The sequence below is a fragment of the Leptotrichia hongkongensis genome, from assembly GCF_007990635.1.
GTDB classification, from domain to species: Bacteria; Fusobacteriota; Fusobacteriia; order Fusobacteriales; family Leptotrichiaceae; genus Leptotrichia; species Leptotrichia hongkongensis.
This window is the reverse complement of the sequence record NZ_AP019846.1, coordinates 2,016,335-2,131,677: the sequence shown is the minus strand read 5'-3', so window position 1 is coordinate 2,131,677 and position 115,343 is coordinate 2,016,335. Positions and strand designations below refer to the sequence as shown.

The 115,343-nt window shown below is 31.0% G+C and carries 91 protein-coding genes, 11 tRNA genes and 6 rRNA genes (2 of these 108 running past the window's edge); 81 read left to right on the top strand and 27 right to left on the bottom strand.

Annotated features, from left to right (window positions below; translation table 11 throughout):
• Both FVE75_RS10140 and FVE75_RS11875 read right to left on the bottom strand, forming a co-directional pair.
• Positions 1 to 1,152, bottom strand: partial view of an alpha/beta hydrolase-fold protein gene (locus FVE75_RS10140; protein ID WP_147006312.1) — the 5' portion only. It extends 150 nt beyond the left edge of the window; the window shows 1,152 of its 1,302 coding nt (coding positions 1-1,152); the start codon lies at positions 1,150 to 1,152; its stop codon lies off the left edge, out of view.
• A gap of 140 nt (positions 1,153 to 1,292) precedes the next feature.
• Positions 1,293 to 1,889, bottom strand: coding sequence for a transposase zinc-binding domain-containing protein (locus FVE75_RS11875; RefSeq protein WP_408610447.1), 597 nt, complete (start codon positions 1,887 to 1,889; stop codon positions 1,293 to 1,295).
• A 582-nt stretch (positions 1,890 to 2,471) separates the two neighbouring features.
• On the opposite strand from FVE75_RS11875, the gene FVE75_RS10130 reads away from it, so the two are divergent.
• From FVE75_RS10130 to FVE75_RS10035, 20 genes are all read left to right on the top strand, one after another.
• On the top strand, positions 2,472 to 3,074 hold the full coding sequence (locus FVE75_RS10130; RefSeq protein ID WP_147006311.1) for a DUF1819 family protein: 603 nt from the start codon (positions 2,472 to 2,474) through the stop codon (positions 3,072 to 3,074).
• On the top strand, positions 3,074 to 3,652 hold the full coding sequence (locus tag FVE75_RS10125; RefSeq protein ID WP_021768240.1) for a DUF1788 domain-containing protein: 579 nt from the start codon (positions 3,074 to 3,076) through the stop codon (positions 3,650 to 3,652). Before FVE75_RS10130 ends, FVE75_RS10125 begins: the two co-directional genes overlap by 1 nt.
• A gap of 129 nt (positions 3,653 to 3,781) precedes the next feature.
• Positions 3,782 to 7,360, top strand: a complete 3,579-nt coding sequence (brxC, locus tag FVE75_RS10120; RefSeq protein ID WP_147006310.1) for a BREX system P-loop protein BrxC — start codon at positions 3,782 to 3,784, stop codon at positions 7,358 to 7,360.
• Between the two features lie 42 nt (positions 7,361 to 7,402).
• Positions 7,403 to 11,188 carry a BREX-1 system adenine-specific DNA-methyltransferase PglX gene (gene pglX / locus FVE75_RS10115; protein WP_147006309.1) on the top strand — a complete coding sequence of 1,262 codons (3,786 nt, stop codon included), beginning with the start codon at positions 7,403 to 7,405 and terminating at the stop codon, positions 11,186 to 11,188.
• 17 nt (positions 11,189 to 11,205) lie between these two features.
• Positions 11,206 to 12,174, top strand: a complete 969-nt coding sequence (locus FVE75_RS10110; RefSeq protein WP_147006308.1) for a toll/interleukin-1 receptor domain-containing protein — start codon at positions 11,206 to 11,208, stop codon at positions 12,172 to 12,174.
• A 28-nt stretch (positions 12,175 to 12,202) separates the two neighbouring features.
• Positions 12,203 to 12,625: a hypothetical protein gene (locus FVE75_RS10105; RefSeq protein ID WP_147006307.1), complete on the top strand. Its 423-nt coding sequence runs from the start codon at positions 12,203 to 12,205 to the stop codon at positions 12,623 to 12,625.
• A 662-nt stretch (positions 12,626 to 13,287) separates the two neighbouring features.
• Positions 13,288 to 13,722 (top strand): hypothetical protein, encoded by a 435-nt coding sequence (locus FVE75_RS10100; protein ID WP_172618821.1) that lies wholly within the window; start codon positions 13,288 to 13,290, stop codon positions 13,720 to 13,722.
• A gap of 149 nt (positions 13,723 to 13,871) precedes the next feature.
• On the top strand, positions 13,872 to 14,258 hold the full coding sequence (locus tag FVE75_RS11110) for a DUF6088 family protein (RefSeq protein WP_269472181.1): 387 nt from the start codon (positions 13,872 to 13,874) through the stop codon (positions 14,256 to 14,258).
• Between the two features lie 343 nt (positions 14,259 to 14,601).
• A complete protein-coding gene (locus FVE75_RS10090; protein ID WP_147006305.1) occupies positions 14,602 to 15,003 on the top strand; it encodes a hypothetical protein in 402 nt (133 codons plus the stop codon).
• Between the two features lie 99 nt (positions 15,004 to 15,102).
• Positions 15,103 to 15,285 carry a hypothetical protein gene (locus FVE75_RS10085; protein ID WP_006805581.1) on the top strand — a complete coding sequence of 61 codons (183 nt, stop codon included), beginning with the start codon at positions 15,103 to 15,105 and terminating at the stop codon, positions 15,283 to 15,285.
• Positions 15,263 to 15,724 carry a GNAT family N-acetyltransferase gene (locus FVE75_RS10080; protein WP_232052544.1) on the top strand — a complete coding sequence of 154 codons (462 nt, stop codon included), beginning with the start codon at positions 15,263 to 15,265 and terminating at the stop codon, positions 15,722 to 15,724. The genes FVE75_RS10085 and FVE75_RS10080 overlap by 23 nt, the downstream gene beginning before the upstream one ends.
• A 228-nt stretch (positions 15,725 to 15,952) precedes the next feature.
• Entirely contained in the window at positions 15,953 to 18,484 is a 2,532-nt protein-coding gene (gene pglZ / locus FVE75_RS10075) for a BREX-1 system phosphatase PglZ type A (protein WP_172618820.1), read from the top strand.
• Between the two features lie 42 nt (positions 18,485 to 18,526).
• A complete protein-coding gene (gene brxL, locus FVE75_RS10070; RefSeq protein WP_147006303.1) occupies positions 18,527 to 20,608 on the top strand; it encodes a protease Lon-related BREX system protein BrxL in 2,082 nt (693 codons plus the stop codon).
• A 255-nt stretch (positions 20,609 to 20,863) separates the two neighbouring features.
• Positions 20,864 to 22,774, top strand: a complete 1,911-nt coding sequence (gene thrS / locus FVE75_RS10065) for a threonine--tRNA ligase (protein ID WP_147006302.1) — start codon at positions 20,864 to 20,866, stop codon at positions 22,772 to 22,774.
• A 164-nt stretch (positions 22,775 to 22,938) separates the two neighbouring features.
• Positions 22,939 to 23,706: a Bax inhibitor-1/YccA family protein gene (locus tag FVE75_RS10060; RefSeq protein WP_147006301.1), complete on the top strand. Its 768-nt coding sequence runs from the start codon at positions 22,939 to 22,941 to the stop codon at positions 23,704 to 23,706.
• A gap of 107 nt (positions 23,707 to 23,813) precedes the next feature.
• A complete protein-coding gene (locus FVE75_RS10055; RefSeq protein WP_147006300.1) occupies positions 23,814 to 24,275 on the top strand; it encodes a hypothetical protein in 462 nt (153 codons plus the stop codon).
• 431 nt (positions 24,276 to 24,706) lie between these two features.
• Positions 24,707 to 25,093 (top strand): pyrophosphohydrolase domain-containing protein, encoded by a 387-nt coding sequence (locus FVE75_RS10050; protein WP_147006299.1) that lies wholly within the window; start codon positions 24,707 to 24,709, stop codon positions 25,091 to 25,093.
• Positions 25,094 to 25,313: 220 nt separating this feature from the next.
• Positions 25,314 to 25,571, top strand: coding sequence for a 50S ribosomal protein L28 (gene rpmB, locus FVE75_RS10045; protein ID WP_018451587.1), 258 nt, complete (start codon positions 25,314 to 25,316; stop codon positions 25,569 to 25,571).
• Between the two features lie 25 nt (positions 25,572 to 25,596).
• Positions 25,597 to 25,673 (top strand) — tRNA-Arg (locus tag FVE75_RS10040).
• A 372-nt stretch (positions 25,674 to 26,045) separates the two neighbouring features.
• The gene (locus FVE75_RS10035) at positions 26,046 to 27,191 is read left to right on the top strand and encodes a low temperature requirement protein A (RefSeq protein WP_147006298.1); all 1,146 of its coding nucleotides are present in this window, start codon (positions 26,046 to 26,048) and stop codon (positions 27,189 to 27,191) included.
• A gap of 242 nt (positions 27,192 to 27,433) precedes the next feature.
• Here FVE75_RS10035 and FVE75_RS10030 read toward each other — a convergent pair whose 3' ends face one another.
• On the bottom strand, positions 27,434 to 28,180 hold the full coding sequence (locus tag FVE75_RS10030) for an acid phosphatase (RefSeq protein WP_147006297.1): 747 nt from the start codon (positions 28,178 to 28,180) through the stop codon (positions 27,434 to 27,436).
• 163 nt (positions 28,181 to 28,343) lie between these two features.
• Here FVE75_RS10030 and FVE75_RS10025 point away from each other — a divergent pair, with 163 nt between their 5' ends.
• The 7 genes from FVE75_RS10025 (at position 28,344) to FVE75_RS09995 (ending at position 35,626) form a co-directional block, all read left to right on the top strand.
• Positions 28,344 to 28,934, top strand: coding sequence for a GNAT family N-acetyltransferase (locus FVE75_RS10025; protein WP_147006296.1), 591 nt, complete (start codon positions 28,344 to 28,346; stop codon positions 28,932 to 28,934).
• Between the two features lie 185 nt (positions 28,935 to 29,119).
• Positions 29,120 to 30,322, top strand: coding sequence for a phosphoglycerate kinase (locus FVE75_RS10020; RefSeq protein ID WP_021744049.1), 1,203 nt, complete (start codon positions 29,120 to 29,122; stop codon positions 30,320 to 30,322).
• A gap of 382 nt (positions 30,323 to 30,704) precedes the next feature.
• Complete coding sequence (gene yajC, locus FVE75_RS10015; RefSeq protein WP_147006295.1) at positions 30,705 to 30,971, top strand: preprotein translocase subunit YajC; 267 nt, start codon at positions 30,705 to 30,707, stop codon at positions 30,969 to 30,971.
• Positions 30,972 to 31,013: 42 nt separating this feature from the next.
• Entirely contained in the window at positions 31,014 to 32,156 is a 1,143-nt protein-coding gene (locus FVE75_RS10010; RefSeq protein ID WP_147006294.1) for an N-acetylmuramoyl-L-alanine amidase family protein, read from the top strand.
• A 30-nt stretch (positions 32,157 to 32,186) separates the two neighbouring features.
• A complete protein-coding gene (locus FVE75_RS10005; RefSeq protein WP_147006293.1) occupies positions 32,187 to 32,732 on the top strand; it encodes a GerMN domain-containing protein in 546 nt (181 codons plus the stop codon).
• 221 nt (positions 32,733 to 32,953) lie between these two features.
• Positions 32,954 to 34,777 carry a peptidylprolyl isomerase gene (locus FVE75_RS10000; protein ID WP_147006292.1) on the top strand — a complete coding sequence of 608 codons (1,824 nt, stop codon included), beginning with the start codon at positions 32,954 to 32,956 and terminating at the stop codon, positions 34,775 to 34,777.
• A 186-nt stretch (positions 34,778 to 34,963) separates the two neighbouring features.
• Entirely contained in the window at positions 34,964 to 35,626 is a 663-nt protein-coding gene (locus tag FVE75_RS09995; RefSeq protein ID WP_147006291.1) for a methyltransferase, read from the top strand.
• Between the two features lie 204 nt (positions 35,627 to 35,830).
• Here the strand turns inward: FVE75_RS09995 and FVE75_RS09990 are convergent, their stop codons facing one another.
• The gene (locus tag FVE75_RS09990; protein WP_147006290.1) at positions 35,831 to 36,307 is read right to left on the bottom strand and encodes a thioredoxin family protein; all 477 of its coding nucleotides are present in this window, start codon (positions 36,305 to 36,307) and stop codon (positions 35,831 to 35,833) included.
• Positions 36,308 to 36,442: 135 nt separating this feature from the next.
• On the opposite strand from FVE75_RS09990, the gene FVE75_RS09985 reads away from it, so the two are divergent.
• The 4 genes from FVE75_RS09985 to FVE75_RS09970 all read left to right on the top strand — a co-directional run bounded on the left by FVE75_RS09985 (position 36,443) and on the right by FVE75_RS09970 (position 39,430).
• On the top strand, positions 36,443 to 37,249 hold the full coding sequence (locus FVE75_RS09985; RefSeq protein WP_147006289.1) for an HAD family hydrolase: 807 nt from the start codon (positions 36,443 to 36,445) through the stop codon (positions 37,247 to 37,249).
• A 40-nt stretch (positions 37,250 to 37,289) separates the two neighbouring features.
• Positions 37,290 to 37,652: a response regulator gene (locus FVE75_RS09980; protein WP_021744196.1), complete on the top strand. Its 363-nt coding sequence runs from the start codon at positions 37,290 to 37,292 to the stop codon at positions 37,650 to 37,652.
• A 117-nt stretch (positions 37,653 to 37,769) separates the two neighbouring features.
• Positions 37,770 to 38,582, top strand: a complete 813-nt coding sequence (locus FVE75_RS09975) for an HAD family hydrolase (protein WP_147006288.1) — start codon at positions 37,770 to 37,772, stop codon at positions 38,580 to 38,582.
• Positions 38,583 to 38,605: 23 nt separating this feature from the next.
• On the top strand, positions 38,606 to 39,430 hold the full coding sequence (locus FVE75_RS09970; protein WP_147006477.1) for an HAD family hydrolase: 825 nt from the start codon (positions 38,606 to 38,608) through the stop codon (positions 39,428 to 39,430).
• Between the two features lie 271 nt (positions 39,431 to 39,701).
• Here the strand turns inward: FVE75_RS09970 and tsaD are convergent, their stop codons facing one another.
• From tsaD to FVE75_RS09940, 6 genes are all read right to left on the bottom strand, one after another.
• Positions 39,702 to 40,724 (bottom strand): tRNA (adenosine(37)-N6)-threonylcarbamoyltransferase complex transferase subunit TsaD, encoded by a 1,023-nt coding sequence (gene tsaD / locus FVE75_RS09965; RefSeq protein ID WP_147006287.1) that lies wholly within the window; start codon positions 40,722 to 40,724, stop codon positions 39,702 to 39,704.
• Between the two features lie 47 nt (positions 40,725 to 40,771).
• The gene (locus FVE75_RS09960; protein ID WP_147006286.1) at positions 40,772 to 41,815 is read right to left on the bottom strand and encodes a glycosyltransferase family 9 protein; all 1,044 of its coding nucleotides are present in this window, start codon (positions 41,813 to 41,815) and stop codon (positions 40,772 to 40,774) included.
• A 288-nt stretch (positions 41,816 to 42,103) separates the two neighbouring features.
• The gene (locus FVE75_RS09955; protein ID WP_147006285.1) at positions 42,104 to 42,391 is read right to left on the bottom strand and encodes a putative quinol monooxygenase; all 288 of its coding nucleotides are present in this window, start codon (positions 42,389 to 42,391) and stop codon (positions 42,104 to 42,106) included.
• A 76-nt stretch (positions 42,392 to 42,467) separates the two neighbouring features.
• Positions 42,468 to 42,544, bottom strand: a tRNA-Met gene (locus FVE75_RS09950).
• Between the two features lie 3 nt (positions 42,545 to 42,547).
• Positions 42,548 to 42,624, bottom strand: a tRNA-Met gene (locus FVE75_RS09945).
• A 22-nt stretch (positions 42,625 to 42,646) separates the two neighbouring features.
• Positions 42,647 to 42,734, bottom strand: a tRNA-Leu gene (locus FVE75_RS09940).
• A gap of 160 nt (positions 42,735 to 42,894) precedes the next feature.
• Between FVE75_RS09940 and FVE75_RS09935 the strand changes: the two genes are divergently transcribed.
• The 7 genes from FVE75_RS09935 (at position 42,895) to FVE75_RS09905 (ending at position 49,740) form a co-directional block, all read left to right on the top strand.
• Positions 42,895 to 44,430 (top strand): UDP-N-acetylmuramoyl-L-alanyl-D-glutamate--2,6-diaminopimelate ligase, encoded by a 1,536-nt coding sequence (locus tag FVE75_RS09935; protein ID WP_147006284.1) that lies wholly within the window; start codon positions 42,895 to 42,897, stop codon positions 44,428 to 44,430.
• Between the two features lie 355 nt (positions 44,431 to 44,785).
• A 16S ribosomal RNA gene (locus FVE75_RS09930) occupies positions 44,786 to 46,291 on the top strand.
• A 38-nt stretch (positions 46,292 to 46,329) separates the two neighbouring features.
• A tRNA-Ile gene (locus FVE75_RS09925) sits at positions 46,330 to 46,406 on the top strand.
• Positions 46,407 to 46,416: 10 nt separating this feature from the next.
• A tRNA-Ala gene (locus FVE75_RS09920) sits at positions 46,417 to 46,492 on the top strand.
• 76 nt (positions 46,493 to 46,568) lie between these two features.
• Positions 46,569 to 49,473, top strand: a 23S ribosomal RNA gene (locus FVE75_RS09915).
• A gap of 62 nt (positions 49,474 to 49,535) precedes the next feature.
• Positions 49,536 to 49,648, top strand: a 5S ribosomal RNA gene (rrf, locus tag FVE75_RS09910).
• The 16S, 23S and 5S rRNA genes sit together here with 3 tRNA genes alongside, the layout of an rRNA operon.
• A 15-nt stretch (positions 49,649 to 49,663) precedes the next feature.
• Positions 49,664 to 49,740 (top strand) — tRNA-Asn (locus FVE75_RS09905).
• Positions 49,741 to 50,037: 297 nt separating this feature from the next.
• On the opposite strand, the gene FVE75_RS09900 is transcribed toward FVE75_RS09905, so the two are convergent.
• The 3 genes from FVE75_RS09900 to FVE75_RS11605 all read right to left on the bottom strand — a co-directional run bounded on the left by FVE75_RS09900 (position 50,038) and on the right by FVE75_RS11605 (position 53,220).
• A complete protein-coding gene (locus FVE75_RS09900) occupies positions 50,038 to 51,426 on the bottom strand; it encodes a glycogen synthase (protein WP_147006283.1) in 1,389 nt (462 codons plus the stop codon).
• A gap of 138 nt (positions 51,427 to 51,564) precedes the next feature.
• Positions 51,565 to 52,818, bottom strand: coding sequence for a glucose-1-phosphate adenylyltransferase (locus FVE75_RS09895; protein ID WP_147006282.1), 1,254 nt, complete (start codon positions 52,816 to 52,818; stop codon positions 51,565 to 51,567).
• A gap of 204 nt (positions 52,819 to 53,022) precedes the next feature.
• Positions 53,023 to 53,220: a hypothetical protein gene (locus FVE75_RS11605; RefSeq protein WP_232052542.1), complete on the bottom strand. Its 198-nt coding sequence runs from the start codon at positions 53,218 to 53,220 to the stop codon at positions 53,023 to 53,025.
• Positions 53,221 to 54,199: 979 nt separating this feature from the next.
• Here FVE75_RS11605 and FVE75_RS09885 point away from each other — a divergent pair.
• The 22 genes from FVE75_RS09885 (at position 54,200) to FVE75_RS09775 (ending at position 79,624) form a co-directional block, all read left to right on the top strand.
• Positions 54,200 to 55,708 (top strand): 16S ribosomal RNA (locus tag FVE75_RS09885).
• A gap of 113 nt (positions 55,709 to 55,821) precedes the next feature.
• Positions 55,822 to 58,716, top strand: a 23S ribosomal RNA gene (locus FVE75_RS09880).
• Between the two features lie 61 nt (positions 58,717 to 58,777).
• Positions 58,778 to 58,890 (top strand): 5S ribosomal RNA (rrf, locus tag FVE75_RS09875).
• Between the two features lie 15 nt (positions 58,891 to 58,905).
• Positions 58,906 to 58,982: transfer RNA gene (locus tag FVE75_RS09870), tRNA-Asn, on the top strand.
• A 904-nt stretch (positions 58,983 to 59,886) separates the two neighbouring features.
• Positions 59,887 to 60,171, top strand: a complete 285-nt coding sequence (locus FVE75_RS09860) for a hypothetical protein (protein ID WP_147006281.1) — start codon at positions 59,887 to 59,889, stop codon at positions 60,169 to 60,171.
• A 1,574-nt stretch (positions 60,172 to 61,745) separates the two neighbouring features.
• On the top strand, positions 61,746 to 62,579 hold the full coding sequence (gene nagB, locus FVE75_RS09855) for a glucosamine-6-phosphate deaminase (protein WP_147006280.1): 834 nt from the start codon (positions 61,746 to 61,748) through the stop codon (positions 62,577 to 62,579).
• Between the two features lie 15 nt (positions 62,580 to 62,594).
• On the top strand, positions 62,595 to 63,746 hold the full coding sequence (nagA, locus tag FVE75_RS09850; RefSeq protein ID WP_147006279.1) for an N-acetylglucosamine-6-phosphate deacetylase: 1,152 nt from the start codon (positions 62,595 to 62,597) through the stop codon (positions 63,744 to 63,746).
• Between the two features lie 452 nt (positions 63,747 to 64,198).
• Entirely contained in the window at positions 64,199 to 65,554 is a 1,356-nt protein-coding gene (locus tag FVE75_RS09845; protein ID WP_147006278.1) for a glucose-6-phosphate isomerase, read from the top strand.
• Between the two features lie 116 nt (positions 65,555 to 65,670).
• Positions 65,671 to 67,044: an aminopeptidase gene (locus tag FVE75_RS09840; protein WP_147006277.1), complete on the top strand. Its 1,374-nt coding sequence runs from the start codon at positions 65,671 to 65,673 to the stop codon at positions 67,042 to 67,044.
• Between the two features lie 25 nt (positions 67,045 to 67,069).
• Complete coding sequence (locus tag FVE75_RS09835; protein ID WP_147006276.1) at positions 67,070 to 70,123, top strand: alpha-amylase family glycosyl hydrolase; 3,054 nt, start codon at positions 67,070 to 67,072, stop codon at positions 70,121 to 70,123.
• 347 nt (positions 70,124 to 70,470) lie between these two features.
• Positions 70,471 to 71,190 carry a RadC family protein gene (radC, locus tag FVE75_RS09830; protein ID WP_147006275.1) on the top strand — a complete coding sequence of 240 codons (720 nt, stop codon included), beginning with the start codon at positions 70,471 to 70,473 and terminating at the stop codon, positions 71,188 to 71,190.
• Positions 71,187 to 71,693 carry a PSP1 family protein gene (gene ricT / locus FVE75_RS09825; RefSeq protein ID WP_147006274.1) on the top strand — a complete coding sequence of 169 codons (507 nt, stop codon included), beginning with the start codon at positions 71,187 to 71,189 and terminating at the stop codon, positions 71,691 to 71,693. The genes radC and ricT overlap by 4 nt, the downstream gene beginning before the upstream one ends.
• A gap of 158 nt (positions 71,694 to 71,851) precedes the next feature.
• Positions 71,852 to 71,927 (top strand) — tRNA-Val (locus tag FVE75_RS09820).
• 7 nt (positions 71,928 to 71,934) lie between these two features.
• Positions 71,935 to 72,011: transfer RNA gene (locus FVE75_RS09815), tRNA-Asp, on the top strand.
• A gap of 4 nt (positions 72,012 to 72,015) precedes the next feature.
• Positions 72,016 to 72,091, top strand: a tRNA-Phe gene (locus FVE75_RS09810).
• Between the two features lie 470 nt (positions 72,092 to 72,561).
• On the top strand, positions 72,562 to 73,158 hold the full coding sequence (locus tag FVE75_RS09805) for an outer membrane beta-barrel protein (protein ID WP_147006273.1): 597 nt from the start codon (positions 72,562 to 72,564) through the stop codon (positions 73,156 to 73,158).
• A 362-nt stretch (positions 73,159 to 73,520) separates the two neighbouring features.
• Positions 73,521 to 74,633, top strand: a complete 1,113-nt coding sequence (locus tag FVE75_RS09800) for an ABC transporter substrate-binding protein (protein WP_147006272.1) — start codon at positions 73,521 to 73,523, stop codon at positions 74,631 to 74,633.
• Positions 74,634 to 74,679: 46 nt separating this feature from the next.
• Positions 74,680 to 75,795, top strand: a complete 1,116-nt coding sequence (locus FVE75_RS09795) for an ABC transporter substrate-binding protein (RefSeq protein WP_147006271.1) — start codon at positions 74,680 to 74,682, stop codon at positions 75,793 to 75,795.
• A 239-nt stretch (positions 75,796 to 76,034) separates the two neighbouring features.
• Positions 76,035 to 76,931, top strand: a complete 897-nt coding sequence (locus FVE75_RS09790; RefSeq protein WP_147006270.1) for a branched-chain amino acid ABC transporter permease — start codon at positions 76,035 to 76,037, stop codon at positions 76,929 to 76,931.
• Between the two features lie 24 nt (positions 76,932 to 76,955).
• The gene (locus FVE75_RS09785; protein ID WP_147006476.1) at positions 76,956 to 78,041 is read left to right on the top strand and encodes a branched-chain amino acid ABC transporter permease; all 1,086 of its coding nucleotides are present in this window, start codon (positions 76,956 to 76,958) and stop codon (positions 78,039 to 78,041) included.
• Between the two features lie 67 nt (positions 78,042 to 78,108).
• Positions 78,109 to 78,867 (top strand): ABC transporter ATP-binding protein, encoded by a 759-nt coding sequence (locus FVE75_RS09780; RefSeq protein WP_147006269.1) that lies wholly within the window; start codon positions 78,109 to 78,111, stop codon positions 78,865 to 78,867.
• 43 nt (positions 78,868 to 78,910) lie between these two features.
• A complete protein-coding gene (locus FVE75_RS09775) occupies positions 78,911 to 79,624 on the top strand; it encodes an ABC transporter ATP-binding protein (protein WP_026745746.1) in 714 nt (237 codons plus the stop codon).
• Positions 79,625 to 79,823: 199 nt separating this feature from the next.
• Here the strand turns inward: FVE75_RS09775 and FVE75_RS09770 are convergent, their stop codons facing one another.
• A complete protein-coding gene (locus FVE75_RS09770; RefSeq protein WP_147006268.1) occupies positions 79,824 to 80,384 on the bottom strand; it encodes a hypothetical protein in 561 nt (186 codons plus the stop codon).
• A 213-nt stretch (positions 80,385 to 80,597) separates the two neighbouring features.
• On the opposite strand from FVE75_RS09770, the gene FVE75_RS09765 reads away from it, so the two are divergent.
• Together FVE75_RS09765 and FVE75_RS09760 are read left to right on the top strand one after the other, a co-directional pair.
• Positions 80,598 to 81,278 carry a beta-eliminating lyase-related protein gene (locus FVE75_RS09765; RefSeq protein ID WP_147006267.1) on the top strand — a complete coding sequence of 227 codons (681 nt, stop codon included), beginning with the start codon at positions 80,598 to 80,600 and terminating at the stop codon, positions 81,276 to 81,278.
• Between the two features lie 22 nt (positions 81,279 to 81,300).
• Positions 81,301 to 82,119 carry a Cof-type HAD-IIB family hydrolase gene (locus FVE75_RS09760; protein WP_147006266.1) on the top strand — a complete coding sequence of 273 codons (819 nt, stop codon included), beginning with the start codon at positions 81,301 to 81,303 and terminating at the stop codon, positions 82,117 to 82,119.
• Between the two features lie 730 nt (positions 82,120 to 82,849).
• Here FVE75_RS09760 and FVE75_RS09755 read toward each other — a convergent pair.
• The 3 genes from FVE75_RS09755 to FVE75_RS09745 all read right to left on the bottom strand — a co-directional run bounded on the left by FVE75_RS09755 (position 82,850) and on the right by FVE75_RS09745 (position 85,705).
• Positions 82,850 to 83,650 carry an ATPase gene (locus FVE75_RS09755; RefSeq protein ID WP_232052541.1) on the bottom strand — a complete coding sequence of 267 codons (801 nt, stop codon included), beginning with the start codon at positions 83,648 to 83,650 and terminating at the stop codon, positions 82,850 to 82,852.
• Positions 83,651 to 83,687: 37 nt separating this feature from the next.
• Entirely contained in the window at positions 83,688 to 84,719 is a 1,032-nt protein-coding gene (mreB, locus tag FVE75_RS09750) for a rod shape-determining protein (RefSeq protein ID WP_147006265.1), read from the bottom strand.
• Positions 84,720 to 84,814: 95 nt separating this feature from the next.
• A complete protein-coding gene (locus tag FVE75_RS09745) occupies positions 84,815 to 85,705 on the bottom strand; it encodes an alpha/beta fold hydrolase (protein ID WP_147006264.1) in 891 nt (296 codons plus the stop codon).
• A 203-nt stretch (positions 85,706 to 85,908) separates the two neighbouring features.
• Between FVE75_RS09745 and FVE75_RS09740 the strand changes: the two genes are divergently transcribed.
• The 3 genes from FVE75_RS09740 to FVE75_RS11775 all read left to right on the top strand — a co-directional run bounded on the left by FVE75_RS09740 (position 85,909) and on the right by FVE75_RS11775 (position 87,526).
• Positions 85,909 to 86,619 (top strand): hypothetical protein, encoded by a 711-nt coding sequence (locus tag FVE75_RS09740; RefSeq protein ID WP_147006263.1) that lies wholly within the window; start codon positions 85,909 to 85,911, stop codon positions 86,617 to 86,619.
• Positions 86,620 to 86,652: 33 nt separating this feature from the next.
• Positions 86,653 to 87,276, top strand: a complete 624-nt coding sequence (locus FVE75_RS09735; protein WP_147006262.1) for a hypothetical protein — start codon at positions 86,653 to 86,655, stop codon at positions 87,274 to 87,276.
• A 127-nt stretch (positions 87,277 to 87,403) separates the two neighbouring features.
• On the top strand, positions 87,404 to 87,526 hold the full coding sequence (locus tag FVE75_RS11775; RefSeq protein ID WP_269472157.1) for a hypothetical protein: 123 nt from the start codon (positions 87,404 to 87,406) through the stop codon (positions 87,524 to 87,526).
• A 332-nt stretch (positions 87,527 to 87,858) separates the two neighbouring features.
• Here the strand turns inward: FVE75_RS11775 and FVE75_RS09730 are convergent, their stop codons facing one another.
• The 10 genes from FVE75_RS09730 to FVE75_RS09690 form a co-directional block, all read right to left on the bottom strand.
• Complete coding sequence (locus tag FVE75_RS09730) at positions 87,859 to 88,656, bottom strand: energy-coupling factor ABC transporter ATP-binding protein (RefSeq protein ID WP_147006261.1); 798 nt, start codon at positions 88,654 to 88,656, stop codon at positions 87,859 to 87,861.
• A 2-nt stretch (positions 88,657 to 88,658) separates the two neighbouring features.
• Entirely contained in the window at positions 88,659 to 89,501 is an 843-nt protein-coding gene (locus FVE75_RS09725; RefSeq protein ID WP_147006260.1) for an energy-coupling factor ABC transporter ATP-binding protein, read from the bottom strand.
• Complete coding sequence (locus FVE75_RS09720; RefSeq protein ID WP_147006259.1) at positions 89,483 to 90,238, bottom strand: energy-coupling factor transporter transmembrane component T; 756 nt, start codon at positions 90,236 to 90,238, stop codon at positions 89,483 to 89,485. Before FVE75_RS09720 ends, FVE75_RS09725 begins: the two co-directional genes overlap by 19 nt.
• 15 nt (positions 90,239 to 90,253) lie before the next feature.
• Entirely contained in the window at positions 90,254 to 90,847 is a 594-nt protein-coding gene (locus FVE75_RS09715; protein WP_147006258.1) for an ECF transporter S component, read from the bottom strand.
• Positions 90,848 to 91,492: 645 nt separating this feature from the next.
• The gene (gene aphA, locus FVE75_RS09710; protein ID WP_147006257.1) at positions 91,493 to 92,215 is read right to left on the bottom strand and encodes an acid phosphatase AphA; all 723 of its coding nucleotides are present in this window, start codon (positions 92,213 to 92,215) and stop codon (positions 91,493 to 91,495) included.
• 45 nt (positions 92,216 to 92,260) lie between these two features.
• Positions 92,261 to 92,419, bottom strand: coding sequence for a hypothetical protein (locus tag FVE75_RS11010; protein ID WP_172618819.1), 159 nt, complete (start codon positions 92,417 to 92,419; stop codon positions 92,261 to 92,263).
• Between the two features lie 82 nt (positions 92,420 to 92,501).
• Entirely contained in the window at positions 92,502 to 93,920 is a 1,419-nt protein-coding gene (locus FVE75_RS09705; protein WP_197735188.1) for an NADP-dependent glyceraldehyde-3-phosphate dehydrogenase, read from the bottom strand.
• 383 nt (positions 93,921 to 94,303) lie between these two features.
• Entirely contained in the window at positions 94,304 to 95,545 is a 1,242-nt protein-coding gene (locus FVE75_RS09700) for a PTS transporter subunit EIIC (RefSeq protein ID WP_147006255.1), read from the bottom strand.
• Between the two features lie 88 nt (positions 95,546 to 95,633).
• Positions 95,634 to 96,695: an SIMPL domain-containing protein gene (locus FVE75_RS09695; protein WP_147006254.1), complete on the bottom strand. Its 1,062-nt coding sequence runs from the start codon at positions 96,693 to 96,695 to the stop codon at positions 95,634 to 95,636.
• Positions 96,696 to 96,792: 97 nt separating this feature from the next.
• Entirely contained in the window at positions 96,793 to 97,920 is a 1,128-nt protein-coding gene (locus tag FVE75_RS09690; RefSeq protein WP_147006253.1) for an SIMPL domain-containing protein, read from the bottom strand.
• A gap of 443 nt (positions 97,921 to 98,363) precedes the next feature.
• Here FVE75_RS09690 and FVE75_RS11600 point away from each other — a divergent pair, with 443 nt between their 5' ends.
• From FVE75_RS11600 to priA, 16 genes are all read left to right on the top strand, one after another.
• Complete coding sequence (locus FVE75_RS11600; RefSeq protein ID WP_232052540.1) at positions 98,364 to 98,945, top strand: hypothetical protein; 582 nt, start codon at positions 98,364 to 98,366, stop codon at positions 98,943 to 98,945.
• Between the two features lie 23 nt (positions 98,946 to 98,968).
• Positions 98,969 to 101,002: a DNA translocase FtsK gene (locus FVE75_RS09685; protein WP_232052539.1), complete on the top strand. Its 2,034-nt coding sequence runs from the start codon at positions 98,969 to 98,971 to the stop codon at positions 101,000 to 101,002.
• Between the two features lie 230 nt (positions 101,003 to 101,232).
• Positions 101,233 to 102,279, top strand: a complete 1,047-nt coding sequence (gene mreB / locus FVE75_RS09680; protein WP_147006252.1) for a rod shape-determining protein — start codon at positions 101,233 to 101,235, stop codon at positions 102,277 to 102,279.
• A 114-nt stretch (positions 102,280 to 102,393) separates the two neighbouring features.
• Positions 102,394 to 103,074, top strand: coding sequence for an SMC-Scp complex subunit ScpB (gene scpB, locus FVE75_RS09675; RefSeq protein WP_147006251.1), 681 nt, complete (start codon positions 102,394 to 102,396; stop codon positions 103,072 to 103,074).
• Positions 103,075 to 103,094: 20 nt separating this feature from the next.
• On the top strand, positions 103,095 to 103,781 hold the full coding sequence (locus FVE75_RS09670) for a pseudouridine synthase (RefSeq protein WP_147006250.1): 687 nt from the start codon (positions 103,095 to 103,097) through the stop codon (positions 103,779 to 103,781).
• Positions 103,782 to 103,803: 22 nt separating this feature from the next.
• Positions 103,804 to 104,466 carry an HAD-IB family phosphatase gene (locus tag FVE75_RS09665; RefSeq protein ID WP_147006249.1) on the top strand — a complete coding sequence of 221 codons (663 nt, stop codon included), beginning with the start codon at positions 103,804 to 103,806 and terminating at the stop codon, positions 104,464 to 104,466.
• Positions 104,467 to 104,534: 68 nt separating this feature from the next.
• Positions 104,535 to 105,044: a MutH/Sau3AI family endonuclease gene (locus FVE75_RS11105; protein WP_197735187.1), complete on the top strand. Its 510-nt coding sequence runs from the start codon at positions 104,535 to 104,537 to the stop codon at positions 105,042 to 105,044.
• Between the two features lie 35 nt (positions 105,045 to 105,079).
• Positions 105,080 to 106,006 carry a Sau3AI family type II restriction endonuclease gene (locus tag FVE75_RS11100; protein WP_197735186.1) on the top strand — a complete coding sequence of 309 codons (927 nt, stop codon included), beginning with the start codon at positions 105,080 to 105,082 and terminating at the stop codon, positions 106,004 to 106,006.
• Complete coding sequence (dcm, locus tag FVE75_RS09655; RefSeq protein ID WP_147006248.1) at positions 106,006 to 107,238, top strand: DNA (cytosine-5-)-methyltransferase; 1,233 nt, start codon at positions 106,006 to 106,008, stop codon at positions 107,236 to 107,238. Before FVE75_RS11100 ends, dcm begins: the two co-directional genes overlap by 1 nt.
• Before the next feature lie 24 nt (positions 107,239 to 107,262).
• Entirely contained in the window at positions 107,263 to 107,562 is a 300-nt protein-coding gene (gene gatC / locus FVE75_RS09650; protein WP_147006247.1) for an Asp-tRNA(Asn)/Glu-tRNA(Gln) amidotransferase subunit GatC, read from the top strand.
• A 21-nt stretch (positions 107,563 to 107,583) separates the two neighbouring features.
• Complete coding sequence (gene gatA, locus FVE75_RS09645) at positions 107,584 to 109,047, top strand: Asp-tRNA(Asn)/Glu-tRNA(Gln) amidotransferase subunit GatA (protein ID WP_147006246.1); 1,464 nt, start codon at positions 107,584 to 107,586, stop codon at positions 109,045 to 109,047.
• Between the two features lie 15 nt (positions 109,048 to 109,062).
• A complete protein-coding gene (locus tag FVE75_RS09640; RefSeq protein WP_147006245.1) occupies positions 109,063 to 109,686 on the top strand; it encodes a DUF3829 domain-containing protein in 624 nt (207 codons plus the stop codon).
• Positions 109,687 to 109,733: 47 nt separating this feature from the next.
• Entirely contained in the window at positions 109,734 to 110,168 is a 435-nt protein-coding gene (locus FVE75_RS09635; RefSeq protein ID WP_147006244.1) for a hypothetical protein, read from the top strand.
• A gap of 20 nt (positions 110,169 to 110,188) precedes the next feature.
• Positions 110,189 to 111,625, top strand: a complete 1,437-nt coding sequence (gene gatB, locus FVE75_RS09630; protein WP_147006243.1) for an Asp-tRNA(Asn)/Glu-tRNA(Gln) amidotransferase subunit GatB — start codon at positions 110,189 to 110,191, stop codon at positions 111,623 to 111,625.
• A 22-nt stretch (positions 111,626 to 111,647) separates the two neighbouring features.
• Positions 111,648 to 113,762: a penicillin-binding transpeptidase domain-containing protein gene (locus FVE75_RS09625; protein ID WP_147006242.1), complete on the top strand. Its 2,115-nt coding sequence runs from the start codon at positions 111,648 to 111,650 to the stop codon at positions 113,760 to 113,762.
• Between the two features lie 49 nt (positions 113,763 to 113,811).
• Positions 113,812 to 115,343, top strand: partial view of a replication restart helicase PriA gene (priA, locus tag FVE75_RS09620; RefSeq protein WP_147006241.1) — the 5' portion only. 751 nt of this gene lie beyond the right edge of the window; only the first 1,532 of its 2,283 coding nucleotides appear in the window; it begins with the start codon at positions 113,812 to 113,814; its stop codon lies off the right edge, out of view.

Here is a 115,343-nt window from a genome sequence, read left to right as displayed (position 1 = left end):
TTTTTGAGAAATAACTTTTCTTGCTCCTTCTAAAAACTGTGTATCTGAGTAATCAGCTCTCCAGCTGTCTCTTGCTACAGTTCCACCTCTTTTTATAAGTTCGCTTGTAATTGCGTTCATTCCTGGATAAGCTTTTGAATCTCCAGTTGAAACGGTAATCCATAAATTGTTTTTTGCCATAGGGGCAATTTCTTTTTCATTCCATTGACAAGCAACTAGATATGAAGCGGCAAATAATTCTGGATATTTGTAATTCATAACAATAGCCATCATTCCACCCATTGATTGTCCAGTCGCATAAATTCTTTTATCATCAATACTATATTTTAAAAGTAAATGTTCTCTTATTAAATTGACAGTTGCATCCAAGTCGCTTGTAATATCTCCGTTGTCATTTACCACTTGTCTTGAGTACTGTGGTGCTAACACAAATGCTTCGTGCTTTGCCTGTTCTTCAGGCGTTGCAAATGAGATGGCACCATTTCCTTGTAATAGTGTAGTTTTCGTATCTTCACTTAAAACTCCCATATCGTGCATAAATAACACAAGCGGGTATTTTTTATTTCTGTCGTAATTTTTTGGAATATACAGGTTATACTTTACACTTGTTCCAGTTTTTGGATCTTTATACACAAACTGTTTAAAGTTTTCCACAACTAAATTTTTTGTTTTGTTGTTTTCAAGTATTGCAATGCTTTTTTCTAATTTTTTACCATTTGTAAACAAAATATCTTCTTTTTGTGTTATCTTGGAAGTCGCTTTTTTCATTTGAAACCCAACTTCATTATTTCCTTCTATACGTAAAGAAGCTCCATTATCTTTTGTATTCAGTTCGATAATGACATATTTTCCATCTTTTACGATATTAGTTCTTTCTGGCTGAGTATTTGAATAAACTTTTTCAACAGTTCTGTCAGAAACGGCAAAAGTATCTTTAGTCAGCTGTGAGTTTACTACTTTTTCGTTAAATTCCAGAATAATGTGTGTAACTTGCTGTCCAGTTCCAAAAACTTCAGTTACAGATGTGATACCTCTAATTCCTTTAGGATATTTTATTTTCTCAGTTTTGAACGCAGTAGTTGTTTCTGCTGAAATAAATATCGTTGATAATAACATTCCAAGTACTGTACAAAATAATACTACTTTTTTCATAAACAATTTCTCCTTTTCATTATTGAATAAATAAAAACCTTATATAAATTTTACCATAATTTTTCCATATTTCAAAATGTTTAATAATAAAAAATAAATTTAATCAAATATTTATTCCATCATTTAGTAAGTTCCTTATTTTATTGAAACCTCCTAATGAAACAATGGCATGAACATGAGGGTTCCATTTTCAGGTCCCTGCCAAAAGTATGAATGACAGAAATGAGGCCGTAATGTACAATATCGGAGTCAGTAAAGTAATATCTGGAATGTCCAGAAATTTTGTTTTTTCTTTTTCTTTTCCTGCTGATATTGTGAAAGATGAACTTGAATACCTGGTTAACAGTGGCAGAAAGTTTTGACAGGAGGGATCTGTCATAAAAGAAGAACTTTCTACATTCTTCAGGGATAGTAAAAAGGACATGGCGGTGTTCAATATTGAGAATATGCTTTTGAATCTTTTCACTCCATGTCCTAGAATACTTGTAACTACAAGAAGGACAGAGCTTAGACTTGCAGGTAACAGGGAACAGGTGTGTAACAGGACAGTGAGGACATTTGAACTTGACAAAACCTTTTGAAATATCCCTGCAGGCAAGAAATTTATCAATGGAAAGTTTAATATGTTCAAGGTGACTGTCGCCAATATTATTTTTCTTGCAAAATTTTAAGGAATCTAGTAAAATATTGTTGTTACTGAAAATATATTTCAGTTTATTTTGTGTAATGTTTATCATAAATATATTATACAAAAAAATCAGCCGAATTTCTATTCGGTTTTTTTTATTTTTTTAGATTTTAATACAACAAATCAAGGCACTTCTTTTTATGTTCTTTAGAAATATACATATAAATTTAGTTTTTTATATTTTACTAAATTTAACTAAGTTTATTACTTAATTCTTTATGTAAGGATATTCAATTACCACGCCTTTAAAATTTTGCTTAGTATTTGTTTTTATTAAATTATTTTTCATAGTTAAATTAGGAACGTCGTGATTTTTTTGAAATAAAATTGACTGTCTGAGCGAAGTTTAACGTAGCGAGTTTCAATTTTGTTTTCAAAAAATGCTTAGACAAGCGGGGATTGTAAAAGGGGTGGCGAGTGATCACCTTTACTTTATAAAAAAGAAAAAATATAAAAATTATAGGAATAATATTTATTAACAACAAAAAAAATAAAATTTAGTAGAAAAGACTATTAATTTCATTTATATAATATGAAAAAATATATCATTTTATGGTATAATACTTAGTGAAATAAATTTTATGAATTAACAAACTTTGTTAGAAATTAATAATAATCTGAAAGGATAGAAATGAAAAAAAAAGAATATAGTGCAGGAATTGTAAGTAAGGGATTTTGGTTTTTGGAATTTAAGAAATTTTTGGAACTTTTGATAGAAGGAAAAAGCGAAAGTGAAATTAAAGAATTACAAGAAGAAAAAAATATTTTTTCTGCATCATCAAAAGATTACGGTAAAAGGATTATAAGTGAGGTAAATAAAAGAATAAAAACACTCCCTGAAGGAATAAAGGAGATATTTTTTAAGAGCGATACGGGAACTCAAAAAGTAATAAATCTTTTATCTATAATGGGAACTGATAAATTATTTTTTGAATATGTGTACAATTCATACAGAAATGAACTGTTACTTGGGACAAAGGAATATAATCCAGGTATTGTTATGAAGTTTCTGAAGGAAAAAGCAGAGCAGAATGAAGAGGTAGCAAAGTTTAGTGAAAAAACATTGAAAAGAATGCAAGGTACATATGGAAATTATTTAAAAGAGGCAGGTTTACTTGAGGAAAAAAATAAAGAGATACTATATGGAAAAGTTTATTTGGATTATGAGCTGGAAAAATTATTAAGGAAAAATAATATGGAAATATATATAAAAACATTAAAAGGAGAAGTGTAATGACAAAAACCGAAATAGATTTAGGGAAAATCGAAAGTGAAATAGGAAAAACTTCTTTTTTAAATGGCAAAGGACTTGGGAATGAAGTTTCATATTATGTTTTTGATTATGATCCTAAAGATGAAATTCTTGTAAGGGAATATATTGATAAGTTGGTAAAAAAGGATAAGGAATTTGGTGATGGATATAAACTGAAAGTTTATGATGTGTATGACTTGATGATTGACTTGCTTGAATCTGAAGGATATCTGGAAGACTGCTTTGAAATGGAAAAAAATGATGGAATGAACTATCTTGTAGAGTCTGTAAATGATTTACTTAGAATGAATGACGATAATAATTATTTTGCAGAGTATATAGAGAAAAATACACCTGAGAAAGCCATTGTATTTTTGATAGGAGTCGGAAAAATATTTCCGTTTGTACGCTCACATAAAATATTGAATAATCTGCATCAAATTTTTGATAGATCTCCAGTAGTGATGTTTTATCCAGGAAAATATGATGGACAGTCACTGGAATTATTTGGAGAATTTAAAGATGATAATTATTACAGAGCTTTTCCGCTCATAAAGTAATTTGAGAAAATAATTTAAGATAAAGAAATAGGTTGGGGGTTAAACAAATTTTATAAAAATCATAAAATAATAATATATAAATAGAGAGGAGTGTATGGAGCTTTTTAAAATACAGCTTCAGAAGAGTTTATGAAAATAAAAGAGATGTTTAAGAAACCTATTGACAGAGATATAAAAGGAGTAATAAAAGTAGGACAGAAGGAAGAGGAAAATATAAAGCAGGAATTGGAAGAATATGTAGTAACAAATGAATTACAGAAACATTTCAGAGACTTTTTTTCAGCATATGGTAAAGGAATTAGTGGAAATACAGATGATATGGGAGTCTGGATAAGTGGTTTCTTTGGAAGCGGGAAGTCGCATTTGCTGAAAATATTATCTTATCTGCTTTCAAATAAAGAAATTAATGGGAAAAAAGCGATTGATTATTTTTTGGAAGATAATAAAATAAAGGATGAAATGGTTATTGCAGATATGAAAAAAGCTTGTCAAACTTCGACAGACTCTATTTTATTTAATATTGATTCTAAAAGTGAAAGTACTGGAAATAAAGGAAAAGATGATATTTTGAAAGTGTTTTTGAAAGTATTTAATGAAATGCAGGGATTCTCTCCAAAGCCACATGTGGCAGATTTAGAAAGAGAACTGGTTTCAGCTGGAAAATATGAAGAATTTAAAGAAAAATTTGAAGAAATTTCCAGAAAAAACTGGGAAGAAAGAAGAAATAATTTTAACTTTGAAACTTTCAAAGTTAAAAAAACCTTGGAAGAAATAGGATTTATGACAGAAGAGGAAGCAAATAACTGGATTGAATCTTCTAAAAAGGACTATTCTATTTCGATAGAAGATTTTGCAAAAATGATTGATAAATATATTAAGAAAAAAGGAAATAATCATCATGTAATATTTTTTGTAGATGAAGTTGGACAGTATATAGGAGAAAATACTGATTTAATGCTGAATCTGCAAACTGTAACAGAAGACTTAGGAGTGTATTGTAAAGGAAAAGCATGGGTAGTAGTAACATCCCAACAGGCTATAGACTCTATTACAAAAGTAAAAGGAAATGATTTTTCTAAAATACAGGGTAGATTTAAAACTAGAATTAGCCTGACTTCTACAGATGTATCAGAAGTTATAAAAAAGAGAATTTTAGAAAAAAATGAATATGCAGAAAAAGAACTGTCTTTAGTTTATGCGGAAAAGGAATCGGTAATAAAAAATCTTGTTATATTTGATGATGGAATTGAAAAGAAGATTTATTCAGATGTAAAAGATTTTCAGGAAGTATATCCTTTTATTCCGTATCAGTTTCAGATACTTTCATATGTTCTAACTTCTATTCGTGAACATAGTTCAAGTGGAAAACATTTATCTGAAGGAGAGCGTTCGATGCTTGCAATGTTTAAAGAAGGAGCAGAAAAATATAAAGAAAATGAAACAGGAATACTTGTTTCCTTTGATAAATTTTATGATGGACTCCAAAGTTTTCTGGATCACTCACATTCAGTGATTATAACAGGAGCTATGAAAAATAGCTATATTAATCCTGAAAATGAAGAAAATTGCTTTAATGTGAATGTACTTAAAGTTCTTTTTATGATTAAGTATGTCAAGGAAATAAAGGGAACACTGGAAAATATTACTACATTAATGGTTGAAGATATAAATGAAGATAGAATAGTGTTAAAGGAAAAGGTTAAGGAAGCACTAGATGTACTTATAAAACAGACACTTGTACAAAAATCTGGAGATGTATATATATTCCTGACAAATGAAGAGCAGGAAGTAGAGAAAATGATTGATAAAATTGATGTGGATATGAATGAAATATTGAGAAAAATTTCTGAAAAAATATTTGATAAATTCTATTCAGAGAAAAAATATCAGTCACCTAAATTTAAAGATTATACTTTCTCCTTTAATCAGAAAGTTGATGACAATGCAAGAGGTAAAGATACATATGATATAGGTATAAATATAGTTACTCCAAATTCTGATTATAGTGGAAATGAAAGTTCTCTTTTAATGAAAAGTACACAGGAAAATTCAGTATTTATTGATTTAGGAGAAAATAGTTTTTATATAAATGAAATAGAGATGGATATAAAAATAGAGAAATTCTTAAAATCAGGAGAGGCTGATGATTTACCACAAGGAAGTATTATAAAGGAAAAAAAGAGTACAGAGCGTAAGGAACATATAGAGCGTTCAGAACGAATGTTGGAAGATGCCCTTAGAAATGCAAAATACTATGTAGGAGGGAATAATGTTACTCTTAATGCAAAGGACTATGAAACTAAGATAACTGAAGCATTAGGAAAATTAGTAAATAAAGTATATAACAAACTGGACTATATTACAAAATCTATGGGAGAAAGTGATATAAGGGAAATTTTTGAAGATAGGGAAGATACCTTGATTACTGCTGAAAGAAAGAAAGATAACATAAATGCAATACAGGAAGTTGTAAATCATATAAAACTTAAAAAGGACAAGGGACTGAAGATAAACATAAAGGAAGTAAAGGATTATTTTTCAAAAGCTCCTTTTGGATGGAATGATAAAGATATTGAATGGATAGTTGCAAGAGCATTTAAAGATGGGGAAATAGAGCTTAAAAGAAATGGAAACAGCTTAAGCCTGTTAAATGAATCTTCTGAAAATATTATAGAAAGTATTGTAAAAAAAGACAGTGGAGAAAGAGTTTATCTTGAAATAAAAGAAAAGATAGATAGCAAAAGTATAAGAGCAATGAAAAATGTTGCAGATGAGCTGTTTGGAAAAAATATTGATTCAGAAGATACAGATAAAATGGTGAAGGATTTTAAAGAGCTGACAAGGGAAAAACTTGTTGAAATAGAAGAGTTGGAAAGAAACTATAAGAATAAAAATTATCCAGGTAAGGATGTATTGGAAAATGGAGAAAAACTTTTAAAAAGAATACTCGCATTGAAAGATACAAGAGAAATATTTGATGAAGTTTTAGGACATGAAGATAACTACTGTGATTATGTTGAAGATATGGAGCCTATAGATAAATTTTTTTCTGGAGAACAGAAAAATATATGGGATGAGTCTGTTAAACTATATGAAAAATATGCTGATTCTAAAAATTATTTTTCAGATGTAGAAATTGAACAAACTGTAAGAGATATAAATAAAATATTGAATGATAAAAAACCATATAATAAAATTAAGGATTTGAATGAGCTAAATAAAAAATTTACTGAAAATTATAATCAGATTCTTTCTGAAAGAAGAAATCCCATTTTAGATAAAATAAAAGAAATAAAAGAAATAACATTGGAAAGACTGTATACGGAAAATAAAGAATTAAAAGAAAAGTTTACTAAAAAAGTTGAAGAAAGTTTTTCTGAAATTTTAAAGAATGCTGAAAAGTCAGAAAATATAAGGGAAATAGAAACTTTTGATAAAGAAGCTTCAAATTTGAAAAGTAAACTTCTTGATGAATTTGAAAGACAGGAAGAGGAAATAAGAGCAAACTTAAAAATAGATGATGCATTAGAGAGTCCAGCAATTCCAATAAGAATAAAGAAACCAAAAATAATAGGAATTGCTAAAATAAATAAAGATAGAGTATGGAAAATACAAAGCAAAGAAGATATAGAAAATTATCTTGAAAAATTGAGAAAAAAACTGGAAAAAGAACTGGAAGACAGTGAGATTGTGGAAGTGGAATTTTAGTTAAATAAGGTGGGGGTTAAAATTTAAATTTAGGAGCTATCAATGGACAAAGTAGCATTGAGAAATTTTGCAGTAAACGCAAAAGAAAAAATGGAAGATGATATAAAAAGAAAATTGGAATTGATGGGGATTACAGAAAAAGGGATAGGAGAAGAAACTGTAAAAGAAGATGATTATTTAAAGATTAATGGACAGGAATTTAATGAAAAGGAAGTCAAACAGAGAGAAAAAATAATTGAGGTATTAAAAACAAGAGGAAAAAATGAAGATTTTAAGAAGTGTTTTAATGAATTTGTTGAGGAAATAGCATATACCTGGTTTAATAGAATTATTGCTATTAGATTTATGGAAGTGAATGATTATATTCCTGATGGAATAAAAATTTTATCTTCTGACAGAGAAAATGACAGGGAACCTCAAATAATAAGGGAAGTATTTGATACAGATCTGGAATTTTCAAATGATGAAAAAAATAATGTTTATAAGTTAAAAGAAGAGAACAAAATAGAAGAGCTCTTCAAATTTTTATTTATAAAAAGATGTAATAAACTTAATGAAATATTGCCTGAATTATTTGAAGAAGCCGAAGATTATTCAGAGTTACTTTTGCCAATTTCGATAAATGATGAAGAAGGAATATTGAGAAAGTTAGTGGATGAAGTTGGAGAAGAGAATTTTAAAATAAAAAATAAAAATAATGAAAATAAAAATAATGGGATAGGATTAGCAGGACTTTATAATATAAGAATATCAAATAATATAGGAATTTCATCAGATGAAAAAGGAATTGGAAGTCAAGTAGAAGTTATTGGGTGGCTTTATCAGTATTATAATGAAAAGAAAAAAAATGAAATAGTCGGAATGAATAAAGGTACTATTGCAAAAGAAGATATACCAATAGCAACACAAATATTTACTACTGACTGGGTTGTAAAATATATGGTACAGAATTCTTTGGGAAAATATTGGATTGAGAGAAATCCTGACAGTAAGCTGAAAGATAAACTGGAATATTTTGTAACTCCTAAAAATGAAGAAATTGCATATATAGATGAAAAAATATCTCCTGAAGAAATAAAATTTTTAGAGCCTTGTATGGGAAGTGGACATATACTGGTTCATGCTTTTGATATACTAATGGAAATTTACAGGGAAGCAGGATATAGTGACAGAGAAGCTGTAAAAAATATAATAGAAAAGAATATTTATGGACTTGATATAGATAAAAGAGCTTATCAGTTGACGTACTTCGCAGTAATGATAAAAGGTAGGGAATACGATAGGAGATTTTTTACAAGAGGAATATCTCCTAATTTAACTTATACTGAAGAAAGTTATTTGTTATTTGATAATGAAAGTAAAAAAATATTAGAAAATTCAAAAAAAATAAATATGGATGAGCTGAGAACAAATTTTTATCTTGATGGAGTAACAACAGATGATAAACAAAATCAAGTTGGAGAATATCTAATAAGAACATTTGAAGATGCAAGAGAAATAGGAAGTCTAATAAAAGTGGAGAATTTTGATTATGACAGTTTTGATAGATATTTGGATGAATGCAGAGACAGATATACAGGAAGTTTAATGGGAGAAATATGGAAAGAGAATGTATATTCAACAATGAAACAAATAGTAAAAACTGCAAAAATATTAAAGAATAAGTATCATGTAGTCTGTACTAATCCGCCATATTTGAATAAATACAATCCAAAATTGAAAAAATTTGTAGAAGGAAATTATAAGGATTATAAAGGAGATTTGTTTTCTGTATTTATGGTAAGAGCATTTGATTTTCTTGTTGAAGATGGATATTCTGGATGGATGACACCGAATGTATGGATGTTTATAAAAACATATGAAGAGTTAAGAAAATATATTATTGAAGATAAAAAAATAGAAAGTTTGATTCAAATTGCGAAAGGATCATTTTATAAGGAAGCAACAGTTGATGTAATAACATTTGTTCTTGGAAATTTTAAAAAAATGGATTCAAAAGGATTATTTATAAGACTAGATGATTATAAAGGCGATATGGAATTTCAAAGTAAAAAAGTTTTAGAAGCATTAGAAAACAAAAACTGTGGATATTTTTATGAAACAAATGAAAAGAATTTTGAAAAAATACCAGGAAGCCCTATAGCTTATTGGGTAAGTGATAAAGTAAGAGAAATATTTGAAAAAAATATATTCTTTGGTGAATATGGTAATACTAAAAAAGGAGTTCTAACTGGCAATGATTTGAAATATACTAGATTATGGTATGAAGTCTCTCTAAAAAAAATAGGATTTTTGTTAAGAAATTATGAAGAAATGATTGAAAAAAATTATAAATGGACTCCTGCAACAAGTGGAGGAAGTTTTAGAAAATGGTATGGAAATTTAGAAGTTGTTATAAATATGGAAAATGATTCTTATGAAATTAAATATTGTAATAACAATAATTTTCGTTTAAGAGATAATATTTATTATTTTAAAAAATGTATAACTTGGTCTGAAATATCAAGTAAATTACTTTCAAATAGGTTTGTTCCAGAAGGAGTTTTATTTGGAAATTCAGGACCTACTTGTTTTATGAAAGAAAACTATCTTTTATATCTATCAAGTTTTTTAAATAGTACTATTAGTATGAGTCTTTTAAAATTTTTATCTCCTACTTTAACATTTGGTCCTGAACAAATAAAAAGATTACCATTAATCTTTTCAGAATCTTTTGAAATAAAAGAAAAGATAGATATTTTAGCTCAGCAAAATATAGATATCTCCAAAGAAGAATGGGATTCAAGGGAAACTTCTTGGGATTTTGAAAAACTATCTTTAATTGATAGAAAAGATTTAAAGACTGCTTATGAAAATTATTGTTCTCATTGGAGAGATAATTTTGTACAATTACATAAAAATGAAGAAGAGTTAAATAGACTCTTCATTGAAATTTATGAATTACAAGATGAAATGGATGAAAAAGTTTCTTTTGATGATATCACTATCTTAAAGAAAGAAGCTAAAATTGTTGAGATTGATAATAGTATTCCTAAGAATTTTTCTAGTGAGTCAGAAAAATATCTATATGATAGAGGAGTCAGTTTAGAATTTAATAAAAATGTTTTAATAAAACAATTTATTTCCTATGCTGTCGGATGTATGTTTGGGCGTTATTCGCTTGATGAGGAAGGCCTTGTATTTGCAGGAGGAGAATTTGATAAAAATAAATATAGCAAATTTATTTCCGATGAAGATAACTGTATTCCAATTACTGACAGTGAATATTTTAGTGATGATATTGTTACAAGATTTGTAGAATTTGTAAAAATAGTATATGGAGAAGAAACACTTGAAGAAAATCTTAAATTTATATCACAAGCCTTATCTAATAAAAATGATGCTCCAAAAGATATTATAAGAGAATATTTCTTAAAGAATTTTTATGAAGATCATTTGAAAAGATACAAAAAAAGACCAATTTACTGGCTTTATGATGCAGGAAAGAAAAATGGATTTAAAGCATTGATTTATATGCACCGTTATAATGAACAGACTACAGCAAAGGTTAGAATTGGATATCTGCATGAGCTACAGAAACATTATGAAAGAAGGGCAAGTTTTCTGAAAGATGAAATTGAAAGTAATAACAACAGAAAAAAAGCTGAGCAGGAGCTAAAAAAGATAAAATCACAGCTTGATGAATGTAAACAATTTGATGAAAAGATGAATCACTTGTCTTCAGAATATATTTCGATTGATTTGGATGACGGAGTGAAAGTCAATTATGAGAAAGTGCAGACTGGACGTGATGGGAAGAAGTATGAGATATTGGGGAAGGTAAAATAATAGGAGGATATAAATTTATGAAAAAGAAAATATTTATTTCATATTGTAGAAATGATGCTGATACAGATCAAGTAAAACAATTAAAGGATAAGTTACAAAAAGATGGTTTTGAGGTCATTATAGATGATGGTGTATTAAGGCATGGACATGAAGTAACAGAATTTATGGAGAAATCAATAAGAGAATCAAAATATATTCTTGTTATTTGTACTTCAGAATATAAAAATAGAGCAGATAATAGAGGTAATAATCCAACTGGAGTTGCATATGAAGCTAGGTTGTTAGCAAGTCATATGAATAAAAAAACAAAAATAGTGATACCTATTATACAAGGTTCAGAAATTAGCGTATTACCTGATTTTTTAGAGGGGATTTTTGCATTATTTTTAAAACAAATAAATACAAATAAAGAAAGTTATAATGAATTGCTAGATAGTTTAAAAGAAGAAAAAGAACAAGAACTTGAATTTACAAAAGATTTTAAAGAAGAATTAAATAGTATGGAAATATTATCTAATTCACATAATGCAAAAGAAACTCTTTTTTTAGAGGATATATTTGTTTACCCTAAATTGACAAATATAGAAAAAGATATAAAAAATAGTGATAGTTATAAGTTTTTTAGTTCAGAAAAAATAAGTGAAAAACTTGAAAATGAAAAATATATAATGATATCGGGAGATGCTCAATCAGGGAAAACAACATTATCCAAAAAAATAACAAAAGATTTATTTGATGAAGGGTATATTCCAATTCTTATAAATCAATCAGAAAATTTAACGAATAATTTTAAAAGAATATTAGAAATAATAATAAATAAACAGTATAAAAATTTAGAAAATGCTGAAAATGAAAAAGATAAGTTTGTTATTATTATTGATGATTTTCATTTGTTAAAAAAGAAAGATAAAATTCTAAATGATGTACTTAAGTTCAATTATATAATATTGTTAACTGATCACACACACACTCTGCATTTAAAATGACAGATCAAATTTTTCTAAATACAGAAGAATGGAATTAGATCCTAAATTAAGAGATGAATTAATAAAAAAATGGTCAAATTTGAAAGACGAAGTATCAAATGAAAATGAAATTATGAAGAAAAATGATAAAAGAACAGAATTTTTGAACACAACTATAGGTAAGATATTTAATAATGGAATTATGCCAGCATATCCTTTTTTTCTTCTATCTGTTCTTGGATATTCTGAAACAAATAAAAATTTAGATAAAGAAATAACGTCACAAGGCTATTGCTATCAATTTTTAATACAAATGAATTTTTGGAAAAACGGAATAAGAAATGATGCAATAGATATATATTTAAATTTTTTAAGTGAATTATCTTACTATGTATTTAGTAAAAATATATATGAATTATATCAAACTGATATAGATAAATTTTGGAGAATTATGAAAAAAACTTTAATTTAGTATTTGATAGTGAAGAAGTAATCAATAGTTTAATAAAATCAAAAATATTGAAAAAACGTCGTTGGGAAGTATAAAATTTTTCTATCCATATTTATATTATTACTTTATTGGAAAATATTTGTCCGAACATTATAAAGAAGAAGAAAATAGTATAAATAAATTAGTAAGAAATTTACATTTAGATAGGAATTCATATATTTGTATTTTTATTTCTCATCATTCAAAAGAAAAAAATTACTTGAAGAAATATTATTGAATTCCTTAGAGTTATTTGAAAATAGTAAAGTTACAACTTTGAAAATAGATGAAATGAAAGAAATAAATATAAATTTTGATAATATATTGGAATTTTTTTACCAGAAGTTAATGATTTTAATGAAATAAGAGAAAAAAATATACAATTAGAAGAAATTTCAGAAAATACTGAAATTGATGAGGAAAGTTTATATGTTGATTCAGATAATGAAATTGAAGATGAAGACATTTATAATTTTAGAAGAAGTATCAGAACAGTAGAAGTTATAGGAAACTTAGCTAAAAATAGACCTGGTTCTTTAGAAAAAACATTGTTAAAAGAGATGATATTATATAGTATAGAATTGAATTTAAGGATATTAAATTTTATACTTTATCAAATTAAAGATGAAGAATTTCAAAAGTACATGTTAGAGTTAATAGAAAAGGGAATAGGTAAATTAGAGATTAAAAGTAAAAATAATACTAAAGAACTTGCTAAGAGAATATTTTGGGAGTTATGTTATAATTTAATATTTTTTATAATTTATAAAACTATTCATTCTATTGGATCTGATTATCTAATGAAAATAATAAATGAGATATCAAAAGATAAAAAAACACCAGCTATATCTCTTATAAAGCATGGTATACGTATGTGGTATATGAAAGAAGTTGACATAAATGAAATAAAAAATGAAATAAAAGAGTATGATTATTCAAAAATTGCTGAAAATCTAATGAGACATTTATTGATAATGCATTGCTCCACACATCCGATGGATTATAAAAGTCGAGATAGAATTATGAATACTTTTCAGCTTAATGAAAAAAAATATATAGGAGGATTGATTAAAAAGTAAATAAATTTTATAATTTTTCTTGAAATTTTATGTTATTTGTGCAAACATACAATAAAACAAAACAATCAAATTAAATAACCCCTCCCTTGCAATTTTGTCCCAAAAGTTATACAGTAATTAGGACAAGGAGATAGAAGTATGAAAAAAAAATAAAGGATAGAATAGATAATTTTAATAATGACAAAGTATTTATTTCCATTGATTTTCTTGATATTGCTGATTATGAAACTGTAAGAAAAACATTGAACAGGCTTACAAATTCAGAAAAAATAAAGAAAATTTTAAAAGGAATATATTATAATCCTAAATACAATGAACTGATTGAAGAGTATGAAGCTTCATCAGTTCATGAAGTTGCTAAGGCAATAGCCAGAAAATATAACTGGACAATAGCACCTTCTGGAAATACGGCATTAAATTTATTAGGACTCTCGACACAGGTACCTTTCAAATGGACATATATATCAGACGGAAGATATGTAGATTTTTCATTTGGAAATACAGTAATAGAGTTTAAAGATAGAAACAATAAGTAAATTTCCAATATTATCTATTGAAACAGTCATAGTTATTCATGTATTAAAAACTATTGGGAAAAATAAAGTGACAGAAGATCATAGAGAAATTTTAAAAAATAAACTAACAGAAGAACAAAAAGAAAGATTAATTGAGGAAGGAAAAGTGGCATCAGCCTGGATTTATAAAATTATATAGGTAGGAAAATGTTGTAATTAATATTGCAATTTATGAATAGTAAAAATATAAAAGAAATATTATTTGTAAACTGTCTCAAAAATTATACAAAATTTGGGACAAAAGGACAATGACAACTAAATAAAAAGAGACATAAAACCATTATTAAAGAAAGGAGATTTAAGAATGATTATAAATTTAATTATGGGATTAATCTTAATGTTTGCTTTATTTCTTACGGGTGGTTTGGGTTTAGGCATAATTTATATTATGGAATACTTTAGAAAGAAAACGAAAGAGAATACAGGAAAAGAAAATGAGTTATTGTTCATTATTTTAGGTTTAATAATTTATATGATATATCAGTTTTGGTTTTACATAATGCTTGAATCGGAAGGAATTATTTCTTTTTACTGGTCAACATTAGGTAGCTGGATTTATTTTGAGTTTTCTAAAATTGGAATGTCAGAAAATATAAAGAAAACAGGTGGAGATACGAGATTTTTTGATAAAAATAGATTTTTACTTTATTTAATATTAGTGATATTTTGTATTATTAATGTTATTGTGTATAAGTGCATTAAATAAGAGGTTATTTAGAAAGAGATTGAAATCTAATTGACACTCTAAAATAGATATGGTATCATAAAAATGAAAATAAAGTTAAAAAAAGGGAGAGTGGTAATTATGGCTACAGAAAGTATATTACTTGATGCTTTGAGAATTCCTGCAAGATATGCAGATGAAGTACTGGAAGCAATGGAGAGTAAAAAGAAAGTTAAAAAACTTGATGTTGATTTTGAAATAGTGGATGACCCAGAAGAAATTTTGAGGATAGCAAAGAATTTTGGATATAAAGAAAAAGAGTGAAACTATATCGTTGCAGAAATTAAGAGAAAAATTGAAAGACGATGACTTTATAAAAGAAAAAATTTTAAAGACTTTTAGAAGTAGAGATAGAAATAGTATTGAGGATTTTTTACATAATAAAGCTATAGATTTTGAGAAAAAATCACTTTCTGCGACACATATTATTTACAATAAAGAGGGAACGGAAATATTGGGGTATTTTACATTTGCAAATAAAAGTTTAATTATTGAAAAAGAAAATTTTCTTAATCTTAGTAGGACACAACAGAAAAGATTTTCACAGAGTGGAAGAAGATTGAAAGATGGAAGTTATGTTGTAAACAGTTTTTTGTTGGCACAAATAGGGAAAAATTATAATATTTCTGATAAAAATATGATAACAGGTAATGAAATAATATCGTTGGCACACGAATTATTATTAATCGTGAAAAAATTATAAATACAAAATATTTATGGTTAGAATGTGAAGATAACAGTTCACTAATAAGATTTTATTCAAATTATGGATTTAATCTGATAAAAGAATTCAGTTCAGAAAATAACTTAAAAACAATGATACTAAGATTAGATAATTTTTAAAAATAAAGATTTTATAAGTCTCTTTTATTTAAAAAGAAATAAATGAGGCTTTTTATTTAAAAATATAAAAAGTCATGGAGTGAGAAAATTGAATTTAGAACAAATTACAGATACACTTAATAGTGAATTTAAGAAAGAAGGAAGAAGACTTGTTTTCTGGTATGATGAAAAACAGGAATTTTTGTCAGAAATTGAAGGATTGCAGCTGGAAAATGCAAAACTGCTTGTATTATGTGAGGATGAGCTTTTTAAAACAAAAATACTTCTTGAAAGACAGGAAAAGGAAACAAATTATTTAATATATGCTCCATTTAAACGAGGTGAAAACAGGGAAAATCATCTTGCTGACACAATAATGTATTCAAAGGTGTTTTTAACAGACTGGATTTCCATAATGGCTCAGAATCTGCAAATAAACGATGAACTCAAAGGAGTAATGGAAGAGCATAGAAAGTTTTTTGAAGCGAAGGACAGAAGGGAAAAGTTTGAAAAACTGGTTAATGACAGTAAACCATCAAAAAGAGAAGATATGGAAATTATCCTGATGAGGGCAATTACTGGTTCAAAAGCTGAAATATTTGACGGTTTTGAAGATATTACAAGAATTTTAATTACAGATGCCAACAGAAAGGAAAGCAGATATCTTGCAGAATTTAGAAAATATAATCTTGAAGAAAAATTCTGGGATATGTGCAGATTGAAATTTGGATACATTGATGATGAACCTAATTTAACTAAACTGTTACTTGGAATATTTTTGACTTATACATTTGAAAAAATTACGAAAGAAATGCCAAAAAAATATAATAAATTAAATGTGAAAAGTACAGTTATAATATTTTTGAACAAGTTACGAAAAATTTCTGAATATAGAAATGATTTTGAAAATCTTGTTTCAGAAGTATATTCACACATAAAGCAGGATAAATATTTTAAAAATATTTTACCTGAACATATTCTTGAACTTGATATTTTTGACTTTCCTGATGAAAAGATAACAGAATGGATAGCTGAAAGAATATGTGATGAAAATTTTTCAGCAAAATTGCAGGATAAATCCATTATGGAGATAATAAAATTACGACAGGAAAATAATAATGACAATGACAGTTTGAAAATAGAATATAAGGTATTAAAATATGCATACAATAGTATAAAAAATACAGGATTTAATTTTTCTGGGAATATACACGAATTAATAAAAGCATATGATAATGAATATTACTGGATTGATACATATTACAGAAAATTTTACTATTATTATGATAAGCTGGTGGAAAAAAGTGAAAAATACGAAAAACTGGCAAAAATAATTGAACTGAGATATACAGATGATTTTCTGAATCCATTAAATATAAAGTTTAATGAACTTCTGGATTATAATAATCTTCCAGAAGAAATAAAATTACAGAAAAATTTTTATAAGAATTATGTGGAAACAAATAAAAATAGGATTGTAGTCATAATTTCAGATGCTTTTAGATATGAAGTGGCAAAAGAATTAGTCGGAAAAATGAATAAAGATGAAAAAATGAATGCTGAAATGGAAAGTCAGATGAGCATACTTCCTTCTATTACAAAGTTAGGTATGGCTTCATTACTTCCACATAAAAAAATTGAAATAAAAACATCTGAAAAGGATTTTAAAGTACTTGTAGATGGAAAAGTATGTAATGACAGAGTAAAAAGGGAAAAGATAATGAAGGAATATGATGAAGATTCGGTAGCACTTGATTTTGATAAAGTTTTTAAAGCTACAAAAGATGAAGTAAGGGAAATGTTCAGGAATAAAAAGAAAGTGTATATATATCATAATCAGATAGATGCCAGAGGTGACAAGGCAAATACTGAAGATGAAGTGTTTGATGCCTGTCACGAGGCTTTGGATGAAATTATGAACCTCATAAAAAAATTGAGAGTAGAATCAATTAACAATATAATAGTTACTTCAGATCATGGATTTATTTACAAAAGAAGAAAAATAGAAGAATTTGATAAAATAGAAAATTCTTTCGATGAAAATGACATTATAAATAAGAGATATATAATTACTGAAAAGGATTATAATATTATAGGAGTAAATGAAATTGGTCTTTCCAAAATTTTAAACGATGAAAAAGAAACTCTGAAAGTGCTTTCTCCTAATACTTCAAATATATTTAAAGTAAGTGGTGGTGGGCAGAATTACTATCATGGAGGAATTTCATTACATGAAATGCTAGTTCCTGTTGTAAAAGTTAGAACTGCCAAAGGAGCGGTAGATACTGAAAAGGTGAAGGTAAGTCTAATATCTGAAGTAAGAAAAATAACAAGTCTTGCAATTTCATTAGAATTTTTACAGAAGGAAGCTATTACAGATATTATAAAACCTTCAGAATTTGCAATTTTCTTTATTGATGGGAATGATAATATAATTTCAAATATAGAAAGCTATAAGGCAGACAGTGAAGAAGGAGAGACTAAAAAAAGAATAAAGAAGTTTAAATTTACCTTGAAAAATCAGAAATATAATAAAAATGAAGACTATTATTTAATTGTAAAGGATAAAGAATCTGAAATCGAAGAAATTAGGGAAAAGATGGTGATAGATGTATTATTTGCCGATGATTTTGGGTTTTAGAATATGATTTTCTGAGAATTTTTATAAGGAGAAAAATAAAAGATGGAAGATGTAAATAATAGAAAAGTGACAGATGAAAAACAAAATGAAAACATAGAGGAAATAAATACAAAATTATATAAATATTTTTCTGGGAAAATTGTCAGAAAGGATTTGACAAAAAAAATAAAAGAAGGAGCAAATGTTCCGGTTTATGTATTGGAATATCTGCTAGGGATGTACTGTTCTTCTACAAATGATGAAGATATAGAAGAGGGATTGAAGACAGTTAAAAAAATACTGGCTGAAAATTATGTCAGACCAGATGAAGCAGAAAAAATAAAATCAAAATTAAGAGAAAATGCATCTTATACTGTAATAGATAAAGTTACAGTAAAACTTAACTTAAGAGAAAATAGATACGAAGCAGAATTTTCAAATCTGGCATTAAAAGGGATACCAATATCTGATGCTTATCCATCAAAATATGAAAGACTGCTTGGAGGAGGTATCTGGAGTATAGTACAGTTGGAATATTTTTATGATGAAGGAGACAAGAATAGAAATCCAGTCACAATAAGAAAATTAACACCAGTACAGATGCCTGAAATTGACTTTGAAGAATTTAAGCAGATGAGAGAAAATTTTACTGATGAGGAATGGATAGATATTATTTTAAGAAGTACAGGAATGGAACCTGATAAATTCAATGAAAGAGTGAAATGGCTTCACTTGGCAAGATTAATCCCATTAGTAGAAAATAATTATAATTTTTGTGAATTAGGGCCTCGTGGGACAGGAAAATCGCATGTTTATAAGGAAATAAGTCCTAACAGTATACTTGTATCCGGAGGACAGACAACGGTGGCAAATTTATTTTATAATATGGGAAAAGGGACGATGGGTCTGGTAGGATTATGGGATTGTGTTGCATTTGATGAAGTTGCTGGAATAAAGTTCAAGGATCAGGATGGAGTTCAGATAATGAAGGATTATATGGCTTCAGGTTCATTTGCCAGAGGAAAGGAAGAAAAGAATGCTACTGCAGGAATGGTTTTTGTTGGAAATATAAATCAGAGTGTAGATATTCTTTTAAAAACTTCCCATTTATTTGATCCTTTTCCAGATGTAATGGGACAAGATACGGCATTTTTAGACAGAATGCACTGCTACTTACCAGGATGGGAAATTCCAAAATACCGGCCTGAATTTTTTACTGACAATTATGGTTTTATAACAGACTACTATGCTGAAATAATGCGGGAATTACGTAAAATTTCATATTCGGATGCTCATGATAAATATTTTAGACTTGGAAATCAGTTAAATCAGAGGGATGTTATAGCTGTAAAAAGAACAGTTTCAGGAATGATAAAATTAGTTTATCCTCATGGAAAGTTTAAAAAGAAAGATGTTGAGAAAATTTTAAGATTTTCACTTGAAATGAGAAGGAGAGTAAAAGAACAGCTTAAGAAAATAGGAGGAATGGAATTTTATGATGTGAATTTCTCCTATATAAGCAATGATGATTTTAATGAAGAATATGTATCTGTTCCTGAACAGAGCAGCGGAAGCCTTATTCCGGAAGGAGTTGGGAAAGCAGGACATCTATATACTGTTTCTCATGGTAAAAATGGAATGATAGGATTGTTTAAAATTGAAACACAGATAACAAAAGGAACAGGAAAATTTGAAAAAACAGGGCTGGGAAATAATCGGGATGCCAAAGAAGCTGCTGAAACAGCATTTAAATATTTAAAAGCTAATGGGAAGTCCATAAGTGGAAGTATAAGCACAGTGAATAATGACTATGTGGTTAATTATCAAGACATGAAAGGGATAGGAATGACTTCAGATTTAACATTAGCTACTTTAGTTGCCATCTGTTCGGCTGCACTGAATAAACCTGTTGTTTCAAGTGCAGTAATTTTAGGAAATTTAAGTATAGGTGGAACAATAATAAAAATATCTGAACTTGCAAATATATTACAGGTATGTCTGGATTCAGGAGCAAAAAAGATACTGTTGCCAATAACTTCAGCATCAGATTTGGCATCTGTACCATCAGATTTAATCGGAGCTTTCAACCTGATATTCTATTCCACGGCAGAAGATGCTGTATTTAAAGCTTTAGGGGTGGAATAGAATACTAATTATTGAAAGAGGAAGGTAACTTCATTATTAGTAATAAAAACAATTTTATATTTGACTTTTTTATATTAAACCTCATTATACATTTTTTGTTGCGTTTGATTATACAGTACATATTTAAATGTTATTTAATTTTTTATGTATTTTTAGGTTGAAAAAAAATAAGAATTATACTATAATAAATAATTATGTGATTAGGCTAACTAGAGCCTAATTTTATTTGACAAAAGAGAGAAAGAAGGAATCGAAATGATAGAAATGATTTTGCCTGATGGTAGTAAGAGACAGTTGGAAAATCCTATGACTGTTGTAGAATTTGCAAAAAGTATTGGGAGCAGTCTTGGGAAGGCAACCGTTGGGGCGATAATTGACGGTGTGCAAGTTGATCCATCTCATATTATTGACAAATCTGGAACAATTGAAATAATTACTAATACAAGTGAAAAAGGGATAGAAATTATAAGACACAGTGCGGCACATATTATGGCTCAGGCTGTGCAAAGACTTTTCCCAAATACAAAGGTTACGATAGGGCCTGTTATTGAAAATGGATTTTTTTATGATTTTGACCCTGAAAAACCGTTTACTGAAGAAGATTTAGCCAAAATTGAAGAGGAAATGACAAAAATTGTAAAAGAAAATTATGAATTTAAAAGAAGTGAAATGACTGCCGAAGAAGCAAAAAAATTCTTTGCTGAAAAAGGTGAAACTTACAAAGTTGAGATAATTGAAGACCTGGGTGCAGATAAAGTTAGCATTTATCAGCAAGGTGAATTTATAGACTTATGCCGTGGAACACACATTCCATCGACTGGCTACCTAAAAGCATTTAAGCTAATGTCAACAGCAGGAGCTTACTGGCGTGGAGATTCAAACAATAAAATGCTTCAAAGAATTTACGGAGTAGCTTTTGCAACAAAAAAAGAGCTGGATGACTATTTGACAATGATGGAAGAAGCTGAAAAGAGAGACCACAGAAAATTAGGAAAACAGCTTGACTTGTTCTTTGTGGACGAGCATGGGCCTGGATTCCCTTTCTTTATGCCAAAAGGTGTGGAATTATTCAATAAATTGCAGGAAATCTGGAGAGTTGAGCATAAAAAAAGAGGTTATCAGGAAATAAAAACTCCAATTATGCTAGATAAGGAATTGTGGGAAATTTCTGGACACTGGTTCAATTACCGTGAAAATATGTATACATCAACAATTGATGAAAAAGAGTATGCAATAAAGCCTATGAACTGTCCGGGTTCAATAATTGCCTACAAGAATAACTTGCATTCATACAAGGATTTGCCATTGAAATATGGAGAAATGGGGCTTGTTCACAGACACGAATTTAGTGGAGCTTTACATGGGCTTATGAGAGTTAGAGCATTTACACAGGATGATGCCCATGTTTTCTGTACGAAAGAGCAAATTGAGGAACAAATTATCGAAATTATTGATTTATATGATAAATTTTACACTGTATTCGGATTTGAATACCACATTGAATTATCAACAAAACCTGATAAAGCAATAGGTTCAGACGAAATATGGGAAATGGCTGAAGCAAACTTGAAATCAGCTTTGGGACATAAAGGAATTAATTACAAGCTAAATCCTGGAGATGGAGCATTCTATGGACCAAAAATCGACTTTAAGATGAAAGATTCAATCGGAAGAATTTGGCAATGTGGAACAATCCAGTTAGACTTTAACCTTCCAGCAAGATTTGAAATGAGCTATATAGGTGCAGATGGTGAAAAACATGAGCCAGTAATGATTCACAGGGCAATGTACGGAAGTTTGGAAAGATTTATTGGAATCTTGATTGAACATTACGCAGGAGCGTTCCCAACTTGGCTAGCGCCAGTACAAGCAAGAATCCTGACAATTTCTGACGAACAGGTGCCTTTCGCAAAAGAATTGTTTACAAAACTTCAAGATGCAGGAATCAGAGTAGAGCTTGACACAAGAGTAGAAAAAATTGGATACAAAATCAGAGAAGCAAACGGAGATCAAAAAATACCAGTTCAACTAATAATTGGTAAAAATGAAGTTGTAAACAACGAAGTAAATGTAAGAAGATTTGGTTCACAAGACAGTAAAAACGTATCAGTTGATGAAATTATCCAAACTTTGAAACAGGAATCTTTTGTTCCATTTTCAAAATAAAAAATAAGATTAAGTAATTTAACTGATAAATAAAAGTCTTTTAAAAGTAAAAAGTTATAATATTATAATAGATGATAGCTTGGATATAGAATTTTGGATTAAGATGTTCAAGTTATTAAAATGGTTGAAGAAATGAAAAATACTAAACTAATGAGGTGATTTTTATGAGAAATGATTATGATGAATTAGAAACTTACAATCATAATAACGATGATTACAACGAATATAACGGACAAATGTCAATGACTTATGACGATTTAAACAGACTTATAATTTCAAAAGTTCGCGGAAGTATGATATGGATGGTAATAGGGCTTCTTATAACGGGCGGTATTGGTTTTATGGTTTATAATGGAGTAATAAAAGAAAATCCTATTGCATATATGATAGTAGAGAAATACTGGATATTTCTTATTTTAGAAGTTGTTGCAGTTTTAGCCTTTTCAGCTTTAGTTTATACAGCGAATTCGAGTGTTCTAAAACTTATATTTTTAATATATTCAGCATTAAGCGGATTGACATTTTCAGCTATTGGACTTATTTATGCTCCAGATGTAATCGGCTCAGCATTTTTAGGAACATTGTCAATCTTTGTAGTTTTAGCAATTTATGGATATTTTACTAAGGAAAATTTGACTAGATTTGTGCCATTGCTTACAGCTGGAATAATAGCAATGATATTAGTAAGTGTAGTAAATATGTTTCTAGGAAATAGTGCAATTGATTTGTTTGTGTCAGTATTAGGTGTAATCATTTTTACAGTTTATATTGCAGTTGATGTAAACAGAATAAAAAATAATGTTATTGCCTATGCAGTTCATGAAGATTCTGATATTCTTAACAAAATTGAAATTGTTGGTGCTTTGGAATTATATTTGGATTTTGTAAACTTATTCTTGAGCCTTGTAAGAATTTTAGGAAGAAAAAGATAAAAAATAATTTAATAAAAAATATAAAGGGTTATCTTGGGATTATTAATATTAAAATTGTTAATGCAATCTCGAAATAACTCTTATTCTATTTATTAAAGGGGAAAAATTTGAAAAGTAACAGAAAAATAGAAAATAAAATAGATGTCGAAACAGTCAAGGAAGTAAAAAAATTTATAAATGAAGAAATTTTAGCAAGCAGAATATGGGTATTTTCAGGAATTGCTATTTCAATTTTACTGTGTATGATACTAAAAAACTATATGATTTTTGAATTGGATAACATAATTCAGTCATTAAGAAAATTAAAGGTGCCTGATGTAAAAGGAATATTCTTTATAATTTTATTTATTTTAGAAATTCTGTTTTTATTCATTTTACCAAAAATATTAATAAATAAACAAAAAAAGAATATGAAATCCGCCTTAACAGTCCTGTCGCTAATAATGGGCTTAATTCTTGCAATTTTTTATAGTGAATTTACATTTTTTTTCAAGCAAAAAGCCATTGTTGCAGGAATAGTAGTCTTACTAACACTGATATTGGCAGTTTTGTTAATAAAAAAGACATAAAAATATACAAACTAAGATATTAGAAAAAGTAGAAGAAGGCAATACTGAAATTTTGGAAAAAACAAGATTCTTTTCAGCGATTATACTGTATTCAGATATTGTAAAAGCTTTAACTATGTATTTTTTGATAATGTTAATAATAAAATAGGCTAATAATTTATTAATAGATATTTTTATGTTTTATATTTTTTCTTTATAAGAAAGATTTATGTAAATCTGGAGCAGTTCATAGAACTTTCGATACACTTATTAAGTGATAATCAGTTAAATATGTTATAATAGGTATTATTGTGAAACAATAGGTATTGTATTTGATACCTTTGTGTCAAAAAGTTAAAAATTATAAAAAAGAATATGTAAGAAAAATAATTTAGAATTTAAGAATAGAAAATTTAAATATTTAGAAATAAATTTTAAGAAAGGATATAATAATGAAAAGAAAAATAGAATGTGTTGAAGAATTTCACAGAATTTATAAACTTGGAAATTCTGACAAGCCAATCGGGAAATTAGAAAATGGACTAGAAAAATTGAGATTTGATTTGATGAAAGAAGAGAATGAGGAATATTTAGAAGCGGCTAAAAGAGGAGATGCTGTGGAAGTTGCAGATGCTCTTGGAGATATGCTTTATATTCTTTGTGGGACAATAATTGAGCATGGGATGCAGGATGTTATTGAGGATGTATTTGAGGAGATTCATCGAAGTAACCTTAGCAAGCTGGATGAAAACGGGAATCCAATTTATCGTGAAGACGGAAAGGTAATAAAAGGACCGAATTATTTTCCGCCAAATCTAAAGCAATTTTTTCAAAAATAAGGAAAATTTGTGAAATAAAGTAAAAAATATGGATAATAACTTGTAAAAATTCCTAAAATATGATAAAATAAATTCCGATATGTAAAAATAATTTTAACTGAATAACGATTTTTTTTAAAAGAGTTAAGTTAATATATTATAATAAAAAACAGTAAATGACTGTAAAAAAAATAAAGATGAAAGGAGAACTACTAAAATATTTTAGTAGAGGTGAATAAAGATGCAAAGATGTGAAGTTTTTGGAAAAACAGTAAGCCACGGAAATAGAGTAAGTCACTCTCACAGAGCTACAAAAAGAATTTGGAGGCCAAATTTACAAACAATGCTTTTAACTATTAACAATGAAGAAGTTAGAGTAAGAGTTTGTACAAAAGCAATGAAAACATTAAAAGGGAAAAATAACGACCAAGTTAAAAAAATCTTGTTAAAAAACAAAGAAACATTAAGCCCTAAAATATTAAAAATCTTAGCAAAGTAAGTTTTTATAACTTACTTTTTTCTGTGTATCCGTAGCTCAACTGGATAGAGCGTCTGACTTCGGATCAGAAGGCTTGGGGTTCGATTCCTCACGGGTACGCCATTTTATGTAAAGAATTATTTAATGGAATATAAAATTCAAGGACATCGTAATGATGTCCTTTTTATTTTTTATAAGTAAAGTAAATTTATTTTTAATAACAAGACAAATCAGAACAATTTTTTATTTACCAAAAGAAGTTACAACATTTTTAAGATTGATTATAAGTACCCAACATTCATTTAAAAATCTAATAATACCAATAAATTATGCTACAAATGAAATAAAAAAGGGAATGGTTACACTACAAGTAAATGACAAAAGAAGTCAAGGTGTTGACAATTCGCGCCACATTAAGTTATTTAAGAATCTCCTTGTATTTCATTGCCATTTCTGTTATAATAAATTATACTTCTAAAATAGAAAGGACTTAATATGACAACTCTTATTAAACATAAACGTGTAGAATTTTCAGAACTTTTTTATGACCTAGTTTTTGTTTTTGCAATTTCAAAAGCAACTACTTTAATTGACCATCTTCATAACGGTATTTTGACTTGGAATTCTTTCTTTGATTTTTTCATGGCTGTCTTGGTTCTCACTGATTCCTGGATGATTCAAACCGTTTATACCAATCGCTATGGAAAGAACTCTTTATTTAACATCGTAATCATGTTTATCAAAATGGGACTTTTACTCTTTATAGCCAATATGATGGGACCTAATTGGCAACAATATTTTCATTATCTCTGTTGGGCTATTGGTACATTAACCCTCACCTTATTTTTTCAATATTTGGTTGAGTTTTTTAGAAAATCAACCGATGATGTTAATCGGGAAAGTATCAAAGGTTTTCTATGGATAACAGGTCTAGGAAGTTTAGGAGTCTATCTAGCAGCTCTTCTTCCTATTTACGTTAGAGTCTATATCTTATTTGCTAGTATTCTGCTAATATTTACTATGCCAATTATCTTGCTTAATAAAGATGAGCATTACCAGGTAAATCTCCCCCATTTAATCGAGCGCATCTCCCTTCTTGTCATTATTACGTTTGGAGAGATGATTATGGAGCTAGTTAACTTCTTTACAGTCGAGAATTTCTCGATTTATTCGCTTCTTTATTTCATTATTACGCTTTCTCTGTTCTTGTTTTATTTTGGTCAATTCGACCATGCTATTGATGAAAAATCTAGTCAAAAGGGACTATTTTTAATTTACAGTCACTATCCTATTTTCATTGGACTTATTATGATGACTGTTTCGATGAGTTTTCTTCTGAATCCTGAAGCTAATCGTCTCTTTGCAACCAGCTTCTCTTATATCGGACTTGGCCTCTTTCAAGCTGCTGTCCTAGTAAATGGGCCCTATAACAAACACTATCTTAGCTATTCGAAAAGTTACTACTGTGTCCAAGCGATACTCTATCTGGCTGCCTTGATTCTCTCTTTAATCTTTGCTTCTAATCCTATAATAGTAGTGAGTATAACAACCATTTTTGCTCTAGCTATAGCCAGTCATTTTATTTATTTTTATGTGACACAGAATAAAAAATATTCCAAATCTAACTGGGGGTTATTTTAATGAGTTTATAACATAAAAAAAAGTAGCCAAAATGTACTGGCCACTTTTTTTATATTTCTATTCAAATTTGTTTTGAAGAATATATACTCGAACCCATTTAAAATTGAACTGATAGAAATTATATAATTTAGGGTTTGAGCAAAATAGTCATAATTTTTGAGTTCTGTTTTAAACTAGTTTTACTATATAAAAAATACTTTACAAAACTAAGAAAGGTTTTAAAATGTAGTATCTTTATTTTCTTATTTTCTTCTGCTTAATCTTTGAAACTCTGCTTTTGCTTTGGCTAGTTGAGCGTTAAATTCACTATTTGAATGCAGTGTTGCAACAACTGTACTTGCTACTACACGAGCTGCATCAACATCACTTTGCCAGTGATATCCACAAATTACACGGCTTTGTCCCATTTCATAACCACGTTTTATAATTTCATTTTGTCTTGCTGGATTTACTTCAGCCAGAACCAATGCAGTAGCCCACCCAATTGAAGTATGTCCTGAAGGATAAGAACCATTTGTTGAAAGGCTTGCTTCATCTTCTGGACGGCAAGTTGATTCCTTAAAATATGCAAATGGACGGATTCTCATATATGTCTGTTTTGCAGATCTTGTAGCTAAATCTCCTGCATCTTCACGCAATTTTGTAACTAATTTGAAAATTTCTGGAGTTGTTTGAGCTGAGATTGTGTATCCGAAAGCTTCTGAAAAAGCACGAGGGACTCCATCTCCTTCTACACGTGCATCGTTATATGCCTGTTTTCCTCTTTCAGTATTTCTAAGCAATTTTCCTTTTTCGTACTGAGCCTTATCATTTAAAAATCCAATGCTGTCTACTGCCGGCGGAGGTGGCAATAAATCATAACTGCTTACAACTTGTGAACTTTTTAAAAAATAAACATCTGGTTTTGTTGTTACATCATTTCCTTTCCCTGCAGAAAATGAAATCAAATTTGTAGCTAAAAATGCACCAACTAATAGTAATTTTTTCATACTTTAACCATCCTTTTCTTATAGAATTTCTTAATTAAGTTATACCGTATTTTTAATAAATGTCAATAGTAAATTTAAAGTTTTATTTCATTGAAATTTATATTAAAAAGTGTTAACATATTCGTATTAATAAAGTAAAATTAATATACGGAGGTATAAAAAGATGAAAGTAAAAAAAGAAAATCTAATTTTTAGATTTGCAACTGAAGAAGATGCTGAAAAAATTTTAAAAATTTATAAACCATATGTTGAAAATACTACTATTACATTTGAGTATGAAGTGCCTTCAATTGATGAATTTAGAGGAAGAATAAGAAAAATTTCAGAGAAATATCCATATATTGTTTGTGAATGTGGAAATGAGATTGCTGGTTATGCCTACGCTTATAAAATTTGGAGTAGGGCAGCTTATCAGTGGGATGCGGAGCTTTCTGTCTATACTGATGAAAAATTTTATGGAAATGGAATTGGGAAGAAGTTATATAAAATTTTGATTGAAATATTGAAGTTGCAGAATGTTGTAAATATTTATGGACTTGTAATTGATCCTAATGAAAACAGCGAAAAATTACACAATTACTTTGGATTTAAAAAGGCTGCATATTTTGAAAATTCAGGGTATAAATTTGGAAAATGGATTGGTGTTACCTGGTTTGAAAAGGCTATTAATGAGCATTTTGATAATCCTAATCCAGTTAGAAAAATATCAGAAATTGATGAAATTAAATTAAGAAAAATTTTGAAGCTTGAATAAAGTGTAAAAAATTATAAAAAATCACTTTAGAATATAGATTTTTACGCTTAAAAATGAATGGTTTCATTATATACCAAAAATGTTTTGAGTTTATGTCTTAAATTACTTGAAAATAGAATTAAAGAGTGGTATAATTCAATTAGGAAGAAAAGATATTATGATAAATTTTAGGAGGATATAACCGAATGGCTAAAAAAACTTTAAAAGATTTAGATGTAAAAGGTAAAAAAGTATTAGTAAGAGTTGATTTCAATGTACCAATAAAAGATGGAGTTATTACAAATGATAATAGAATTACAGCAGCACTTCCAACTTTGAAATACATTTTGGAAAATGGTGGAAAAGTAATCGCATTCTCTCACTTAGGGAAAGTAAAAGAAGAAGCTGATAAAGCATCAAAAACTTTAGCACCAGTTGCAAAAAGATTAGAAGAACTTTTAGGAAAACCAGTTAAATTTGTTCCAGAAACAAGAGGAGCAGCTTTAGAAAAAGCAGTTGCTGAGTTAAAAGATGGAGAAATCCTAATGTTTGAAAATACTAGATTTGAAGACTTAGACGGTAAAAAAGAATCTAAAAATGATCCTGAATTAGGAAAATACTGGGCATCACTTGGAGATGTATTTGTAAATGATGCATTCGGAACTGCACATAGAGCACACGCTTCAAATGTAGGAATTGCTTCAAATATCAAAGAATCAGCAGTAGGATTCCTTGTAGAAAAAGAAATCGAGTTTATTGGTGGAGCAGTTGATAATCCTGAAAGACCATTGGTTGCTATTTTAGGTGGAGCAAAAGTTTCTGATAAAATTGGTGTAATCGAAAACTTATTGGATAAAGCTGATAAAGTAATCATTGGTGGAGGAATGATGTTCACTTTCTTAAAAGCTGAAGGTAAAAACACAGGTTCTTCATTATTAGAAGCTGATAAAGTGGAATTAGCCGCTTCATTAATCAAAAAAGCTAAAGAAAAAAATGTTGAATTGTTATTGCCAATTGATACAGTTGTAGCAAAAGAATTCAAAAATGATACAGAATTTAAAACAGTTTCTGTAGACGCTATTGAAGATGGATGGATGGGATTAGATATAGGAGAAGCATCTATCAAGTTGTTCTCAGACGCTCTAGTTGGTGCAAAAACAGTAGTATGGAACGGACCAATGGGAGTATTTGAAATGGAAAACTTCGCAAAAGGGACAATCGGTGTATGTAAAGCAATCGCAGAATTATCTGGAGCTAAAACAATCATCGGTGGTGGAGATTCAGCAGCGGCAGCTATCCAATTAGGATTTGCTGACAAATTCTCACATATTTCAACTGGAGGAGGAGCATCGCTTGAATACTTGGAAGGAAAAGTATTGCCAGGAGTAGATGCAATTTCAGAGAAATAATAACTTTAATAACTAACTTAATTGACTAATTAATTTAGTTAACTAAAAATAATTTTTTCATTTTAATCACGAAATGGCTGTCTTGAAAATAATTTTTTGAGATAGTCATTTTTATTTTTAAGTAAATTTGGTATAAGTAAGATTAATAGTAAATATTTTATACAAATGAAGGAAAAATACATATAATACTATTTTTCATTTAAATATTAGGTTTATATCTTTTATTAAAAAAGTTTGTAATAAATTTACTATTTAAATAAAGTTTAGTATAAAAAAAATAATTTTTAAAAAAATTGAAACATATCTTAAATTATGTTATAATTAAAATTGATTTTAAAATAAAAGAAGGAGGAAAGTATAAGTTTAATTATACAAAGTAAAAATGGATAAAAATTCAATTGGAGTAATATTAATTTATGTAGCATTTATGGCGATATTAATTTTACCAACATATTTTGCGAATAAGAAAAAGAAAAAACAAAAAGCTGAATTGCTGGAAAGCTTGAAAGTCGGAGATAAAATAACGACAGTTGGAGGTATACAAGGAACGATTGTAAATATTTTAACAGAAACTGTAGAAATGAAAATAGATAAGAATGCTAGAATGACAGTTCTAAAGTCTGCAGTAGACAAAATCGAAAAAAAATAAAATTGGTATTAGATATTATAATAAAAAAATAGGAGGAAAAAAATGAAAAGAATATTGTTATTACTATTACTTTTTGTGAGTGCGATTACATTTTCTGATACTTTGAAAAATATATCATACAATAATGGAAAAGTTATAGGAACATTTAGAGAAAATAAGCAAATTATGCCAAATGCATCAGTTACAAAACTAGGAAATGAAGATATTTTAATGCTAAGTTTTCCAAACAGTGAAATGGAAAGCAATGCTCAGGCATTTATTAATCAAAATGACCAGTATATAAGCAAAGTTTATACAACTCAAAGAAATGGAATGGTTATTGTTTACGTTTACTTAAAACCATCTGTAACTTATCAGGTTGTAAGTAGAACTGGACAATTTCAAGTAACGTTAGATGGTGGAAAAACAGCATCAAGAAATAATAATTCACAAACATCAAGATATAATACAACAACACAAAGTCAATCAACTGCTAATACACAAACAGCACAAACGCAAACACAAAGACAGTCAAATACTTATACTCCCACTGGAAATAAAAAGTATACGATTGTTGTAGATCCAGGACATGGTGGACATGATTCAGGAGCAAGAGGGAATGGTTACAATGAAAAAGATATAGCGTTACAAGTAGCAACAAGACTAGCTAATAATCTAAGACAAGATTTTAATGTTATTATAACAAGAAATTCAGACTTTTTTGTACCATTAGATACAAGAGCAAAAATCGGAAATGATGCAAATGCAGACTTTTTTGTAAGTATCCACTTGAACTCAAGTTCAAGTTCGTCAGCAAATGGAACAGAAGTATTCTACTATAGCAAAAAAGATCAAGGAAGCTATGCCGCACAAGTAGCAAAATTTGAAAATAGAGTTGATGGAAGTTATGGAGATGTGCCATTTTCAGACTTTATCTTAAATGATATTTTTTATAGAAAAAATCAAAAAACAAGTCAAGCTATAGCTGAAACTGTACTAGATAATCTTATCAATACAACAGGGTTAAGAAGAAGAGGAGTAATTGGAGCAAACTTTGCAGTACTTCGTGGAAGTAACTCACCATCAATACTTGTGGAATTAGGATTTATGAATAATTATTCTGATTTATCACACTACTTGACACCAGAAGGTCAAGAAAGTGCAGCAAGTGCTATTGGTAATGCAATAAGAAAATACTTTAGATAACAGGGATATTATCCAAATTAGGAGAAATTTATGCCGAAAAAAGAAAAATTGAAAGAAAAGCCTAAAAAGAAAAAAGGTCTTTTAAACAGTAATTTTTTAGTAACATTGTTTTTTTTAATAACAGTTGCAGTAGTTGCAACAAACCGTTATGATAGAAGACATAGAAGTAAGATTCATGTAGAAGTGGATAAAAATTTGGTGCAGGAAACAACACAGGAAGAAGAGATTCAGAATAAAATCTCAATATTCGTATATGACCCTGCTACAAAGACTGTCAACGAAAGAGAAATTGCAGTTCCGCGGCAAATGAACCTTATAGAAGGAGATTTTATAAACGGGATTATTAGAAATTCAAATTATATTTCTGAAGATATGAAATTTAGAAGTGCATATAATTTAAGAATTGATAATGTAAATACGACAGTTGTAAAATTAAATGCAGCATTTGCAAATTTAAAAAAAGATACTGAATTGTTTAATGGATTTTCTCAGGCAGTAACAAATACAATTTTAAAAAATTTTCCAAATATTCAAAGTGTTATAATTCAGATAGACGGTGAAACAAGCACTAGATAAATTATAATCTAGTTGATAAATTTGATATAAAACTTGTATAATAAAGGATATGATTTAAAATAAATTTGTGTAAAATAATAAATTTAAGTTGTTTTGATATTACTTAATATTAGAACAACTTTTATTTTTGGGATAAGTATTTATTTAAAAAATAATAGAAAAATAAAGTATTATGTGATATAATATTTAAATGACTAAAAAGACAGAAAGGAAGATAAATAATGGGATTGAGAAATCATAAGAAGGCAATTCAAATCACCTCAGCAATTATGATAGCGATATTTGGAATATCGATGCTTGTTACTGGAATATTATTTTTGAAAAATAATGTTTTTGGAGTAGCAAATCATAGAGAAGTAATTGGAACAGTGAATGGAACAAAAATTTATCGTGATGATTTTGAAAGGGAAGTATACTCTCTAAAAAATCAATTAAAAGAAATAAATCAGCAAAAGATACAGCAGTTATCACAAGTAGGAGTAAGTGCTGACAATATAAAAGATGTTCCAGATAATATTATAAATGAATATGTATTACAACTTATAATTAATAAGGAAGTGTTGCTTTCATCAGCTAAAGAACTTGGAATAAAGATAAGTAATGCAACTGTAAATCAAGATTTTGAGAGTTACCAAAAACAGTCAAAACTTGGAAGAAAAGAATTTGCTCAATATTTAACATCAGTAGGATATAATATTTCATCATTTAAAAAATCAATAAAAGATCAAAAAACTATTGAAAAAATGAGAGAAAAATTATTTTCAAATGATAAAATTACAGATGAAGAAATTAAAAAAGCTTATGAGAGAAATAAATATACACAAGCTTTTGCAAATCAAGATTTTGAAGATGTAAAAGATCAGATTAAAGAAAATATGACGCAAGATAAAGATATTATGATTTTAAATTCATACCTTGCAAAAGCTAAGCAAAAAGCAAAAATACAATTTAAAGACAAAGAATTTGAAAAAATGTATGCTAGAATGACAACTGTTGTAGCACAAAATGGGGAATATAAATATACAAATGAAGCAGTAAATGAACAAATTGTAAATTCTGTTTCACAAACACAGCAAGGATATTCAGAAAAATTAGTAAATGACTTGAAGTCAACATTAAAGACAAATTTAGATAAATTTGTAAAAATTTCAAATAAAGCTAAAGCAGCTGGGATAAAAGCAGATCCTGATTTAGTGGGTGTAGATCAGTTAAGAGATTATTCTCAAAAATATTATAATTATTTGATAGATACATATAAACCTGATGATGCCACATTACAAGCCAGATTTAATTCTAAGAAAGAAAGCTATAATATTCCAAATAGCATAAGTGGTTATGTAATTGGGGAAGAATATCAAGCTGGACAAAGTGATTTTGATGCAGCTAAAAAACAGGCTGAAGATATTATGAAAACAACAACTAAAGATAATTTTGCAGCAAAAGCTAAAGAGTTTTCGAAAGATCCAGGTTCAGCAAATAATGGTGGAAGTTTAGGAGAGACGGCTGATTTATCACAACTTGTTCCAGAATTTTCAAATGCAGTAAGAAGCGGTAAGGCTGGAGATATTGTAGGACCAATAAAAACACAATTTGGTTATCATATTATCTATATTCAAAGCAAAGATCCTAAAAATGAAAATGTTGCAAAAGTTAGTCACATTTTGATAACACCAACTATTTCTGAAGCTTCAAAACAAAAAGTTATCAAAAAAGTTCAAGACTTAAAAGCTGAAATTGAAAGCAAAAAAGTTGCATGGAGCACAGTTGAAAAACAAGATAAATATAAATTTAGCGTAAAAGAAAGATTTAAAAAAATGGTTAAATCTGATGCAATTCCTGGAATTGGAAAAAATGACGAGTTAATGAATCAAATATTTGGACTACAATTAAATGGAATTCTTGAAAGAAATGATACGACAGGATATTACTTAATTACAAAAACATCAGAAGTACCATTTACACCAGCAACATTTGAAAATTCAAAAGAACGTGTAAGATTAGAACTTGCACATGAATATGCAGATAAGCAATTAGAAATTATCTAATAAAGTTACTTTAAATTCGAATCGAAAAATTATCATTATCTTCAAATTTTAAAAATGTTTAATTTTATCAGTTCGATGTTAAAGAGATTTAGATGTAAATAAAGATACTATAATAAACTGTTTTAAATACTAAAAATATTTGAAACAGTTTTTATTTTTGGAATTTGATAAAGATTAGGAGCTATAATGAGTTATATTGAAAATCTTGAAAGTGTAAATAAAAAAATGGTTGTGGAAGAAAAAGGTTTAAAAATAACAGATGATGCTATTTTACTTTCAAAATTTATAAAAGGATATTTTGATACAAATTACAAAAATGCGAGGGAGAAAAAGACCTTTTTAGAAATTGGCGCAGGGCAGGGTGTAATTTCGCTATTGCTTTCTGAAACGGCTATTGTTTCAAAAATTTTTGCAGTAGAAATACAAGAGGAAATTTTTAAAATATTAAAAAAAAATGTAGAAATAAACAAGTTAAATGACAAAATAATTCCTATTAACAAAAATATAAAGAGCATTGAAGGAGAATACGATTTTATTTTTTCAAATCCTCCGTATAAAAAAATAAATTCTGGAAAAATGCCAATAAATGAAACAGAAAGAGTTAGTAAATATGAAGTTTTACTGACATTGGAAGAATTAATTCTGGAAATAAAAAGGCTTTTAAAAAACTACGGAGAGTTTTTTGTAATTATACCAAATGATAGATTGAACGATGTATTTAAAAATATTTATGTAAATAAGATGAATATATTGTCAATTGATATAAATAAATATAAAAAAATGGATTTAGTAGTTGTACATGGGAAAAAGGGTGGAAAATCTAATTCAAAAATTATGATTAGTTTATAAAAAATATTTAACTATAACTTAAAGGACAAAAAAATTATTTTTCATAGATGAGAAATAACTTTTTTAAAATATTGTTATGTTATGAAGATTTTATAAAGAATCAAGGACGAGCAGAAAAAGTTCAGAAACAGATAGTATAAATTAGAAGAGAAAAAATAAAGCAAGGAAAGAGTATGTAAATCTTATTATTCCCTGCTTTTTTCTTTATAAAGAAGTTAAGTAGTCAACTAGTTCTTTTTCGATTTGTGCATTAAATTTTCCAATTCTAAAATTGTACTTAATGTCTTCAAAATTTTCTGGATTTTTATCCATTTCCTTTTTTACTACAGCTGGAAATTCATTCCAGAAAGTATTGTATTTTCCATCAACATATGAAATTAGAGTAGGTATTTTAATTCTTTCATCTGTATCTGGAAAAAATTCTTTGGCAGTTTCCCTTGAACGATAGTCAATTTTTATTTTATTGTTCAAGTCACTGAATTTTTTTAGGAAAGGGACAGTTGCACGGCAATCTGGGCAGTAAACCTGTGCTACTGCAATAATTGTAATGTCTTTGTCTATATTTTTGATAGCTTTTTCAGTTTCTTCAGATAAAGAAATTTTTTCTATAATTCTTAATTGCTTTTTATCCTCTTCTGCCTCAGTTACTTCAAATTTTAAATAATCTTCAAATGTTCCCATATTTTTCACCTCACAAATTTATTTTTATTCCTTTTAGTATTGTATCATTATTGTATGAATTTTTGCAAGTTTTTAAAATTTTAATTCAAATTTTTGATGGAATGTGTTAAAATCAATATAGGAGGAAATTTTATTATGTATAAAGCTGTTGTAAGTGATTTAGATGGAACACTTTTAAATGAAGAGCATAAGGTTAGTTCATTTACAAAAGAAACAATTGAATTATTATTAAAAAAAGGAATAAAATTTTATATTGCAACTGGACGTGGATATACTGGTGCAAAAGAGATAATGGATGAAATTGGCTTTAAAATACCACTAATTACATCAAATGGCGCTAGAATTATAGATGAAGATGGTTTAGAAATTTACATCAACAATATTGAGCAAAAATACGTGGATAAAATTTTTTCAATTGACTATAAATCATTTGACAAGGGAATAATTTTAAATGGATTCTCAGGCAATCATTGGTACGTAACAGAAGATGCCAGGGACTATTTTTATGCTCAAAAGCCAAATAGAAAGCAATATCCGGAGCAGATTGAATGGGAGAACTTTGAAAAACTTGCCTTTACAAAAATATTTTTTTTAGGCAAACACGAAAAACTGCTGGAAATAGAAAAGGAAGTCCGTAGGATAACAAACGGAGAAGTCAATATAGTATTTGTAAATGAAAAAAGTCTGGAAATTTTTTCCAAAGACTGTGATAAAGCTGTTGCAGCAGAATTTTTATTAAAAAGAGATGGACTGACATTACAAGAGGCTGTTTCATTTGGAGATGGATTTAATGACTATGATTTAATAACTCAAACTGGATTAGGATTTGCAATGAAAAATTCGATTTATTTATTGCTTGAGAAATTGACAGATACAGAAGTTATCGAAAGTAATACAAATGATGGAATGGCTAAGAAAGTAAGGGAAATTTTTAATCTTTAAAAAAGTATTTTATGAATAAATAAGAGAGGGAAGGTAAATAATGAACAAAGTAGCATTAGTTGTAGATGATACATCTTATATTAGGGAAGATATAAAAGATATTTTAGAGGAACAAGGATACAAGGTATTTGAAGCAGGTGATGGACTGGAAGCTGTAGAAATGTATAAAAAAGTAAATCCTGCAATCGTAACAATGGATATAAACATGCCAAGAATGCATGGATTAAAAGCCACACAAGTCATCACGGATTTTGATAAGGATGCCAAAATTATGATTTGCAGCACAATGGTTATGTTCCCAAATTATATGAAAATGGGAAAAGAAGCTGGAGCAAAGGCATTTTTATCAAAGCCTTTTGATGAAGATGAATTTATGAATGAATTTTCAAAATTATTTTTATAGTTTGTTTTTTTGTCTTTATAAATTTTTAAATATAATAATTTTTTATTTGTTTTAGTATTTATAGAAAATGGTTTAGTAAAATAAAATATGTAAACTTAGAAAAGGAGAAAAAATCAAATGTTTAAGGCTGTTGTAACTGATTTGGACGGAACACTTTTAAATGCAGAGCATAAAGTAAGTGAATTTACTAGGAAAACAGTAAAACTGCTGTTAAAAAAAGGAATTAAGTTATATATTGCAACTGGAAGAAATTATTTAGGAGCAAAGGAGGCTATGGATGAGCTTGGTGTACAAATTCCTTTGATTACTTCACATGGATCTGTGGCTTTTGATGAAAACGGAAATGAGATTTTTTCAAATAAACTAAAAAGAGAATATTTGGATAAAGTTCTGAATATCGATTATAAATCATTTGGGAAAGATATCATTATAACTGGATATGCCGGACCAAACTGGTTTGTTACAGAAAATTTGAGGGAATATTTTTATAACAAGAAGCCTGACAGAACTAGATACCCACAACAGATTACTCCTGAAGAATTTAAAAAACAAGACTTCACAAAAATCTTTTTCCTTGGAGAAGATCATGACGAATTACTGGAACTGGAAAATGAAATAAAAAGAGTAATTGGTGAGGAAAATATAAGTCTTTTATTTGCAAATGAAGGAAGTCTAGAGGTTTTTCCTGCAGATTGTAACAAAGCCAAAGCGGCAGAAGTGTTGCTGGAAAGAGATGGATTGACATTGAAGGATGCTGTTTCATTTGGGGACGGACTGAATGACTATGACTTAATAACTCAAACGGGGCTTGGATTTGCAATGGAAAATTCAATTTATTTATTGCTTGAAAAATTAACAGACACAGAAATTATTGCAAGCAATGCAAATGATGGAATGGCCAAAAAAGTTCGAGAGATATTTGATTTATAAGATTGAAGAAAGAAGGAAAACTTATGTATAAAGCAGTTATTAGTGATTTGGATGGAACTTTGCTAAGCAGAGGTCATCATGTTACAAAATTTACTAAAAATGTAATAAAGGAAATAATAAAAAAAGGAATAAATTTTTATATTGCCTCAGGCAGAAGCTATGATCAGATTGGATATGTGACTGAACAGCTTGAAGTAAAGATTCCAGTTATAGCAGCAAATGGTGCAAGAATTTTTGATGCAGATGGAAATATGATATATGAAAAAGGCTTGTCAAGCAAAGCAGCAACAGCAATATTGGCGCTTGATTACGAGAATATTGCTGAAGGTTCACACCTAAACATTTTTTCAGGAAATGACTGGATTATTACCAAAGGAACGGCTCAAAAAGTGTATGACAGAATTCCAAGAGATGTAAAAGTTGACTTTAAGGAAGTTCCAAAAAATGAATTAAAAAATTTGGATATATTAAAAATATTCTACATTGGAGATCATGAGCAACTTACAAACTTAGAAAAAGCCATCTTGAAAATAACAGATGATGTAAATGTTATTTTTGTCAGTGATTACTGTATGGAAGTTATGGCAAAAGGTGCAAACAAAGGAGCAGCGGCAAAATTCCTATTAGAAAGGGAAGGCTTGGAACTAAAGGATGCAGTAGCCTTTGGTGATGGTGAAAATGACTTTGAAATGCTTACAATGGTTGGAAAAGGCTATGCAATGGGAAATTCCATCGACAGGCTAAGAAAGTTGCTACCAAAAGATTTTGAATTTGTTGGAGAAAATACGGAAGATGGAGAAGCTGTGAAATTACAGGAGCTGTTTTTGGAAAGAGCAAAAAATCTTTAATTTTACAGAAAAAAGATTAAATTAGTATAGAAATAGTATTTATTTGATAAAAAAGTTCTAAACAAATTTTGAAGTAATCGTTATTATAGTAAAACTTATTTAAAACCAAACTCAAAAGCTATGACTATTTTACTCAAACCATAAATTTATATAATTTTAGCAGTTTAATTTAAAATAGGTTTGAGTATATAATAAATAGTAGCGATTATTTTTTTATTATTTTGGCACAATCAAAACGATACTTCCTATTGATTGTGCCATTAGTGTTTTTCTAATTTTTAGTAGAAATCGCATCTACATCATATTGTTTTTCTAGCTTAATTTGAGAATTATTCTTCAAGTCATAATAAGCTGCAACACCTATCATAGCCGCATTATCAGTGCAATATTCCATTTTTGGAAAATGAACTTCTACTTGATTCCCTTCATTAGTTTGAATATTTTTAAATTCCGAAAATTTTTCACGAAGCCTTCTATTTGCTGAAACACCACCTGCGACAAGAATCGTTTTCACATCTTTTTCCTTTACAGCCATAAATATTTTATCATATAAGACATTTACAATAATTTCCTGAAAAGATTTTGCAATATTTTCTTTTGAAATAGCGTTACCCTTCATCTTTTGGTTATTTACATAATTAGTTATAAAAGTCTTTATTCCACTAAAACTGAAGTTGTAGCCGTCAACTTTTGGTTTTTTTATTTTTAAAATATCTTCTCCATTTACTGATAGTCTATCAATATGTGGCCCTCCTGGATATTCTAATCCCAATATTCTTGCAATTTTATCATAAGTTTCTCCAACGGCATCGTCCAATGTTTCACCAAGCAAATCAGTAATTATTTTTCCATTTTCTTCGTAAATATAATACAAATTTGTATGTCCGCCTGATACAACTAGTGATATTGCAGGCAATTTTACATCGTTATCAATAAAACTTGAGAAAATATGTCCATTAATGTGATTTACTGGAAGTAGTGGAATGTTGTTGGCATAACTCAAGGATTTTGCGAACATCAAGCCTACAAGCAGGGAACCGATAAGTCCAGGAGTATTTGTCACAGCGATGTAATCAATATCGCTTAATTGACAATTTGCTTTTTCCAGAGCTTCAGTAAATACTGGTAAAATATTCTCAATGTGATGCCGTGAGGCAATTTCAGGAACTACCCCTCCAAATTCCTTATGAATATCAATTTGAGTGGAAATAATATTGCTTAAAATCTTTTTTCCATCCTCTACAACTGCAACAGAAGTTTCATCACAGGATGTTTCAAATGCAAGTATTTTCATATTTTTCTCTCTTTCTTCTTTTTGTTTTTCATTTTTCTCTTCAATTTTTAATTGTCATATTCCTTAACAATTTTGTCAAATACCGTTTCTACAGAAATTCCAGTCATACAATCTGCATATTTCTTTGGAAATTTGTCATCTCCATAAAGTGAATGTGGCGGACAGCTTGGATTATTCAGCAAAAATGTATTTTTTTCAAAGGAAAATAATTTTGGATCAGTTGGTCCAAAAAATACAAAAGTTTTGGCTTTTACGGCTCTAGCTATATGGAAAGGGCCTGAATCGTTTACAATTGCTGCTTTGGCATATTTTAGTAATATTCCGCTTTCTTTAAAAGAGATTTTTCCACACAAATCAATCACTCGTCCATCTCCATCAGCTTTTACAACATTCGCATCTTCTTTTCCACCAATCACAAAAATTCTTAACTTTTCATTATTTTTTACAAATTTACTTTCATTTTTGAGAAACTTTTTTGCCAGTTCATCATAATAAGGCCATTTTTTCGTAAATTTAGAGGCTCCAGGAGCTAGCACAAAATAATTTCCGTCTTTCAACTCATATTTTTGTACAAATTCTTCTTCTATTTTTTTATCAACATAAAATTCCAGATTATCTCCAAATCCATTTTTCATATTTTTATCAGAAAAACTTATTCCCAGTTTTTTTAATGCTGTAAAATAACTTTCAACAATTGTACAATCTGCGTTATATGTAATAAGTTTCGCTTTTACAAGTATAGTTTTCCACCATTTTCTTTTTTTATATCGGCAATACTGAGTGTGTCTATTTTCAAGGCTTTTTCCAATAATTCTAGAAAGAAATTTAGAATGTAAATCAATAACGTAGTCATAATTCTCTATTTTCAGTTTATTTATAATATCTTTTATATAATTTCTATCCTTGCTTTTTCTTTTATCAAAAATCACCAAATTTCTAATTTCGGGATTCAATGAAATTGCCTCAGAAAAAGTATTATAAACTATAAAATCTATCACAGCCTCTGGATACTTCTCTTTAACTGCCCTTATCACTGGAGTTGTAAGTACTACATCTCCAAATGAACTAAATCTTATTATTAATATTTTCATATTTTTCCTTTTCTAAATAAGAATATTATTTCACTCATTTCATTTAGTAAAAACAAATAAAAAATTTGAGTAAAATACTCTTATATTTTAAGTTTAATTTCGTTTTATTCATATTTTATAATTTAAACCTATTATTAGTCAAGCATTTTTCAACATATTTTTATGTTAAATCAATTAATTTTAATTTTTGAATAATACAGTCGATAACATCGCAAATTTAAGTTTCAAAATGATATAATTGTAAAACAAAAAAATACAGTCAATAAATCAACTGTATTTCAAAAATTTTTAAACTAATTTATTAAAAGTTTGAATAATTGGAGCACTTTCACACATTTCTACTAATAATGGTACAATTCTAGTAAAATGTCGGCTTGCATTATGTTGTTTAATAGCTTCATTAGATTCCCATTCCTCAATAAATACCAGATGATTTTCTCTTTCTGTATTTTGTTGTAGATGGTATGAAATACATCCTTTTTCCTTACGGCTTTCCTCTATAAGTTCATTACAAAGACTTATAAAATCAGATAATTTATCATTTTTCACTTCAAAACTTGCTAATATATGAATCATAAATTGATCTCCTTTCCAGATATATTTTATAAAAAAAATACCTACATCAATTGTAAGCATAACATAATTAATATAATGGTGCCTAGAAGAAGATTCGAACTTCCGACCCTACGGGTATGAACCGTATGCTCTAGCCAACTGAGCTATCTAGGCATTTGGTGGCGGGAGCTGGATTTGAACCAACGACCTTCGGGTTATGAGCCCGACGAGCTACCATGCTGCTCTATCCCGCGACAATGAAAGTTTGTTATTAAGTGGTGCCTCGGGCCGGACTTGAACCGGCACGGGATAAATTCCCACAGGATTTTAAGTCCTGTGCGTCTACCGATTTCGCCACCAAGGCTTATTTTACTTAAAAAGTAAACTTACAAATAGTATTATATAGTATTTTTCTATATTTGTCAACTTTTTTTTCTAGATTTTTTTTACTTAAAGTGGTAAAATGTATTTATGAAAATAAATTCAAGAATTTTAAGATTCTTTGAAAAGGGAGAGAAGTATAAATGAATGAAATATTTAGAGATGTAGAATATGAAATTCTTAAGGAAGGTAAAAAATTTGAAATAAAAGGTATTGAATATGATTCTAGAAAAATTAAAGAAGATTTTATATTCGTGGCTATGGCTGGAAATACTGTAGACGGACATAATTTTATTCAAAAAGCAATTGATAGTGGAGCTAAGATAATAATAACTGAAAAAAATATAAATATTTCGGAATATAAAAATGCTGATAATGTAAGTTTTGTTTTAGTAAAAAATATACGGAAAAAATTAGGAATAATAGCTTCTAATTATTATGGTTATCCACAAAACAAAATAAAAATTATTGGAATTACAGGAACGAATGGAAAGACTACATCAAGTTTTATCTTGGAAAATATTTTAGAAAAAACAGCTAGAATCGGTACAACTGGAAATCGAATTTTAGATGAAGAATTTGAAACAGTAAATACTACTCCTGAATCACTTGAGTTAATTAAGTTGATTGATAAAAGTGTAAAAAAAGGTGCAGATTACTTTATAATGGAAGTGAGTTCGCATGCTTTAGAAATAGGACGTGTAGACATGTTGAAATTTGATTCTGCAATATTTACAAATTTAACCCAAGATCATTTAGATTTTCATAAAACAATAGAAAATTATTTTAATGCCAAGAAAAAAATATTTTCAATGTTGAGAAATGATAAAAATAATGGTAAAGGTATAGTTAATATTGACGATGAACATGGTGCTAAAATTTATTCTGAAAAAAATAAAGATGATTATATTTCAGTAAGTATAAAAAATGAAGAGGCTGATATTTTAGGAGATATTCTAAATTACACAAATAATGGAATGAAAGTAAAGATAAATTTGAAAAACTATTTTAAAAAAATAAATTCGAATCTTAAAAATAAGGATGAAGCATACGAAGAAGAGTATAAATTTGAAATGGGATTAGTTGGCGAATACAATTTATATAATGTTCTTGGGTGTGTAGCTTCAGCATTGTCTTTTGGTATTAAAATGAACGATATTATTAAAAAATTAGAAACAATGTCAGCTGTACCAGGAAGATTTGAAACAATAAAAAACAATATAGAAGCAAGAATTGTAGTAGATTTTGCACATACGGATGATGGACTTTTAAATGTTGGAAAAACACTAAAACAAATTACAGATAACCAAGTAATAACAATATTTGGTGCGGGAGGAGACAGAGATCACGAGAAACGTCCCAAAATGGCAAAAGCGGCTATTCAATTTAGTGACTATATTATTCTTACATCGGATAATCCTAGAACAGAAAATCCAATAAATATTTTAGCAGATATAGAAAAAGGACTTATAGATGAAAAATATCCATTTGATAAATATTTAATTATTTCAGATAGAGAAAGAGCAATAAAACATGGAATAAAATTACTCAAAAAAGGAGACAGTTTATTAATTGCAGGAAAAGGTCATGAAAATTATCAAATAATTGGAACACAGAAAATTCATTTTGATGATAGAGAAACAGTAAGAAAAATTTTAGAAGAAGAAAACAATATTTAATCTAATAATTAGATTATTATAATAAGCATAGTAAGAATTGAACTCTTTTGAGTATAGCTGGAGGCATTGGAGTATTATTTTTTACTATGTTTTTTTAATATGTTATAGGTGTTGCATTTGACTGTATGATACACGTATGAAAAAAACTTTGAAAAAATGAAAAAAAGTAGTTGACAAAGGGTAGGGGATATGATAATATATATCTTGTCGATACGAAAAAGTATCGCAGGACAATAGAAGATAAGAATAGAAGAAGCAACAATGTGTAAGATATAAATAAAAGTCAAGAGCACTTGCCTTGAAGGCAAGAAACTTGTCAAGACTAAGGTGGAAATAAAATATATGAGAAATATATTGAATGAAGAGTTTGATCCTGGCTCAGGATGAACGCTGACAGAATGCTTAACACATGCAAGTCATTGGCGAAGCTGCGCTTGCGCAGTCTAGCCAAGGCGGACGGGTGAGTAACGCGTAAGGAACTTGCCCTGCAGACAGGGATAACAGACGGAAACGACTGATAACACCTGGTATTGTCAGGCTGGCGCATGCCGGCCTGATGAAAGGAGACGCTGCAGGAGAGCCTTGCGTCCTATTAGCTAGTTGGTGGGGTAACGGCCCACCAAGGCGATGATAGGTAGCCGGCCTGAGAGGGTGAACGGCCACAAGGGGACTGAGATACGGCCCTTACTCCTACGGGAGGCAGCAGTGGGGAATATTGGACAATGGGGGCAACCCCGATCCAGCAATTCTGTGTGCACGAAGAAGGTTTTCGGATTGTAAAGTGCTTTCAGCAGGGAAGAAGAAAGTGACGGTACCTGCAGAAGAAGCGACGGCTAAATACGTGCCAGCAGCCGCGGTAATACGTATGTCGCAAGCGTTATCCGGAATTATTGGGCATAAAGGGCATCTAGGCGGCCCTGTAAGTCTAGGGTGAAAACCTGCGGCTCAACCGCAGGCCTGCCCCGGAAACTACAGGGCTAGAGTATCGGAGAGGTGGACGGAACTGCACGAGTAGAGGTGAAATTCGTAGATATGTGCAGGAATGCCGATGATGAAGATAGTTCACTGGACGGTAACTGACGCTGAAGTGCGAAAGCTAGGGGAGCAAACAGGATTAGATACCTGGTAGTCCTAGCTGTAAACGATGATTACTGGGTGTGGGCATGAAGAGTGTCCGTGCCGAAGCAAATGCGATAAGTAATCCGCCTGGGGAGGCCGCAAGGCTGAAACTCAAAGGAATTGACGGGGACCCGCACAAGCGGTGGAGCATGTGGTTTAATTCGACGCAACGCGAGGAACCTTACCAGATCTTGACATCCTGCGAATGCCCGTGAGAGCGGGCAGTGCCTTCGGGAACGCAGAGACAGGTGGTGCATGGCTGTCGACAGCTCGTGTCGTGAGATGTTGGGTTAAGTCCCGCAACGAGCGCAACCCCTATCGTTAGTTGCCATCATTAAGTTGGGGACTCTAGCGAGACTGCCTGCGAAGAGCAGGAGGAAGGTGGGGATGACGTCAAGTCATCATGCCCCTTATGATCTGGGCTACACACGTGCTACAATGGCCGGTACAGAGAGCAGCCAGGCGGCAACGCCGAGCGAATCTTTAAAGCCGGTCCAAGTTCGGATTGAAGCCTGCAACTCGGCTTCATGAAGCTGGAATCGCTAGTAATCGCAGATCAGCAATGCTGCGGTGAATACGTTCTCGGGTCTTGTACACACCGCCCGTCACACCACGAGAGTTGTCTGCACCTGAAGCTGCTGGTCCAACCGCAAGGAGGAAGGCATCTAAGGTGTGGATAGTGATTGGGGTGAAGTCGTAACAAGGTATCCGTACCGGAAGGTGCGGATGGATCACCTCCTTTCTAAGGAGCAACATGCACAGCTTCTTCTTATGTCTTATGGGCGTGTAGCTCAGGTGGTTAGAGCACTGTGCTGATAACGCAGGGGTCGCTGGTTCGAGTCCAGCCATGCCCACCATATGTGTCTTGGGGATATAGCTCAGTTGGGAGAGCGCTGCCCTTGCAAGGCAGAGGTCAGCGGTTCGAACCCGCTTATCTCCACCAATCAATGACTAGGACAATGGGAAATGAATAGTAGGTAAAAGATTACAATTAAACTGGAGTAAAAAGTTATTCTGGAGAAAAAGCTAACAAGGGCACACGGAGGATGCCTAGGCAACAGCAGCCGATGAAGGACGTGATAAGCTGCGATAAGCCGGGAGGAGATGCACATGATCAGTGATTCCCGGATTTCCGAATGGGTAAACCTGCATGTCTGGAGGACATGCGTGAAAACGGTAAGCCCGCGAACTGAAACATCTAAGTAGCGGGAGGAAAAGAAAGTAAAAACGATTCCCTGAGTAGCGGCGAGCGAACGGGGAGGAGCCTAAACCGTGCCAGTGCCAAGCGGACAGCGTTGCTGGCACGGGGTTGTGGGACTTCCATCAGCGGATTGTCATAATGCTTAAGCCGCATATGTGTAAGTGGAACCAGCTGGGAAGCTGGACCGAAGAAGGTGATAGTCCTGTAGAACATAAAGCATATGCTGCGACTGGAAGCACCCGAGTAGCGTCAGGCACGAGGAATCTGGCGTGAATCAGCGTGGACCATATCACGCAAGGCTAAATACTGCTGTTGACCGATAGTGAAGAGTACCGTGAGGGAAAGGTGAAAAGAACCCTGAGCAAGGGAGTGAAACAGAATTTGAAACCGTGTGCTTACAAACGGTAGGAGCACTTTATGTGTGACTGCGTGGATTTTGGTTAATCATCCTGCGAGTTATGGCTGGTGGCAAGGTTAATAGAACGGAGCCGAAGGGAAACCGAGTCTTAACAGGGCGACAAGTCGCCAGCCATAGACGCGAAACCTAGTGATCTAGGCCTGTCCAGGCTGAAGCTGAGGTAAGACTCAGTGGAGGGCCGAACTCACCGCCGTTGAAAAGTTGGGAGATGAGATAGGTCTAGGGGTGAAAAGCCAATCGAACTAGGAGATAGCTCGTTCTCTCCGAAATGCATTTAGGTGCAGCCTTGGCATGAAGATATGCGGGGGTAGAGCTCTGTATGGTCTAGGGGGCGTACTGCTTACCGAAATCAAGCAAACTGCGAATACCGCATATTAATAGCCAGGAGTGAGTCCGTGGATGACAAGGTCCTCGGACGAGAGGGGAACAGCCCAGACCGCCAGCTAAGGTCCCTAATTATGTCTAAGTGGGAAAGGAGGTGGATATTCACAGACAATAAGGAGGTTGGCTTAGAAGCAGCCATGCCTTGAAAGAGTGCGTAATAGCTCACTGGTCGAGAGTATCTGCGCCGAAGATGTAACGGGGCTAAGACATAAACCGAAGCTGCGGAGGCGTGCTTGCACGCCTGGTAGGAGAGCGCTGTAGGCCGTTGAAGGAATGCCGCAAGGCCATTCTGGAGGTATCAGAAGTGAGAATGCAGGAATGAGTAGCGAGAAGGCGGGCGAGAATCCCGCCGGCCGGAAGTCCAAGGTTTCCAGGGGAAGGTTTGTCCGCCCTGGGGGAGTCGGGACCTAAGCATAAGCAAAAATGTGATGGCGAATGGAAAACAGGTTAATATTCCTGTACCGCTGTTATCGCCTGAGAGACGGAGTGACGCAGGAAGGTATGCGGGAAGGCTGACGGAATAGCCTTTCTAAGGGCGTAGCATGGGCATGCAGGAAAATCCGCATGCCTAAATGTGAGACCTGACGGGTAAGTGCATCTTGCATAAGCCGCAGATCCTACACTGCCGAGAAAAACTTCTATCGATGAGAACCAGCGCCCGTACTGTAAACCGACACAGGTGGACAGAGTGAGAAACTTAAGGCCGACAGGATAACTCTAGCTAAGGAACTCTGCAAAATGGCCCCGTAACTTCGGGAGAAGGGGTGCCTGACATACCTGAAGGGAGAGACGCCCTGAGGGGAAACAGGCCGCAGTGAAGAGTCCCAAGCAACTGTTTACCAAAAACACAGGTCTATGCTAAGCTGAAAGGCGACGTATATGGGCTGACACCTGCCCAGTGCCGGAAGGTTAAGAGGAGGGTTGAGAGACTCGAATTGAAGCCCCGGTGAACGGCGGCCGTAACTATAACGGTCCTAAGGTAGCGAAATTCCTTGTCGGGTAAGTTCCGACCTGCACGAATGGTGAAATGATTTGGGAGCTGTCTTGGCTGGAGACCTGGTGAAGTTGTAATGCCGGTGAAGATACCGGCTACCTGCAGTAGGACGGAAAGACCCCGTGGAGCTTTACTGTAGTTTGGCATTGGGTTCTGGCCGCATGTGTATAGGATAGTTGGGAGACTGTGAAGCCAAGGCGTCAGTCTTGGCAGAGTCGTCGTTGGAATACCAACCATATGCCGTCGGAATTCTAATCTGGAAACGGAGACAGTGCTAGATGGGCAGTTTGACTGGGGCGGTCGCCTCCCAAAGAGTAACGGAGGCGTTCAAAGGTTCCCTCAGGCTGGATGGAAATCAGCCTAAGAGTGCAAACGCATAAGGGAGCTTGACTGCAAGACTGACGGGTCGAGCAGGCACGAAAGTGGGAGTTAGTGATCCGGCGGTTCCGAATGGAAGGACCGTCGCTCAACGGATAAAAGCTACCCCGGGGATAACAGGCTGATACTTCCCAAGAGTCCATATCGACGGAAGTGTTTGGCACCTCGATGTCGGCTCGTCTCATCCTGGGGCTGGAGAAGGTCCCAAGGGTTGGGCTGTTCGCCCATTAAAGAGGCACGCGAGCTGGGTTCAGAACGTCGTGAGACAGTTCGGTCCCTATCCACTGCAGGCGCTTGAGCACTGAAAAGATCTGACCTTAGTACGAGAGGACCGGGTTGGACAGACCTCTGATGTATCAGTTGTCACGCCAGTGGCACGGCTGAGTAGTCACGTCTGGAACGGATAACCGCTGAAAGCATCTAAGCGGGAAGCCGGCTTTGAGATGAGTGATCGCAGTATCCATGGAGAACACATGGTCGATAGGCCAGGGGTGCAAGCGCAGCAATGCGTTCAGCTGACTGGTACTAATATTACGTATGCTTTTTATGTAGTCTTTTGCTTCTGCTATTTATTTCCCATTGCCTTAGGCAATGCAATCTATATTCAAAAGTTTGGTGATCATAGCGGCAGGGATACACCCGGTCACATTTCGAACCCGGCAGTTAAGTCTGCCTGCGCCTACGATACTTGGATTCGTCCCGGGAAAATAGGAAGCCGCCAAACTTTTTTTTCTTTTGCGTCTCCGTAGCTCAGCCGGTTAGAGCATCTGACTGTTAATCAGAGGGCCGTTGGTTCGAGTCCAACCGGGGACGCCATTCTTTTTATACCCCTTATCATCTAATTTCCTCCCTCGGAAGTTTTTTTTTGCTTTTTTTTCATTATACAGCTCTTCCATAAGACGTCCCCATATCCGAAATACAAGTCCAATATTTTAATTGATTAAAAAATTTTTTTAAAATTTAAATTCCTTGTTAAGCATGAAGGTAAAAAAAGTTTGACAACCTTAATGTTTAATAAGTTTATTGATTTTTTTATCCTAGAAGTACATATGATAAAAAGTACAAAAAAATGGAGTTAAACATTTTAGTTCACTCCATTTCATTTTACAAAAATTAATAAGATTTAGCTAATTCGTAAAGTTTTTCATATTCTTTTGCTGATCTGTCCCAAGAAAAATCAAGTTCCATGTTTCTTTTTATTAGTTTTTTCCAAATCTCAGGTTTATCGTAATAAATTCCTTCCGCTATTTTTATTGTGAAAAGCATATCATCCGCATTGAAGTTTGTGAATGAAAAACCGTTTCCTTCATCTGTAAAAATGTTATAAGGCTGTACAGAATCTTTTAATCCTCCTGTTTCTCTTACGATTGGAATAGTTCCAAATCTCATCGCAATCATTTGGCTGAGTCCGCAAGGCTCATATCGTGATGGCATTAGAAACATGTCACTTCCTGCATAAATTTCATTAGCAAGCTGTTCGTTGTATCCAAGGTAAACTTTAAAATTATTAGGATATTTTTGTGCTAAATGATTGTAATAGTCTTCATAGAATTTATCTCCACTTCCTAGTATCACTACTTGCACAGCATCATATTGTAATAAGTTTTCAAGCGTTGCTGATACTAAGTCTAGCCCTTTTCCTTCAACAAGTCTTGAAACTATCGAAATTAAAGCATTATCTGATTTCGGCAATCCTAATTTTTCTTGTAATAAATATTTATTTTCTTTCTTTTTGTCTAAAGAATCTTTATTGAAATGGATTATTCCTTTTGTTGTCTCAGGATCGAATTCTTGAATGTCTATTCCGTTTAAAATACCATGAATATATTTTTGGTTTGTAATCCATTCTAAACCTTCTCCAAAATAAGCGTATTTTATTTCTTCAGCATAAGTAGGGCTTACTGTATTTACTACATCTCCATGTGTGATTCCAATTTCCATAAAATTCAAATCGTGTCTATCATCCATATAATATCCCATTCTTTCAAATGAATACTTAGAAAATTTTCCTTGATACATTAAATTATGAATTGAATAAACAGTCCGCATATCCCAATAAAATGGATCGTAGTTATATCTAATATTTAAAAAATATGGAACTGGGCCAGTTTGCCAATCATTACAATGTAAAATATCCGCTTGTAAGTTAATTTCCTTTAAGAATCTAAGTGATAATTCTGAAAACATGGCATATTGGACATCTTCGTCAAAATCCCCATAAACATGTCCTCGTTCATACAATGCTTTATTTTCAATAAAGTAATAATTTATTTTTTCATCAGGATATCTTACTAAATTAAATACCTCTCCATGACTTTCAAGCCTTGCAACCCATTCTAGTTTTTCAAGATATTTTAATGGTATTACATCATATTTAGGCATTATTATAGAAACTTCGTGTCCAAGCTCCTGAATTTTTTTAGGTAATGCTCCTAAAACATCAGCCAGCCCACCAGATTTATAAAATGGAGATACTTCAGATGCTAAATATACTATTTTCAAATTAATCACTCCTATTCTTAAAATTATTTTAAAATATTCAAGTTACTAAGAAACAATACTTAAAGGTCGTGTACACCTCTTAATAACTTGAATTTTTTTAGAATTTTAAATTTTTATATTAGATTTTATTAATCCAAATTACCATTTTATAGTTTCTCCGGTTTCAATTAATCTATTATTTTCATCAATTTTAACTCCAGAAAAAATTCTTACATTTTTGCCGACAATTGATCCATCAGGAATAATTACTCCTTTTCCTATAACTGTAATTCCTGAAGATAGTAAATCTGGACGTTCTTTGTTAGGAATATTTCCATTTCCATTTCCAATGAATGAATTTTTACCAATGTATGTTTTTTTATCAGTAATAACTGTATCAAGATGAGAATTTTCATCTACATAAGTTCCAGAAAATATAATACTGTTTCTAATAGTTGCTCCCTTACGCACTGTAACACCTGGTCCTAATACTGAATTTTCTACACTTCCTTCAATTTTACATCCATTACAGATTAAAGAATTTTGGACACTTCCTGTAACTCCAATTCTAACTGGTGCTAAATCTGCACTTCTTGTATAGATTTTCCATCCTTGATCATAGAAGTTAATACCAACTTCTTCAGATTTTTTGATTAAATCCAAATTTGCTTCTAAGTATGAATCGTAAGTTCCAACATCTTTCCAGTAGCTATCATAAGTGTGAACATAGACTTTTCTTTCTTCATGAATCATAGCAGGAATTACATGATTTCCAAAGTCTAAATCGTGATTTTCTAATTTTTGAAGATATTCTAGTAATGAATCTGTATTGAAGATATAAATTCCCATTGATGCTAAGTTACTTTTTGGTTCGGCAGGTTTTTCTTCAAAACTCAATATTTTTTTGTTTTGATCAACTTCAAAAATACCAAATCTACTTGCTTCTTCAATAGGTACAGGCTGTACAGCTATTGTTAATTCAGCATCATTTTCTTCGTGTTCTTTTAACATCCATCTGTAATCCATTTTGTAAATATGATCTCCAGATAAAATCAATACGTATTTAGGATTTTTACTTTGAATAAATTCGATATTTTGTCTAATTGCATCAGCAGTTCCTTGATACCAAGAATTTCCACCAAGTTTTTCATGCGGCTGCAACATTGTAATTGCAGTGTCTCTTCTGTCAAAATCCCATGGTTTTCCAGATCCGATGTGTTCATTTAATGATAATGGCAAATATTGCGTAAGTAATGCAATATCATAAATACCAGAATTTGAACAGTTACTTAGTGCAAAATCAATAATTCTGAATTTTCCAGCAAAAGGAACACTTGGTTTAACTCTTTTTTCTGATAGAATATCAAGTCTTGAACCTCTTCCACCAGCTAAAATCATAGCTAAAACTTTCATATAAATACCTCCATCTTCTTTTTTTACATTAAAAGTATACCCCCATTTTTTAAAAAATCAAATTATTTTTAAAATAAATATTTACAAGTTAATCTCTTTTATTTTGATAATTCCTAAAAGTTTTTCAATAAGCTCTTCAAAAATAATATTTTTAACCCTAGCTTTGATTGATATAAATCATCCGATAAATCTGTATAGAATTTTTTAATTTGGTCTGATCGTAACAAAATTTCCACATTTTATTTTCTTTTTATTTTTTAAAACTATAATTCTTTCATTACCATCATTAATTTTTGAAAAATAAATTCCAAATTTTAAGTTATCAAATTGAACTTTTTCTATATTCTCATCTTTTATTTCATATTCTTTAAAAGAAAAATTTTTAAAAATCTCATCATTCAAATTTCCAATATTTTCTTTGTCTAAAAATAAATAAATTTGTTGTTCATAATTTTTCTCCTTTTTATTTGTAAAATTTTTAGATATAACATCGATACAATACTAAATATATGTATATAAAATCTATTTTTAAAAAAATAATTTTTAAGACACATTAAATTTGAAATATTAATAAATTTTCTATTATAATACATTAATTTTCACCTCCTATTAAAGTATTTATCTAATTTATCCCTATATTTTATTTTTAATTTATTTGTAAAATAAATTATTAAAAGTATTGTATCACAATATTTCCAAAATTATTAGAGTATATTTTAGTTTTTGTTAATTAGCTTTAAGCTTTCTAAAATTAATAATATAAAGTATTCATAAAAATTAAAATAAAATTAATTAAATTCAAATATTGGTATATAACTCAATAAATAAAAGAAATTTTAATTTAAAAAATTATATATTAAATAAAAATTAATTTTTGTAGATAGAAAGAATATTTTCAATATTTTAGAAATATAAAATGTTTAAAATTTTTGAAAAGATAGAAATACAACAAATTAAAAATCCCGTTTGTTTTTAAAGCGAGAAAAATTGAATAATAAAAATGGAAATTTATTTGATATGATAAATTTTTTTAATTTATATTTATTATATAAGGATAGCGAGAATTGCACTCTTTTGAGTATAGCTGGAGGCATTGGAGTATTATTTTTTGCTATGTTTTTTTAATATGTTATAGGTGTTGCATTTGACTGTATGATACACGTATGAAAAAAACTTTGAAAAAATGAAAAAAGTAGTTGACAAAGGGGAGGGGATATGATAATATATATCTTGTCGATACGAAAAAGTATCGCAGGACAATAGAAGATAAGAATAGAAGAAGCAACAATGTGTAAGATATAAATAAAAGTCAAGAGCACTTGCCTTGAAGGCAAGAAACTCGTCAAGACTAAGGTGGAAATAAAATATATGAGAAATATATTGAATGAAGAGTTTGATCCTGGCTCAGGATGAACGCTGACAGAATGCTTAACACATGCAAGTCATTGGCGAAGCTGCGCTTGCGCAGTCTAGCCAAGGCGGACGGGTGAGTAACGCGTAAGGAACTTGCCCTGCAGACAGGGATAACAGACGGAAACGACTGATAACACCTGGTATTGTCAGGCTGGCGCATGCCGGCCTGATGAAAGGAGACGCTGCAGGAGAGCCTTGCGTCCTATTAGCTAGTTGGTGGGGTAACGGCCCACCAAGGCGATGATAGGTAGCCGGCCTGAGAGGGTGAACGGCCACAAGGGGACTGAGATACGGCCCTTACTCCTACGGGAGGCAGCAGTGGGGAATATTGGACAATGGGGGCAACCCTGATCCAGCAATTCTGTGTGCATGAAGAAGGTTTTCGGATTGTAAAGTGCTTTCAGCAGGGAAGAAGAAAGTGACGGTACCTGCAGAAGAAGCGACGGCTAAATACGTGCCAGCAGCCGCGGTAATACGTATGTCGCAAGCGTTATCCGGAATTATTGGGCATAAAGGGCATCTAGGCGGCCCTGTAAGTCTAGGGTGAAAACCTGCGGCTCAACCGCAGGCCTGCCCCGGAAACTACAGGGCTAGAGTATCGGAGAGGTGGACGGAACTGCACGAGTAGAGGTGAAATTCGTAGATATGTGCAGGAATGCCGATGATGAAGATAGTTCACTGGACGGTAACTGACGCTGAAGTGCGAAAGCTAGGGGAGCAAACAGGATTAGATACCCTGGTAGTCCTAGCTGTAAACGATGATTACTGGGTGTGGGCATGAAGAGTGTCCGTGCCGAAGCAAATGCGATAAGTAATCCGCCTGGGGAGTACGGCCGCAAGGCTGAAACTCAAAGGAATTGACGGGGACCCGCACAAGCGGTGGAGCATGTGGTTTAATTCGACGCAACGCGAGGAACCTTACCAGATCTTGACATCCTGCGAATGCCCGTGAGAGCGGGCAGTGCCTTCGGGAACGCAGAGACAGGTGGTGCATGGCTGTCGACAGCTCGTGTCGTGAGATGTTGGGTTAAGTCCCGCAACGAGCGCAACCCCTATCGTTAGTTGCCATCATTAAGTTGGGGACTCTAGCGAGACTGCCTGCGAAGAGCAGGAGGAAGGTGGGGATGACGTCAAGTCATCATGCCCCTTATGATCTGGGCTACACACGTGCTACAATGGGGTACAGAGAGCAGCCAGGCGGCAACGCCGAGCGAATCTTTAAAGCCGGTCCAAGTTCGGATTGAAGCCTGCAACTCGGCTTCATGAAGCTGGAATCGCTAGTAATCGCAGATCGGCAATGCTACGGTGAATACGTTCTCGGGTCTTGTACACACCGCCCGTCACACCACGAGAGTTGTCTGCACCTGAAGCTGCTGGTCCAACCGCAAGGAGGAAGGCATCTAAGGTGTGGATAGTGATTGGGGTGAAGTCGTAACAAGGTATCCGTACCGGAAGGTGCGGATGGATCGCCTCCTTTCTAAGGAGCAACATGCACAGCTTCTTCTTATGTCTATGTTCAATACTAGGACAATGGGAAATGAATAGTAGGTAAAAGATTACAATTAAACTGGAGTAAAAAGTTATTCTGGAGAAAAAGCTAACAAGGGCACACGGAGGATGCCTAGGCAACAGCAGCCGATGAAGGACGTGATAAGCTGCGATAAGCCGGGAGGAGATGCACATGATCAGTGATTCCCGGATTTCCGAATGGGTAAACCTGCATGTCTGGAGGACATGCGTGAAAACGGTAAGCCCGCGAACTGAAACATCTAAGTAGCGGGAGGAAAAGAAAGTAAAAACGATTCCCTGAGTAGCGGCGAGCGAACGGGGAGGAGCCTAAACCGTGCCAGTGCCAAGCGGACAGCGTTGCTGGCACGGGGTTGTGGGACTTCCATCAGCGGATTGTCATAATGCTTAAGCCGCATATGTGTAAGTGGAACCAGCTGGGAAGCTGGACCGAAGAAGGTGATAGTCCTGTAGAACATAAAGCATATGCTGCGACTGGAAGCACCCGAGTAGCGTCAGGCACGAGGAATCTGGCGTGAATCAGCGTGGACCATATCACGCAAGGCTAAATACTGCTGTTGACCGATAGTGAAGAGTACCGTGAGGGAAAGGTGAAAAGAACCCTGAGCAAGGGAGTGAAACAGAATTTGAAACCGTGTGCTTACAAACGGTAGGAGCACTTTATGTGTGACTGCGTGGATTTTGGTTAATCATCCTGCGAGTTATGGCTGGTGGCAAGGTTAATAGAACGGAGCCGAAGGGAAACCGAGTCTTAACAGGGCGACAAGTCGCCAGCCATAGACGCGAAACCTAGTGATCTATACTGTCCAGGCTGAAGCTGAGGTAAGACTCAGTGGAGTAGAACTCACCGCCGTTGAAAAGTTGGGAGATGAGATAGGTCTAGGGGTGAAAAGCCAATCGAACTAGGAGATAGCTCGTTCTCTCCGAAATGCATTTAGGTGCAGCCTTGGCATGAAGATATGCGGGGGTAGAGCTCTGTATGGTCTAGGGGGCGTACTGCTTACCGAAATCAAGCAAACTGCGAATACCGCATATTAATAGCCAGGAGTGAGTCCGTGGATGACAAGGTCCTCGGACGAGAGGGGAACAGCCCAGACCGCCAGCTAAGGTCCCTAATTATGTCTAAGTGGGAAAGGAGGTGGATATTCACAGACAACCAGGAGGTTGGCTTAGAAGCAGCCATGCCTTGAAAGAGTGCGTAATAGCTCACTGGTCGAGAGTATCTGCGCCGAAGATGTAACGGGGCTAAGACATAAACCGAAGCTGCGGAGGCGTGCTTGCACGCCTGGTAGGAGAGCGTTCTGTAGGCCGTTGAAGGAATGCCGCAAGGCCATTCTGGAGGTATCAGAAGTGAGAATGCAGGAATGAGTAGCGAGAAGGCGGGCGAGAATCCCGCCGGCCGGAAGTCCAAGGTTTCCAGGGGAAGGTTTGTCCGCCCTGGGGGAGTCGGGACCTAAGCATAAGCAAAAATGTGATGGCGAATGGAAAACAGGTTAATATTCCTGTACCGCTGTTATCGCCTGAGAGACGGAGTGACGCAGGAAGGTATGCGGGAAGGCTGACGGAATAGCCTTTCTAAGGGCGTAGCATGGGCATGCAGGAAAATCCGCATGCCTAAATGTGAGACCTGACGGGTAAGTGCATCTTGCATAAGCCGCATCCTACACTGCCGAGAAAAACTTCTATCGATGAGAACCAGCGCCCGTACTGTAAACCGACACAGGTGGACAGAGTGAGAAACTTAAACAGGATAACTCTAGCTAAGGAACTCTGCAAAATACCGTAACTTCGGGAGAAGGGGTGCCTGACATACCTGAAGGGAGAGACGCCCTGAGGGGAAACAGGCCGCAGTGAAGAGTCCCAAGCAACTGTTTACCAAAAACACAGGTCTATGCTAAGCTGAAAGGCGACGTATATGGGCTGACACCTGCCCAGTGCCGGAAGGTTAAGAGGAGGGTTGAGAGACTCGAATTGAAGCCCCGGTGAACGGCGGCCGTAACTATAACGGTCCTAAGGTAGCGAAATTCCTTGTCGGGTAAGTTCCGACCTGCACGAATGGTGAAATGATTTGGGAGCTGTCTTGGCTGGAGACCTGGTGAAGTTGTAATGCCGGTGAAGATACCGGCTACCTGCAGTAGGACGGAAAGACCCCGTGGAGCTTTACTGTAGTTTGGCATTGGGTTCTACTGCATGTGTATAGGATAGTTGGGAGACTGTGAAGCCAAGGCGTCAGTCTTGGCAGAGTCGTCGTTGGAATACCAACCATATGCCGTCGGAATTCTAATCTGGAAACGGAGACAGTGCTAGATGGGCAGTTTGACTGGGGCGGTCGCCTCCCAAAGAGTAACGGAGGCGTTCAAAGGTTCCCTCAGGCTGGATGGAAATCAGCCTAAGAGTGCAAACGCATAAGGGAGCTTGACTGCAAGACTGACGGGTCGAGCAGGCACGAAAGTGGGAGTTAGCGATCCGGCGGTTCCGAATGGAAGGACCGTCGCTCAACGGATAAAAGCTACCCCGGGGATAACAGGCTGATACTTCCCAAGAGTCCATATCGACGGAAGTGTTTGGCACCTCGATGTCGGCTCGTCTCATCCTGGCTGGAGAAGGTCCCAAGGGTTGGGCTGTTCGCCCATTAAAGAGGCACGCGAGCTGGGTTCAGAACGTCGTGAGACAGTTCGGTCCCTATCCACTGCAGGCGCTTGAGCACTGAAAAGATCTGACCTTAGTACGAGAGGACCGGGTTGGACAGACCTCTGATGTATCAGTTGTCACGCCAGTGGCACGGCTGAGTAGTCACGTCTGGAACGGATAACCGCTGAAAGCATCTAAGCGGGAAGCCGGCTTTGAGATGAGTGATCGCAGTATCCATGGAGAACACATGGTCGATGAGGTTAATAGGTTCGAGGTGGAAGCATGGTGACATGCGGACTGGTACTAATATTACGTATGCTTTTATGTAGTCTTTTGCTTCTGCTATTTATTTCCCATTGCCTTAGGCAATGCAATCTATATTCAAAAGTTTGGCGATCATAGCGGCAGGGATACACCCGGTCACATTTCGAACCCGGCAGTTAAGTCTGCCTGCGCCTACGATACTTGGATTCGTCCCGGGAAAATAGGAAGCCGCCAAACTTTTTTTTCTTTTGCGTCTCCGTAGCTCAGCCGGTTAGAGCATCTGACTGTTAATCAGAGGGCCGTTGGTTCGAGTCCAACCGGGGACGCCATTCTTTTTATACCCCTTATCATCTAATTTCCTCCCTCGGAAGTTTTTTTTTGCTTTTTTTTCATTATACAGCTCTTCCATAAAAAGTAAACTATAGTGAATTTATAGTAAAACTAGTTTAAAATAGAACTCAAAAATTATGACTATTTTACTCAAACCATAAATTATATAATTTCTATCAGTTCAATTTTAAATAGGTTCGAGTACAATTAAAGGATTTTGTATTTTTCATTTTCTAAAGTAAAAATTTTATATTCTCCATTACCTATTAGCTTGCGTTCGTCTAAGTCATGAGCTTTTTTATTTTGAATATAATTAAAAAATAGTTCTAAGACTAATAAAATAGTGAATTTATTAAAAACTATTCTAAATAAAGAGTATGAAACTAATATTTTCAAATTTTAAACATATTTCAGTATAAATAGTTTGTCGTAACATTCTTTTATGTGGCTAAAATATATAAGCATAACGAGTTTTGATAAGTGAAGAAAAAAGTCGTAGACTGGATATAGAGGTTATTGTATAGTAATTCTTTCGCAATTTTAATTATTAGGACAAATCTTTACCACAAGATAAGGATTTGGAGCAATGAGTAGTCTTTTGAAAAAGATAAAGAGGAAATAAATTAATTTTTAGAGTTTGAGCAGTTGTTTTAAACTTTTTTGGGAAAAACATTATGTTTATTTTAATTGATATAGATAAGCAGTTTTTTAAAAAGTTGTGGAAGCTTTTGAAATCATTGGTACTTTGAAGGGCTTCTTCTTTTATATTAAAAAAATATAAAACAAAGTTGTAATAGTTGTTTTTATTTAGCTTTTTACTTAAAATGTAATTTAGTTAAATTGTGTTGTGAGATATAGTAAATTTATTTTAAGATTTAAGAAATAAAAAGTTGTAGGTGAATTATGAAAAATAATAATATTGTAATTATGTATGATATAATGAAAAATGTTAATAGAATTTATTTTAAGGCACAAAGTCTTGAAAATTCAGAAATGAAATGGAATTATAGTGGAAATGGAAACATAACAGTTACAAAAGATTGTGAAAAAGTTTATTTTTCTGAGGAAATAATTCTTAGTGATGGATTAAAATATTTTGATAAAAAATTATGGAATTTTATGGAAGATTGTATAGAGTTTTATAGATATAGAAATGGGGAATATGAAAAATATTTGAATTTTATTTAAAAAATGAAGAGTTTGTAGTAAAAAAGATTATTGGTGTAGTCCTGATTTATATTTTGGAAATATTAGAATTATTGGAGATAAGATATGTTTTTCTGTTAAAATTGAAGGTACTAGAAAAAATGAATTATTAGAGTATGTTTATTTTAGAGATTCTGAATTAGATATTTTATAAATTTTAAATTACTTACTGTGTTAGTAAAAATTTAAAACTTTTCATCTTAACTAGTTTCTTTACAAGATTTAGTATTACCTCTTGTTAGAAAATATTTTTTAATGAATTTGTTACGTAACTTGAATTTGATATAAATTAAGAAAAAATGTTGGAAATAGAATTAGATTAAAATAATACATTTTTATAATATGATATATATTTTAAATTTATTTTGAAACTTTTTATAAAAAAACTTAAACTGGCAATAAAAACGAGTTTGGAAATTTAGAAATAGTTATAAAATACTATTTGAATAAAATTTGGCTAAAAAATATACAGAAATCGAACAGGTTATATTTACTATGCTAAAATGAAAAGCAGTAAGAGGCTAATTGCTATTTGGATAAAAATAATAAAAAAATATAATATGAGATAAATGATATGTCAGAAAAATTTTAAATTTTGAAAGTATTAAAATAGCATAAGAGAAATTAACAATAGACTTGTTCGGCAACTTTATATTTTTTATCTCTAATAAGATATTTTATTCCCTTCAAAGCAATATTTATCTCACTGCAATTTCAAATTTAATATAATTATTGAACAGGTCTAATTTAAAAGTGTATGAAGGGATAAATATTTTTATAATCATAAGATTGTATAATATATTGTGATACATGAAAACCTTTGATAATTTTGTGTTAAAATGTTAATAATCACAAAAACATTAGTGAAAAGTAATATATCAAGAGACATAAATATTTTACCATAAATGAAAAAATAAACTAGAGATTCTGTTAAAAGAAAATTGCAAAATTTCTAAAATTGTTTGAATATTTAATAGATAGTGGGAGTGAGATAAAAAGAATCGATAGTGAATGCTTTTTTTAGATACTCAGTTAAATACCGATACAAAGGCTCCCAATAAGTGAAAAAATAAATTTTTGATAGAAAATAGGTTATGCAAAATAGAGTATTCTAATCAAATTATTGGCAAGGAATTAAAGAGAGGAATTATCCTTCAAAATTATCAACAAATAGGGATAAGGAATTTTCATGCAGAGAAGAAACAGAGAAGATTTCTGTTTTGTAGATTTTTATTGTTCATAGCAAAGACGCTGCGATGATAATGACAGAAATCTTCTAAGAGAATTTTAATTGATATATTAGCGATAAACATAGAAAAATTGATAAAAATCTTAATAATTATAAACTTAAGGCCAAAAAAATATTTAAATTATTCAATACAATTTGAAAAATTTTTGTATGAATTAATTTTAAAAAAATTTTAGGAAATGTAGAAATTAATATTGCAATTTAGGAATATAATTACTTGACATAATTGAAAAAAGTTATATAATAATAATAGGTTTGTTTTAATGAAAATTTAAATTTTTTGAAATTATTAAAGGAAGTGAATTAAATGCGTGTAATTGTTCTTAAAAATGCTGATGAAGTTGCAAAATGGAGTGCATACCAAATAGCTAAAAAAATATTGAAATTTAAACCTACAAAGGAAAAGCCTTTTGTATTAGGGCTTCCTACTGGTTCTACGCCACTTGCAACTTATAAGGAATTGATAAATTTGTATAATGAAAAAATTTTATCATTTGAAAATGTTGTGACTTTTAATATGGATGAATATGTGGGATTAAAGCCAGAAAATCCCCAAAGTTATCATTATTTTATGAATGAGAACTTTTTTAAATATATTGATATAAAAAAAGAAAATATAAATATTCTGAATGGATGTGCCGAAGATTTGGAAAAAGAATGTGAAGATTATGAGAACAAAATAAAGGCAGTAGGTGGAATACAGCTATTTTTAGGTGGAGTTGGAGAGGATGGACATATAGCATTTAATGAGCCTGGATCCTCACTTTCTTCACATACACGTGATAAAGAGTTGACTTATGATACAATCTTGGCAAATTCTAGATTTTTTGACAATGACATTGAAAAAGTGCCAAAACTGGCTTTGACAATAGGTGTAGGAACACTTATGGATTCAAAGGAAGTTATGATTCTTGCAAATGGCTACAAAAAGGCTCGTGCAGTTTATCATGGAGTAGAAGGTGGAGTAAATCATCTCTGGACAATTTCGGCTTTGCAGCTGCATAAAAGGGCTGTATTAGTAATTGATGAGATGGCAGCTTCGGATATAAAAGTAAAAACGTACAGGTATTTTAAAGAAATTGAGGCAAAAAATTTGAATTTGGAAGAATATAAAAAATATTTAATAGAATTAGCAAAATAGAGAGGAATTATTGAAATGATTATAAAGAATGCAAAGATATTTGATGGAGAAAAGTTTATTGACGAAGACACCGTTGTTTTGGAAGGAAAATTTATAAAGAAAGTAACGGATTTTTCATTGATTGATGAAAAAGAATTAGAAAATCAGGAATTGGTTGATGCCAAAGGGATGGTTTTGTCGCCAGGATTTATTGACTTGCAGATTAATGGATGTGGAGGAGTGCTGTTTAATGATGATATTTCACGAAAGACACTTGAGATAATGAATGAAACTAATAAGAGATACGGATGTACTTCGTTTTTGCCAACACTTATAACTTCTCCAGATGAGAAAATAGAAAAAGCTCTAAATCTTATGAATGAAATAAAAGATAAGGAAGAAATTGGAGTTTTGGGGCTTCACATAGAAGGACCTTATATAAGTGTTGAGAAAAAAGGAATTCATCGTCCTGAATATATAAGGGTTTTATCTGATGAAATGGTAGAAAAAATAGCGAATGCAGGACCTGAAGCTACAAAAATAATAACAATTGCACCTGAAAAGGCTAAAGTCGAACATCTTGAAATATTAAAAAAAGCAGGGATTAATATCGCTGTGGGGCATACGAATGCAACGTATAAGGAATGTATGGAAAAGAAAGACTATTTTAACTGTGCTACGCATTTGTATAATGCCATGAGAGCATTGGATTCAAGAGAGCCAGGAGTTGTAGGATTTTTATTCAATAATGACACTACAAACTGTGGGATAATAGTTGATGGGCTTCACATGGATTTTGCTTCTGTGGAAATTGCTAAGAAAATATTGAAAGATCGGCTTTATCTTGTGACAGATGCTGTTAGTCCCGCTGGAACTGATAATATGACAGAATTTATGTTTGAAGGAAATAGAGTTTTATATAAGGATGGTAAATGTGTTTCGCCAGAAGGGACACTAGGCGGATCAGCTTTAGTTATGATTGATGGAGTAAAAAATCTTGTGGAAAAAGTTCATGTTTCGCTAGAAGAAGCACTTAGAATGGCTACTTCTTATCCAGCAGAGGCTGTAGCTGTGGATGAAAAATATGGATTTATAAAGGAAGGATATTTTGCTGATTTAACATATTTTGATGAAAAGTTTAATATTAAGGGGACTGTAAGTAAGGGAAATTTAACAAAATACGAATAAGTTAAATTTAAAATTATGATATTTTGTTAGAATGTTAAATTTGTTTAATCTTGATTAATTCAGTATAAGGGAATAACAGTAAAACTGTTTTAAAACTCAAGTTAAAAGGCTGAATATATGTAATTAAAATTAATTCTATTTTGAGAAACTTGGACAATATGTGATAAAATTTAAAATTTTTAGAAAAAATTTTTAAAAATCTAAAAATATGTTAGAAAAATTTGAAAAAAAGTGCTTTTTTTGTTATACTTTAGTTGAAAAAATAGTTTAATAAAAAATCACTTTAAAACTAAATATAATTATTATTTATAATTTTATAAATTTGGTTTTTAAGTAGTTTTGTTATATTATTATTCGATTTTAAAGTTGTATTACTATGTGTGGAATAATAGGGATTTCTTGATTTGTTAAAGAAATCTAGGGAATAAAATATATTAAGGAGACAAAAGAAAATGAAATTGAATTTTAATTATCAATTTGCAAAAAATTTTTTTAATGAAAATGAATTGAAACAGATTAAACCGTATGTAGAATTGGCAAATGAAGTACTGACTTCAAAAAGTGGAGCAGGAAATGATTTTTTAGGATGGGTTGACTTGCCTGAAAACTATGATAAAGATGAATTTGCTAGAATAAAAAAAGCAGCTGAAAAAATTAAAAATGATTCAGAAGTTTTAGTTGTAATTGGAATTGGAGGATCGTATCTAGGGGCAAAGGCTGCAATTGAATTTTTGTCACACAGCTTTTACAATAACTTGCCAAAAGATAAAAGAAAAACTCCTGAAATTTACTTTGCAGGAACAAATATGAGCGGTGTTTATTTACAACATTTAATAGAAGTTGTCGGAGACAGAGATTTTTCAGTAAATGTAATTTCAAAATCCGGAACTACAACTGAGCCTGCGATTGCATTCAGAGTGTTCAAAAAAATGCTGGAAGAAAAGTATGGAAAAGAAGAAGCTGCAAAAAGAATATACGCTACAACAGATAAGGAGAAAGGAGCATTAAAAACACTTGCTACAACTGAAGGATATGAAACTTTTGTTGTACCTGACAATGTTGGAGGAAGATTTTCTGTATTGACTGCAGTAGGACTTTTACCAATCGCGGCGGCTGGAATTAACATTGATGAATTGATGGCTGGAGCAAAAGATGCAATGAATGACTTTGCAAATAAAAACATGGACGAAAATCAGGCTTTACAATATGCGGCTGTAAGAAATATTTTACATAGAAAAGGAAAAGACTTGGAATTAATGGTAAATTATGAGCCAAGAGTTCATTATTTGGCAGAATGGTGGAAACAATTATTTGGAGAATCTGAAGGAAAAGATGGAAAAGGATTGTATCCAACTTCGGCAGACTTTTCAGCAGACTTGCATTCATTGGGTCAATATATTCAGGAAGGAAAAAGATTATTCTTTGAAACAGTAGTTTCTATTGGAAAACCAGAAGTGGAATTTGTCATTGAAAGCGACAAGGATAACCTTGACGGACTAAACTTTATTGCTGGGAAAACATTGGATTATGTAAATAAAAAAGCAACTGATGGAGTAATTTTGGCACATATTGACGGAGATGTACCTAATTTAGGTGTAAACATTCCTGAAGCTACTCCTTATCATTTAGGATATACATTCTATTTCTTTGAAAAAGCATGTGGGGTAAGTGGATACCTTTTAGGTGTAAATCCATTTGATCAGCCAGGAGTGGAAGCATATAAGAAAAATATGTTTGCATTATTAGGAAAACCTGGATATGAAGAAGCTGGAAAAGAATTGGAAAAAAAATTGAACGAAGTTAAATAATTTAGGTAAATTGAAAAATTAATTTTACTAGGAAAGAAGGTGGCTGATTTGGGATATTTTTTTCAAGTCGCCATCTTTTGTTGTATATTTTGTGAATTTTGGAAAGGATGTAGAAAATGACAAAAGAAAATTTGTGGAAAAATTATACAGATGAGCAAAAGAAAGTGATTTTTGACTTTGCTGAAGATTATAAAAAATATTTGGATTCTGCCAAAACGGAGAGAGAATTTGTGGATTTGACAGAAAAGGAACTTAAAAAAAATGGCTTTGTCAATATTAATGAAAAAAGTGAATTGAAAAAAGGGGATAAAATTTATTTTAACAATAGAAATAAAAACATCATTGCAGTAATTATTGGAAATGATATAAAAAGCGGGATTAATATGATTGTCTCCCATGTGGATTCACCAAGACTGGATTTGAAGCCAAATCCGATAATGGAAGAAGAAGAATTTGCACTATTAAACACGCATTATTATGGTGGAATTAAAAAATATCAATGGGCCGCGACTCCACTTGCATTGCATGGTGTTGTTTTCTTAAAAAACGGAGAAAAAGTGACACTTTCTATTGGAGAAAAAGATGACGAGCCTGTATTCAGTATGCCTGATATATTGCCACATTTGTCTTACAATGTGCAGGATGAAAGAAAGGCAAGAGATGTTATTAAAGGTGAGGAACTAAAATTATTATTTGGAAATATGCCTTTAGATGATGAAAATGTAAATAAAAAAATAAAGCAGTTTGTGCTTGATAAATTGAAAAAAGATTATGGAATAGAAGAAGATGATTTCTTTACAGCGGAGCTGGAAGTTGTGCCGGCTGGGAAATTGCGGGATGTGGGGCTTGATAAGAGCATGATTGGAGGATATGGTCAAGATGACAGAATTTGTGCATATACTTCGCTTAGAGCCTTGTTTGATGTGAAGGAAACTGAAAAAACTGTTATGATTTATTTGACAGATAAAGAAGAAATTGGAAGTGAAGGTTCTACGAGCTTGAAGTCAACATTGCCTGAATATGTTGTTGGAAAAATGCTGTCACTTACAGAAAAAAATTACAATGATCAGATATTGAGGGAAACTTTATGGAACTCAAAAGCATTGTCATCAGATGTTACGGCTGCGTTAAATCCTGTATTTAAGTCAGTTCATGATTCAGAAAATGCAGCAAGACTGTCTTATGGACTGGCATTTGCAAAATATACAGGAAGCCGTGGAAAAGCTATGGCAAACGATGCTGATGCAGAATTTATTCAGGAAATAAGACAAATATTTGACAAAAATGAGATTAAATATCAGTCGGGTGGCTTTGGAAAAGTAGATGAAGGTGGTGGAGGAACAGTTGCTAAGTTCTTGGCTTACTACGGAATCAGAACGATAGATGCAGGGCCTGCACTTTTATCAATGCACTCTTTATTTGAAATCTCATCAAAAGCGGATTTGTATGAAACATACAGAGCATATAAAGTATTTTTTGAGTTAAATTAGGGAGAGTAGATAATTAGGAGAAAAAATGGGCTATAAAATTATAATTTATAAAGATAATAAATTCTACAAGGAAGAGAATTTAAAACAACATTGGGAAAATTTTATATATAAATGGGGAAATGTCGAGTCAGGAAGTTATTTTTTTGAAATAAAGGATGAGGAAAGTGGAGTAATAAGTGGTGTGACTTACAGCCATACAGCACCTTTTGCAAAAAGATTTGAGGCAGTAGTGGATGAAAACTTGCCGCCAAAATCAATAACTGGATTTCAAAAAGGAATAGATATTTATGTAGAATATTCTCCCTCAAAAAAGATATTTTCATTAACTAAAATGAAATTTTACAGAATGAATTTGGATATTGCTGATTTTGGACTGGAAAAGGCGGATAAAGTTCAAATTGCAGGTAACTTTAATAACTGGAAGCCTGATACAGAACCTATCCATCATTTTGAAGGAACAAACTATAAAGTAGTACTTGCTTCGCCTGAAGGAGTTTATGAATATAAATATCTGATTGATGGAAAATGGTATCCTCAGAATGAAAATAGAAAACTGGTTATTGGAGAAAATGGAGCATTGTTTCCTCAAGGAGATTTTGGAACTGGAAAATTTGTGTATGAAGCAATTGATAAAAATACTGATTTGAAGGCGATAGTACATGATTATAACAGTTTGCAATATTTTAATAAATTGTCGGATAGTGAATATGAATTTAAAATAAGAACTCAGATGAACGATGTGGAACGTGCCTACATTAGTGTAGTTCTACATGAGGAAGATAGTTATGAGATGATTTATGAACTGGAAAGATATCAGGATAAGACAAATGGATTCGATTATTTTGAAAGAATAATAAATTTTGGTAAAGAAGCCAAAAAGCTTTTGTATTATTTTATTCTTGAAGACAATGGATCAAGAGCATATTTTAACGGGGAAACATTGAGCTATAGCAAACCAAAGAGATTAATTGTGAATACGACTTCTAAGGATATACAGTTATTTGATGTACCAAACTGGGCAAAAGAAGCAATCTGGTACAATATTTTCCCAGACAGGTTTTACAATGGAAATCATTATAATGATCCGATTTTTAATGAATTTGGACCAGAAGCATTTAAGCCAAATAGACTTCATGAACAAAATTTTGTAGAAGAATACAAATGGGAAAAAAGTAATAACGTGCGTAGTCAGTTTGATAGAAACAGATGGACTGCTGACTTTAGGGAACAGGTAATTTGGGAAAAATTGGGTGAGCGTGAAATTGACTACAGCTTGAAATATGCTAGAATGTATGGTGGAGATTTGCAGGGAATAAAAGAAAAAATACCATACATGAAGGAATTGGGAATTAATGCAGTATGGCTAAATCCAGTATTTTTCTCATATCAAAACCATAAATATGGAGCAAATGACTTTAGACATATTTCACCAGACTTTGGAACGATAAAGACAAGTGGAAAAACTCATGGTGTGGAAATTAATAAAAACAATAAATATGGGAATAAGTCGTATGTGGATGTACTTAGAAATAAGGCTTCGACAAGTAGCGAGCTAAAACTTCTGCAAGTAAACCTGAATGGTGAAAATCGTGGGAAAAATGGTTATGGGGAAACAGAAGATCCGTCAACTTGGGTTTGGACAGAATCAGATTTGATAATGGTAGATTTGATAAAGGAATTTCATAAAAATGGTATCCGTGTAATATTTGACGGGGTTTTCAATCATAGCAGCAATGAACACTGGACATTTAATATGGTACTTGCGGATGGAGAAAATTCTAAATACAAGGACTGGTATAAATTTACAGATTTTGGAGAACATGTCCCAATTACAGATGAAATGAATGAAGAGCAGGCATTTGAAACTTTAATTGCAAATAGAAAGAGAACTGCTTACAACGCTTGGGCAGGATTTGATTCACTTCCTGAATTTAACACATTTAATCAGGAGTACAAGGAATACATTTTCAATATTACAAGAAAATGGATGTATGGGCCTGACGGAAAAGAAAGTGAAAACTGGATGGAGGATGACGGGATTGACGGATGGCGACTAGATGTGCCAAATTGTCTTGAAAATCAGAATTTCTGGAATGAATGGCGTGAGGTCGTAAAGGGTAGCAAAAAAGATTCATACATAACTGCTGAACTTTGGGGAAATGCTTCGGCCGATATTAATGGTGGAAATAAATTTGACACTGTAATGAATTATGAATGGTTAAAAACAGTCATTGGCTTCTTCATAAATCAAAGTCATGAAGGTGGAGTAAGATATAAACTGAAAGCACAGGACTTTTTCAATGAACTTAGAGAAAAAAGAACATGGTATCCATATCAGGCATTGCAGGCAAGTCAGAACTTAAACGGTTCACACGATACCGACAGGCTTTATTCAAGAATTGTAAATGATGTACTTGGAAGAAATTTGGAAGAAGGAAAACAGCTAGAAAAAGGGTATAATGGAATTCGTCCAGATTTAGCTTCAAATTATCATCCAAACACAACAATAGACTGGCGAAACATTTTAATTAAGCCAAAAGATATACTAAAATTAATTTCAATATTCCAAATGACTTATATTGGAGCACCAATGTTATTTTATGGTGATGAAGTGGGAATGTGGGGAGCAACAGACCCATATTGCCGAAAGCCGATGTTATGGAATGAATTTTTGTATGATGATGAAAAAAATCCATCTCATGTTAACCAAAACGAAATTTATGAGCAAAAAGTCGATCGTGATTTATTTGAATGGTATAAGAAATTAATAAAAATCCGTCTTGAAAATAAAACACTTGTTTATGGTAAGTTTAGAGAAGTGTTTGCTGACAACGACAGAGACATAATTGCATATGAAAGAATAATTGAGGATCATTCGATTATTGTTATAATAAATAATTCATTTAACAGCTGGGAAAATATTGAATTTGAGACAAATTATCAAGATGAGAGATTTATTGACCTGGTAACAGAAGGCAGAACATTCAGAACAAGTTCGGCTGGGAAAATTAAATTCGATTTAAAAGCCAAGGAAGGGATGATTTTGCGAAAAGTTAGGATAGATGGAGACTATGAATAAAAATATTATCCATAAAATATAAAAAAAATAGGGAGCTAAATTTATTGGCTCCTTATTTTGTATAAATTTTATTTTTTAGAAAAAATAGTAAATAAAAAACAGCCCATGAGAAAGAGGTATAAGGACTGCCTTTTATGACCAATTTTTTCTTCAGTTGTGATATATGAAAAGATTAATAATACTAATAATATTAACAGGATAATTATAACAAAAAATTCAAAAAAAATCAATACCTTAATAAATAATTTTTATCTAGTTCAATTAATACTATAATATTGTTATTTTTTTCGTTTTATGATAAACTATTCAAGTATAAATATTTTTTTAAAACATTTTTTGGGGGAAAAATGAGGGGGAGTAAAAGAGAGTTAGTGTTGGAACAAGATATGGCCGAAGAGCAGGAGAAAGGGCATAGAGAAAGGTTAAGGCAGCGTTTTTTATCTACTGGGACAAAAGGTTTTTTGGATTATGAACTTTTAGAATTGTTGTTAACCTATATAGTTATTAGAAAAAATTGTAGAGGAATCGCTAAGAGCCTCTTAAAGAAATACGGTGATTTATATACGATTTTAAAACAGCCGGAAGAAGAATTGCGAAAAAATAAATATATGACTGAGAGAGCAATTGTATTTTTTAAACTTTTATTTGAAATTATAGAAAGTGAACTTTATAAAAAAGTACATAATAAAAAAATTACATTGTCAAGTAATATTAAATTATTGAATTATTTAAAATTTTCTCTTTTAAATAGAGACGTTGAAGTATTTAAAGTATTATTTCTGAATACTCAAAATGAATTGCTGAAGGAAGAGGAGCTATTTTATGGGACTATTGATAAAAGTACAGTTTATATTCGTGAATTAGTAAAAAAAATTTTAGAATATAATGCAAAAGCAGTGATTTTAGTACATAATCATCCATCAGGCTCTTTGAGACCATCAGAATCTGATATTTTATTGACAAAGAAAGTAAAGGAAGTTTTTGAAAGTCTGGAAATACGTTTGCTTGATCATTTAATAATAAGCGAGAAAGGATATTTTAGTTTTTTAGAAGGTGGGATATTATGAATATAATAAATATAAAATTTAGAAAAACAAAAAAAGTTTATCCGTTTATGATAAATGAAACAGAGAATTATAAAAAAGGGGATTATGTTCTTGTAGACACAATCCGTGGAGAACAGATAGGAATAGTTTTAGGAGTTGCATTAAATAAAGAAAATAGTGAACAGAATGATTTGAAAATTAGAGAAGTTAAAAGAAAATTATCAAAAAAGGAAATAGAAAAATTATCTGAGTTAGATAAAAAAGCTGATGACGCATATTTTAAGTGTAAAAAAATTGTTAAAAAACTTCTTCCTGAAATGAATCTTGTTATTGGTGAATATACATTTGATGAAAGTAAGTTAATATTCTATTTTACAGCGAACAATAGGCTTGATTTTAGAGAACTAGTAAAGGAAGTGAATAAAACTTTTAAAAAACGGGTAGAGTTTTATCAAATTAAAACAAATGATGAAGGTAGAATTTTGTCTGCTTTTGGAAAATATGGAAGAGAAATATATTGGTAGTATTTTAGAAAGGAAATAAAAATATATTATTTAAATTACTAAGTTTTTTTAATTTTATCAATTTAATTTTGAGAATTTTTGAATATTGATAGAAATTTTTGAAAAAGAGTTGAAATATTAAATAATATATGATATACTTATCAAGTAATAAAATACGTGGTCGCATAGCTCAGTTGGGAGAGCACCTGCCTTACAAGCAGGGGGTCACTGGTTCGAGCCCAGTTGTGACCACCATTTATTTGGAGGTGTAGCTCAGTTGGTTAGAGTGCTTGCCTGTCACGCAAGATGTCGCGAGTTCGAGTCTCGTCACTTCCGCCATTATGCCCAGATAGCTCAGTCGGTAGAGCAAGGGACTGAAAATCCCTGTGTCCGTGGTTCGATTCCGCGTCTGGGCACCATTTTTAAAACAAAATATATTTTATTATATTAAATACAATTTGTTAGAGATAATAAATTGTATTTTTTACTTATAACAGAATATAAGTTTCTTTTTTGAAAATATATAGTAAAACTAGTTTAAAACAAAACTCAAAAATTATGACTATTTTACTCAAACCCTAAATTATATAATTTCTATCAGTTTAACTTTAAATGGGTTCGAGTATAAATTGATAGATATCAATACATTTAAAAAGTTCTAAAAGAATATAATTCATTAGTCATAATAAATTTTTACTGATTAAATTTGGAATGATGTCAGTTATAGTATTATTACTCAAAGAAAAAAATATATATATATAAACATATCTATAAGAGCTATGTTGTATAATTAATTATCATTTAGAGGTAGTATGCTTTTAAAATGATAAATATTTATTTGTAGAGAAAAATCGCAAAGGAGATTTTTAGAAAAGAAAGGTGATTGACTATGAAAAAGACATTAATTGGTTTATTTTTAGTTTTAGGAGCAGCTTCATTCGCAGATGCTGGAAAAATTGAAGCAAAAGGTGGATTAGATTTAGGTGGTAAATACCATTATGGAAAAAACTACAAAAATCAAAAAACTAAAAACAGTTCTGGAGAAGTAGGAGTTGAATATAGAAATGAAGTAACTTCAGGATTAGAATTAGGTGGAGGTACTGCATTCCAATTCCACAAAGATTTGAAAGATAAAGTTTCAGGACAAAACTTGAAAAACTATAATTCAATACCTGTATATGGAACAGCTAAATATACATTTGATACACAAACTACTGTTAAACCTTATGTTAAAGGTGACTTAGGATATTCATTCAATAATGGAGATCATGATTATGGTAGATTAGGTAAATATAAAGCAGAAGGTGGACTTTACTACGGTGTAGGTGGAGGAATCAACTTCAACAACGTAAATGTGGAACTTATGTATAAAGAAAATAAAGGTAAATATGAATATGAAGGGCCTTTAGGTGTTAAATCTAAATATAATGCTAACTACAGAAGAGTATCTCTTGGTGTAGGTTATGATTTCAATTTAGGAAATTAATATTTAATCAATAAAAAATAGATAGTATTTTTGCTACCACGATATGTGGTAGTTTTTTTTTAAAAAAATAATTAGATAAGCAAAATATTTTTTTATCAAAATTAATATCGGTTTATATTAATAATTTTGGTGATTGTGAAGATTTTATTTTTATTGGTTTTATTAAAAAAAAGTTTGAGCATACAATAAATTTTTAAAAATAATTTCATTTCTTTACCCTTTTATGATATAATATTAGACATAAGTAAGTGAAAGTTTGTTTTAGATTAATAGTAATAGTATTTTATTTGATATTTATTATATGTTTTTCTAACAATGCTTTGACGATGCAAAGAATTTAAGAGAGAAAGGATGATGAGAGTATGAAAAAAATATTTCTGGTGATGTTGTTAGTCACGGCATTTATCGTTGGCTGTGGGAAAAAATCAGCTGATGAAAATGTTATAAAAATAGGAGTTATTGCACCGCTTACTGGAAATTATGCACAATACGGAACTGCAGTAAAAGAAGGTGTTGAACTTAAAGTAGATGCTATTAATAATGCAGGTGGAATTAATGGAAAAAAAATTGAGCTTGTCATTGCAGATAGTAAAGGAGACGTTCAGGAATCAGTGAATGCATTTAAAAAAATGGTTTCACAGGATAAAGTGAGTGTTGTAATTGGAGAAGTTGTATCAGCTACATCACAAGCTATTTCAGGACTTGCACAGCAAGCAAAAGTACCTTTGATTTCAGCAACTGCTACAAGTCTTGATGTCACAAAAGGAAAAGATTTTGTATTTAGAACTACATTTACAGATCCTTATCAAGGAACTGCTACTGCAAAATACGCAAAAGCTAAAGGTGTAAAATCAATTGCAATTTTAACAAATTCTTCAAATGATTATTCTGTAGGAATTGCAAACGCATTTAAAGAACAAGCTAAAAAAGATGGAATAACTATTACTGAAGAAAAATATACAAATGATGATAAAGATTTTAAAGCGATTTTAACAAAAGTAAAAGGACAAAATCCGCAAGCTATCTTCATACCTGATTATTACAATACAATTGGGTTAATTATTTCTCAAGCAAAAGATTTGGGAATAACAGCTCAATATTTTGGTGGAGATGGATGGGACGGAATTCAGACTAATTTTGGAGCAGTTGCAGAAGGAGCAATTTTTGCAAGCCAATTTTCTCCAGAAGATAAAGCTGAAAATGTTCAGAAATTTATGAAAGATTACCAAGCTAAGTTTCATAAAGAACCAATAATGTTTGCCGCACTTGGATATGACACAGTGGAAATTGTGGAAGCTGCATTGAAATCAGCAAAAGATTTGACAGGGCCATCTATAAGAGAAGCTATGAATGGAGTTAGTGGAATTGATCTTATAACTGGAAAATTAAAATTTGATGCAGATAGAAATCCTGAAAAAGCAGTTACATTTATTGAAGTAAAAGGTGGAAAACTTACATTAAAAGAAAAATTTTAATTTAAAAAATAAATTAATTATAAAAATATAGCAGAGGAGAACAACAATGAAAAAAATATTATTTTTAGTTTCATTATTGGCATTATTTGTGCTAAGCTGTGGAGCAAAAGCATCTAAGGACAAGAATGTTATAAAAGTTGGTGTTATAGGAGCATTAACTGGAAACGTGGCACAATATGGAACAAGTACAATAAATGGATTTAAATTGAAAGTAAAAGAAATAAACGCTGCTGGCGGAATTAATGGTAAAAAAATTGAAATTGTAGAAGCAGATAGTAAAGGTGATGTACAGGAAGCAATTAATGCATTTAAAAAAATGGTTTCACAAGACAAAATTGATATCTTTGTAGGAGAAGTTACATCTGGACCATCTCTTGCAATTGCACCGCTTGCACAACAAGCTAAAATTCCTATGATTACAGCAACTGGAACTGCATTTGATATTACAAAAGGAAAAGATTATGTATTTAGAACTACATTTACAGATCCTTATCAAGGTGTTGTTGTTGCAAAATATGCAAAATCAAAAGGGCGTAAAAATGTTACAGTTTTAACAAATACAGGAAGTGATTATTCTGTAGGGCTTGCAAACGCATTTAAGGAACAAGCTAAAAAAGAAGGAATTCAAGTAAAAGAAGAACAATATACTGCTGATGACAAAGACTTTAGAGCATTACTTACAAAAGTAAAAGGATATAATCCTGAAGTAATTTTTGTACCTGATTACTACAACACAATTGGATTAATCTTGACACAAGCAAAAGAACTTGGAATAAACGCTCAATTTATGGGTGGAGATGGATGGGACGGAATCCAGACTAACTTTGGAAAAGTTGCTAATGGAGCAGTTTTCGCAAGTCAGTTTGCACCAGATGATCCTGATCAAAATGTACAAAAATTCATCGCTGCATACAAAAATGAATATAAAATAGATCCAATTATTTTCGCTGCTTTAGGATATGATACAGGAACTATTTTAGAAACAGCATTAAAAAATGTTTCTGACTTGTCTTCAAAAGATGCAATAAGAGAAGCAATCAAAAAATTTGACGGTACTTTAGTTACTGGTTCATTAAAATTTGATGCAGAAAGAAATCCTGAGAAAAAAGTTACATTTATTGAAGTGAAAGACGGAAAACTTACATTGAAGGAAAAATTCTAGAAATAATATAGAAAATAATAATTATTATAAAGTTCGGTTGTTAGGAGAAGTTTTCTTTCTTCTAACACTCTGGAACTTTTTTTATCTAAAAAGAAGAAATTAATTTGGGTAAATATACGTAAGCAGCTTTAAGATTATACTAATTTTTTGAATACAAGTAAGGAGTATAGTTTTAAGGTTGCCTAAGTATATGAGTAGAAAATAAACGTATAAGTAAAAAGTATGAGGAGTTTTTAAATATGTTAAAGAGCTTTATTGAACAGACTATTAACGGACTGCAGACTGGAAGTATTTATGCCCTTATTGCGTTGGGATATACAATGGTTTATGGTATCGTTAAACTTATAAATTTTGCACATGGAGATATACTTATGGTGGGAGCTTATGCTACGCTTATCGCTGTGTCAAATGGAATGCCATTAATACTGGCTATTGTTTTGTCAATTATTTTATGTGCTATTATGGGAGTTGTAATTGATTTTTTTGCATATCGTCCAATTAGAAATGCGCCTAAAATTTCGGCACTTATTACAGCAATTGGAATGAGTTTTTTGCTAGAAAGTTTGGCACTTATAATATTTGGAGCAAATCCAAAAGTTATTGATCAGAAATATATACCAGCATTTTTATCAAACAACAACAAGATTAATTTAGGATTTTTAAGCATCAGCATGCTTACAATATTTGTAATTGTAGTTACTTCAGTTTGTATGATTGCCTTAAATTTATTTATTAAAAATACAAAATTAGGAAAAGCAACGAGAGCAGTTTCACAGGATACAGGAGCGGCACAGCTTATGGGAATTAATGTAAACAAAACTATTGCTATAACATTTGCGATTGGTTCTGGACTTGGGGCGTTAGGTGGAGCATTGTATGCGATTGTTTATCCGCAAATTGAGCCATATATGGGAATGCTGCCAGGATTGAAGGCATTTATTGCAGCTGTATTTGGAGGAATAGGAAGTATTCCAGGGGCTATGGTTGGTGGATACGTCTTAGGGCTTCTTGAAGCATATGTAAAAGGTTCATCGCTTACAACTTGGGCAAATCCTATTGTATTTGGTGTACTGATATTAATACTAATTTTTAGACCAAATGGGCTATTTGGAAAGAATATGAAGGAAAAAGTATAATTTGAAAGGAGGAAAATGGGAAATATGGAAAAAACTAATAAAGATGTAAAAGCAAAAAATATAGATAGTGCAGAAAAAAAGCATAAAGAAACAAAAGAATATAAATGGCAAAATTTGAACTATTTTAACAAATTAAAAGTAAAAAATTATGTTGTTACATTTATTTCAATAATTGCACTTTATATCGTCCTAAGCTTTACTTTTGATCCAAATGATGCTTTCAGTTATACAAAAGGAATATATATAAACGTATTAATTTTTGTTTTATTTGCAGTAAGCTTAAACATAACGGTTGGGCTTATGGGACAGCTTAATTTGGGGCAAGCTGGATTTATTGCAATTGGTGGATATTCAGCGGCATTTATTTCAAAAATACTCGTAAATTATAATTTACCGCCATTTTTACAGTTAATACTGGTATCATTGTTTGGAGGGCTGGTTGCGGCTGTATTTGGATTTCTTGTTGGTGGAAGTACGCTAAGGTTAAGAGGGGATTATCTTGCAATTATTACTTTAGCATTTGGAGAAATTGTAAAATATATTATTCAAAATCTGGACTTTTTAGGTGGAGCAACTGGACTTAACAATATTCCAACAATTCTAGATTTTTCAAATACATATTTCATTGTAGTTATCTCGATTATTATAATCGCAATGGCAATGACTTCTCGAAAAGGGAAAGAGATTCTGTCAATTAGAGAAGATGAAATTGCGGCAGAAAATATAGGAATCGGCTTAAATCGTGTAAAACTTTATGGATTTGCTTTTTCAGCATTTTTTGCTGGAGTTGGAGGATCGTTATTTGCTCATAATATTGGAATTTTGACACCAGATAAATTTGGATTTTTATTCTCAATAGAAATTCTTGTTATGGTAGTGTTAGGTGGACTTGGAAGTATTACGGGAGCGATTATCGCTGCAACGATTTTGACACTTCTAAATGAAAGATTGAGAGATGTTTCGCAGTTTAGATACTTAGTTTATGCAATTATATTGATTTCATTAATGATTTTCCGTCCAAAAGGAATTTTTGGTACGAAGGAATTTACATTTGCAGGAACAAAGAGAAGAATTAATAAACTTAGAAATTATAGAAATAACAAGAATTAAAAAAATGAAAAGTTAGAATTAAATATTTTTGATAAATATAAAAATGAAGTAAAATAGGAGATAAAATATGTCATTATTAAAAACGACAGATTTGGGAATATCTTTTGGAGGTCTAAGAGCTGTTGATAATGTTAATATTGAAATTAAGGAAGGTGAGCTAGTTGGATTAATTGGTCCAAATGGAGCTGGAAAAACAACAATATTTAACTTGCTGACAGGTGTTTACAAACCTACTGACGGGGATATTTCTATAAATCAGATTAGTATAAATAAAAAAACTACTCCACAGATAGTTGCTTTGGGAGTTGCCAGAACATTTCAGAATATAAGGCTATTTAAAGAATTAACAGTGCTTGATAATGTAAAGCTGGCACTTAACAGCAGTATGAAATATAACACTTTTGAAGCGATTTTTAGACTTCCTAGATTTTGGAAGGAAGAAAAGGAAATAACAGATAAGGCACTTGATTTACTGGATATTTTTGATATGGCTGAAATGGCAAATATTACAGCTGGAAACTTGTCTTATGGACAGCAGAGAAAATTGGAGATAGCAAGAGCTTTGGCAACAAATCCAAAATTATTGCTGCTGGATGAGCCTGCAGCAGGAATGAATCCAAACGAAACAAAAGAACTAATGAATACAATCAGCTTTATAAGAAATAAATTTAAAATTGCAATCCTGCTAATCGAGCATGACATGGACTTAGTAATGGGAATTTGTGAAAGACTTTATGTGCTAAATTTTGGGAGAATTATTGCTTCAGGTCTTCCTGATGAGATTCAAAATAATAAAGAAGTTATTGCAGCTTATTTAGGAGAATAAAATTTAAGAAGAAATTAAATAAAATTAGCAAAAAGGAGGAAAAGTGAATATTTTAAATGTAAATGATTTAAATGTATATTATGGCGGAATTCATGCTATAAAAAACATTTCATTTCAGATAAAAAAAGGTGAAATCGTTTCTCTAATTGGTGCAAATGGTGCAGGAAAAACATCTACACTTCACGCTATTTCAGGGCTTGTACCAATAAAATCGGGAGAAATTTCCCTAAGTGGGGAAAATGTAACTAACATTGATGCTTACAAGCTTGTCAGCCGTGGAATGGCACATGTTCCAGAAGGACGTAGAATCTTTACAGAATTAACTGTACTGGAAAATTTGGAAATGGGAGCATTTACAAGAAACGATACAGATCAAATAAAAAAAGATATGGAACATATGTTCACACTGTTTCCACGACTTGCCGAACGTAAAAAACAGCTGGCAGGAACAATGAGTGGAGGAGAACAGCAAATGCTGGCAATGGCAAGAGCCTTAATGTCAAATCCTTCACTACTATTGCTAGATGAGCCGTCAATGGGACTAGCACCATTATTAGTACAAGAAATTTTCAACATAATTGTAAGAATTAATAAAGAAGAAAACGTAACAGTGCTGTTAGTGGAACAAAATGCCAATATGGCACTATCAATTGCAGACAGAGGCTACGTTCTGGAAACTGGAAAAATAATTCTGGAAGGAACAGGAAAGGAACTGCTTACAAATCCTGAAATTAAGAAGGCTTATCTTGGAGGATAAAATTAAGAAATTAGAATATTTGTTTTTGAAAACTGTCTTGAAAAGTTTTTTGGCTTTTTGGGATGGTTTTTTTGTTTTGGATAAGTTTTGAGAGAAGAAAAAAACTGGGAGAAGTCCCAGTAGAGTGTACTTTTTTTAAATAAAATTATATTAATCTGCTAATAAGAGTCCTAATACTTTGTACCCAAAAATAATAGTATTAGTTAGTGTTATGAAATAGCCAATCTAGCCATGCTTTCGTATTTTTTTCTGTGGTTGAATCAAGTCTTTTTGCATTTTTAGACTTTAATAGAGCATTTAATTCACTTTCTGAAAGGACTTGATAACGATTTCTCTCATATTTTTTTCCATTTTTTATTTCTGTACCTGGATCCATCATCCCAAACATAATATTAAAGCTGTATGAAGTTGCAGTAGGTATATTTTCATTTCGACGACTTTTTATAACATATTGTTTTGTTGTTGTATAGGTTAATACAGGATATCCTTGATTATCATAAGAAGTGACTTCATCAATAGGAGTATAAGAAATCTTATATTTTTTTCCAACTAAAAGAACATTAATAAAATAATTAAGTTTTTCCCATTTAGTATTTTCTCCGTCAAAATCATCTGGATATTGTCCAAAAAACCAGTCTTTCTGATTGGAAATATAAACCTGTGTTTTAGGCGAAAAGAAACTATCGACTTCCTGTTCTGTTATTTCTCCAAAACTGAAACTCCCTAAAATAAATATTAGCATTAAAACAAATTTTTTCATAATTTAGCCCTTCTTTATTACTGAATTTTTAGATAATCTATTCTGTAATATTTTACTTCAAAAAAATTCAAAAATCAATATTTTGTGTTAGAATATTAAAAGTAAAATCATGTTTTAATTTAGATTTTTTAGCAACTTCTGTTTATATGGACTTTTCCTCGTATTTCCTGTATAATATTAATATAAAGCACCAGTTTTACAGGAAGGGAATTTATGTTACATTTTGCAAATGATTATACGCAAGGGGCTTGTCAAGAGATTTTGGATGCGATTGTTAAGACTAATTTTGAGAATTTGTCTGGATACGGAGCTGATAAATATTGTGAAAGTGCAAAAGCAAAAATTAGGAAAGCTTGTGAATTGGAAAATGCAGATGTTTATTTTTTAGTTGGTGGAACACAGACTAACGCAGTTGTGATAAATTCAATGCTACAGTCTTATGAAGGTGTAATTGCGGCTGAAACGGGGCATATTAGCGTGCATGAAGCTGGAACATTGCTTGGAGAAGCAGTTGTTTTTACCAAAAATAACACACCAAAGAATTTTGTAACAAGGATAAAGCAACAAGGGGCATTACTTGCTAAGGGATGGCTGCTTAGAGTACAGTTTGACACATTATTTTCAAATGATTTGTACAAAAGGATTGGAAAACATACGATAGATTTATCTGAAAAATTAAAAAATATTCTGCACAAAAAAAATTACAGATTTTATCTTGAATCACCTACAAATCAGCAATTTATCATAATTGAAAATATAAAAATGGAAGAATTGGAAAAAAAAGTAAGTTTTTCATTCTGGGAAAAGTATGATGAAAAACACACAGTGATAAGACTGGTAACAAGCTGGGCAACTACAGAAAAAGATTTGAATGAATTAGTAAAATTATTATAAATAGAGAAAGTGAGAGGATTTTATGAATTATAAATTAATTGCAACTGATATGGATGGAACATTGCTGGATGAAGAACATAATATAACAAAGGAAAATATTGAGACGATTATTAAAGTTCAGAAAGAAAAAGGAGTTAAATTTGTGCTTGCAAGTGGTAGACCTAGCTATGCTATGCTTGATTATGCAAAAGAGCTTCAGATGGATAAGTATGAAGGATATGTGCTAGCATTTAACGGTGGTGAATTAATTGATATGAAGACAAATGAAGTAATTTTTCACGAAGGGCTTGGAAAAAAGGATATTGAAAACGTTTATAAAGTTTCAAAGGAAATAAATGTTCCAATGATTTTGTACGTTGGAGATACGGTTTATGGAACAGAAGCAACAGATGAAGTATTATTTGAGGTAAGTCAATGTAATATGAAATTTAAAAAATTTGATAAACTTTCTGAACTTGAAGAAAAAGGAATTGATAAAACTACAAAATGTATGATTGTTGGTAAGCCAGAAGAAGTATTAATAGCTGAAGAACACATGAATAAAGTTCACGGAAACGATTATTTTATCGCCATTTCAAAACCAATCTTCCTAGAAATTGCCAACAAAAATGTGGATAAAGGAAAAACATTAAAAAAACTGGGAGAAATTGAAAATATAAAGCCTGAAGAAATGATTGCAGTTGGTGACAGTGCGAACGATAAGCCGTTGCTGGAGTACGTAGGAATGCCTGTGGCTGTGGAAAATGCCATTCCTGAAATTAAGGAAATAGCTAAATTTATTTCTACATCAAATGTAGAGCATGGATTGAAAACTACAATTGAGGAGTTTTTTGAATTTTAAAACTATAAAATTTGTACAGGAATTATCGAGAAAAAAGTCGAAAAATCATATACATATTTTCTTTTAATTTTGAAGTTTATGGTGAAAGGGATATGTATAGTCCTGACTATGAAATGGAACTTTTGGTTCTGATTGTCCTTAACAGTTTCTATTTTTTAACAGGATTTAATATTAGATTATTTTGTTTAATAATAGTTTTTACTATTTTTATTATATTTAAGTTGGTAATAACCTTATAAAATTAAAATTACTTTTGTTAAAAGCAAGTTTTGTCTTTTGCTGTAAAATTGAAATTCGAGAAGCGGGGTTATAAAGGCATAGTGTCTGATGCCCTTATATAAAAAAAACTAAATAAATGTCGTAGACTAGCCATAGGTTGTAGGATTTGCGGCAATGAGCAATCCTACGAAAATAAAAAGAAAAAATATAATAATATAAGAAAATATTTATTAATCAAAGTATCTAAAAAATAATTTAATTGAATGATTATAAATTAGTTATTAAATATCCCCATTATAAAAATATATTCCTATTTTTAAATGGGGATTTAGTATTATTATTAATTTTATTCAATAAGTTCTAAAAACTTTGTAAAATATCAAAAAGTTAAAAATCACACTTTTTACATTTACATTGCTTCTAATGCTATTTTTTAAATTTATCAGTTTTTTTAAATCTTCAGACCCCACAGAATGTTTTACATTTATAATAATTTTTGAAAGGAAATTTATTAGAAATTCCTTTTCCTTTTTAGTTCACTTTCGATTTCATTTATAAAAAAATATACATTTTCAATATCCCAGAAACGTATTCGATGTGATAACAATTGAATACTTTTATTATATTTTATCGTTAAATCCAGATTATTTTTTATAACCAGTTCTCCAGTTGTGTAATTTTTCATTTCAAAAATAATTTGTAAAATATCTTCCACAGTGTTAATTTGAAACTGAATATTATCAAGTGAGAGATTTTGCCTTTTAAATTCTAAAATATCGTTTTCATTTCCATCAAAGAAATAGTAGATTTCTTTGCTTACACCCAGTTCATCGTTATTCATTCCAGATAGATGAAATTTGATTGTACGGGATTTTATTGTGGAAATGATGTTTAATGTTCTTGATAGAAGTATGAAATATACGTTTTGTGGTGGCTCTTCCAAGATTTTTAAAAGTGCGTTTGAAGATTCTTTTCGTAAATTTTCAATTCCGCACAGAATAAATATTTTTTTTGGCGAATTAAAAGAAGATTCTATTGATGAATAGATGATTTCACGCACTTCGTCAATTTTTATGTTTTCATTATTTTTATTTATTATTTCAATGTCAGGATGCTGGAAGTTATCAATAATCCGTTCAATTTTTTCTTTTTCAGCTTCATTCTGCACATTCTTTGTCATAATCATCTTTGAGAACATTAGTGCATAAGAAAGCAAGTCAACTCTCTTATCGCCATAAAAGAGGTAACTTGCACTTATTTTATCTTGATTTATTTCATTTTTAAATTTTTCAGTTATTTCCTGTAATTTCATTTTTTCTCTTTTTCTCTTTTTTTGTTAACAGCAAATATTAATTTTCTCTCATTTGAAGAGTTCTTAATAATTTTTTGTTGTCAAATGCGGCTCCTCCACCTAAAACCACTGAATCTAGTGGATTTGGAGATAAGAATACTTTGATTCCAACTTCTTTTTCCATCATATCAATAAAGTTTTTGATTAATGAACCTCCACCAGTCATTACAATTCCATTATCTAAAATGTCTGCTGCCAATTCAGGAGGACATTTTTCAAGAACTTCTTTTGTAGAGTTTACAATTTGGAATAAAGAATCTTCAATAGCTTCGTAAATTTCATTTGCGTTGATTTCTACAGTGTTAGGAATACCAGATTCTAAATCTCTACCTTTTATTTCCATAACTTCAGGCGACTGAACTTTTAATGCTGTAGCCATTTCTTTTTTAATTTTTTCAGCAGTTCTGTCTCCAATTAGTAAGTTGTATTTTCTTTTTACATATCTCACGATATCTTCATCAAATCTGTTTCCAGCGATTCTAATTGATTTACTTGCGATAATTTCATCAAGTGAAAGAATTGCAATATCAGTAGAACCTCCACCTATATCAATTACCATGCTTCCTTCAGGTTGTGAAATATTTACGCCTGAACCAATGATAGCGGCTCTTCCCTCTTCAATAATATATATTTTTTTAGCACCTTTTACTGCATCAAACAAGGCTTTTCTTTCTACACTTGTAACTTCAATTGGTACACAAATCATTACTTCTGGCTTGAACAATGAATTTCCATAAATCTTATGAATAAAATATGTAATCATTTCCTTTGTTGAGTCAATATCTGCAATAACTCCGTCTTGTAAAGGTTTGATAGCTTCGATGCTGTCAGGAGTTTTTCCTAACATTTCTCTAGCTTCTCTTCCAACTGCAATTAATTTTCCAGTTTTTCTATCTTTTGCAACCACAGATGGTTCATTCAATACTATTTTTTTCTTTTGCTTATCGTAAATTAATATATTTGCAGTTCCCAAGTCTATTGAGATACTTTTGTTTACTCTAAATATTTTTACAAAATCAAATACGCCCATTTTTCCTCCTATTAAAATTAACTTCCTTAATTATATCATATTTTTCGATAAAAATTTATTATTTTTTGCAATTTTTTTAAATTTTTTGTTATAAATTAAAAATCTTTTGCATTTAACCATTTTAAAATTTCATCATAAATTTCGTGTTTATTTGTTTCATTAAGAGATTCATGCCGTCCATTCTTATTTTCAAGAATATTTATTCTTCTTTTTTTCTTTCTTAATATATTAAAAATTTTACTGATATATGGAATATCAATCGCTTTGTCATCAGTTCCGTAAATAGCTAATATTTTTGTATGTTCATCTAATTTTTTGTAATTTTTGTTGATAAATGCCATTGTGGAAAAAATTCCAGAAAAAAACTTTGGTGTTACAGAATAGCCACAAAGTTCATTGTCTTCATATTTTTTATTTTCAATTTCATCTCTTGTCAGCCAATCAAATTTTGTTGCATTTGGCTCGAAGGATGTATTCCATTTTTCAAAAATTTTGTTAAATGCAGAAACTTTTCTGAAAATAATTCTTTCCAAAAGAGTAGCAATTTTTCCACCGATAACTTCTAATTGAGTTTTTAGAGGGAAAGCTGACAAAATAAAGTATTTGTATTTATTTTTTATTCCCCATTGTATTCCAATAAGAGCTCCCATGCTATGTCCGAGAATCGTTGTATTGCTTGGAGTTGCTCCAACTTTACTTAGAATTTTTGTAAAAAAGTTGTCAATATCTTTGAAGACAGACTTTATACCGCCTTTTCCAAAATCTCCAATTTCACCGTCCTTTAACTCGCCATGGCCACGAATTTCCATAACAAACACATTATATCCATTAGAAGCCAAAAATTCTGCAAATTCAGCATATCTGTCAATAGGCTCTATCATTCCATGAAATATTACAATATTGTTTTTATATCTTTCTCTTTTTGACTCAAAAAATAAATAAGGAATTTTTTTATTATCAAAACTCTCAAAATACTGCTTTTCCATTATGTTCCTTTCTGAAAAAATATTATCAAATACTTAGTTTTTCAGTAATTTTAAATAAGTATATATTCATTATAATATAATATTATTTTTTTTGCAATTACAAATTTTTGTGTTATCTCCTTTTTTGTAAATTAATTTGAAAAATTTTTGTTAATATTGTAAAATATTTAAAAAACGATTTTTAATATTAGGAGATTAAAAATATGTATGTTTATGATGAGTATCAAATTAAAAGGGAAAAGATAAAAAGATATCTGTTTACTTTGATGAATAGTTTAATGTATGTAGTTATTCCGGTTATAATAGGATTTTTAAAAATTAATAAAAATATTATATCTATTTGGTTAATAGTTATTTTTGGAATTTTAAAGTTTTATTTGGAAACAAAAAAGGATTTTGTAAATGAGTATGAAAAAGAATATGAAGAAACCCGAGATTTTGAGGAAATTTTACGAAAAGAGAAGTTAAAAAAGAAAATTTTTTATTTAAAGATGGGCTGCGTATCAGTTTGTCTAATTGTAATAACTCTAATTAATATAAATATATTTCAGTTGCCAAGTTATGTTAGGGATTTGAAAGAAATTAGGAAAATTATTTCAAATAGCAAGGAACTTTATGTAAATGGGAAAAAGCTTGAAAATACAGGAGATGTAAAAAAATGGATTTTGGATTCTACAAATTATTTTGAGATTTTGTGGGATTACAAGAGGGCAGATAAAGTAGAAGAACCTAAAATAAAGACAACTTTATCTAATGAGAAAGGACAGTATCTGGTAATTGAGAAAAAAGACTACGGATGGAGTTTTTTGAAAATGAAAGAAAATCATTACTACAAGTTAGACATTACTTACAAAAAAGATGTTGACAGAACAATTGAAATAGAGAAGTCTTTGGGACTTATTCCTCAAAATTAGATATTTTAAACAAAAAGAAAGGATATAAATAAAATGAAAAATTTAACGACTCTTTTATTATTTTTAGCGTTTGGAATTTTTGGGAATGCAGAAAGTGTAAGCAGTATTATCTATAAGAAACTGAGTGCAAAAGGGATTAAACATGAAATTATTGAAGAAACTATTAAACTTGATGAAGAAATTGGCGATGGAATGCTTTTTGAAACTGCGGGTATTGATGGAGCAGAATATTTGGAAAAACTGGAAAATTTGCTTGAAAAGGATAGAAATAATTATATCGTAGCAGGAAAAATCGCTGAAACTTATTTGTCAAGTCTTTACTTGAAAAATATAAAAAATGGAAAAAAATATATGGATATTTTTGAAAAGGCTAATCCAACAGATTATGAAATTTGGAGCATGAAAGTCACTTATTATGGAAATATTGAAGATTTAGATGAGAAAAATAAAATTATTAATCAAATAAACAAAAAATATCCAAATTCTTTATTTTTAAAACTTATAAAATTACAGGAAGAAGCCAATGATAATGGTGTGAAAAACTTAAAGCCTGAAATAGATGAAACTCTAAAACTTTTGAGCAATAAAAGTGAAACTGATAAATTTACAATGTCAGATGAAGAAATCTATTCCTACAAGTTAAGTTTACATTTTTAAATATTCGGAATTTTGTTGAAAAAATGAATTTCAAAAGGGAATTGATTATTATTTAAATAATATTGCAACACTTTCTGCAAGTAATGAAGTAAAAAACTATAATTTTGGACAGGAAAAATTTTTGTTTATGATGATAACTACAATAAATAATAATATTGAAAACAAAAGCCAAAAGAAAAGAAATGTAGAAAAGCTCAAAAATACAGATATTTTTAGAAAGATTGATAGAAACAGGGAAATTGAATTATAAAAATTTTTAATCAGTATCTTATAAAGTAATAAAGCTTATAAATTGATAAAATAAACATTAGGGAGCAACTCAAATTTCTTATAGATTATGTTATACTAAACCCCATTTAAATAACAAATTTATTAAAATATTTTTTCAACAAGAAATATAAAATTCGATATTTCTAAATAATAAAATTTCGTTATTTAAAAGGATAATTGTATTAATACAAGAAATTTGAGATTGTTTTCTACTTAATTCTATTTTATTGCTCTATTTATTTTTAAAATCAAAATCTTAATTATTTTAATTTGCATAATTTTTCATTTTACTAAAGACAACCAATATATATTTTAATAATTTTCCACAAATTCCTTCACAGACAAAACCTTTCCATCCATTTCCATTTCCTTAGCCAAATCACTGATATATGGCTGTTTTACCATGCTTTGCTCCAATGTGTCAAATTGCCAGAAAATATCACGTTTATCTCCATCAGCGATAACTTTTCCATTTGTCATTACAATTACTCTATCAAAATTTTTTACTACAAATTCCATATCATGAGTTATTGTAATTATAGTTTTTCCTTGCTTTTGAAGTTCATCAATCAGGTTATGTAAAACTCTCATTCCTCTAAAATCCTGCCCTGCTGTCGGCTCATCCATTACAATAACGTCTGAACCCATTGCAATTACTGCGGCAATTGTAACAAATTTTCTCATGGAATACGGTAAATTGTATGGATTTTCCTTTTGATATTTTTCAAGTTCCGTTAATTTTATGGCATTTTCCACCATTTTTTTTGTTTCATCAGGAGAATATTTTAATTTTTTTGCTCCAAAGGCTATTTCATCGTAAACATTGTTATGAAATATCTGATCCATTGGATTTTGAAAGACATATCCGACTTTTTGGCTCATTTTAGCAACAGTATATTTCTTTGTATTCCAGTCATCTACAACAACATCTCCGCTTACTGGCTTTAAAAGTCCATTCAACATTTTTACCATCGTTGTCTTCCCAGCACCATTTTGCCCGATAATCGCAACTTTCTCCCCTTTTTTAACTTCAAGAGAAACATCATTAAGCACATTTTCAGTTCCATTCGGATATTTAAAACTCAAATTTTTTACAGTAATAAAACTCATAATTATAGCTCCTTTAACAATTCTATAGTTTTCTCTTTAGTTATAGGAATTTCTTCAAACTCAACTTTTCCTGCTTTTTCAAGTTCATAGGCAAGTATAGAATACTGTGTCATTCCAATTTCCTTTTCTAGCAAGATTTTATTATTTAAAACTTCTTCCGCTTTTCCACTTAAAATTATCTCCCCTTCATCAAGAACAATGATATTTTGGGCATATTCTGCAATAAGTTCAAGTTTATGTTCAACCAAGATTATTGTTTTTCCTTCATTTGCCATTAAATTTATAATTTTGAAAATATCTTCTGTTCCTTTTGGATCAAGCTGTGAAGTTGGCTCGTCAATAACCAGAATATCAGGATCCATTGCGATAATTGAGGCAAGTGCCACTCTCTGCTTTTGTCCGCCAGATAAATCGTACGGATTTCTATCACGTAGCTTTTCAATTTCAAGCAGTTTCAATATTTTTTCAACTCTAGAAATTATTTCTTCTTTGTATAAACCTAAATTTTCAAGTCCATAAGCAATTTCATCAAAAACAGTATCTTTTACTCCACTAATTTGCGTAAACGGATTCTGAAAAACAAACCCAATCTTCTGCACAAGTTCCTTTTGAGAATAATCCTTCAGTTCTTTATCTTCCAGCATTATTTTCCCTGTCAGTTCCCCTTTATAAAAATCAGGTACAAACCTCCTTAACATATTACAAAACGTCGTTTTCCCGCTCCCATTTTTTCCGATTACAGCCCAAAATTCGCCTTTTTTTATCTCGATATTAATATTTTTCAAGGCTTGCTTATCTTCAAGCGGATATTTATAGTTCACATTTTCTATTTTGAAATAACCCATAAAACCCTCCACACAATACATAGCACTATAAAAATAGCCAGCATAATTTTCATAATTTTATCATTTTTTGTTTCTTCTATATCATTCAATATTGTCCGCTTTTCTCCAATCGAAAACCCACGTGCCTCCAGCGTAATCGCTCTTTCTTCAGTATTTAAAATAGAAGATAGCACTAATGGCACAAATACTGGTAGTAAAGCTCTCGTTCTCACAAAAATATTTCCTTCTGTTTCCACACCTCTTGAACGCTGTGAATCCAAGATTACGCCAGCCTGTTTTCCCATTTCAGGAATTATTTGAAAAGTTAAAAGCAGGATAAATGCAAATTTAGGATTTATTCCTTTTTTTTCAAGAGCTACTGTAAAATCCTTTATTGAAGTTATAAGAGTCAGCAATGTAACTGAAGCCACGATTGCCCATAATTTTGATGTGATTTTTACAGCTTTTAGTAATCCAGCTTTATAAATTGTAAAAATCCCAATTTTTGCTACAATTTCATTTGAAGCAAATAACGTACTTTGTGCAGCAAATATAACTAAAGTCAGTAAAAATAAACTTATAAAAACTCTTTTGAAATAAGCGCTGCCTTTTCCATAAAAACTTGCTAAAATTCCACAAACTATAACAAGCACATAGCCATAAAAGTCATTTGGGATTAAAAATGCTGAAATTATAAGTGATATTGCAAAATATAACTTTGTAAGCGGATACAGCCCTTCTAAAAATTTTTTTATCATTTTATTTCTCCACTTCTATTTTGTTCCATGAATATAGTTTTCTCCATGCTTAAATTTAATCAAATATCTATCAGACATACTTTTAACAATTAACATCGCAATAACAACTGTTATTACTTTATCACCAATTTCTGAAATAAAATTAGATAAAGTTGCAGCAACTTTTAAGCTTATCCCTTGTTTTACAAAAAATGAAGTTAAAACTCCAGTTGCATTCGGTGTAATTCCACCATACATTAAAATTGTTATTAGAGTAGATGAACTAATACTAACTATCGCCAATATTAATGTACAAACTACTATTTTTACAACATAATTTTTCATTTTAAACCTAGTCAATGTTCCCATTACAACAGCAATCAAAATTCCAACTGGTATAAATGCCAAATTTTCAGGTGCAAGTCCACCAGTAACTATACTTGTAATAATTGCAGCAACCGATCCAACCCAAGGACCAGCCAGAAGACTTATAAAAACTGTTCCTATCGAATCAAGAAATAATGGAACATTTAACATTTTTGCAATAGTAAATCCTGTAAAATTAATAGCCACCGCTACTGGTATCAACAAACTTGACATTAAAGAAAAATCCTCTTTTAAACTTTTCATTTTTCTGCCTCCTTAAAATTTTATTTACTATATTTTAAAACATATTTGTTAATATTTCAACCTTTGGAGGAAAGTTTTATTGTTTTTTTAAGTATCTCCATTAAATAATGTTTATCTTGATTTGTATTTCAGTTATTTTGGTTAAAAAATATTTTTTCTTTAACAAAATTTTGCTTAACTTTTTTATAATTCTCAAAATCTGCTTAAACTCCTTCAAATTAAAACTACTAAAACAAAAAAAGAAAGAATTTTAAAAAACCTACCAGTAAAATTCAACTGGTAGGCAAAAAGTAGGACAATAAGACAAGAATTCAACTGCTATTTTTGACTGTTAAAAATCAAAAACAAAATGATTATAACTGTCAAAACAGTCAAATCCCAGTTCATCATTGAGACCACCTCACAACGTTTCAATATGGCATCAAGGTTTGTGAAGTCTTGACGGATAATTATAACATAAAAAAAGCCTCATTCAATAATGAATGAAGCCTTTTTTCCACAATTTGCCATATTTTAACCGTTGGGTTTTTATTTAATGCTATTGTATCATTTTTCTCTAAAAAATTCAACCACTAGTTTTTATAAAACCAAAAATCAGAAGTATAAAAAATACTTCTGAAAATATATGTTATAATTTTTTTATTTTTACCATGCAGAGTTTATTAGAACTTCTTCTCCATAGCCACCGTTCATTTTTTGTGGATTTGTAGAGTTGTAAGCTCTTTGAACTCTTATTCCTCTTATTCCTAATTCTCTTGCAGCTAGGATATCGTCATCACTGTCACCGTAGTGGATTGAGACGTTGTGTTTTTTGATGTAGAATGATTTATCATATTTGTAGCCACCTGTTGGTGTGTCAGATGTATATTCTACGTAAATTTCTTTTGGTAGTTCAAAGTATCTTTGCAATGTTTTAGAAAGTTTTGTAGAAGTGTAGTTTTTGTCTTTTGAATGTTTTGTTCTTCCTGTGATGAAAAATACATTGTCTCCTCTTTCCAAGTGCATTTTTATCAAGTCTTTTGCAGATTGTTTTGGAATTGAATGTTCATCTCCATTTTCAGCTACATAATCCCAGAATTTCTGATTATACAGGTAACTTACAGCTCCTCTTTTATCTCCTGGAATTTGGAAATAATGTTGCCCATAGATAAAGTATCCGCTTGAATGAAGCAATGTATCATCAATATCAAAACTTACATTAATTGGTCCTTTTCCCTCCAGACTCTTCTTAATGTCGTCAACAGACACAAAATGAACAGCCTTCTGAACTTTATCTGTTGAATAAAATCCCTCATGAGTATAAGGAACCTTTGGTCCTGCCGCAAATACTACAGATGCAGCAAATAAAAATAATAATGCTTTTTTCATAACATTTCCTCCTATATATTTTTTTATTTTACTAACAAAATCTTGCTATCTTAAAGGCTCGCAATCTATAAATTCTCCCTTTGCTGTATAAGTGCATATATTTCCTGTTTTTTTTCCTGTTTTTTTAGGAATTTTAAAATAAGAGCAACTTACAGCTGTTAATGCAGATAGAACCAATACTAAAAACATTTTTACCTTTTTCATAGGAAAACCTCCTGTAAAATAGTTTTTTATATAAATTTTTCAAAAAAAGATGTTCTCTTAAAAGAAAACATCTCTCAAATTCCTATATATCAAATACAATAGATTTAACTCTTGTCATGCTTTCTATGCTGTATTTTATTCCTTGAACTCCTGCTCCTGAACCTTTGATTCCTAAGAATGGGAAACTGTCAGGCCCTCTTTGAGTCTTGTTATTTATGTGAACTGTTCCTACTTCCAGTTTTTCAGCGATTTCAAATGCCAATGGGAAATTTTTTGTGAATACTGCTGATTGAAGTCCGTATTCTGATTTGTTTGCAATTTCTACTGCTTCATTTACAGATTTTATTCTGATAATTGGCAATACTGGTCCAAATGGCTCTTCCCATGCAATTCTCATATCAGTTGTTACATTGTCAAAAACTACGGGCCATATTAAGTTTTTTTCTCTTTTTACTGTTGTCAATGCTTTTGCCCCTTTTTCTTGTGCATCTTTTATCAATCCTTCAATAAAGTCTGCTGATGGAGTATCAATTACTGTTGTAATATCAGCATTGTCAAAAGGATCTCCTACAGTTAGTTTTTCAACTTCTGCTTTTATCAAGCTAGCTAATTTATCAGCAACAGAGTCCATTACAAGCACTCTTTTGATAGCAGTACATCTTTGTCCAGAATAGCTGAATGCTCCTGATACGATATCTTTTGCAGCTTTTTCTAAATTAGCGTCTTCCAATACGATTCCAGCGTCTTTTCCACCTAATTCAAGCATAATTGGTCTCATTCCTGCAAGTTTTCCAATTTTTTCCCCAATCGGTGTACTTCCTGTAAAGTTTATAAAGTTCACTTCTTTATGTTCGATTAAATAATCTCCAATTTCAGAACCTTTTCCAGTTACAGAGTTTAGTACTCCTGCTGGAATTCCAGCTTCTTCAAATGCTTTAATTAATAACAATCCGCTAATTGAACCTTGTGTAGGAGGTTTAAAAATTACTACATTTCCTCCAATTAATGCAGGTGCAATTTTAGATGCTGATAAGTTTACTGGATAGTTAAATGGTGCGATTGCAAGTACAATCCCAACTGGCTCTCTTTTTACTGCTCCGTATTTTCTCTTGCTTCCAGCTTCAAATCCTCCACCGTTTACAAATTCACCTGTGATTCTAAGTCCTTCTTCTGCAGCATATCTAATCAAATCCGCCGTTCTTACTACTTCTGAAATAGCGGCCTTAATTCCTTTTGCAACTTCTTTTGCTAAGTTCTCCCCAATTTTATCTTTATCTCTTTCAAGAATATCTGCAGCCTTATTCAAATAAGCCGCTCTTTCTACAGCTGACAATGTTCTCCAAGCAGGTAAAGCCTTTCTGGCAGATTCCATAGCAAAGTCAACTTCTTCTCTTGACATAGCTGGTACAGTTCCAAGTTCTTCCCCATTTATTGGCGAATAAATAGTTATTGTATTTTTAGAGTCTTTCCATTCTCCGTTCACTAAATTTTGATAATTCATCAAAATACCTCCTTATTCCAATTTTGTATACTTTATAATTTTACCACATATTTTACATAATTAATATACCTTTTTTCATATATTTTTCATTTATTTCGAATATTTGTTATTTTTAATATCGAAAAGTTTCAAAAATTTACTTTTTACTATACAAAATAAACATTAAAAAACTTTATCTCCATTACTTTTTTTCTGAAAATTCATCTACTCAAATATATTTCCAAATGTTTTTCTGTTTATATTAGCCTTTTCATTCCCGCCTTTTCCAGCAATTAGCATAATAAACAAAATCATTGCTAAACTTTTTTCATAAACAACCATTCTCCTTATTTTTGGTATTTTTTCAAAAAAAGCAGGAGCTAAAAACTCCCGCTAAAATTTTATTATTTTTCAAGTTTTACCATTGTATATGTTAATGCAAATCCTGCTCCAATTGAAATTGCTACCATTAAAATATAAAGTGGCAAGCTGTTTAAGAATAATAACATTCCTGGTACAATTGTTACAGCCATTCCTGTTGCTTTAAGTTTAAATACTGAAGCAAAGAAACCTCCTATTGCTCCACCAATAAGCCCCATAACAAAAGGTTTACCTTTACCTTTTACTAGATTTACTCCGTAAATTGCTGGCTCAGTAATTCCCAATGCTGCTGATAAAGCTGAAGGGAATGCTAATGCTTTTAATTTAAGATCCTTTGTTTTTAATCCTACTGCTAAAGTTGCTCCTAATTGTCCTGACATTGCTGCTGTAATTAATGGATTAAATGCATTTAATTTTTCTCCAGTAATTGGATCTGGAGTATTTAAAAGTTGTGATTCTAAGAAATTAAATATATGGTGAACTCCTGTTACAACTATTATTTGATGAACTCCACCAATAACAATTCCTGCTATTCCAAACGGTAATCCTAAAATCCATCTAGTTACACCCAATATAATAGTTTCTACTGAATGGAATACTGGACCAATTACAAATAGTCCCAACACACTCATTATTACAAATACTAAAAACGGCGTTACTAATAAATCTAGTACATCTGGTACAATTTTTCTTAATCTTTGTTCTAATTTTGCACCAATCAAACCTACAAATAATGCAGGCAATACTGAACCTTGATATCCAACTACTGGTAAAAAACCAAAGAATGTTAATGGTTTTGCTCCACCAGCAGCTACTACGTAAGCATTCGGTAATTCACCACTAATTAACATTGCTCCTAATACAATTCCCAATACAGGTAATCCACCAAATACTTTAAATGCAGACCATGCAACTAATGCTGGTAAAATAATAAATGCTGTATCTGTTAATACTTGAGTATACATTAAGAAATTAGGATTTATACTTTCTGGTGTTGTTCCCATCAATTTTAATAAATTTTCATTTGTTAATAATCCACGAAGACCCATAAATAAACCAGTTGCTACCAATACTGGTATAATTGGAACAAAAATATCTCCAAATGTTCTTGAAATTCTTTGAATAACGCTTCCTTGTTTAGCTGCTTCTTTTTTCATATCGGATACTGAAGATTCACTTACTCCTCCAAGTCCTTGAACAGCTTCATAAACTTTATTTACGGTCCCTGTTCCAAATATTACCTGAAACTGTCCTGAATTAAACATTGTTCCTTTTACTTTTTTGTTTATTTTTAAGAAAATAAAAACTACTATATTGCTAATAAATATAGTAGTCTTTAAAAAAATTAGATTTTTAGTCCATTTCAAATTCGATGTAGACAGTTTTTAAAATATTTAATTTTTTTGGAGAAATTACGATATTTCTTCTTGCTGATTCATCCAAAAGTTCCTTGTCGCTTTTTTTCAGCTGGACTAAGTTAGTTTCGTAATTTGCGTGGCTGTAGTAACTGTAGTTGTAATCTATATACGGCTGAATAACTCCATATGACTTATCTGTTATTGTAACGGGATTTTTTAAGTTCAAGTCTGTTTTTCCAAGAATAACTTGTGCTTTTTTCAAGGCTTCCTTGTAGGCGTTTTCATAAAGTTCATTTTCTAATTGCTGCTTGTTGTCGATGTCGTATTCGATTTGTCCTGTTGTACCAATTCCCAATGTATTTGCTACATTTATGATATTTCCTAAATTTTTTAAATCTCTTGTTTCAACTTCAATTTCATGTGAAACTATCTGAATATTTTTTCTATTATTTGTTCGTTTTTCAAGATTGATTTCCTTATTGTCGTAACCTGCAATTTTTATTATTCCTGCTGGAATTCCAGCTTTATTTAATTTTTGCTGTATTTCATTAAATTTGGACATTGCATTTTGGTATGCCTCTTTGTTTGTTGCATTTTGTGATGTGACAGTGAAAATATAGGTACCATTTTTGCTTCTGTTTAAAGAATAAATTTTTTCTGTGGCAAGGACATTCATAAAGTTTTTCAATGTATCAAGAGAGAGTCTGTCAACTTCTATTGAAAGTTTTGTCTGATATTCCTTCTTTCCTTTGTTTTCAACTACAGTATCCCAGTTATATGATTCATAAGTGGAGTATCCTGTCGAATTAATCTTATTATATTTTGTACCAGTCTGGGCAAGCAGTCTCTTGTATCTTTCAAGAATTTGTGAATTTTCAGCACTTGCCTTATCCAAATTTTCATTTTCAGTCTGAATTGTAAGTCTAATTTTTGCTGAATTTGGTGAAATTTCCTTTTTTGAAACACCTCTAACCTGTATTCTTTTTCCAGTAACTTCGCCATCTGCAAATGATAATACCGAAAAAATTATCATAAGTAATGTTATTATTTTTTTCATTTTAAAATTCCTTTCTAAAATTTAATTTTCTCTAAAAATTAAGATGTCACCTTTAGTGTATTTATAATTATCTAAATATAAAGTTATACTATTTTTGTTATTTCATTTCATACATAACTGATATATTTTGCACAAGTTTTAATGGTTTTGGAGTATAGTCAACTCTTGAGCTTCTGCTATCCTTTCGTAAAGATGTTGTCCCTGAATAAGCTGAGAGTTTAGCATTTGAATATTCTGCCATCGGTGCTGCCGCCGCTTCATACTTTACTTCCCAGGCCTGATCAATTCTGTCAATCATTTTTTGCTGAAATTCCACATCTTCACTTACAATAATCGGTGTTCCTAATTTCATTTTACTGGAACGCAAAATGCTTTCTGCCTTCTGTTTTGTCTGATTATAGGCATCTTTGTACATTTCTGACTCAATTCTGTCTTTGTCTGACAAGTCAAAGTTAATTGAGCCGTTTATATTTATTCCATTATCATCAGCAATTGAAATTATTGTATTAAGTTCCTTTATATTTTTTGTCGTAAGCACGAATTCATCTATAACATAGTAAATATCTTTTTTTGTACCTTTATTTTCTGTATAATTTTCTTTTATTTGATAATCGCTCAAAATAATATCACTTTCAGGGATTCCAGCTGAAATCAGTTTTCTTCTTGAAGTATTAAGTTTATTAAATACTTTATTTAAAGCCTGGTCAACTGTCGTTCCATTTTCATTTATATTAAATGCAAATGTATTTTCGTCAAAATTTTTCTGAATACTTTGTAAATTGTTTCCATCTTCCAAGTCAATCAATGCTGAAATCTTATTAAAATCAGTATTTTTTACCAGCATTGACATATTTACGTCATAAGAAGTAGGCTTTTTATCAGTATTTTTGACAGTTTTATTTGGAACAGTTTTTACATCCAAAATATCTTCATCATCGTATTCTGTGCCCTTCCTATTATAAAATGCCTTTGTTTCCAGATTTTCAAGTGATATTTTTCTAGCTCTCAATTCATTTTTAAATTTCTCAACTTTCTTATTTACATCACTTGTTGGCTGATTTAAGCTATTTCCTTTAACCTCAACCTTAAAATTAATCTTTGCTAAATCTGGCATAACTTCTCTTTCTGCGTTTCCAGTAACACTAATTTTTCTCACAATATTCTCATTCGCCCCAAACGAAAGAATACTCATAAGCGAAAAAAGTGCAATTGCTATCTTTTTCATATTTACCTCCATAATTCTAATTTATTATTTTTTAAAAATTCCTATCTTTTGTATAAGTATAACATACGTATATTAAAAGTAGATGAGGGTTTTTTTATTTATTTTGTTGGATTGCTTATTGCTGAAAATATTGTATCTATGGCTAAACTATGTTTTTTAGTTGTAAAAAAAGCTATAGCTTGGCAAATAACTTATTATTTTTTTACTTTACAGTCTTTAATAACTAAAATCAAACCAAATTTCGTTATAAAAATAAAGAAAATTAGAAGAATTACATAATAAAAAAATGACAAAATTGAAAAAATATAGTATAATGTATGATATTATTATAAATCCATTTCAAAGTAGGGATTGTTTTACACATCCAATTTAATTTTGGTTAAATCTGGTAGAATTTAAAATTAACAATTTAGTAGATAGAAATTTTTTAGAAAGGATGTAAGATGAATAAAAGAAAAATCGAAGGTGCAATTTGGTTTGCTGCGGGGCTTATATTAGTATTGCTATTAGGGAATAAATCAAGTATGCTTAGTGATAATGCTGGAGAGAATATTTTTTCTCTTATATTGAGCGGTATTACATTATTTTTTGGAAAAATGACATGGTTTATAGCTGTAATGGCTATTTTGTATGGAATAATTTTATTTTTTTATGAAAAAATTGGTATTGATATAACACAGGGGAAAATTGCAGCTCTTATTGGATTATTTCTAAGCTGGGGAATGGTTTTAGTAAGGAGTTCAGTTGTTAAGGGAAAACCTTTGGCAGATAATTTTACTGAGGCAGGAAGACAACTTTTAGAAATAGGATTTAGCCGTGAAAGTGGTGGGATTCTTGGAGCATTGCTTTCAATGCCGTTTTATAAAGTGTTATATTCTCAAGGGATGTTTATAGTTTTGATAATTTTAGTAATAATTTTTGGAATATGGTTAATTAAGGACTTGATTGAACTTGGATATGAAGTTTTTAAAGAGATAATAAAATATTACAAAAGTGATGACTATAAAGAGAAAAAAGAAAATTAGCTGCAAAAAAATATGCAGAAAATTTGAAAAAAACAGACTATAAGCGTTACCAAAGGGAAATGTTAAAAGCCAAAATTGTAGAATCTAGAAGAGAAAAATTAAGTTTTGAAATTGCGAAAAAGCCAAAGGATAACTTTTTACAGAAAACAGAAGTTTATTCAAAAGAAGAATTAGCCGAAAAAGAAAAAGAATGGATTGAAATTTTTGAAGAGAAAGAAAAATATAAAAATTCTGAAAATTTGAAAAAGAATGAAAATGAGTCAACAGACAAAATAAAAGAAAATGAGTTGAAAAAAATTACAGAACCAACAGAAGGTATAAAGCAAGAAGAAGTTTCAGAAAAGCCTGAAATTAAAGAGGGAGAAGAGGAATTAGACTCTGAAAAGGAAACTTCAGATAGCTTATCCGACTCAAAAGAAGAAGTATCAGTTGAAACTGAAAATAAAAAAGAAAACGATAGTCAGGTTGAGAAAGAAGTTGATAAAAGAGGACCTAAATTAGAGATAGTAACACCTTTAAGAAGAGAGGAAATATCTAAAAGATACAATTCTGAAAACATAGATCCGAATTTTCAGCAATTTCCAAAACTGGAAGCATTTGAAAATAAAGAAGTGAAGGAAAAGGAACTGGAAGATGAATTAAAAAAAGTTAATGCAATGTTTGATAATAATCAAGGCTATGATGATGTGGTAAAAAAATCTATTGAAGAAATTTTTAAGTCAAAACCAATGGATCTTAAAAGAAAACAGGAAATTGAAAAAAGCATAAGAGAAAATGTAAGACACCTTGAAAATGTGCTAAAAGAGTTTGGAGTTGAGGCCAAAGTTGTAAATTATGAATACGGTCCAACTATTACAAGATATGAAATAGTCATTCCAAAAGGTATAAAAGTGAGCAAAGTTACTGGTCTTTCAGATGATATTGCAATGAATTTGGCAGCTGAAAGTATTCGTATAGAAGCGCCAATTCCAGGAAAAAATACCATTGGAATTGAGACTCCTAATAAAATTAAGGAGCCAGTTCATTTTTCAAACATCATAAAAAATAAAGAACTCGATAAAGGGGAATTAAGGGTAATTTTAGGAAAAGATATTGTTGGAAGAGATAAATTTATAGATATTGCTAAAATGCCTCACTTACTGATTGCGGGACAGACAGGTTCAGGAAAATCTGTTGCTGTAAATACATTAATTTCAACATTGATTTCTAAAAAATCTGAAAATGAAGTAAAATTTATAATGGTTGATCCTAAAATGGTAGAGCTTATGCCGTATAATGATATTCCGCATTTACTTGTTCCAGTAATTATAGATCCGCAACAAGCTGCAATAGCATTGAGATGGGCAGTTAATGAAATGGAAAATAGATACAAGCAGCTTATGGAAAATGGTGTAAGAAATATAAAAACTTACAATGGATTAAGTTTTGTAGAAAAAATGCCTTATATTGTTATAATAATTGATGAGCTGGCAGATCTTATGATGGTAGCCTCTGGAAGTGTTGAGGAGTCAATTGCAAGAATTGCACAGAAGGCAAGAGCAGTTGGAATCCATTTAGTTGTAGCAACACAGCGTCCATCAACAGATGTTATAACTGGAATGATAAAGGCAAACTTACCAAGCAGAATTTCTTTCGCACTAAGATCGCAGATTGATTCAAGAACAATACTTGATACAGCTGGAGCAGAAAAGTTATTAGGTCAGGGAGATATGCTGCTACTTGCAAATGGTTCTTCAAAGCTGGAAAGAATTCAGGGAGCATATATTTCAGATGAAGAAGTTAAAAATTTAACAGATACGCTAAAATCTTCTAAAAAAGTAAAATATAGAAATGAAATCTTAGAGGAAATTCAAGAAGAAACAATTGACATTGATCCATTTTTTGAAAATGCAGTAAATATTATAAAACAAGAAAATAAAGTTTCTATTTCATTACTACAGCGTAAATTAAAAGTAGGGTTTAATAGAGCTTCAAGAATTTATGAGCAGTTAAAAGAGCATGGGGTTGTAAGCTATGATGATCAAATAATAACTGATAATATTGATGAAATAAATTAAAAAAATAAATTTTGCAATATTAAATAATATTTATAGCAAATCATTCTTAAAGTTGCTTGAGTATATTCAAAAAAATGGTAAAATACCTTATAAGAATAAAATATAATAATTTTTACAATATATGCTCAAATTTAAGTGAAGTGACTGTAACTTTTAAAAAGGTTGTACTATGAAATATTGAAATTAAATTATTATACAATAAAAAACAAAAAATAAAGGAGATAGAATAAATGAAATTTTTTGACTTATTTAAGACAAATATAACGCCAAGAGGTACACGTGATATAGCTATTGATTTGGGAACAGCGAATACAGTTGTATATGTAAAAGGAGAAGGAATTCAAGTAGATGAGCCTACTTATGTAGCAGTTAATAAAAAAACGGAAGAATTGGAACATATCGGGGAAAAAGCAAAAGAAATTATTGGAAGAACAGCTAAACATACTGAAATTATTCGTCCATTAAAAAATGGAGTAATTTCAAATTATGAAATTACTGAAAGAATGCTTGAAGAATTTTTACATAGAATCAAAAAAGATAAATTTCAAAGTTCGAGAGTTATAATTTGTGTTCCGAGCGGAGTTACACAAGTTGAAAGAAGAGCTGTAATAGAAGTTGTAAAAGATGCAGGAGCCAAAGAGGTTTACTTGATTGAAGAACCAATAGCGGCTGCAATTGGTGTAGGAATTGACTTGTTTGAGCCAAAAGGGCATTTGATTGTTGATATAGGTGGAGGAACTACAGAAATTGCGTTTATTGTATCAGGTGGAGCAGCGTTATCAAAATCAGTTAAAATTGCTGGAGACCACTTAAATGAAGATATTATGGAATTTGTAAAAGATGAATTTAATTTGTTGATTGGAGAAAGAACAGCAGAAGAACTAAAAGTGAATACAATAAGTCAAGAAGATCCTAATTTTGAATATGAAATTAGAGGACGGGAATTAGGAGTTGGATTGCCAAAAAGCATGAAAATAAAAGCATCTCAAATTGATGGGGCAATTAGAAAACATATTGATGCTATTATTGACGAAGTAAGGCTTACGATTGAGGAAATCGAACCTGAAGTAGCGGCAGATATTTATGAAACAGGAATTTTCTTATCTGGTGGTGGAGCAGGCATAAGAATCTTGAAAGAGAGAATCGAAGAGGAATTATCATTGAAAGTAACGGTGGGAGAAGATTCAATTCATGCTGTAGTAACAGGAATTGCAGAAGTATTGACAGATTTTAAAAAGTATAAAAATGTTATTATTTCACCGATGCATGAATATTAATTTAATAATATAGAATTAGGGGAATTTTCTGGAGAAACAAAAAAGAGAATTCCCCTATTAATCCAATATTGAATTATTAACTTAAAAACAAATAAAAAGATAAAATGGTAGAATATGGAAAATTTTGAAAATAAAGATATAGAAGAAACTATAAAAAATAAAATTAATGATATTGAAGAAAAAATTGAGGCAATTATTTTTTTGTCAAAAGAAATGATTACTATAAAAGAGTTAGCACAGTTTTATGGAATGGAATATTTTGAGATAGAGGAAATATTGCGTAATTTAAAGGAAAAACGGAAAGATACAGGAATAAATGTAAAAATTGAAAATGGAATCGTATATCTTGTATCAAATCCACTTTTTGGCTCTGATGTAAAACGATTTTTTAATCCAGAAATGAAATTAAAGAAATTATCTCGTTCAGCAATGGAAACATTAGCAATCATCGCATATAAAGGGCCTATAACTAAAGCAGAAATAGAGCAGATTAGAAGTGTTGGTGTGGATAAGACTATGTCAAATCTATTGGAAAGAAAACTAATTTATATTTCTGGACGGAAAAAAACGGCTGGAACACCGAATTTGTACGAAGTAACAGATGATTTTTATAATTATCTGAATATTCGTGGGAAGCAAGAATTACCAGGAAGTGAGCAGTTTCAAAAAATTGAGATGCTTTACAAAGAAGATGAGAAGGCAGAAAATGAAGACTCAAAAGAGGGAGAAAAATTAAATTCAGAAGAAGATTCGGAACTAAAAGCGAAAGAAGAAATTGAAAAAATAAAAGAGTAGAAAATAAAGAGGTAAATAAAATGAGATTAAATAAATTTATAGCTGAAACGGGATTTTGTTCACGTAGGAAGGCTGATGAACTGATAAACGAAGGAAGAGTTACAGTAAATAAGCACGAGGCGATTATCGGAATGGATGTGAAGCCTGAAGATGTGGTTAAAATTGATGGAGAAAGAGTAAAACTTAATACAAGATATGAATATTACATTTTAAATAAGCCAAAAAGAGTGATTTGCTCAAATGAAGACAAGTTTGGGCGTAGACTTGCAGTAGATTTTATAAAATCACGTGCCAGACTTTTTACTTATGGAAGATTAGACTTTATGACAGAAGGGTTAATTATAATCAGTAATGATGGAGAAGTTTACAATCATGTAATGCATCCACGAAAAAAATTGTATAAAAGCTACATTGCGAAAGTTAGCCGTGAAATTGAAGACAAGGATATTGAGGCACTGCAGCATGGAGTTGTAATTGACGGGAAAAGGACTGCACCAGCAAAAGTTAAGAAAATTGACAAAAAGGAACTTAGAATTGCAATTTTTGAAGGAAGAAACAGGCAGATAAGAAAAATGCTGGAAACATTGGGATATAATGTTAATTCATTAAAACGTATTAAAGTGGGAGAACTTACGCTTGGTAATTTGCAAGTGGGAGAATATCGTGCTTTGAATGAAGATGAAATTAAATATCTAAAAAGTTTATAAATTTTCTGGCAGGAGGAAAAAATTGGGAAATAATAAAAAATCAATCTTTTTAATAGATTTTGATATAACAATCAGTAAAAAAGATTCGACAGATGTTTTGCTTGAAACACATCAGCCTGAATTTAAACAGGAACTGCGAAAAAGATACAGAGCTGGAGAATATTCTATAAGAGAGTTTATAAAATATGGACTAGGCTCTCTAAATATCACAAAAGAGCAGTATATCCAGACTTTACAGGAAAATGTGACAATTGATGAAACTTTTATAGATTTTGTAAAAAGCGGAGCAGAATTTAAAATTGTTAGTGCAGGTACAAGGCTAAACGTACAGGGAACACTTTCAAAATATGGTATAAACTTGCCAGATAGCGAAGTTATATCAAATGATTTAAAATTTAGTGGAACTGATAAAAACCAAATTACTGTGGAAAATCCATTTTTGGACAAGGAAGGCTATTACGGCGTTGACAAGAAGGAAGCTGTAGAAAATTATAAAAAACAGGGCTACACAACTTATTTCGTAGGCGATGGTCCGTCTGATTACAAGGCATTGGAAGTGGCTGATTTTGCTTTTGTGAGAAAAGGGACTAGGGCGGTTAAGTTTTGTGAAGAAAATGGAATTGAATTTTTTGAGTTTGGGGATTTTGACGAGATTTTGGAATATAAAAAAATAAAGCAGTTATAAATTTAATATCTGAAAGAACAATTGATATGAAAAAATGCAGAATGATTTGAATTTTGATAGGAGAAAATATGTTGCCATACGATGAAACAGACCCGCAAGATATTGAAAATTATGCAAAAAAATTGATAGGGAAAACCTTTTATGATATATTAAGAGAATATTTTAAAGACAATGAATTGGAATTAGAAAAAACGTTTAATAAAAATAAAAATAAAGGTAAACTGGGAAACTTAATAGAGGAGTATTATTTTTATTATAAACCTAACAGCAATCCTAATCCAGATTTTCTAAAGGCTAATACAGAATTGAAAGTGACCCCATATATAAAAAATAAAAATGGAGAATTGAAGGCAAAAGAAAGACTTGTAATAGGTATGATTCCTAATGATAATCCGATAGAAACTGATTTTGAAAAATCTCATGTCTTAGAAAAATTACAATTAATTTTATTAATACTGTATTTTCATGATAAAAATAAAGATAAATTGGATTACAGCATTGATTTTGTTAAATTATTTTCAATTTTGGGAGAAAGCTGTAAAAAAGATTTAGAAATAATAAAAAAGACTATCAAATAATAGTTGATAAAATAATTTCTGGAAATGCTCATAAATTGTCTGAAGGAGATACTAATTATTTGGGTGCCTGCACTAAAGGAAGTACAGCAAAAAAAAGTTTGCGAAAGCAATATTATGGAAAGATTCCTGCAAAAAGAAGAGCTTTCTCTTTGAAACAGTCATATATGTCTTATGTTTTAAACACTTATATTGTTGGAAATATATCAACTTATGACTCTATTGTTAAAGAAGACGAAGCTGAACATTTTGAAGATGTAGTTTTGAAAAAGATATATGAAAATACAGGCTTAACAATAGAAGAATTATGTAAAAAATATAATATAGAAAATAAACCGAAACATGTAAATAGTATCTTGATTTACAGAATGTTAGGAGTAAAGAGTGAAAATGCTGAGGAATTTGAAAAGGCAAATATAGAGATTAAAACAATAAGAGTTGAAAAGAATAATCGCACGAAAGAAAGCATGTCATTTCCAGCAATAAAAATAAAAAAATTTGTAAATGAGAATTTTGAAAATTCAGAAATTTATAATTTTTTTTCAGAAAAGAAATTTTTATTTGTTGTGTTTAAAAAAAATGAGACAGATGAATATCAACTTACAGGAGCTAAGTTTTGGAATATGCCAATAGATGAACTGGAAACTGTTGGAATGATGGAGTGGAATTTATACAGGAATAAATTTAAAAAAGGTGTAAATTTTAAAATAGAAAAACAAAAAGATGGGAAAATAATAGTAAGGAACGACTTACCCAAAAAAAGTGAAACTAAAATTTTTCATTTGAGACCACATGCAAGAAAGTCAAAATATGTTATTAATGGCAGAGAATATGGAAATGGAAATTGCAAAGATGCTGATGAATTACCAAATGGAGATAAAATGACAAAACAGAGTTTTTGGCTAAATAATAGCTACATTATTAAAATTATTGAAAATACAATAAAAAAAGTGGAGGAAAAATAATGGAGTTAACAGTTGCAGAGTTATTTGCAGGTGTTGGAGGTTTCAGAGTTGGTTTGAATAAAATAAAGGATTTTGACAAAAAAACAGGATTAGCAAAAGAAAATAAAATATGGGATTTTGTCTGGGGAAATCAGTTTGAGCCTTCAACAAAAGTACAACATGCGTATAATTGCTATGTGAAAAGATTTGGAATAGAAAATAATTCGAATGAAGATATAAATAAAGTTAATAAAAAATCGATACCTGAACATAATTTATTGGTTGGAGGTTTTCCTTGTCAAGATTATTCTGTAGCGAGAAGTCTTAGCGGGGAAAAGGGTATTGAGGGTAAAAAGGGAGTTTTATTCTGGGATATAAAAGATGTTTTGATTGAAAAAAAATCTCCTTTTGTACTTCTAGAAAATGTGGATAGACTTTTAAAATCGCCAGCAAGCAGAAGAGGAAGAGACTTTGCAATAATGCTAAAGACATTTGATGAATTAGGATATTATGTGCAATGGAGAGTTATAAATGCAGGAGATTATTCAATGCCACAAAAAAGAAAAAGAGTGTTCATATTTGCTTTTAAGAAAAATTTGAAGTATGCTAAGGAATTTAGAAAAAATAAGGAAAATATTTTTAATAAAGTATTTCCAGTAATGATAGATTCTGAAAAAGAAATAAATCTGAATAAATATGAAAATATTTTAAAAATAAGTGATGAATATTCAGAAGGAAAATTTTTTGAAAGCGGAATAATGATGGAAGGAACCGTTTTTCATTATAATGTAGATTCAATTAAAGAAGATATTTTTTCTTTAAAGGAAGTTATAGAAAAGGCAAAAAGTTACAATGACTTTGATTTGAAGGAATATTTAGTAACAGATGAAAAACTGGAAAAATGGAAATATTTAAAGGGAGGAAAAAGAATAGAAAGAAAAACAAAGGAAGGACATTCGTATATTTATAGTGAAGGAAATATTGCTTTTCCAGAAAATATGGAAGAACCGGCTAGGACACTGCTTACAAGTGAAGGAACAACAAATAGATCTTCGCATATTATTTATGATAATAAGCAAAAAAAATACCGTACTTTAACTGAAATAGAATGTGAAATAATACAAATGTTTCCGCCAAACTGGACAGATACAATGCCAAAAAGAAATAGATATTTTATGATGGGAAATGCTTTAGTGACAGGTATAATTTCACGATTGGAACCGACTTTGAAAAAAATAATTGAGAATGAATAAAAAGTGTAAGGAGGAAAAAATTAAATGTTAAGCAAAGAAGATGTTTTAAAAATAGCGACACTTTCTAAATTGGAATTTTCAGAAAGTGAAATTGAGAAATTTAGGGTGGATTTGAATAAAATATTTGAGCATATGGAAGAGTTGAATGGGGTTGATACGACTGATGTAGAGCCGCTTTTTAATGTGCTGGACTTAAAAGATAAATTGAGAGAAGATAAAGTTAGGGATGCTGGAATTAAGAAGGAAATTTTAGAAAATTCGCCTAATAAGGATGAGGAATTTATAATTGTACCAAAAGTTGTTGGAGAAAATGCGGATAATTAGAAAAATTGGAAAGGTGGAAAAATGAATTTATACAAAAAAGCAGCTAGCGAACTGGCTGAAATGATAAAGAATAAAGAGATTACTTCAGAAGAAGTTACAAGAAATTTTTTAGATAGAATAAAATCGGTTGAAGATAAGGTTGGGGCTTTTTCTAATATTTTTGAGGAGAAGGCATTGGAACAGGCTCGAAAAATTGATGAAGAAAATAACGAAGAAGGAAGAAAAAATTATGGAAATACAGGACTTTTTGGAGTGCCTGTGGCGTTGAAGGATAATATTGTTTCAAAAGGGGATTTGACAACAGCGGCTTCGCAAATTTTGAAAAATTATGTGGGAGTTTATGATGCGACTGTTGTGAAAAAGTTGAAGGAAGCTGGAGCAGTACTAGTTGGAAAGGCTAATATGGATGAATTTGCGATGGGGTCCTCAAATGAAAATTCGTCAATAAAGTCAGCATCTAACCCTTGGGATTTGGAAAGAGTGCCAGGAGGAAGCAGTGGGGGATCGGCAGCTGCGGTTGCGGCTAGTGAAATACCTGTTGCTTTGGGAACAGATACTGGTGGAAGTATTAGACAGCCTGCGAGCTTGACTGGAACTGTGGGGATAAAGCCAACTTACGGAAGAGTTTCGAGATATGGGCTTATGGCATTCGGTTCTTCGCTGGATCAGATTGGGGCTTTGGCAAAAAGTTCACAAGATTTGGCAAGAGTTATGCAGATAATTTCAGGATACGATGAAAATGATCCGACAACTGCAGATGTGGAAGTGCCAGATTATTTATCTTTGCTTGAAAATGATATAACAGGATTAAAAATTGGGCTTCCAAAAGAATATTTTTCAGATGAACTGGATAAATCAATAAAGGAAGTTGTGGATAAAACTGTGGAAACATTGAAAAAACTTGGAGCGGAAGTGAAGGAAGTATCGTTGCCTTACACAAAATACGCAATTTCCACTTATTATATAATTTCATCGGCTGAGGCCGCTTCAAACTTGTCAAGATATGACGGAGTGAGATATGGGGTTAGAAAAAGTGATGAAAATATTGAGGAAATGTATGTAAAATCACGAACAGAAGGTTTTGGAGATGAAGTTAAGCGTAGAATTATGATTGGAAATTATGTGTTAAGTTCTGGATTTTATGATGCTTATTATAAAAAGGCTTCACAAGTTAGAAGATTAATAAGAGATGATTTTTCACGAGTTCTTTCAGAAGTCGACTTGATTTTGACACCAGTTTCTCCGACAACAGCATTTAAAAAAGGTGAAAAAAATACAGATCCTGTTCAAATGTATTTAGCTGATATCTACACAGTTTCAGTAAATATGGCAGGATTGCCTGCAATATCAGTGCCAGGTGGCTTCGTAAATGGACTTCCTGTGGGAATACAGCTGATTGGAAATTATTTTAGGGAAGACTTATTGTTTAATGTGGCAAATAAATTTGAGAAAGAACGTGGAGAGATAGAATATCCAGAACTTTAAAAAAGTGGAGGAAATATGAAGAAGATAAAAGTAATACTATTTTTGATGTTGAGTGTCTGTATTTTATCAAGCTGCGGGAAAAATAACTATGAAAATAACTATGAAAATAAGGAAAATCAAGGTGTTATTAAGGCTAAAAGTTATGAAGAAGTTCCTGAAATTGATTTTTCAATTAAAGACAAAAATCTTGCTAAAAAGGTAATAGAAAATATTGCTCAAAACCCTAATAAAATAGATATTTATAATAATATGGTGCTAGTATATACGTCAGAAATAAATCCAGATGGTTTTTATACATTTTATACGTCAACTTTTTTAGATAAAAATAATAAATTCTCAAAACCAATGGAAAAAAAATTAAATGAGTTTATTATGGTAGAATCTGGTAAGGATTATTATGAAAACTTTTATAAAACAATTGTTCCTGAAGTAAAAAAAATGATAAAAAAAGATTCTGAAAATAATTATAAAGATTTGGATAATAGTGCTCAAGATTTTATTGATTCTTTAGATAAAAAAGTGGCTGTTATGAAAGATATAGTAAAGTATTATAATGAGAAAGAATATCAAAAAGATAATTATGAAAAGGGAAAAAATTATCTGAGCAATATATTGCAAGTTATGAAGAAACAGAAATAAAATATAACAATTTTTATAAAAAATTTAAAGAATATGTTTATATCTTGATGAAACATAATTTAGAAGAAGTGAAGGGTAATAAAGTTTCAGAAAATATAATAAAAACTGTAATATTAACGGATATGTTAATGGATGAATTTGCAGGAAATGGTTCTAAATTAGTAGATATATCTCCAGCACTTATATATAAAATACCTAAAGAAGATAAGTTTGGTTATATAAATAATCTGAAAAGCATAGAGAAAACTTTAAAAATTGTAATATCAGATATAGAAAAAGTTAATAAAGATAAAATTGTGGCAAATAATATTAATTTAGACAAGTATAACGAATTTGTTAATAAAATAAAAGAAATTTCTGCTTTAACAGAAAAAATAATTGATAAAATTCAAAATCAAAGAAATGAAGAAATAAATGAGATGATTATTGAATATTTTAAAAGAAGACAGGAAATGTTAAATTTATCTAAAAATTTAAAATAAGAAAGGGAAAAATTAAAAAAATGAGTATGGAATATGAAACAGTCATCGGACTAGAAGTGCATTGTCAATTGAAAACGAATACGAAAGTATGGTGTTCTTGTGATGCGGATTATGATAATAAAGAGCCTAATACTGCGGTATGTCCTATTTGTACAGGGCAGCCTGGGGCTTTGCCGAAGTTGAATGAAAAGGTGTTGGATTATGCGATAAAGGCCGCACTTGCACTTGGGTGTGAAATAAACAGGGAGAGTTATTTTGATAGAAAAAATTATTTTTATCCTGATTCGCCAAAAAATTATCAAATTACACAGTTTTTTAAGCCTTATGCTGAAAATGGAGTTTTGAAAATTACGACGAATAGTGGGAAGGAAGCAAGTGTCGGGATTGAAAGAATACAGATTGAGGAAGATACGGCGAAAAGTATTCATACGGCTTCTGAAACTTTGCTAAATTATAACAGGGCCTCTGTACCGTTAATTGAGATTATTTCAAAGCCTGAGATAAAAAATGCTGAGGAAGCGTATGCCTATTTGAATACATTGAAGGATAGGCTGAAATATACAAAAGTCAGTGATGTAAGTATGGAACTTGGATCACTTAGATGCGATGCTAATGTTTCTGTTAGAAAAAAAGGTGAAACAAAACTTGGAACTAGAACGGAAACTAAGAACTTGAACTCATTTAAGGCGGTTGTGAAGGCGATTGAGTATGAAACAAACAGACAAATTGAAGTGCTTGAAAGTGGAGGGCGTGTAGTTCAGGAAACAAGACTTTGGGATGAGGAAAATGCAGTTACAAAGCCGATGAGAAGCAAAGAGGAAGCGATGGACTATAGATATTTTCCAGAGCCTGACTTACCAGCGATTATCATTACTGAATCAAGACTTTCAAATGTAAAGGATGAAATGCCAGAATTTGCAGATGAGAAGGCAAAAAGATTTATTAATGAGTATAAATTGAATGAAATGGAAGCGGCTACTCTTTCGTCAGAGCAGGAACTGGCTGAATATTATGAAGAAGTTGTAAAAGTTTCGGATGATTCAAGACTTGCGGCAAACTGGGTATTGACAGAAATTTTACGTGTGCTAAAAGAAAAAAATATTTCTATTGAGGAATTTTCTATTGAGTCTGAAAATATTGGAAAATTAATTAAATTGATAAAAGCTAATACGATTAGTTCAAAAATTGCAAAAGATGTATTTGAAATATTACTTTCAGAAAATAAAGATCCTGAAATTATCGTAAAGGAAAAAGGGCTTGTGCAAATTACAGACAACAGCGAAATTGAAAAGATTGTAGAGCAGGTGCTGGCTGAAAATCCTCAATCTGTGGAAGATTATAAGGCTGGAAAGAGTAACGCATTAAAATATCTTGTGGGACAGTCAATGAGGCTTTCTAAAGGTAAAGCCAATCCGCAAATGATTAATGAAATGATTTTAGCAAGACTTGAAGGTTAATATTGGTTAAATTAGGAGAAAAATGAAAAAGGGTAATAAAAAAAGTAGTATTATTGACAGGGCAAAGTCAAATATAGAAAAGAATAGAAAAGATCAGGAAACTGAAAAATTTTTGAAGATATTTTTGAAATATTTAAATACATTCAGAGGAAGATTTGGTTTATTGGTTTTGTTTACAACTATAGGATTTATTGCAATACTTGGAAAAGTTTACAGTATTCAGACAAAAGGTGGAAACAAATTAAGAGATGAAGGAGAAAAACAGTATTCATCAAAAAGCTTTACTAAAGCTAAAAGAGGGAAAATATCCACAAGTGATGGACAGGTTCTAGCTTATGACAATGAGCAGTTTATTATTAATCTTGATCCCGGCTTGATTGAAGAAAAAAATATTAATACAGTGCTAGAAATGTTGAAAACATATATTCCTAATCTGGAAACTGAGAAATATAAAAATGAGTATTTAAAACGTAAAAATGAACAGAAAAAATATCTGAAAATTGATTATATAATTCCTTATAATACAAAAATAGCTATTGAAGCTGAAATTGATAATGATATTAAAAATGTGAAAACTCTAAAAAAAGAGGGATATAAAAGAAGATATAAAGGTGTAACGTTTGAAACAATGTTTACAAGAAGTTATGTTCAAAATAATGCTTTTCAAGAGACAGTAGGATTTGTTAATAAAGAAAACAGAGGTATGTACGGAATTGAAAAGTATTACGATAAAGAGCTTTCAGGTAAAACAGGTATTACGACGGGGCTTAGAAAAGTTCCAAAGGCATTGCAGGAAATTATGAAATTTGGAAAAATGAAGAAATCAGAAGACAGGAAAGAAGAAGAAGGTAATAATCTTGTCCTTACTATTGACAGTTTTATGCAGGATGCTCTTAATAGCGAACTGGAACAGGCATATGTAGACCATAAGGCAGAATCGGCAATGGGAATTTTGATAGAAGTGGAAACTGGTAAAGTGATTGCAATGTCTTCGTATCCTAAATCAGAGGATAAATCAAATATAAAAAATAGAACTATTACAGATTTTTTTGAACCAGGGTCTATATTTAAGCCTATAACAGTTGCAATGGGTCTTGAAACAAAAAAAATTGATGAAAATACACAGCTTTATACAGGAGGCTCGATAAGAGTAGATGATAGAACACTTAGAGAACATGATAATAGTGTGAGTGGTAGTTTAAGCCTAGCTGATGCGATTGCAAAATCTTCAAATGTAATAATGGTAAGAATAATGCTAATGTTGAACAATGATACTGTTCTTAATTATTTTTCAAATCTTGGATTAGGAACAAAAACAGGTATAGACACTTATTTTGAATCAACCAAAAAACTTGTTGAATCCAAAAAATTAAACAAGGTAGGAAGATCAACAATGGGTTATGGACAAGGAATTTCAATGACGCAGATTCAGATAATGATGGCATTAAATGCGGTTATTAATGATGGGAAGTTATTAAAACCTTATTTGGTGGATAAAGTGGAAGATAGTAAAGGAAATATTGTCAAACAGAACAAACCTGTTGTAATAAGAAAAGTGTTTAGTGATGAAGTTTCAAAATTAAGCCGAAGATATATGGAAGCGAGTGTAACTAGAGGAACTGGTAAAGATGCATATATTGCTGGTTATCGTATTGGTGGAAAAACAGGGACTGCTCAAAAAGCAGAAAAGGGAGGATATAAAAATTTACATGTCAGCTCGTTTTTTGCATTTTTTCCAGTAGACAAGCCTAAATATGCTATATTAATAACAATTAATGAGCCTAAAGGAAACTTTATTTATGGTTCAGAAGTTGCTTTACCGTCAGCAAGAAATGTATTGCAAAAATTAATTAATCATAAAAGAATCCAGCCAAATGGTCAAGTTAAGACACTTATTAAGAATACTGGATTTGTTGAGCAGGAAGTAAAAAAAGATTTAGGAAAAATTAAGAAAGATTTTGAAAAAAATATTATGCCTGATTTGACAGGAATTAGTCTTAGGGAATTTTTGTCAATTTATCCGCAAGGGAAATTTTCACAATATGAGATTACTGGAAGTGGAAAGATTATTTCCCAATTTCCTGAAAAAGGAACTAAACTTGATAAACAGACGAAGATACAGATAATGTTGGAATAAAAGTATTTTTTATAAAAATTAATTGAGGAAGAAATGTTAAGGGGTAAAAATGTATTATTATGAAATTTATGTGGAAAATAATCAGGGAATATATACGTATAAATCGGAAGAGAAGTATGAAATTGGGCAATGGTGCATTGTTAATTTTATAAATAAGGATAAAATGGGGCTTATTGTAGCAATTGTTAATGAAAATCAGATTCAGTTTGATATTTCAAAAGTGAAAAAAATTAAGGATGTTGCCCCAGTTTTATCCATTCCATCCGATATTATGCAGCTTATAAGATGGATAAAAAATTATTATATAAGTGATTATTATAGCGTAATAAAGTCAGTTTATCCAGGAGCATTGAAGTTAAATTATTCCAAAAAAGCCATTTTTCAAAAGGAATTTTCTGAAAATAATGAAACTTTGGAAGTGGAAAAAATTGAGGAAATAAAAAAATTTAACGAATATATGAAAAAACGTCAGGAAGTTACGGTTGCAACTTTGAAAAAGAATTTTTCTAGCGAAATTGTGGAAAGAGCTGTAAATGAAAAGGTTATTTCGATTGAAAAGAAAGTTATTTTAAATTCTAAAATTTCAAAAAGTGAAAAGGGAAAAAGTGAAATTGTAGAAAAGGAAATTATTTTGAATGATGAGCAGCAAAAGGCTGTGGATACGATAAAAAATAGTAAAAATCAGATTTTTCTGTTAAAGGGGATAACTGGTTCAGGGAAGACGGAAATTTATATTAATTTGATAAAGGAAGCCTTGAAACAAGGGTTTGGCAGTATTTTTCTGGTACCTGAAATTTCACTTACAGTTCAGATGATACAAAGGCTTGAGGAGGAATTTCACAATGAAGTGGCTATTCTTCATAGCAAACTTACAGACAAGGAAAAGCGGGAAGAGTGGACTTTCATACGAAATGGCGAAAAGAAAATTGTGATTGGAGCAAGATCGGCGGTTTTTGCACCTGTTCAGAACTTGAAATATATTATTGTGGATGAGGAGCATGAAAATACCTATAAGCAGGAGAATAATCCACGGTATCAGGTAAAAAATGTGGCGATAAAAAGGGCATTTTTGCAAAACGAAAATTTGAAAAAAGATGAAAAACTTGAAAAAAATAATGAATTAGAGAAAAATGTTAATTTGGAAGAAGCTGAAATTGTAAAAAGTGAAAAGATAAAAGTTATTTTAGGTTCGGCAACTCCATCTTTTGAAACTTATTATCAGGCACAGCAGGGCGATATTGAATTAATTGAGCTCACAAAAAGGTATAAGAATGCTAAATTGCCAAAATTTAAAATTGTGGATTTGAATGAAACAACAGAAAATTTTTCAGAAGAATTGCTAAATAGGATTTCTCAGACTTTACAAAAAAATGAGCAGGTTATCTTGATTTTGAACAGAAAGGCATTTTCAAATTTGCTAAAATGCAAGGATTGTGGAAATATTCCAACTTGTCCGAACTGCAGTATTTCCTTAAACTATTACAAATATGATAATAGTCTCAAATGCCATTACTGTGGATATGAAAAACGCTTTAACAACGCGTGTGATGAATGTGGTGGGCATAAAATGAGGCAAATTGG

Excerpts from the sequence above, each read along its gene's own strand:
- FVE75_RS09625 (WP_147006242.1), top strand. The coding sequence starts at position 111,648 with ATGAAAAAGGGTAATAAAAAAAGTAGTATTATTGACAGGGCAAAGTCA.
- FVE75_RS10020 (WP_021744049.1), top strand. The coding sequence starts at position 29,120 with ATGGCTAAAAAAACTTTAAAAGATTTAGATGTAAAAGGTAAAAAAGTA.
- FVE75_RS11875 (WP_408610447.1), bottom strand. The coding sequence starts at position 1,889 with ATGATAAACATTACACAAAATAAACTGAAATATATTTTCAGTAACAAC.
- FVE75_RS09860 (WP_147006281.1), top strand. The coding sequence starts at position 59,887 with ATGAAAAATAATAATATTGTAATTATGTATGATATAATGAAAAATGTT.
- FVE75_RS09735 (WP_147006262.1), top strand. The coding sequence starts at position 86,653 with ATGAAAAATTTAACGACTCTTTTATTATTTTTAGCGTTTGGAATTTTT.
- FVE75_RS10110 (WP_147006308.1), top strand. The coding sequence starts at position 11,206 with ATGAAAAAGAAAATATTTATTTCATATTGTAGAAATGATGCTGATACA.
- nagA (WP_147006279.1), top strand. The coding sequence starts at position 62,595 with ATGATTATAAAGAATGCAAAGATATTTGATGGAGAAAAGTTTATTGAC.
- rpmB (WP_018451587.1), top strand. The coding sequence starts at position 25,314 with ATGCAAAGATGTGAAGTTTTTGGAAAAACAGTAAGCCACGGAAATAGA.
- FVE75_RS10130 (WP_147006311.1), top strand. The coding sequence starts at position 2,472 with ATGAAAAAAAAAGAATATAGTGCAGGAATTGTAAGTAAGGGATTTTGG.
- FVE75_RS09670 (WP_147006250.1), top strand. The coding sequence starts at position 103,095 with ATGAGATTAAATAAATTTATAGCTGAAACGGGATTTTGTTCACGTAGG.
- FVE75_RS09935 (WP_147006284.1), top strand. The coding sequence starts at position 42,895 with ATGAATGAAATATTTAGAGATGTAGAATATGAAATTCTTAAGGAAGGT.
- FVE75_RS10035 (WP_147006298.1), top strand. The coding sequence starts at position 26,046 with ATGACAACTCTTATTAAACATAAACGTGTAGAATTTTCAGAACTTTTT.
- gatC (WP_147006247.1), top strand. The coding sequence starts at position 107,263 with ATGTTAAGCAAAGAAGATGTTTTAAAAATAGCGACACTTTCTAAATTG.
- FVE75_RS10010 (WP_147006294.1), top strand. The coding sequence starts at position 31,014 with ATGAAAAGAATATTGTTATTACTATTACTTTTTGTGAGTGCGATTACA.
- FVE75_RS11105 (WP_197735187.1), top strand. The coding sequence starts at position 104,535 with ATGTTGCCATACGATGAAACAGACCCGCAAGATATTGAAAATTATGCA.
- FVE75_RS09780 (WP_147006269.1), top strand. The coding sequence starts at position 78,109 with ATGTCATTATTAAAAACGACAGATTTGGGAATATCTTTTGGAGGTCTA.
- FVE75_RS09730 (WP_147006261.1), bottom strand. The coding sequence starts at position 88,656 with ATGAGTTTTATTACTGTAAAAAATTTGAGTTTTAAATATCCGAATGGA.
- FVE75_RS10090 (WP_147006305.1), top strand. The coding sequence starts at position 14,602 with ATGATTATAAATTTAATTATGGGATTAATCTTAATGTTTGCTTTATTT.
- FVE75_RS10030 (WP_147006297.1), bottom strand. The coding sequence starts at position 28,180 with ATGAAAAAATTACTATTAGTTGGTGCATTTTTAGCTACAAATTTGATT.
- FVE75_RS11010 (WP_172618819.1), bottom strand. The coding sequence starts at position 92,419 with ATGAAAAAGGTAAAAATGTTTTTAGTATTGGTTCTATCTGCATTAACA.
- FVE75_RS10060 (WP_147006301.1), top strand. The coding sequence starts at position 22,939 with ATGAGAAATGATTATGATGAATTAGAAACTTACAATCATAATAACGAT.
- dcm (WP_147006248.1), top strand. The coding sequence starts at position 106,006 with ATGGAGTTAACAGTTGCAGAGTTATTTGCAGGTGTTGGAGGTTTCAGA.
- FVE75_RS09805 (WP_147006273.1), top strand. The coding sequence starts at position 72,562 with ATGAAAAAGACATTAATTGGTTTATTTTTAGTTTTAGGAGCAGCTTCA.
- FVE75_RS09995 (WP_147006291.1), top strand. The coding sequence starts at position 34,964 with ATGAGTTATATTGAAAATCTTGAAAGTGTAAATAAAAAAATGGTTGTG.
- FVE75_RS09955 (WP_147006285.1), bottom strand. The coding sequence starts at position 42,391 with ATGATTCATATATTAGCAAGTTTTGAAGTGAAAAATGATAAATTATCT.
- FVE75_RS09640 (WP_147006245.1), top strand. The coding sequence starts at position 109,063 with ATGAAGAAGATAAAAGTAATACTATTTTTGATGTTGAGTGTCTGTATT.
- FVE75_RS09795 (WP_147006271.1), top strand. The coding sequence starts at position 74,680 with ATGAAAAAAATATTATTTTTAGTTTCATTATTGGCATTATTTGTGCTA.
- scpB (WP_147006251.1), top strand. The coding sequence starts at position 102,394 with ATGGAAAATTTTGAAAATAAAGATATAGAAGAAACTATAAAAAATAAA.
- FVE75_RS09800 (WP_147006272.1), top strand. The coding sequence starts at position 73,521 with ATGAAAAAAATATTTCTGGTGATGTTGTTAGTCACGGCATTTATCGTT.
- FVE75_RS09720 (WP_147006259.1), bottom strand. The coding sequence starts at position 90,238 with ATGATAAAAAAATTTTTAGAAGGGCTGTATCCGCTTACAAAGTTATAT.
- FVE75_RS09970 (WP_147006477.1), top strand. The coding sequence starts at position 38,606 with ATGTATAAAGCAGTTATTAGTGATTTGGATGGAACTTTGCTAAGCAGA.
- FVE75_RS09985 (WP_147006289.1), top strand. The coding sequence starts at position 36,443 with ATGTATAAAGCTGTTGTAAGTGATTTAGATGGAACACTTTTAAATGAA.
- radC (WP_147006275.1), top strand. The coding sequence starts at position 70,471 with ATGAGGGGGAGTAAAAGAGAGTTAGTGTTGGAACAAGATATGGCCGAA.
- FVE75_RS09695 (WP_147006254.1), bottom strand. The coding sequence starts at position 96,695 with ATGAAAAAAATAATAACATTACTTATGATAATTTTTTCGGTATTATCA.
- FVE75_RS09725 (WP_147006260.1), bottom strand. The coding sequence starts at position 89,501 with ATGGGTTATTTCAAAATAGAAAATGTGAACTATAAATATCCGCTTGAA.
- FVE75_RS11600 (WP_232052540.1), top strand. The coding sequence starts at position 98,364 with ATGAATAAAAGAAAAATCGAAGGTGCAATTTGGTTTGCTGCGGGGCTT.
- FVE75_RS09990 (WP_147006290.1), bottom strand. The coding sequence starts at position 36,307 with ATGGGAACATTTGAAGATTATTTAAAATTTGAAGTAACTGAGGCAGAA.
- FVE75_RS11775 (WP_269472157.1), top strand. The coding sequence starts at position 87,404 with ATGATGATAACTACAATAAATAATAATATTGAAAACAAAAGCCAAAAG.
- FVE75_RS09845 (WP_147006278.1), top strand. The coding sequence starts at position 64,199 with ATGAAATTGAATTTTAATTATCAATTTGCAAAAAATTTTTTTAATGAA.
- gatA (WP_147006246.1), top strand. The coding sequence starts at position 107,584 with ATGAATTTATACAAAAAAGCAGCTAGCGAACTGGCTGAAATGATAAAG.
- FVE75_RS09745 (WP_147006264.1), bottom strand. The coding sequence starts at position 85,705 with ATGGAAAAGCAGTATTTTGAGAGTTTTGATAATAAAAAAATTCCTTAT.
- brxL (WP_147006303.1), top strand. The coding sequence starts at position 18,527 with ATGGAAGATGTAAATAATAGAAAAGTGACAGATGAAAAACAAAATGAA.
- FVE75_RS09740 (WP_147006263.1), top strand. The coding sequence starts at position 85,909 with ATGTATGTTTATGATGAGTATCAAATTAAAAGGGAAAAGATAAAAAGA.
- FVE75_RS09975 (WP_147006288.1), top strand. The coding sequence starts at position 37,770 with ATGTTTAAGGCTGTTGTAACTGATTTGGACGGAACACTTTTAAATGCA.
- FVE75_RS10050 (WP_147006299.1), top strand. The coding sequence starts at position 24,707 with ATGAAAAGAAAAATAGAATGTGTTGAAGAATTTCACAGAATTTATAAA.
- FVE75_RS09770 (WP_147006268.1), bottom strand. The coding sequence starts at position 80,384 with ATGAAAAAATTTGTTTTAATGCTAATATTTATTTTAGGGAGTTTCAGT.
- FVE75_RS10005 (WP_147006293.1), top strand. The coding sequence starts at position 32,187 with ATGCCGAAAAAAGAAAAATTGAAAGAAAAGCCTAAAAAGAAAAAAGGT.
- mreB (WP_147006265.1), bottom strand. The coding sequence starts at position 84,719 with ATGGGCGTATTTGATTTTGTAAAAATATTTAGAGTAAACAAAAGTATC.
- mreB (WP_147006252.1), top strand. The coding sequence starts at position 101,233 with ATGAAATTTTTTGACTTATTTAAGACAAATATAACGCCAAGAGGTACA.
- aphA (WP_147006257.1), bottom strand. The coding sequence starts at position 92,215 with ATGAAAAAAGCATTATTATTTTTATTTGCTGCATCTGTAGTATTTGCG.
- FVE75_RS09980 (WP_021744196.1), top strand. The coding sequence starts at position 37,290 with ATGAACAAAGTAGCATTAGTTGTAGATGATACATCTTATATTAGGGAA.
- FVE75_RS10085 (WP_006805581.1), top strand. The coding sequence starts at position 15,103 with ATGGCTACAGAAAGTATATTACTTGATGCTTTGAGAATTCCTGCAAGA.
- FVE75_RS10100 (WP_172618821.1), top strand. The coding sequence starts at position 13,288 with ATGTTAGAGTTAATAGAAAAGGGAATAGGTAAATTAGAGATTAAAAGT.
- FVE75_RS09700 (WP_147006255.1), bottom strand. The coding sequence starts at position 95,545 with ATGTTTAATTCAGGACAGTTTCAGGTAATATTTGGAACAGGGACCGTA.
- FVE75_RS10105 (WP_147006307.1), top strand. The coding sequence starts at position 12,203 with ATGGAATTAGATCCTAAATTAAGAGATGAATTAATAAAAAAATGGTCA.
- gatB (WP_147006243.1), top strand. The coding sequence starts at position 110,189 with ATGAGTATGGAATATGAAACAGTCATCGGACTAGAAGTGCATTGTCAA.
- thrS (WP_147006302.1), top strand. The coding sequence starts at position 20,864 with ATGATAGAAATGATTTTGCCTGATGGTAGTAAGAGACAGTTGGAAAAT.
- FVE75_RS09635 (WP_147006244.1), top strand. The coding sequence starts at position 109,734 with ATGAAACATAATTTAGAAGAAGTGAAGGGTAATAAAGTTTCAGAAAAT.
- yajC (WP_147006295.1), top strand. The coding sequence starts at position 30,705 with ATGGATAAAAATTCAATTGGAGTAATATTAATTTATGTAGCATTTATG.
- tsaD (WP_147006287.1), bottom strand. The coding sequence starts at position 40,724 with ATGAAAATACTTGCATTTGAAACATCCTGTGATGAAACTTCTGTTGCA.
- FVE75_RS09790 (WP_147006270.1), top strand. The coding sequence starts at position 76,035 with ATGTTAAAGAGCTTTATTGAACAGACTATTAACGGACTGCAGACTGGA.
- FVE75_RS09760 (WP_147006266.1), top strand. The coding sequence starts at position 81,301 with ATGAATTATAAATTAATTGCAACTGATATGGATGGAACATTGCTGGAT.
- FVE75_RS09755 (WP_232052541.1), bottom strand. The coding sequence starts at position 83,650 with ATGAAATTACAGGAAATAACTGAAAAATTTAAAAATGAAATAAATCAA.
- FVE75_RS09835 (WP_147006276.1), top strand. The coding sequence starts at position 67,070 with ATGGGCTATAAAATTATAATTTATAAAGATAATAAATTCTACAAGGAA.
- nagB (WP_147006280.1), top strand. The coding sequence starts at position 61,746 with ATGCGTGTAATTGTTCTTAAAAATGCTGATGAAGTTGCAAAATGGAGT.
- FVE75_RS09690 (WP_147006253.1), bottom strand. The coding sequence starts at position 97,920 with ATGAAAAAGATAGCAATTGCACTTTTTTCGCTTATGAGTATTCTTTCG.
- FVE75_RS09765 (WP_147006267.1), top strand. The coding sequence starts at position 80,598 with ATGTTACATTTTGCAAATGATTATACGCAAGGGGCTTGTCAAGAGATT.
- brxC (WP_147006310.1), top strand. The coding sequence starts at position 3,782 with ATGAAAATAAAAGAGATGTTTAAGAAACCTATTGACAGAGATATAAAA.
- FVE75_RS09895 (WP_147006282.1), bottom strand. The coding sequence starts at position 52,818 with ATGAAAGTTTTAGCTATGATTTTAGCTGGTGGAAGAGGTTCAAGACTT.
- ricT (WP_147006274.1), top strand. The coding sequence starts at position 71,187 with ATGAATATAATAAATATAAAATTTAGAAAAACAAAAAAAGTTTATCCG.
- pglX (WP_147006309.1), top strand. The coding sequence starts at position 7,403 with ATGGACAAAGTAGCATTGAGAAATTTTGCAGTAAACGCAAAAGAAAAA.
- FVE75_RS10000 (WP_147006292.1), top strand. The coding sequence starts at position 32,954 with ATGGGATTGAGAAATCATAAGAAGGCAATTCAAATCACCTCAGCAATT.
- FVE75_RS09705 (WP_197735188.1), bottom strand. The coding sequence starts at position 93,920 with ATGAATTATCAAAATTTAGTGAACGGAGAATGGAAAGACTCTAAAAAT.
- FVE75_RS09960 (WP_147006286.1), bottom strand. The coding sequence starts at position 41,815 with ATGAAAATATTAATAATAAGATTTAGTTCATTTGGAGATGTAGTACTT.
- FVE75_RS09715 (WP_147006258.1), bottom strand. The coding sequence starts at position 90,847 with ATGAAAAGTTTAAAAGAGGATTTTTCTTTAATGTCAAGTTTGTTGATA.
- FVE75_RS10125 (WP_021768240.1), top strand. The coding sequence starts at position 3,074 with ATGACAAAAACCGAAATAGATTTAGGGAAAATCGAAAGTGAAATAGGA.
- FVE75_RS09785 (WP_147006476.1), top strand. The coding sequence starts at position 76,956 with ATGGAAAAAACTAATAAAGATGTAAAAGCAAAAAATATAGATAGTGCA.
- FVE75_RS09840 (WP_147006277.1), top strand. The coding sequence starts at position 65,671 with ATGACAAAAGAAAATTTGTGGAAAAATTATACAGATGAGCAAAAGAAA.
- FVE75_RS10025 (WP_147006296.1), top strand. The coding sequence starts at position 28,344 with ATGAAAGTAAAAAAAGAAAATCTAATTTTTAGATTTGCAACTGAAGAA.